The sequence below is a fragment of the Streptomyces sp. NPDC028298 genome (genome assembly GCF_055565895.1).
In genome coordinates this window covers 1-86,619 of sequence record NZ_JBVHTL010000013.1, presented here as the reverse complement: position 1 = coordinate 86,619, position 86,619 = coordinate 1, and the positions used below count along the sequence as shown (strand labels likewise).

Annotated in this window: 71 protein-coding genes and 1 riboswitch; of the genes, 42 read left to right on the top strand and 29 right to left on the bottom strand. The window is 72.3% G+C overall.

Annotation, left to right across the window (positions count from 1 at the left end; all coding sequences use genetic code 11):
* The 3 genes from ACZ4TO_RS38915 to ACZ4TO_RS38905 all read right to left on the bottom strand — a co-directional run.
* Window positions 1-1,002, bottom strand: a 1,002-nt coding sequence (locus ACZ4TO_RS38915; protein WP_468026713.1) for an LLM class F420-dependent oxidoreductase, incomplete at its 3' end; no start/stop codon positions are given.
* 92 nt (window positions 1,003-1,094) lie between these two features.
* Entirely contained in the window at window positions 1,095-1,769 is a 675-nt protein-coding gene (locus tag ACZ4TO_RS38910; RefSeq protein WP_382795610.1) for a DUF5995 family protein, read from the bottom strand.
* 107 nt (window positions 1,770-1,876) lie between these two features.
* Window positions 1,877-3,268, bottom strand: coding sequence for a uracil-xanthine permease family protein (locus ACZ4TO_RS38905; RefSeq protein WP_382795607.1), 1,392 nt, complete (start codon window positions 3,266-3,268; stop codon window positions 1,877-1,879).
* 121 nt (window positions 3,269-3,389) lie between these two features.
* On the opposite strand from ACZ4TO_RS38905, the gene ACZ4TO_RS38900 reads away from it, so the two are divergent.
* Together ACZ4TO_RS38900 and ACZ4TO_RS38895 are read left to right on the top strand one after the other, a co-directional pair.
* Entirely contained in the window at window positions 3,390-4,730 is a 1,341-nt protein-coding gene (locus ACZ4TO_RS38900) for an alginate lyase family protein (protein WP_468026712.1), read from the top strand.
* Between the two features lie 103 nt (window positions 4,731-4,833).
* Complete coding sequence (locus ACZ4TO_RS38895) at window positions 4,834-5,292, top strand: acyl-CoA thioesterase (RefSeq protein WP_382795602.1); 459 nt, start codon at window positions 4,834-4,836, stop codon at window positions 5,290-5,292.
* Here the strand turns inward: ACZ4TO_RS38895 and ACZ4TO_RS38890 are convergent.
* Window positions 5,252-6,463 (bottom strand): MFS transporter, encoded by a 1,212-nt coding sequence (locus tag ACZ4TO_RS38890; protein ID WP_385048147.1) that lies wholly within the window; start codon window positions 6,461-6,463, stop codon window positions 5,252-5,254. The two genes, ACZ4TO_RS38895 and ACZ4TO_RS38890, sit on opposite strands and share 41 nt — an antisense overlap.
* Before the next feature lie 131 nt (window positions 6,464-6,594).
* Here ACZ4TO_RS38890 and ACZ4TO_RS38885 point away from each other — a divergent pair, with 131 nt between their 5' ends.
* From ACZ4TO_RS38885 to ACZ4TO_RS38840, 10 genes are all read left to right on the top strand, one after another.
* A complete protein-coding gene (locus ACZ4TO_RS38885) occupies window positions 6,595-7,827 on the top strand; it encodes an ROK family transcriptional regulator (protein WP_468026711.1) in 1,233 nt (410 codons plus the stop codon).
* A 386-nt stretch (window positions 7,828-8,213) separates the two neighbouring features.
* A riboswitch (FMN riboswitch) is annotated at window positions 8,214-8,344 on the top strand.
* Window positions 8,345-8,498: 154 nt separating this feature from the next.
* Window positions 8,499-9,134, top strand: a complete 636-nt coding sequence (locus tag ACZ4TO_RS38880; RefSeq protein ID WP_382795594.1) for a riboflavin synthase — start codon at window positions 8,499-8,501, stop codon at window positions 9,132-9,134.
* Window positions 9,131-9,766, top strand: coding sequence for a nicotinamide mononucleotide transporter family protein (locus ACZ4TO_RS38875; protein WP_382795592.1), 636 nt, complete (start codon window positions 9,131-9,133; stop codon window positions 9,764-9,766). Before ACZ4TO_RS38880 ends, ACZ4TO_RS38875 begins: the two co-directional genes overlap by 4 nt.
* Window positions 9,763-11,100, top strand: a complete 1,338-nt coding sequence (locus ACZ4TO_RS38870; RefSeq protein WP_382795589.1) for a bifunctional 3,4-dihydroxy-2-butanone-4-phosphate synthase/GTP cyclohydrolase II — start codon at window positions 9,763-9,765, stop codon at window positions 11,098-11,100. The genes ACZ4TO_RS38875 and ACZ4TO_RS38870 overlap by 4 nt, the downstream gene beginning before the upstream one ends.
* Window positions 11,101-11,192: 92 nt before the next feature.
* Window positions 11,193-11,678 (top strand): 6,7-dimethyl-8-ribityllumazine synthase, encoded by a 486-nt coding sequence (gene ribH / locus ACZ4TO_RS38865; protein ID WP_151468514.1) that lies wholly within the window; start codon window positions 11,193-11,195, stop codon window positions 11,676-11,678.
* 34 nt (window positions 11,679-11,712) lie between these two features.
* Window positions 11,713-11,985, top strand: coding sequence for a phosphoribosyl-ATP diphosphatase (locus tag ACZ4TO_RS38860; protein WP_355773816.1), 273 nt, complete (start codon window positions 11,713-11,715; stop codon window positions 11,983-11,985).
* An 83-nt stretch (window positions 11,986-12,068) separates the two neighbouring features.
* Window positions 12,069-12,926: an ATP phosphoribosyltransferase gene (gene hisG / locus ACZ4TO_RS38855; RefSeq protein WP_382795585.1), complete on the top strand. Its 858-nt coding sequence runs from the start codon at window positions 12,069-12,071 to the stop codon at window positions 12,924-12,926.
* A 14-nt stretch (window positions 12,927-12,940) separates the two neighbouring features.
* Window positions 12,941-13,408, top strand: a complete 468-nt coding sequence (locus tag ACZ4TO_RS38850) for a PH domain-containing protein (RefSeq protein ID WP_382795582.1) — start codon at window positions 12,941-12,943, stop codon at window positions 13,406-13,408.
* Between the two features lie 198 nt (window positions 13,409-13,606).
* Window positions 13,607-14,938: a hemolysin family protein gene (locus tag ACZ4TO_RS38845; protein ID WP_385048163.1), complete on the top strand. Its 1,332-nt coding sequence runs from the start codon at window positions 13,607-13,609 to the stop codon at window positions 14,936-14,938.
* Window positions 14,935-16,020, top strand: a complete 1,086-nt coding sequence (locus tag ACZ4TO_RS38840; RefSeq protein ID WP_468026710.1) for a hemolysin family protein — start codon at window positions 14,935-14,937, stop codon at window positions 16,018-16,020. The genes ACZ4TO_RS38845 and ACZ4TO_RS38840 overlap by 4 nt, the downstream gene beginning before the upstream one ends.
* A gap of 76 nt (window positions 16,021-16,096) precedes the next feature.
* On the opposite strand, the gene ACZ4TO_RS38835 is transcribed toward ACZ4TO_RS38840, so the two are convergent.
* Both ACZ4TO_RS38835 and ACZ4TO_RS38830 read right to left on the bottom strand, forming a co-directional pair.
* Window positions 16,097-17,962 (bottom strand): AAA family ATPase, encoded by a 1,866-nt coding sequence (locus tag ACZ4TO_RS38835; RefSeq protein WP_382795573.1) that lies wholly within the window; start codon window positions 17,960-17,962, stop codon window positions 16,097-16,099.
* 467 nt (window positions 17,963-18,429) lie between these two features.
* On the bottom strand, window positions 18,430-19,050 hold the full coding sequence (locus tag ACZ4TO_RS38830; RefSeq protein WP_468026716.1) for a uridine kinase family protein: 621 nt from the start codon (window positions 19,048-19,050) through the stop codon (window positions 18,430-18,432).
* A 276-nt stretch (window positions 19,051-19,326) separates the two neighbouring features.
* On the opposite strand from ACZ4TO_RS38830, the gene ACZ4TO_RS38825 reads away from it, so the two are divergent.
* The 5 genes from ACZ4TO_RS38825 to ACZ4TO_RS38805 all read left to right on the top strand — a co-directional run bounded on the left by ACZ4TO_RS38825 (window position 19,327) and on the right by ACZ4TO_RS38805 (window position 24,742).
* Complete coding sequence (locus ACZ4TO_RS38825) at window positions 19,327-20,283, top strand: hypothetical protein (RefSeq protein ID WP_382795570.1); 957 nt, start codon at window positions 19,327-19,329, stop codon at window positions 20,281-20,283.
* Window positions 20,284-20,335: 52 nt separating this feature from the next.
* The gene (locus tag ACZ4TO_RS38820) at window positions 20,336-21,877 is read left to right on the top strand and encodes an amino acid permease (protein ID WP_468026709.1); all 1,542 of its coding nucleotides are present in this window, start codon (window positions 20,336-20,338) and stop codon (window positions 21,875-21,877) included.
* Between the two features lie 277 nt (window positions 21,878-22,154).
* Window positions 22,155-23,507, top strand: coding sequence for a peptidase C39 family protein (locus ACZ4TO_RS38815; RefSeq protein WP_468026708.1), 1,353 nt, complete (start codon window positions 22,155-22,157; stop codon window positions 23,505-23,507).
* A gap of 268 nt (window positions 23,508-23,775) precedes the next feature.
* Window positions 23,776-23,922: an SCO1431 family membrane protein gene (locus ACZ4TO_RS38810; RefSeq protein ID WP_382795561.1), complete on the top strand. Its 147-nt coding sequence runs from the start codon at window positions 23,776-23,778 to the stop codon at window positions 23,920-23,922.
* A gap of 136 nt (window positions 23,923-24,058) precedes the next feature.
* Complete coding sequence (locus ACZ4TO_RS38805) at window positions 24,059-24,742, top strand: TetR/AcrR family transcriptional regulator (RefSeq protein ID WP_382795559.1); 684 nt, start codon at window positions 24,059-24,061, stop codon at window positions 24,740-24,742.
* A gap of 415 nt (window positions 24,743-25,157) precedes the next feature.
* On the opposite strand, the gene ACZ4TO_RS38800 is transcribed toward ACZ4TO_RS38805, so the two are convergent.
* The gene (locus ACZ4TO_RS38800) at window positions 25,158-25,391 is read right to left on the bottom strand and encodes a hypothetical protein (RefSeq protein ID WP_382795556.1); all 234 of its coding nucleotides are present in this window, start codon (window positions 25,389-25,391) and stop codon (window positions 25,158-25,160) included.
* Window positions 25,392-25,768: 377 nt separating this feature from the next.
* On the opposite strand from ACZ4TO_RS38800, the gene ACZ4TO_RS38795 reads away from it, so the two are divergent.
* Both ACZ4TO_RS38795 and ACZ4TO_RS38790 read left to right on the top strand, forming a co-directional pair.
* The gene (locus ACZ4TO_RS38795) at window positions 25,769-26,881 is read left to right on the top strand and encodes an Rv3169 family protein (RefSeq protein ID WP_468026707.1); all 1,113 of its coding nucleotides are present in this window, start codon (window positions 25,769-25,771) and stop codon (window positions 26,879-26,881) included.
* Window positions 26,882-26,894: 13 nt separating this feature from the next.
* Complete coding sequence (locus ACZ4TO_RS38790) at window positions 26,895-28,007, top strand: phosphotransferase family protein (RefSeq protein WP_468026706.1); 1,113 nt, start codon at window positions 26,895-26,897, stop codon at window positions 28,005-28,007.
* Between the two features lie 13 nt (window positions 28,008-28,020).
* On the opposite strand, the gene ACZ4TO_RS38785 is transcribed toward ACZ4TO_RS38790, so the two are convergent.
* A complete protein-coding gene (locus tag ACZ4TO_RS38785) occupies window positions 28,021-28,455 on the bottom strand; it encodes a hypothetical protein (protein WP_382795551.1) in 435 nt (144 codons plus the stop codon).
* Between the two features lie 268 nt (window positions 28,456-28,723).
* Here ACZ4TO_RS38785 and ACZ4TO_RS38780 point away from each other — a divergent pair, with 268 nt between their 5' ends.
* The 4 genes from ACZ4TO_RS38780 to fxsA all read left to right on the top strand — a co-directional run bounded on the left by ACZ4TO_RS38780 (window position 28,724) and on the right by fxsA (window position 33,177).
* The gene (locus ACZ4TO_RS38780; RefSeq protein WP_037621061.1) at window positions 28,724-29,164 is read left to right on the top strand and encodes an Lrp/AsnC family transcriptional regulator; all 441 of its coding nucleotides are present in this window, start codon (window positions 28,724-28,726) and stop codon (window positions 29,162-29,164) included.
* A gap of 123 nt (window positions 29,165-29,287) precedes the next feature.
* Window positions 29,288-30,904 carry an amidohydrolase gene (locus tag ACZ4TO_RS38775; RefSeq protein WP_385048189.1) on the top strand — a complete coding sequence of 539 codons (1,617 nt, stop codon included), beginning with the start codon at window positions 29,288-29,290 and terminating at the stop codon, window positions 30,902-30,904.
* Between the two features lie 537 nt (window positions 30,905-31,441).
* Complete coding sequence (locus tag ACZ4TO_RS38770; RefSeq protein WP_382795545.1) at window positions 31,442-32,233, top strand: polyprenol monophosphomannose synthase; 792 nt, start codon at window positions 31,442-31,444, stop codon at window positions 32,231-32,233.
* A 377-nt stretch (window positions 32,234-32,610) separates the two neighbouring features.
* Entirely contained in the window at window positions 32,611-33,177 is a 567-nt protein-coding gene (fxsA, locus tag ACZ4TO_RS38765; RefSeq protein ID WP_468026705.1) for an FxsA family membrane protein, read from the top strand.
* A gap of 412 nt (window positions 33,178-33,589) precedes the next feature.
* On the opposite strand, the gene ACZ4TO_RS38760 is transcribed toward fxsA, so the two are convergent.
* The 4 genes from ACZ4TO_RS38760 to yczE all read right to left on the bottom strand — a co-directional run bounded on the left by ACZ4TO_RS38760 (window position 33,590) and on the right by yczE (window position 37,096).
* Window positions 33,590-33,964, bottom strand: coding sequence for an RNA polymerase-binding protein RbpA (locus ACZ4TO_RS38760; protein WP_003977404.1), 375 nt, complete (start codon window positions 33,962-33,964; stop codon window positions 33,590-33,592).
* A gap of 255 nt (window positions 33,965-34,219) precedes the next feature.
* Complete coding sequence (locus ACZ4TO_RS38755) at window positions 34,220-35,569, bottom strand: MFS transporter (RefSeq protein WP_382795541.1); 1,350 nt, start codon at window positions 35,567-35,569, stop codon at window positions 34,220-34,222.
* A gap of 40 nt (window positions 35,570-35,609) precedes the next feature.
* Window positions 35,610-36,377: a glycerophosphodiester phosphodiesterase family protein gene (locus ACZ4TO_RS38750; protein ID WP_382795538.1), complete on the bottom strand. Its 768-nt coding sequence runs from the start codon at window positions 36,375-36,377 to the stop codon at window positions 35,610-35,612.
* Complete coding sequence (gene yczE / locus ACZ4TO_RS38745) at window positions 36,374-37,096, bottom strand: membrane protein YczE (protein ID WP_468026704.1); 723 nt, start codon at window positions 37,094-37,096, stop codon at window positions 36,374-36,376. The genes ACZ4TO_RS38750 and yczE overlap by 4 nt, the downstream gene beginning before the upstream one ends.
* 63 nt (window positions 37,097-37,159) lie before the next feature.
* On the opposite strand from yczE, the gene ACZ4TO_RS38740 reads away from it, so the two are divergent.
* A complete protein-coding gene (locus ACZ4TO_RS38740) occupies window positions 37,160-38,659 on the top strand; it encodes an SCO1417 family PLP biosynthesis transcription factor (protein ID WP_382795533.1) in 1,500 nt (499 codons plus the stop codon).
* Between the two features lie 423 nt (window positions 38,660-39,082).
* On the opposite strand, the gene ACZ4TO_RS38735 is transcribed toward ACZ4TO_RS38740, so the two are convergent.
* Both ACZ4TO_RS38735 and ACZ4TO_RS38730 read right to left on the bottom strand, forming a co-directional pair.
* Entirely contained in the window at window positions 39,083-40,654 is a 1,572-nt protein-coding gene (locus ACZ4TO_RS38735) for a hypothetical protein (protein WP_468026703.1), read from the bottom strand.
* Between the two features lie 40 nt (window positions 40,655-40,694).
* Entirely contained in the window at window positions 40,695-40,889 is a 195-nt protein-coding gene (locus ACZ4TO_RS38730) for a hypothetical protein (RefSeq protein ID WP_037621052.1), read from the bottom strand.
* A gap of 260 nt (window positions 40,890-41,149) precedes the next feature.
* Here ACZ4TO_RS38730 and ACZ4TO_RS38725 point away from each other — a divergent pair, with 260 nt between their 5' ends.
* From ACZ4TO_RS38725 to ACZ4TO_RS38705, 5 genes are all read left to right on the top strand, one after another.
* A complete protein-coding gene (locus ACZ4TO_RS38725; protein ID WP_382795527.1) occupies window positions 41,150-41,542 on the top strand; it encodes an ankyrin repeat domain-containing protein in 393 nt (130 codons plus the stop codon).
* Between the two features lie 300 nt (window positions 41,543-41,842).
* Window positions 41,843-43,261 (top strand): HEAT repeat domain-containing protein, encoded by a 1,419-nt coding sequence (locus ACZ4TO_RS38720; RefSeq protein ID WP_468026702.1) that lies wholly within the window; start codon window positions 41,843-41,845, stop codon window positions 43,259-43,261.
* A gap of 139 nt (window positions 43,262-43,400) precedes the next feature.
* Window positions 43,401-44,564 carry a glycosyltransferase family 4 protein gene (locus tag ACZ4TO_RS38715; protein WP_382795521.1) on the top strand — a complete coding sequence of 388 codons (1,164 nt, stop codon included), beginning with the start codon at window positions 43,401-43,403 and terminating at the stop codon, window positions 44,562-44,564.
* Entirely contained in the window at window positions 44,561-45,715 is a 1,155-nt protein-coding gene (locus tag ACZ4TO_RS38710) for a glycosyltransferase (RefSeq protein WP_468026701.1), read from the top strand. Before ACZ4TO_RS38715 ends, ACZ4TO_RS38710 begins: the two co-directional genes overlap by 4 nt.
* Complete coding sequence (locus ACZ4TO_RS38705) at window positions 45,712-46,566, top strand: SGNH/GDSL hydrolase family protein (RefSeq protein ID WP_382795516.1); 855 nt, start codon at window positions 45,712-45,714, stop codon at window positions 46,564-46,566. Before ACZ4TO_RS38710 ends, ACZ4TO_RS38705 begins: the two co-directional genes overlap by 4 nt.
* Before the next feature lie 48 nt (window positions 46,567-46,614).
* Here ACZ4TO_RS38705 and ACZ4TO_RS38700 read toward each other — a convergent pair whose 3' ends face one another.
* From ACZ4TO_RS38700 to ACZ4TO_RS38680, 5 genes are all read right to left on the bottom strand, one after another.
* Window positions 46,615-47,484 (bottom strand): 5-oxoprolinase subunit C family protein, encoded by an 870-nt coding sequence (locus ACZ4TO_RS38700; protein WP_468026700.1) that lies wholly within the window; start codon window positions 47,482-47,484, stop codon window positions 46,615-46,617.
* A complete protein-coding gene (locus tag ACZ4TO_RS38695; RefSeq protein ID WP_468026715.1) occupies window positions 47,481-48,098 on the bottom strand; it encodes a 5-oxoprolinase subunit B family protein in 618 nt (205 codons plus the stop codon). The genes ACZ4TO_RS38700 and ACZ4TO_RS38695 overlap by 4 nt, the downstream gene beginning before the upstream one ends.
* Window positions 48,099-48,163: 65 nt before the next feature.
* The gene (locus tag ACZ4TO_RS38690; RefSeq protein WP_385048210.1) at window positions 48,164-48,922 is read right to left on the bottom strand and encodes a LamB/YcsF family protein; all 759 of its coding nucleotides are present in this window, start codon (window positions 48,920-48,922) and stop codon (window positions 48,164-48,166) included.
* A 29-nt stretch (window positions 48,923-48,951) separates the two neighbouring features.
* On the bottom strand, window positions 48,952-49,785 hold the full coding sequence (locus tag ACZ4TO_RS38685) for a putative hydro-lyase (protein WP_468026714.1): 834 nt from the start codon (window positions 49,783-49,785) through the stop codon (window positions 48,952-48,954).
* 17 nt (window positions 49,786-49,802) lie between these two features.
* Entirely contained in the window at window positions 49,803-51,122 is a 1,320-nt protein-coding gene (locus tag ACZ4TO_RS38680) for an MFS transporter (protein WP_382795508.1), read from the bottom strand.
* A gap of 181 nt (window positions 51,123-51,303) precedes the next feature.
* On the opposite strand from ACZ4TO_RS38680, the gene ACZ4TO_RS38675 reads away from it, so the two are divergent.
* The 4 genes from ACZ4TO_RS38675 to ACZ4TO_RS38660 all read left to right on the top strand — a co-directional run bounded on the left by ACZ4TO_RS38675 (window position 51,304) and on the right by ACZ4TO_RS38660 (window position 59,507).
* Entirely contained in the window at window positions 51,304-52,008 is a 705-nt protein-coding gene (locus ACZ4TO_RS38675; RefSeq protein WP_382795506.1) for a GntR family transcriptional regulator, read from the top strand.
* 312 nt (window positions 52,009-52,320) lie between these two features.
* Window positions 52,321-53,838, top strand: a complete 1,518-nt coding sequence (locus ACZ4TO_RS38670; RefSeq protein WP_467846089.1) for a hypothetical protein — start codon at window positions 52,321-52,323, stop codon at window positions 53,836-53,838.
* An 88-nt stretch (window positions 53,839-53,926) separates the two neighbouring features.
* Window positions 53,927-54,805, top strand: a complete 879-nt coding sequence (locus tag ACZ4TO_RS38665) for a hypothetical protein (RefSeq protein ID WP_467846091.1) — start codon at window positions 53,927-53,929, stop codon at window positions 54,803-54,805.
* A 67-nt stretch (window positions 54,806-54,872) separates the two neighbouring features.
* The gene (locus tag ACZ4TO_RS38660; RefSeq protein WP_468026699.1) at window positions 54,873-59,507 is read left to right on the top strand and encodes a hypothetical protein; all 4,635 of its coding nucleotides are present in this window, start codon (window positions 54,873-54,875) and stop codon (window positions 59,505-59,507) included.
* 203 nt (window positions 59,508-59,710) lie between these two features.
* Here ACZ4TO_RS38660 and ACZ4TO_RS38655 read toward each other — a convergent pair whose 3' ends face one another.
* Window positions 59,711-60,346 carry a hypothetical protein gene (locus ACZ4TO_RS38655; protein WP_468026698.1) on the bottom strand — a complete coding sequence of 212 codons (636 nt, stop codon included), beginning with the start codon at window positions 60,344-60,346 and terminating at the stop codon, window positions 59,711-59,713.
* Window positions 60,347-60,769: 423 nt separating this feature from the next.
* Here ACZ4TO_RS38655 and ACZ4TO_RS38650 point away from each other — a divergent pair, with 423 nt between their 5' ends.
* The 5 genes from ACZ4TO_RS38650 to ACZ4TO_RS38630 are packed head-to-tail and all read left to right on the top strand — an operon-like array spanning window position 60,770 to window position 68,812.
* Complete coding sequence (locus ACZ4TO_RS38650) at window positions 60,770-63,727, top strand: nitrate- and nitrite sensing domain-containing protein (RefSeq protein ID WP_468026697.1); 2,958 nt, start codon at window positions 60,770-60,772, stop codon at window positions 63,725-63,727.
* Window positions 63,724-64,161: a roadblock/LC7 domain-containing protein gene (locus tag ACZ4TO_RS38645; RefSeq protein ID WP_382795489.1), complete on the top strand. Its 438-nt coding sequence runs from the start codon at window positions 63,724-63,726 to the stop codon at window positions 64,159-64,161. Before ACZ4TO_RS38650 ends, ACZ4TO_RS38645 begins: the two co-directional genes overlap by 4 nt.
* A gap of 9 nt (window positions 64,162-64,170) precedes the next feature.
* Window positions 64,171-64,566, top strand: a complete 396-nt coding sequence (locus tag ACZ4TO_RS38640) for a DUF742 domain-containing protein (RefSeq protein ID WP_468026696.1) — start codon at window positions 64,171-64,173, stop codon at window positions 64,564-64,566.
* A gap of 24 nt (window positions 64,567-64,590) precedes the next feature.
* Entirely contained in the window at window positions 64,591-68,226 is a 3,636-nt protein-coding gene (locus ACZ4TO_RS38635) for a hydantoinase B/oxoprolinase family protein (RefSeq protein WP_468026695.1), read from the top strand.
* A complete protein-coding gene (locus ACZ4TO_RS38630) occupies window positions 68,207-68,812 on the top strand; it encodes a GTP-binding protein (RefSeq protein WP_382795482.1) in 606 nt (201 codons plus the stop codon). The genes ACZ4TO_RS38635 and ACZ4TO_RS38630 overlap by 20 nt, the downstream gene beginning before the upstream one ends.
* A gap of 116 nt (window positions 68,813-68,928) precedes the next feature.
* Here ACZ4TO_RS38630 and glpK read toward each other — a convergent pair whose 3' ends face one another.
* The 5 genes from glpK to ACZ4TO_RS38605 all read right to left on the bottom strand — a co-directional run bounded on the left by glpK (window position 68,929) and on the right by ACZ4TO_RS38605 (window position 75,024).
* On the bottom strand, window positions 68,929-70,449 hold the full coding sequence (gene glpK, locus ACZ4TO_RS38625) for a glycerol kinase GlpK (RefSeq protein WP_468026694.1): 1,521 nt from the start codon (window positions 70,447-70,449) through the stop codon (window positions 68,929-68,931).
* A 76-nt stretch (window positions 70,450-70,525) separates the two neighbouring features.
* Window positions 70,526-71,266, bottom strand: coding sequence for an MIP/aquaporin family protein (locus ACZ4TO_RS38620; RefSeq protein ID WP_468026693.1), 741 nt, complete (start codon window positions 71,264-71,266; stop codon window positions 70,526-70,528).
* A 331-nt stretch (window positions 71,267-71,597) separates the two neighbouring features.
* On the bottom strand, window positions 71,598-73,223 hold the full coding sequence (locus ACZ4TO_RS38615) for an EAL domain-containing protein (RefSeq protein WP_451076200.1): 1,626 nt from the start codon (window positions 73,221-73,223) through the stop codon (window positions 71,598-71,600).
* 135 nt (window positions 73,224-73,358) lie between these two features.
* Complete coding sequence (locus ACZ4TO_RS38610; protein WP_468026692.1) at window positions 73,359-74,549, bottom strand: lipid-transfer protein; 1,191 nt, start codon at window positions 74,547-74,549, stop codon at window positions 73,359-73,361.
* Window positions 74,550-74,577: 28 nt separating this feature from the next.
* Window positions 74,578-75,024: a Zn-ribbon domain-containing OB-fold protein gene (locus ACZ4TO_RS38605; protein WP_468026691.1), complete on the bottom strand. Its 447-nt coding sequence runs from the start codon at window positions 75,022-75,024 to the stop codon at window positions 74,578-74,580.
* 240 nt (window positions 75,025-75,264) lie between these two features.
* Here ACZ4TO_RS38605 and ACZ4TO_RS38600 point away from each other — a divergent pair, with 240 nt between their 5' ends.
* Complete coding sequence (locus ACZ4TO_RS38600) at window positions 75,265-75,801, top strand: NUDIX domain-containing protein (RefSeq protein WP_382795465.1); 537 nt, start codon at window positions 75,265-75,267, stop codon at window positions 75,799-75,801.
* Between the two features lie 3 nt (window positions 75,802-75,804).
* Here the strand turns inward: ACZ4TO_RS38600 and ACZ4TO_RS38595 are convergent, their stop codons facing one another.
* On the bottom strand, window positions 75,805-78,180 hold the full coding sequence (locus ACZ4TO_RS38595) for a glycoside hydrolase family 31 protein (protein ID WP_468026690.1): 2,376 nt from the start codon (window positions 78,178-78,180) through the stop codon (window positions 75,805-75,807).
* Window positions 78,181-78,393: 213 nt separating this feature from the next.
* Here ACZ4TO_RS38595 and ACZ4TO_RS38590 point away from each other — a divergent pair, with 213 nt between their 5' ends.
* The gene (locus ACZ4TO_RS38590) at window positions 78,394-80,361 is read left to right on the top strand and encodes an acetoacetate--CoA ligase (RefSeq protein WP_468026689.1); all 1,968 of its coding nucleotides are present in this window, start codon (window positions 78,394-78,396) and stop codon (window positions 80,359-80,361) included.
* 16 nt (window positions 80,362-80,377) lie between these two features.
* On the opposite strand, the gene ACZ4TO_RS38585 is transcribed toward ACZ4TO_RS38590, so the two are convergent.
* The gene (locus ACZ4TO_RS38585; protein ID WP_468026688.1) at window positions 80,378-81,697 is read right to left on the bottom strand and encodes an aminotransferase class I/II-fold pyridoxal phosphate-dependent enzyme; all 1,320 of its coding nucleotides are present in this window, start codon (window positions 81,695-81,697) and stop codon (window positions 80,378-80,380) included.
* A 111-nt stretch (window positions 81,698-81,808) separates the two neighbouring features.
* On the opposite strand from ACZ4TO_RS38585, the gene ACZ4TO_RS38580 reads away from it, so the two are divergent.
* Both ACZ4TO_RS38580 and ACZ4TO_RS38575 read left to right on the top strand, forming a co-directional pair.
* On the top strand, window positions 81,809-83,017 hold the full coding sequence (locus ACZ4TO_RS38580; RefSeq protein ID WP_468026687.1) for an MFS transporter: 1,209 nt from the start codon (window positions 81,809-81,811) through the stop codon (window positions 83,015-83,017).
* 22 nt (window positions 83,018-83,039) lie between these two features.
* Window positions 83,040-83,933 carry a hypothetical protein gene (locus tag ACZ4TO_RS38575; protein WP_385048260.1) on the top strand — a complete coding sequence of 298 codons (894 nt, stop codon included), beginning with the start codon at window positions 83,040-83,042 and terminating at the stop codon, window positions 83,931-83,933.
* A 78-nt stretch (window positions 83,934-84,011) separates the two neighbouring features.
* On the opposite strand, the gene ptsP is transcribed toward ACZ4TO_RS38575, so the two are convergent.
* Entirely contained in the window at window positions 84,012-85,682 is a 1,671-nt protein-coding gene (gene ptsP / locus ACZ4TO_RS38570) for a phosphoenolpyruvate--protein phosphotransferase (protein WP_468026686.1), read from the bottom strand.
* 77 nt (window positions 85,683-85,759) lie between these two features.
* Window positions 85,760-86,209 carry a PTS sugar transporter subunit IIA gene (locus ACZ4TO_RS38565; RefSeq protein WP_382795445.1) on the bottom strand — a complete coding sequence of 150 codons (450 nt, stop codon included), beginning with the start codon at window positions 86,207-86,209 and terminating at the stop codon, window positions 85,760-85,762.
* Between the last annotated feature and the right edge of the window lie 410 nt (window positions 86,210-86,619).

Sequence of the window (86,619 nt, the reverse complement as noted above, 5' to 3'; positions counted from 1 at the left end):
CCCCCCCCCCCCCCCCCCCCCCCCCCCCCCCCCCCCCCCCCCCCCCCCCCCCCCCCCCCCCCCCCCCCCCCCCCCCCCCCCCCCCCCCCCCCCCGCTTCGTACACCTCGGCCGCCACGTCCTTCAGCTCCTCGGCGTCCCGGACCTCGCTCTGCAGGTCGAGGAAGATCTCGTCCAGGCCGATCTCGGCGTGGGCGACCAGGTCCGCCACGATCTGTCCGACGTCACCCTGGAAGGGCTGCCGGTCCTCGCCCGCGTACGGCTTGGGCGTGTAGCGGGGGTTGGTGCGCAGCACGGTCCGCAGCGGCCGGGTGCGCCCGCGCTCGGCGGCCAGGTCCCGCAACCGGCTCCACTGCGCGGCCAGTTGCTCGACGCCCATGCCGATCGGCATCCACCCGTCCGCGTCGTCGACGAGCCGGCGCCTGGCCTTGCCCGTGTTGGCGGCGAGCAGGATCGGGATCGGCCGGGCCGGCTTGGGGCCGACCACGGCCGAGGCGATCCGGGTGAGGGTGCCGTCGTACACCACGGGGTCGGGGCCCCACACCGCGCGGCACACCTCGATCACCTCGTCCAGGGCGTCGCCGCGCTCCTCGAAGGGACGCGCGGAGGCGGCCGCGTACTCGTCGAGGGACCAGCCCGTGCCGAGACCCGCCACCACCCGGCCGCCGCTGGCCGCGTCGAGGGTGGCGAGGGCCTTGGCGAGCTGGAAGGGGGTGTGCAGCGGCGCGACCAGGACGCTGGTGCCCAGCTCGACGCGCTCGGTGACCGCGGCCGCGAGGGCCAGGGTCACCAGGGGGTCGGCGACACCGCGGTAGGAGTCCGGCCAGGGCAGGCCCTCGACGCCGTACAGCCCCTGGGTCGGGGGGTCCGGGAACAGGGCCCGCTCGAAGACCCACAGGCTGTCGAACCCGATCGCCTCCGCGGCGCGTGCCACGCCGGGCACGTCCCGGCCGAGGTCGAAGTGCTTCATCTGCGGGAGGGTGAGGCCGAGTCGCGTCGTCATACGGGAGTACTCCTTCGCATCCGGGTGTGCCGGCAAGTCAACGTACAGTGAGCGTCCGGTTGTTCCGGCGCGGACCGGGTCGCGTGGCCGGATCAGTCCGGCAGGGGAGTGAGCAGCATCCGGCCGGCCAGGCCCACCGCCGCGTCGAGGCGGTCGCCGAACTCCTCGGCCAGGTCGGGCAGTCCGCGCAGCGCCCACAGGGCCCGCGCCGCGGCCCAGGTGGCCTCGCGGGCCCGCTCCAGACTCCAGGAGCCGAGCAGATGGGTGAGCGGATCGGCGATCTGGAGCACGTCCGGTCCGGGCATCAGCTCCTCGCGGATGCGTTCCTCCAGCGAGACGAGGAGATCGCCCACGCGCTCGAACTCGTCCTCCAGGTCGGCCGGTTCGCAGCCGAGCGCACGGCAGGCGTCGACGACGGCGAGCGCGAGATCGTGGCCGATGTGGGCGTTGATGCCGGCGAGCGCGAACTGGAGGGGCCGAACTCCCGGATGGCGGCGGAAGCGCAGCAGCGGCCGCCAGCAGGCGGGTGCCCGGCCCTCCTCGGCCACCGCCAGATAGCGCTCCGCGAACCGTACGTCCAGCGTCTCCGCGGCCTGCCGGTCGGGGAACACCCCGGCATCCAGCCGACGGTCGAACTCCTCGGTGACCCTGAGGTAGACACGGTTGAAGACCGCGAGACCGTCGCGCCCGGGAAGCGTCGCGTCCAGGACGCGCATACGGGCGACGACCGTGTCGACGGGGGTGGTGAACTGCGCCGGATGGGCCATGGGGGCAGCGTCCCAGTCCTGGGGCGCCCCGGGTGCCGCCGGGCCGACGACTTCCCCAGAACGGGGGAACGGCCGGGCGGCCCGGGGACTTCCGCGGCGGAGTCCGTCTAGGCGCCCGCGCGCTGATCCCCGGGATCGTCGTACGCCGACGTCCCCGCGTCGAGCAGCGGTTCGGACCGCAGGTGGGGCGGGGCCATCGCCCGCAGCGCGTGATAGCCGGTGATCACGACGATGGTGCCCAGCGCGATGCCGTTCAGCGAGAAGTTGTCCGTGAACTTCAGGGTGACGCCGCCGATGCCGATGATGATGCCCGCGGCGGCGGGGACCAGGTTCAGCGGATTGCGCAGGTCCACCCGGGCGTTGAGCCAGATCTGCGCGCCCAGCAGCCCGATCATGCCGTAGAGGATGACGGTGATGCCGCCGAGGACACCGCCCGGGATCGCCGCGACCACCGCGCCGAACTTGGGGCACAGTCCGAAGAGCAGGGCGAAACCGGCGGCGGCCCAGTAGGCGGCCGTGGAGTAGACCCGGGTGGCGGCCATGACGCCGATGTTCTCGGAGTACGTGGTGTTGGGCGGGCCGCCGACCGCGGTGGAGAGCATGGAGGCGGCGCCGTCCGCGGAGATCGCGGTGCCCAGTTCGTCGTCCAGCGGATCGCCGGTCATCTCGCCGACGGCCTTGACGTGCCCGGCGTTCTCCGCGACCAGCGCGATGACCACCGGCAGCGCGACGAGGATCGCGGACCACTGGAACGTCGGTCCGTGGAACGACGGCAGGCCGATCCAGTCGGCCCGCTCGACCCCGGAGAGGTCCAGACGCCAGTGGTCGGTGACCTTGCCGCTCGCGTCCGCCGCGTGGATCCGGCCGAAGATCCGGTCGAAGGTCCAGGAGATCGCGTAGCCGAAGACCAGGCCCAGGAAGATCGCGATGCGGGACCAGAATCCGCGCAGGCACACCACGGCCGCGCCGGTCACCAGCATGGTGAGCAGCGCGGTCCACTGGTCCTGCGGCCAGTACGTGGAGGCGGTCACCGGCGCCAGGTTGAACCCGATCAGCATGACGACCGCGCCGGTCACGATCGGCGGCATCGCCGCGTGGATGACCCTCGCCCCGAACCGCTGGACGGCCAGACCCACCAGGAACAGGGCGACGCCGACCACGAAGCAGGCGCCGGTCACCGTGGCGCTGGTGCCGCCCTGCGCGCGGATCACGGCGGCGACACCGACGAAGGAGAGCGAACAGCCCAGGTAGCTGGGCACCCGGCCGCGGGTGGAGAGCAGGAAGATGACCGTCGCGACGCCGGACATCATGATCGCGAGGTTGGGATCGAGCCCCATCAGGACGGGTGCCACGAAGGACGCCCCGAACATGGCCACCACGTGCTGGGCGCCGAGCCCGAAGGTCCGGGGCCAGGAGAGGCGTTCGTCGGGGCGGACGACCGCTCCCGGGGCGGGGGTCCGCCCGTCGCCGTGCAGTTTCCAGCGGACGCCTAGGTCCATGGTGCGGGTTCGCTTTCTCTGTACGTGAATGTGTCCGGACCATTGTCACGTCCAACCAGGCCCTCTACGCTCAACCGGTCCATCTCATGAACATCGTTCATATGTATGATCGGAGTGTTCTGTGAGCGCACGATCCGGACGGGGCCTGACGATCGCGGCGGCCCTGGTCACCCTCGCCCTCCTGGCCGCCCCCTCGGCGTCCGCCCGTACGACGTCCCCGCCCGCACCCGAGGTGCCGGCCCGCTCCGCGTCCGCGGCCGTCCCCGCGGCATCGGGCCGGGCCGGGTCCGAACCGCCGGAGACCGTGGTCCTCGACGGCGGCCGGCTGCTCCGCACCCGGGCCCGGCTGGCGAAGGGCGACCACCGACTCGCCCGGGCGCTGCGGGAGTTGACGGCCCGCGCCGACAACTGGCTGGACCAGGGCCCCTGGACGGTCGTCGACAAACCGAGACCCGCGCCCGGCGGCGACGTCCACGACTACCTCAGCCAGGCCCCCTACTGGTGGCCCTCGCAGACGCCCACCGCCGACAACCCCTGGGGGTGCCCCTACGTCCAGCGGGACGGGCAGCGCAATCCCGAGGTCGACACCGGCACCGACCGCCAGGACGTGGAGAAGGTGTTCGACTCGACGTACGACCTCGCGCTCGCCTGGTACTACACCGGCGAGAAGCGGTACGCCGTGAAGGCCGGCCAGGTCCTGCGCACCTGGTTCCTGGACCCGGCCACCCGGATGAACCCGAACCTGGACCACGGCCAGTTCATCCCCTGCAAGTACGACGGCCGTGCCATCGGCATCATCGACTTCTCGCAGTCCTACACGAGCGTCCTCGACGCGATCACCCTCCTGGACACCGGCGCCCCCGGCTGGTCCCGGCGCGACCGGGCCGCGATGCTCGCCTGGAACACCGGCTACCGCGACTGGCTGAAGGACGGTGCCTTCGGCAAGGAGGAGGGCGCGGCGCGCAACAACCACGGCACCTTCTACGACATGCAGCTCGCCGCCCTCGCCTGCGCGACCGGCGACAAGGACCTCGCCCGGCGCACCGTGCTCGCCGCGGGCCCCCTGCGCGTCGACCCGCAGATCGCCCCCGACGGCGGCCAGCCCCAGGAGCTCGCCCGGACCCGGAGCTGGCACTACTCGACCTTCGACCTGGTCGCGTACACCCGGCTCGCGGCCATCGGCCGCAAGGTCGGCGTGGACCTGTGGGCATACCGGGGGCAGGACGGGCAGAGCCTGACCAGGGCCGTCGACTACCTGCTGCCCGCCGCGACCGCCGCCGAGCCGTGGAACCATCCCGAGCTGGAGTTCCACCGCTTCGCGGCGAGCGATGTCGTGCACGCCGCGGCCGACGCGGGGGACCGGGCCGCCCGGGCCGCCGTGCCGCGGCTCGAAGCGCCGCCCGGCGGTGATCTGTGGGAGCTGCGGCCGGCCGCCGAGCAGCTCGACTCGATCGCGGGCTGATCCCGCCCGGACGGGGTTCCTGAGCGTTTGCTTAGGATGGGGGAGTCCATTCAGCCAGGCCCGCCCCGTGAGCGCGCCGCAGCACGCTCCAGGAGCCCCGCCCGTGACCGCCGAAGCACCCGTCGCCCCCGCCCTCCCGTACGGACGGCTTCTGCCCGTCACCGTCCACTTCGACGACCTCGACGCGCTCGGGCTGCTGCACAACGCCCGCTACCCGGTCATGGTCGAGCGCGCCTGGGCCGCGCTCTGGAACGAGCGCGGCTTCGGCTTCGACGGCGACTGGGAGGCGGCCGGGGACTCGTGCAACGCGGTCAAGGAACTGCGGATCAGCTACGAGGCCCCGGTCAGCCGGCCCGGCCCGTACGCCGTCCACCTCTGGCTGGACCGGCTCGGGAACACCGGCCTGACCTACGGCTTCCGGTTCTGCTCGCCCGACGGCGCGGTCACCTACGCGCACGGGACCCGGGTGCTCGTCCGGCTCGACGCCGGGACGCTGCGCCCGACGCCGTGGAGCGAGCGGTTCAGGGCCGTGGGCCGGGAACTGCTGCGCTCGGAGGGCTGACCTTCGGGCTGACGCGATCCCCGGCGCGCAGCACACCCGCCAGCGCGACCAGCCCGAGCGCCAGGATCGTCACCAGCACGAACGACACCATCAGGTTCGTCGCCTGCGCCACGGACCCGATCAGACTCGGCGCGATCAGCCCCGAGGTGTACGTGATGGTGGCGACGCCGGCGATGGCCTGGCTGGGGTTGGGGCCGCTGCGTCCGGCCGCCGCGAAGCAGAGCGGCACGACGACCGCGATCCCGAGGCCGAGCATCGCGAAGCCGCTCATCGCCAGCGCCGGATGCTCCGCGACGACGATCAGCGCACCGCCGGCCACGGCCAGCACGCCGCCCGCCCGCACGGTGCGCACGGCGCCGAAGCGGTTCACCACCGTGTCCCCGACCAGCCGTGCCACGGCCATGGTGAGCATGAAGCCGGTCGTGCAGGCCGCGGCGAGAGCGGCCGAGCTGTCCAGCCGGTCGCGCAGATAGACCGCCGACCAGTCCAGGCTCGCGCCCTCCGCGAAGACCGCGCAGAATCCGACCGCGCCGATGAGCAGCGCCGAGCGGGGCGGCAGCGCGAACCGCGGCGGCGGCTCCTCGTCCTCGGCGGGCTGGAGGTCGAGCACCCAGCGGCAGGCGGCCAGACCGAGGAGCGTGAGGGTCGCCGCGGCCAGGGCGTGGTGCAGGCGCGCGTCGGCGCCCAGATGCGCCGCGAGTGTGCCGGCCGCCGCGCCGATCAGCGCGCCGCCGCTCCACATGCCGTGCAGCCCGGACATGATCGACTTGTCGAGACGGTTCTCGACCTCGACCCCCAGCGCGTTCATGGCGACGTCCGCCATCCCCGCCGTGGCGCCGTACACGAACATGGCGAGGCACAGTGTCACCAGGTTCGGCGCCAGGGACGGCAGGACCAGGGCCAGCGTCCACAGGGCGATGAGCCCGCGCAGCGCCGTGCGGCTGCCGAAGTGATGGGTGATGCGGCCGGCCAGCGGCATCGAGCAGGACGCGCCGAGCGCGGTGAAGGCGAGGGCGAATCCGAGCTGGCCCGCGCTGACCGAGGCGTGGTCCTGGATCCACGGCACCCGGGTCGCGAAGGACCCGGTGACGGCTCCGTGCACGGCGAACACGGCCGCCACGGCGTACCGGGCGCGCCTGACCTCGCGTTGGTCGTGGACGACTTCACTCATGCTCGGGCCCCTCCCCAGGTGATGGTTCCACGGTGTGCCGCCGTAAACTATCAGGAACCCTGCCTGATAAATAGATGAGTGCTCGCCGCCCGGTCGTCCGGCGGCCCCGGCGATCTGGGAGGATTCCCGCCATGCCCGCATCCCCGAGCACCGCACGGGCCATCAACGACCGGCTCGCCCTGCGGCTGCTGCAGCAGGAAGGCCCTTTGACGGCCACGCGGTTGAAGCAGCTCACCGGACTGTCCCGGCCGACCGTCGCCGACCTCGTCGAACGCCTCACCGCCTCCGGCCTCGTCACCGTCGTCGGGGAATCGGGGGAGCAGCGGCGCGGCCCGAACGCGCGGGTCTACGGGATCGTCGCGGACCGCGCCCACCTGGCGGCGCTGGACGTCCGTACGGAGGGGGTCTCCGTCGTCGTCTCCGATCTGGTCGGCCGCGTCCTGGCCGAGGCGTCCGCGCCCATCGGGGAGGACACCGGGACCGGACCCGCGGTGGAGCGGGCGGTCGCGCTGGTCGAGCGGGTGGCGAAGGAGGCCGGCACCCCCGGGGCGCCGCGCCCGCGCGAACGCGACCGGGGGTGGGGCAGGCTGCACACCGTCGGCATCGGGGCACCCGGTCTGATCGATCCCGTCAGCGGTGAGCTCCGCAACTCCACCGGCCTGCCCGAGTGGCACCGGCGCCTGGTCGCGGCCCTCCAGGAACGGCTTCCCGAGGCCCGCGTCCTCGTCGAGAACGAGACCAACCTCGCGGCCATCGCCGAACAGCGGGACGGCGTCGCCCGCGACCGCGACACCTTCGTGCTGCTGTGGCTCGGACACGGCACCGGCGCCGCCGTCGTCCTCGACGGCGCCCTGCGCCGCGGCGCCTCCGGGGGGACCGGGGAGATCGGCTTCCTGCCCGTGCCGGGCACCACGAGCCTGCCCTCGGCCACCGACTGCGGGGGCGGCTTCCACTCGCTGGTCGGGTCCGCGGCGATCGCGGAGCTGGCGGCGGAGTACGGCCTGACGGCGCGGCCCGAGGGCCACGAACCGCATGCCGCCGCGCTGGTGCGGGAGGCCCTGGCGGCGCCCGGCTCCGCGGCGGCCGTCGGCTTCCTCGGCGTCCTCGCCGACCGCCTCGCCATCGGGGCGGCCTCCGTCAGCGCCGTACTCGACCCCGGATGTGTCGTCCTGGGCGGCGAGGTGGGCCGGGCGGGCGGCGAAGGGCTCGCGGCGCGGGTCGCGCGGCGGCTCGCCGGTATGTCGCCGCTCCCCACCGAGGTGCGCGCGAGCACGCTGGGCGGCGGCGCGGTGCTGCGCGGCGCCCTGCTGACCGCGCGCGACGGCGCCCAGGACGAACTGTTCGCACCGCCGTCGTCCCGGTAGGCGCGGTCGCTCCGCCGTCGTGGTCCCCGTGGGCAACGGTCCTGCTGCTGCGGTCCCGGCATGCCGGGCATGCCCGGCATGGGTCCGGCTGGAGACCCGGCGGCGGGGCAAGGGCCTTCGTCACCGCCGCCGGGTCGATCGTGGGGGGACCGGCAATGAATGATCACGCAGTCTTGATCGAGGACATTAAGAGGACTAGACCAGAGCGTCAATAGGTATGGACCAGTTGCGCGAACCCGGGTCGTGCCGCAAGGCCGCCCGGGGCCAAGGGGGTTGGCCGCGCGACCGCTCCGCGGAAGTCCATGCCGACCGGCTGTGAGCCACCCCACAGGCATGCGGCCGTATGGCCGACGATCGGGCGTGGCACACTGGCCATGTACCAGAAGCAGCGCACTCCGGGGTCGGTGTAATTCCGAACCGGCGGTTACAGTCCGCGACCCGGTCGCTTCCAGCGGCCGGTTGACCAGGTGAAATTCCTGGACCGACGGTTAAAGTCCGGATGGGAGGCAGTGCGCGGCGGGCGGGCATTTCGTGCGCGCTGCCGTTTGTTGCTGCTCGTCCTGCGGGACGGGTGTCCTTTCGGCGTCGCTCCCGGTGTGCCGCTGTCCGCTCATTCTGTCGTCATCGACAGCCCCGGAGTCCGTGCCCCATGAGGCAGGAGGACCCGGGAAGTGTTCACCGGAATCGTCGAAGAGCTGGGTGAGGTCACCGCCGTCGAGATGCTCGACGACGCCTCGCGTTTCCGGCTGCGTGGCCCCGTCGTCACGCAGGGCGCGCAGCACGGCGACTCCATCGCCGTCAACGGAGTCTGTCTCACCGTGGTCGAGCACGAGGGCGACGAGTTCACCGCCGACGTCATGGCCGAGACCCTGAACCGCTCCAGCCTCGGGGCCCTCACCGTCGGCTCCCGCGTCAACCTGGAACGGCCGATGGCCGTGGGCGACCGCCTCGGCGGCCACATCGTGCAGGGACACGTCGACGGCACCGGCTCGGTCATCGAGCGCAAGCCGTCCGAGAACTGGGAGATCGTCAAGATCTCGCTGCCCGCCGACCTTTCGCGCTATGTCGTCGAGAAGGGCTCCATCACCGTCGACGGCATCAGCCTGACCGTGGTCGACGCGGGCCCCGACTTCTTCACCGTCAGCCTCATCCCCACCACCCTCGACCTGACCACCCTGGGCCACAAGCAGCCCGGCGACCCGGTCAACCTCGAGGTCGACGTCATCGCCAAGTACGTCGAGCGTCTGCTCGGCCCGCGCGGCGCGCAGTCCGGCGGTCTGCCCGGTGGCGAGGGGGCCGGCCGGTGAACTGGCTCAACTCCGAGGCGTTCGTCCTGCTCGACCAGCACATCCTCTGGTCGGACATGATCGGCAACGTGATCGGCCTGATCGCCCTCGCGCTCGGCTGGCGCCGGTCCGTGTGGAGCTGGCCCGTCCAGCTCCTGTCCGGACTGGTCCTCTTCGCCGCCTTCTACGGCCACCTCACCGGCAGCGCCGGCAAGCAGGTCGTGGTCATCGCCGTCGCCCTGTGGGGCTGGTGGCAGTGGAACCGCGGCGAGGGCAAGGACGGCCGCGTCTCCGTGCGGTTCGCCACCTGGCGCGAACGCGCGTACATGGCGGGCGCCGCGGCCGTCGGCACCCTCGCCGTCAGCGGCCTGTTCCACGCGTACCCGACGCTGTCCTGGGACCCCTGGCCCGACGCCTACATCTTCGTCGGCACGATCGTCGCCATGTACGCGCAGGCCCGCGGCATGGTCGAGTTCTGGTTCGCCTGGCTGCTCGTCGACGTGGTGGGCGTCCCGCTCAACTTCGCCAACGGCTACGCCTTCTCCGGTTTCGTCTACGTCCTGTACGGCGCGCTCGTCCTGTGGGGCATGCGCGACTGGTGGCTGCGCTCCCGTGAGGCCGGGCAGCCCGTCATGGAAGGAGCCCCGGCATGACAACGGCGCCGGTTTGGTACAGCACCGGGCACGATCAGGATGCCTCGGACTTCGCGCTCGACCCCGTCGAGCAGGCCATCGCCGACATCGCGGCCGGCCGCCCCATCGTGGTCGTCGACGACGAGGACCGCGAGAACGAGGGCGACCTCGTCGTCGCCGCCGAGATGGCGACCCCCGAGATCGTCGCCTTCATGATGAGCGAGTGCCGCGGACTGATCTGCGCGCCCATGGAGGGCGACGAACTCGACCGGCTGCGGCTGCCGCAGATGGTCGACGACAACACCGAGTCGATGAAGACCGCGTTCACCGTGTCGGTGGACGCCTCCGCCGCCCACGGGGTCACCACCGGCATCTCGGCGGCCGACCGCGCCGCCACCCTGCGGCTCCTCGCGGACGGTGTCTCGGAAGCCGACGACTTCGTACGCCCGGGCCACATCTTCCCGCTGCGCGCCCGGCCCGGAGGCGTGCTGGCCCGCAACGGCCACACCGAGGCCGCCGTCGACCTCGCCCGGCTGGCGGGACTGCGTCCGGCCGGGGCGATCGTCGAGATCGCCGGCGAGGACGGCCGGATGCTCCGGCTGCCCGAGCTCATCCCCTTCGCCCGCAAGCACGGGCTGACGATCATCTCCATCGAGGACCTGATCGCCTACCGTCGCACCGCGGAACGCGCGCTTGCGGCCGAGACGGCCGCGGCCCCCGCCGCGCCCACCGTCCGGCGCGAGGCCGAGGTCCGGCTCCCCACCGCCTTCGGCGAGTTCACCGCGTACGGCTACCGCTCCACCGCCGACGGCGTCGAGCACGTCGCCCTCGTGCACGGTGAGATCGGCGACGGCGAGGACGTCCTGGTCCGCGTCCACTCCGAGTGCCTGACCGGCGACGTCTTCCACTCGCACCGCTGCGACTGCGGACCCCAGCTCCAGACGTCCATGGAGCGTATCCAGGCCGAGGGCCGGGGCATCGTGGTCTACCTCCGCGGCCACGAGGGGCGCGGTATCGGCCTGCTCTCCAAGCTCCGCGCGTACGAGCTCCAGGAGCGCGGCCGGGACACCCTGGACGCCAACCTGGAACTCGGCCTGCCCGCCGACGCCCGGGACTACGGCGCGAGCGCGCGGATCCTGGAGGACCTCGGCGTCCGCAGCCTGCGTCTGATGACCAACAACCCCGACAAGACCGACGCGCTCGTCCGCTACGGACTGCGTGTCACCGGCAGGGAGCCCATGCCCGTCCAGGCGGGCGAGCACAACCTCGGCTATCTGCTGACCAAGCGGGACCGGATGGGGCACGACCTGCCCTGGCTCGACGCGACCACCGTGTCGGCCTGCGGGAGCCAGTGACCCGTACGACCGGCACCACGGCACGACACAGCACCAACCATCGGCAACACGGCACTATCGGCAACACGGCACAGCGGGACTGAAGGAGAGACGTGAGCGGCAAGGGTGCACCTGAACTGTCCGTACGCAACTGCGGCGACCTGCGGGTCGCGGTCATCGCGGCACAGTGGCACGACAAGGTGATGGACGGTCTCGTGGACGGCGCGCTGCGCGCCCTGCGCGAGCTGGGAATCGACGAGCCGACCCTGTTGCGGGTCCCCGGCAGCTTCGAACTGCCGGTCGCCGCCAAGGTCCTGGCGGGCCGCGGCTACGACGCGATCGTCGCGCTCGGCGTCGTCATCCGCGGCGGAACCCCCCACTTCGAGTACGTGTGCCAGGGGGTCACCCAGGGACTCACCCAGGTCTCCATCGACACCGGTGTCCCCATCGGCTTCGGAGTGCTCACCTGTGACACCGAGGAGCAGGCCCTGGACCGCGCGGGCATCGAGGGCTCCAACGAGGACAAGGGCCACGAGGCGGTGACGGCCGCCGTGGCGACCGCGGCCACCCTCCGCTCAGTATCCGAACCCTGGCACTGAGGCGGGGCCCCGAGCGCGTAGGGTGAGGACCACCATGTCCAAGAAGACGTTCGAGGAGCTCTTCACCGAGCTCCAGCACAAGGCCACCACGGGCGATCCCGCCACCTCGCGCACCGCCGAGCTCGTCGGCAAGGGCGTTCATGCCATCGGCAAGAAGGTCGTCGAAGAGGCCGCAGAGGTCTGGATGGCCGCCGAGTACGAGGGCAAGGACGCCGCCGCCGAGGAGATCTCGCAGCTCCTCTACCACGTCCAGGTGATGATGGTCGCGCGCGGGATCTCCCTCGACGACGTGTACGCGCATCTGTAGGGGCTCTCTCCACAGCCCCACGGCACGGCACGTCCGCCCGTCCCACCCACCCCGAACACCATCGAGCAAAGGAAGCCGACCTCATGCTGCGCATCGCCGTCCCCAACAAGGGTTCCCTCTCAGGACCTGCGGCGGACATGCTGCATGAGGCCGGCTACCAGCAGCGCCGGGAGTCCAAGGAACTGCGGATCGTCGACCCGAACAACGAGGTCGAGTTCTTCTACCTCCGCCCCCGGGACATCGCGATCTACGTCTCCTCCGGCCGGCTCGACATCGGCATCACCGGCCGGGACCTGCTGGTCGACTCCGGAGCGAACGCCGAGGAGATCCTCCCGCTCGGCTTCGCCCGCTCCACCTTCCGCTTCGCCGCCAAGCCGGGCACCGCGAACGGCATCGCGGACCTGAAGGGCCGCACGGTCGCCACCTCCTACGAGGGCATCGTCGCCGGACACCTCGCCGACCACGGCATCGACGCCTCCGTCGTGCACCTCGACGGAGCCGTCGAGACCGCCATCGAACTCGGTGTCGCCGAGGTCATCGCGGACGTCGTCGAGACGGGCACCTCGCTGCGCAACGCCGGCCTGGAGATCTTCGGCGAGCCGATCATGAAGTCGGAGGCCGTGGTCATCCGCCGGGTCGGAGCCGGCCCCACCGAGGACGCCGAGCCCAAGGTGCAGCAGTTCCTGCGCCGCCTCCAGGGCGTGCTGGTCGCGCGGACCTACGTGATGATGGACTACGACTGCCGCGCCGAGCACCTGGAGAAGGCCGTCGCGCTCACTCCCGGCCTGGAGTCGCCGACCATCTCGCCGCTGCACAACGAGGGCTGGGTCGCCGTCCGCGCCATGGTCCCCTCCAAGGAGGCCCAGCGGATCATGGACGACCTGTACGAGCTCGGCGCGCGGGCCATCCTGACCACGGCCATCCACGCCTGCCGGCTCTGACAGGATCAACGGACATGTCGGACCTTCCCACCCTTCCCATAACCTTCCGCCCCTCCCGTACCCGGGCGGTGCTGCTCACCGCGGGCGCCTCGATCCTTGTGGTCATCACCACGGTCGCCATGCTTCTGGAGCAACTCGGCCCGGGGGAGCGGCTCAGCTTCATCTTCACCGCGGCACTGCTCTTCGGAGTGCTCCTGCTGCTGTCGCGGCCCAAGGTCGTCGCCGACGAGAACGGCGTCACGGTCGTCAACATCGCGAGCCGCCGGCACCTGGACTGGGCGGAGATCGTGCAGGTCAACCTGCGTACGGGCGACCCCTGGGTGTTCCTCGACCTCACCGACGGCACCAGCCTCCCGGCGCTCGGCATCCAGCCGGGCATCGCCAGGCAGCGCGCCATCGAGGACGCCCGCGCCCTGCGCGCGCTCGTCTCGGCCCGCGGAATCCAGGAGCCCGACGGCCACCGCGGCGAACATCGGGGCTGACTCTCGGCCCTCCACCCTGCCCTGAGAGCCCATGTCTTGATTAATCTGTCGGCGGAGGCGTTTTTCATCGCGCCTCCGCCTCCGATGTGCTCCCGCCCTCAGAGGCCCCCTGCTACCCGAGGAGTGACTCCCTCCAGCGATGGACGGATCGTCCTGTAGTACCTGCGCCGCCCCCTTCCGACATAGCGAGGCGGCGGCATGACCATCCCCCTGTTGCTCCTTGGCGCGGCATTCCTGCTGATTCTCGCCAACGGCTTCTTCGTGGCCGCGGAGTTCGGACTCGTCACCGTCGAGCGCCCCGAGGCCGAGAAGGCCGCTGCCGAAGGCGACGAACGCGCCGGCACGGTCGTCGAGTCGCTCAAGGAGCTGTCCTTCCAGCTCTCCGGCACCCAGCTCGGCATCACCATCACCTCGCTGGTCGTCGGCATGCTCGCCGAACCGGCCCTGGCCCAGCTCCTGGACGGCCCGTTCGAGGCCCTCGGACTGCCCGAGGGCGCGGTGCCCGGCTTCGCCGTGGTGACCGGCATGCTGCTGGCCTCGGCCGTGCAGATGGTCGTCGGTGAACTCGTGCCCAAGAACTGGGCGGTCTCCAAGCCGCTCCAGGTGGCCCGCTTCGTCGCCGGCCCGCAGCACGTCTTCTCCCGCCTCTTCCGGCCGGTCATCGCGGCGCTGAACACGGTCGCCAACCGCCTCGTCCGTGCCCTGGGCGTGGAACCCGCCGAGGAGCTGGCCTCCGCCCGCACCCCCGGCGAACTGATCTCCCTGGCCCGTCACTCGGCCCGCGCCGGCGCCCTGGAGCAGGACACCGCGGACCTCTTCGTCCGCACGATGTCCCTGGCCGACCTCACCGCGCAGCACGTCATGACGCCGCGGGTGAAGGTCAGCGCCCTCCAGTCGTCGGCCACCGCCGAGGACGTGGTCAACCTCACCCGCGCCACCGGTCTGTCCCGCTTCCCCGTCTACCGGGAGCGCATCGACGAGATCGTCGGCATGGTCCATCTCAAGGACGCCCTCGCGATCCCCTCGCACGACCGGCTGCGGACCCCCGTCGGCCGGATCGCCCAGGCCCCGCTGCTCGTCCCGGAGACCCTGCCCGTGCAGCCCCTCCTGGAGCGGCTGCGCAGCGAACAGCCCATCGCCGTCGTCGTCGACGAGTACGGCGGCACGGCCGGCGTGGTGACCCTGGAGGACATCGTCGAGGAACTCGTCGGCGAGGTCCACGACGAGCACGACGACGTGCAGGGCGAACAGCCCGAGCTCGCGGCCGCTCCGCCCGAGGACGGCAGGCCCGCCTGGGACGCCGACGGAAGCTGCCGGGTCGACATCCTGCGGCGCATAGGCCTCGACGTGCCCGAGGGGCCGTACGAGACCGTCGCCGGCCTCGTCGCCGACCTGCTCGGCAGGATCCCGGCCCCCGGTGACAAGGCCGAGCTGCCGGGCTGGCGCCTGGTGGTGCGGCAGGTCGGGCACTACCGTGCCGAACGCGTCCGCCTCGTGCGGACCGCGCTCGCCCCGGAGGCCGTCCGATGAGCATGCTCCAACTGCTGTTCGCGGGCCTTCTGGTACTCGCCAACGGCTTCTTCGTCGGAGCCGAGTTCGCGCTCGTGTCCGTACGGCGCAGCCAGATCGAACCGCTGGGCACCGCCCGCTCCCGACAGGTCCTCTACGGCCTGGAGCGGCTGCCGCAGATGATGGCGGCGGCCCAGTTCGGCATCACCCTGTGCTCGCTGACCCTCGGCGCGGTCGCCGAGCCCACGGTCGCCCATCTGCTGGAGCCGCTGTTCGCGGCGGTCCACCTGCCGGACGGGGTGATCCACCCCCTCGGGTACGTGATCGCGCTGGCCCTGGTCGTCTTCTTCCACCTCGTCATCGGCGAGATGGTGCCGAAGAACCTGGCGATGGCCGCGCCCGAGAAGACGGCCCTGTGGCTCAGCCCCGGACTCGTCGCCTTCGCCCGGGTGTGCCGCCCGGTCACGGTGGGCCTCGGCGCCTGCGCCCAGGTCATCCTCAAGCTGTTCCGGGTCGAGCCCAAGGACGAGGTCGAGGCGGTCTTCACCAGCGAGCAGCTCAACCGGCTGGTCGAGGACTCCGGACAGGCGGGACTGCTCGAACCCGAGGAGCAGGAGCGTCTGGAGGACGCCCTGGAACTCGGCTCCCGCCCCGTCACCGACGTCCTGCTGGACGGCGCCTCGCTGGTCACCGTCGATCCCTCGGTCACCCCGGGCCAGGTCGTCGCGCTCACCGCGCGCACCGGCTACTCCCGCTTCCCGGTGGTCGCGGAGAACGGCGCCTTCATGGGCTGCTACCTCCATGTGAAGGACGTCCTCGACCTGGAGGAGTCCGAGCGCGCGGTCCCGCAGCAGATGTGGCGGCCGATGACGACCCTGCGCTGCGAACTCCCCCTGGACGACGCCCTCACCGTGATGCGCCGTGCCGCGACGCATCTGGCCCAGGTCGCCGACGCCTCGGGGAAGGTCCTCGGCCTCGTGGCCCTGGAGGACGTCCTGGAGCTGCTGGTCGGCGAGGTACGGGACCCGGCGCACCGCGATGTCACGCCGGTCCGGGTCGCCGAGCCGCGCGTCGGCCGGGCCGAGGAGGCGCTGGCGAGCTGACCGTGAGCGTGGGCCCCGGTTCCCGGCGCCGTGCGACCCGTGACGGTCGTACGGCCCCCGCGGGACCGGGGCCCTCTCACATCGCCGAGGGATCCTGGGGGCCCCGGCCCGACAGGACCTCCCCGTAGGCCTGCATGAGGTCGGGCAGCCGCAGGGTCGACAGGTCGTCGCGCGAGGGTGTGCCGGGGTATCCCGACAGCCGCAGATCGCGGTACGCGCAGCTCTTCTCGTACAGGGTGCGCAGGAACCGCCCGTTGCCGAGCTCGTCGATCCAGCCCTGGTCGACGACGTGCCCGGCGATCGATCGCAGTTCGTCCAGCGCCTCCTCGTCCCAGATGTCACCGTTCTCGGCGGCCAGCACCTCGCCGATGGAGGTCAGTTCGAGCGGGCGGTAGGAGGGGAAGTCCACGCGGCTGGTGAAGCGCGAGGACAGGCCGGGGTTGGCGGCGAGCAGCCGGTCCATGCCCTCGGGGTAGCCGGCGAGGATGACGACCAGGTGGTCGCGGTTGTCCTCGGCCCGCTTCAGCAGCACCTGAAGGGCCTCGTCGCCGTACGCGTCGCCCTTGCCGTAGCCGGAGTTGGACAGGGAGTACGCCTCGTCCACGAACAGCACGCCGCCGATCGCCGAGTCGATCAGCTCGTTGGCCTTCACCGCGGTCTGGCCGAGGTACTCGCCGACCAGGTCGGCCCGCTGGGCCTCGACCAGATGGTCCCCGCCGAGCAGCCCGAGCGCGTAGAAGACCCGGCCGAGAATGCGCGCCACCGTGGTCTTGCCGGTGCCCGAGGGGCCGGAGAAGACGAAGTGCCGTTTCGGCGGCTGCACCGGCAGCCCCTGCCCGGTGCGCAGCCTCGCCATGTTCAACTGCGCCGACAACGCCTTGACCTGCCGCTTCACCGGCTCCAGGCCGACCATGCGCTCCAGCTCGGCGAGCGCCTCGTCGAGCAGGGCGGGGTCGGTCGGTCCCGCCGGCATCGGCTGCACCGGGATCACGGCCTTCTCCCGGAAGCCGTCCGGCTGGGGCGGCAGTCCGCCGGGCGGCGAAGGATCGGCGTCCGGGAGCCGCAGGTCGCGCCCCTCGGTGCCGAACAGCGCGTCCATGCCGTCCGGGCCCTCCAGCACGTCCTGCCCGATCCCGGCCAGCGTGATCGCCGCGAGGTCGGCGGCCGCGTCGTCGTACCCGTCCCCCTCGGCGATGGCGGCGAGCCGGGCCGAGGTGTCCATGAACGAGGGGTCGACCCGGTGCACCGCCCGGTACAGGGGCAGGGCCGCGGCGGACCGTCCGGTGCCCTCGTGGGCGCGGGCCAGCCAGTACCGCAGCTCCTTGCGCTGCGGCTGCTCGCTGCGACAGCGCATCAGCGCGGACGACAGCAGCGGCTCGGCCTGTCCGTACATCTCGAGCCGGACCCTCGCCATGCCGCCGAACAGTCCGGCCTCGATGCCCAGCATGGGATCGTTGATCAGCGGATCGGTGTGCCGCACCAACTGCTCCCAGTCCTTGACCAGATAGGCGCGGCACGCGTGCAGGAACCGCACCTGGTGGTCCGCGTCGACCGGCGGCAGTCCGGCCAACGCGCGGTCCAGTTCGGGGACATGGCGTCCGTCGAGCCAGTGCGAGGCGTGCGCGAGCAGCAGGTCGCGCGGGCTCTCCAGCACCGGCTGCACCCACCAGCCCAGCCAGTACCAGGAGTTGAGGGTGCGTCGGTGACGCGAACGCTGTTCGCCGAAGCGGTCGCGGTGCCGGAACATCCGCAGCAGCGCGGTCGTCGTGTCCACCCGTAGCGCGTGCAGTCCGAGCCAGCCGTCCGCCATACCGGGGTCCATCCGGACCGCGGCGCGGAACTCCTCCTCGGCCTGCGGGTAGGCGCCCATCGTGTAGGCGTCCACACCTCGCAGCCAGGCCAGGTCGGCCGGGGCCTCGGGGCCCTGCGTGCCGAAGTCCATCACGTCCCCCACAAACCGTGCCCCCGATGGTCGGGGAGTGCCTCGCGGATCAGGCCATCCCCTCGCCGCCGGGCCGGTGCCCGTCGGCAGCTCTGGTCGAACGACTGTGCCACGGACGGGAGTTGAAGCGGTGCGGCAGAGCAGCCGTCCGAAGGTCGCACCGAAAGGCATGGTACCTGCGGTCGACGGGCCTGCCGAAGGGTGCGGCACAGCCCGTTCCACGAGGTGGGAGCAGATGGGGCGCACTGCGAACGGTGACCCAGGGTGAGCGAATCACGCCGTGGGGCGTCCGGAAAGAGAGGGTGTGGGCAGAACGAAGCCCCCGATCACGGGGGAACAACCGGGGGCTTCGCGACTGCGGGCGGCGCCCGAAGGGCCGCTGCTTCAGAACGTAAGACCTGTACGGCCCCCTGGTCAAGCAGAGTTGGGGTACTCAGGCAACTTCTGCGGAGTGGGTCTTCACAACGTCAGCACGCTGCGGATGGTCCATCACGGTGCGTGATGAACTGGTCCGGTCCAGACGTCCCAGCAGGCCCCGGCAGCACCTCGTATCCCTCCGGACACTGCCGCACCACATGGTCCGCGAAGGGCCGTGTGGGGTCCTCGGCGAAGTGCAGACGCTCGGCGCGGACCCACCCGTCCCAGAAGGCGCTCTGCGCCTGTCCGTCCCGTCGCCGCCCCCGCGCCCAGGCCTCCTCGTGGGGCAACTCCATCCACAGGAGCCGCGCGAGCCACGGCCGCAGCGCCCGGCGCCCCGCGCCGACGCCTTCGAGGAGCACCACGGGCGCGGCCGGCAGTTCGCGCACGGGTCCGAACTCCCGGGCGGTCCAGTCGTAGGCGGCGTAGCGCGCCGTCTCGCCGCGCCCGAACGGCTCGATCACCCCGCTCAGCAGCCGCCCGGTCCAGTCGAACAGTTCCTCGTGGGTGGCGATGTCGTCGAGGTGGAGCACGGGCGCGCCGCCCAAGGCCGTCGCCAGTCCCGCGGTGAACGTGGTCTTGCCGGAGCCGGCGTGACCGTCCACGCCGATCAGGCGGACGGGCCCGCAGGAGGGCGGCAGCCGGCGCAGCCGCGAGGCGAGGTCGTGAATGGGGTTTCCCGGGGGTGAGGTGCGAGGACGGGGCGCGGTGTCGACGCGGCCCTGGGGAACATTCTATCGAGACGGCGTGCACAGCGGATCCACGGGTTCAGGATGGTGTCGCATTGAACTATTGATTGAACATTCCTCAAGAACTTCGGCGGCCGCCTCCGAAAAGTCCCGGCCGCATGGAACCGGCTATTTCGGATGGGGCGTTCCGGTACTCGGAGATGCTGAGTAGGGTTCCTGTTGCGGAACGCGAGCGTCGTACGTGGAAGACAGGGGAAGATGGCCGCGGGCTTATTCGAGGGGCAGTATGTGTGGCATCCGGCGGCCGACGACCGCAGACTCGCGAGTGTCTGCACGGACATCAGAGCCGGCCGCTATCTGAGTGCCCACGAAGCTCTGCGAGAGACCCGCTCCGACTACGGATTACGGGCGCATCGATCCCTGGTCGTCGCCTCCGAGGCCGCCGACTCCGATCTCGCCGAACGCTGGCTGGCGGAGGAGCAGACCCCCGAGGCCGCCCTGATGTGGGCCCGCGTGGCCGTCCTGCGGGCACTGCGCGCGGCCGACGCCAAGGACGACCGGGCCGAGGCCCTGGAACGCATAGCGCTGACGGCCTGCGACCGGGCCGCGCTGATGGACCGGGCGGATCCCACGCCCTGGGTCGCCCGGCTGTCCATGGCCCGGCTGCATGATCTGCGCGACCCCGCCCCGCAGGGGCTGCTGACGCAGCCTCCCGGCCCCTGGCGCCTGTTCTCGCACGTCCTGCGCCTCGACCCCTGGAACCGTGAGGGCCACCACCGGTTCCTGGCCTTCTTCTTCACGCGCTACGGCGGTTCCGTCAACGCCGCCTGGGACGTCGCCGCCTTCCTGAGCCAGCGCGCCCCCGCCTCCTCGCCGCTGCGGCTGCTGCCGCTGGTGGCCCTGGTGGAGAGCTACAACCCCACGCAACTGCTGGTCGACCGCACCTGGGAGCAGCCCCAGTGGCGTTCCACGGCGCTCGCGATCTACCAGAACTGGCTGCCGGAGGTGTCCGGATACCGCTTCACCCCGGTGCTCGACCTGGCGTATCTGGCGCACGCGCTGTTCATGGCGCAGCGCGAGTTCGAGGCGCGCGCCGTGCTCATGGCCATGGGGCCCTACGCCTGCCGTATGCCGTGGAGCGTGTTCGGTGAACCCGAGGAGCAGCTCTCCCGTGCCCGCCGCGCCTGCGGCCTGCCCGTGCCGGGGGCCGGCTGAGCGCCGGCCGCCCTCCCGATGTCCCGCACCACCCCCGAGAGAAAGGTCAGCCGTGTCAGAGCGAATATCGGTCCCGAGCCGGAGAGCGGGAGCGGGAGAGAGTTCCGTCGCCTTCGACGACGACGCGACGCTTCATGCGATGGGATATCCGAGAAAACTCACCCGTCGATTCCAGGCGTTCGACAATTTCGCCATCTCCTTCACCATCATCAACATTATTTCCGGTATTTTCTCGTCCTTCGGGTTCGGAATGAACGCCGGCGGCCCACGCATTCTCGTGTTCGGCTGGATCGGCGTCTCCGTGATGGTGCTCTTCATCGGCGCCGCGATGGCGGAGGTCGCCTCCGCCTATCCGACGAGCGGGGCGCTCTATTTCTCCGCCGGCAAGCTCGCCAAGCGGCACAAGGGCGCCTGGTCCTGGTACACCGGGTGGCTCAATTTCGTGGGTCAGGTCGGAGGCACGGCCGCCACCGGATACGCGGCCGCCACCTTCATCCAGGCCTTCGTCGCCCTGCAGTGGCACTCGTACGAGCCGACCGCCGAGCAGACGGTCCTGATCACGGCGCTGATCATCGTGCTCCAGGGTTTGGCCAATACCTACACCGTGCAGCTCGTCGCCCTGCTCAACCGGATCTCCGTGTGGTGGCTGCTGGTCGGGCTCGTCATGATCGTGAGCACGCTCGTCGTGATGCCCGACGACCACCAGTCGGCCTCGTTCGTCACGCATTTCGCGAACAACACCGGTTTCACGAACGGGATTTACGGGGGGATGCTCGGGCTGCTGGTCACGAGCTGGACCTTCACCGGCTTCGACGGCAGCTTCCACATGTCCGAGGAAACGGTGCGGGCCACGGTCAACGCACCGAAGGGGATCACCCGTTCGATCGGCTATTCGGCGATCACCGGGCTGATCCTGATGCTTGCCCTCGTGTACAGCATTCACGATTATGACCGGGTCGCCTCGTCCTCGGCGCCGCCCGTCCAGATTCTCATCGACGGACTTGGCATGGGCATGGCTAAGTTCATCCTGCTGGTCGTCATCGGGTCCATGCTCTTCTGCGGGCTGGCCAACCTCACGAGCAACACCCGGCAGATCTTCGCCTTCTCCCGGGACGGCGCCATGCCAGGCTCGCGCTGGTGGCACTCTGTCTCGCCGCGCACCCGTACGCCGGTCAAGGCCGTCTGGCTCGCCGTCGCCTGCTCGCTGGCCCTCGTCCTGCCCGGCTGGTGGTCGCACACGGCCTTCACGGCCATCGTCAGCGTCAACGTCGTGGGGCTCTTCCTCGCCTACGCCGTGCCGGTCTTCCTGCGGCTGCGGCTCGGCGACGAGTTCCAGCCCGGCCCCTGGAACCTGGGCCGCTGGAGCAAGCCCGTCGGCTGGGTGGCCGTGACCTGGATCCTCGCCAGCAGCGTGCTCTTCATGCTCCCCCAGGTCTCGCCGATCACCGGGGACAACTTCAACTACGCCTCGATCGCGCTCGCCGTGGTGCTGATCGTCGCGACGGTGTGGTGGTTCGCCACGGCGCGCCGCCGTTTCCAGGGCCCCGTCAGCTACGGCCGCCCCGACGAGGTCGCCGCCATGGACCTCGTCTGACCACCGGCCCCCTCGGCCCCGGCGCCCGCCGGGGCCGAGGGCGTGTCCGAGAACGTCGTGCCCTCCGCCCGCCGTGCAAGGGCGACGTTCACGGAGGTGTCCCCGGGCTTCCCAGGTCATGCCAGTGGTCCCGACCAATATTGGTGGGCGTGGCACGGGCCGAAGTGCTGGCAGAAGTCGCCCTCCGGCGTCCATAGTTGGCGCACAACAGAGCATTCTTTGTCACACGACAGAGCATTGGGCCCGCCCGTTCCGGACACCTGGGGGTTCTCCACCCATGAGCAGAGCCGAACAGCCGTCCCGCAGAATCGTCCTTGCCGCCGCGGTGGCCGCGGCGGCGGTGGGGGCCGCGGGGCCGCCGGCCGCCGCCGCACCGGGCCGCCGGACCAGGGCGCCCGGGGGACTCGTCGACAACCGTGCCTGGACCTCGTACAGCGACTGGCGTTCGGGCAGCGCGCGAGGCGCGCGCGCCGTGCCGGGCGTCCGCCCCGGGCTCGTGATCGGCGCCCCGGCCGGCACGACCGACTACACCGACCCGCACACCGGCAGGACCGCCACCTGGGAGTACGCGACCTGGACCTCCCCGGTCCACCGGCTCGCCGTCCCCGCCACGGAGGTCATCGCCTCCTGGAACGCGCACACCCCGGCCGGCACGTGGATCCAGGTCGAGCTGACCGGCACCTACTCCGACGGCACGGACACGCCCTGGTACGTGATGGGCCGCTGGGCCTCCGGTGACCAGGACATCAGGCGCACCTCCGTGGACGACCAGACCGACGGACGCAGCACGATCTGGACGGACACGTTCTCCATCGACGACGCCGCCTCCGGACTGCGCCTCGCCTCGTACCGGCTGCGCCTGACCCTCTACCGCACCCCGGGCTCCAAGACCACGCCGCTCGTGTGGCGGCTGGGCGCGATGGGCTCCGACGTCCCCGACCGCTTCACCGTCCCCGCCTCGGCCCCGGGCCTCGCCCAGGAGCTGAACGTTCCGCGGTACTCGCAGGAGATCCACGCCGGCCAGTACCCCGAGTACGACAACGGCGGCGAGGCCTGGTGCAGCCCCACCTCCTCGCAGATGATCATCGAGTACTGGGGGCGCAGGCCCACCGCCGAGCAGCTCGCCTGGGTCGACCCGGCCTACGCCGACCCTCAGGTGTGCCTCGCGGCCCGCTCGACGTACGACTACCAGTACGCCGGATGCGGCAACTGGCCCTTCAACGCCGCCTACGCCGCCACGTACAAGGACCTTCAGGGCGTGGTGACCAGGCTCGGCTCGCTCACCGACCTGGAGACGCTGATCGCGGCCGGCATCCCGGCCATAACGTCCCAGTCGTTCCTGAAGACCGAGCTGACGGGTGCGGGCTACGGCACCTCGGGCCACCTCATGACGGTCATAGGGTTCACCGCGGACGGCGACGTGATCGCCAACGACCCGGCCTCGCCCGGCGACGACGCGGTACGGCGGGTCTACAAGCGCTCCGAGTTCGAGACGATCTGGCTGCGGACCAAGCGCTACAACGCCTCCGGGAAGGTCGTCTCCGGCACCGGCGGGGTCTGTTACCTGTACTTCCCGGCGCATCCCTCGGCGCGCCAGCGCAAGGCGCTCGCGGCGGTGGGCATCCGCTGACGCGACCGGCGGCCCCCGCCGGCCGGGGGTCGCCGGGCCGGCCGGAGCGCCGTCCCCGCGGGGGCGGTTCCGGCCCGGCCGGGGCCGTGTGACCAGACGCACAGACGGTGGCATCCGGGCGGAATCCAGCGGGATCCGGTGCCTCCGCACCGCGGACGTGACCTGGGTCTCTACCGGTGACCGCGGCTCCGGTGGCAAGGTGGTCGGGTCGGTGGGGAGCCGACGGCAGGCGGGGGACGTCACCGCACCACTACGTCAGCGAGATGCCATGACCGCGAGTTCCGCCACCGCCCCTCGTCTCGGCACCCGTACCGGAGGCCCGAAGGACGACGGCCCGAAGATCCTCGAACACGTCGTGGGCTGGATCTTCGTCGTGGTCGTGGCGATGCTCGTGACGCAACTCGGCCTGATCTGAGACGGCGCCGCCGCCGGAGGCCCCGAGGCCCGCTCCCGTACCGGGCGGGCGGGACGCCGATCGCCCCCGGATGACGGTCGGCACGGTTCTGCCATACTGCGCATGTTCCGTCGGCAGTTGGAGACCAGGGCCGGAATTGAATAATAGTCAACAACGCGAGGTCGACCGCCCCCGGGCGCGGGGCACCGACCGCTCGCTGGCGCGCCGCGCCGAACTCATCGCCATCGGGCGGAAGTTGTTCGCCGACACGTCGTACGACGCCCTGTCGATGGACGACATCGCACGGCAGGCGCACGTCGCCAAGGGGCTCATCTACTACTACTTCAAGTCCAAGCGCGGCTACTACCTCGCCATCGTCGAGGAGTCGGTCGCGGAACTGGTCTCACGGGCCGCCGACGGTCTGGAACTCCCTCCGGTGGAGCGGGTCCAGCGCACGATCGACGGCTACCTCCGCTATGCCGAGCACAACCAGGCCGCCTATCGCACGATCATCGCGGGCGGCGTGGGCTTCGACACCGAGGTGCAGGCGATACGCGACGGTGTGCGCGAGGCGATCGTCGCGACGATCGCCGAAGGGGCGTACGGCAGGGGGAGGGTCGGACCGCTTCCGCGCATCGCCCTGCTCGGCTGGCTGCACAGCGTGGAGGGGGCCACCCTCGACTGGATCGGCCATCCGGTGCTGCCGCGCGAGACCATGCGCGAACTGCTGGTCAAGATGCTGGGGGGCACCATGCGCGCGGTCGAGGAACTCGATCCCTCGTACGCGGCCCCGCCCGACGCCCGGCGGGACGGGCGACTGACGGAACACTATGAGGACTAGACCACTCTGTCAATGGTCCGGACCAATTCGGCAGCGGTCTCGGTGGCGGTCTTGGCGGCCGCCTCGGCTGCCGTCCGCCGTCGGACGGCCGGGCACCTGACGCGGTGCGCCTGGGGCGGGGGTTGACGGGGTGTTCCCGCGCGGCGTTCCTCCGTTCGGGTGTACTCCCGTGCACTCCCGAAGCCGCGGAAGCGGGAGCCTGGTCCGCCGTCCGCCGTCCGCCGTCCGCCGTCCGCCGTCCGCCGGCTTCCGCGGCCGACCCGGGCCGGGGGCGTCGGGCCGGGTCGGCCGGGTCTTCGCGGCGCGGCCCCGGGCGCACGTCCGGCGGCCGATCGCCGCATTCACCGGGGCCCGGCAAGGGCCGGGCGGTGGCCGTGCGCCGGCTCCGGTCGGAGCCGGTGGCGACGCGCCGAGGTCACCCCCGCGGGTCCGTGCCGCCCATGCCGAACTCGTTCCGCGGATCCCGCGACGCGCCGAAATGGCCGTCGCCGTGCGGGGCCCGGCCCGGGGTGAAGCGCTCCTCCGGCCGCGTTTCGGCGAGCGCGCCGAACTGCCCGTACCCGTACATCACCGACGGCGCCGCCAGGCGTACCCACTCGGGGTCGTGCCGGCCCGGCAGCGTGCGGCCGCGGTCCGCCCAGGTGCGCATCAGGGCGCGGTAGATGGGCGGATCCTGAGGCGGCGGGGGAGGCGGTGGCGGCGGTACCCAGTGAACCGATTCCGTCGGAGCCGGGACGAGGATCCGGCGCCGGTGCCCGGTCGCGGAAGGTGTGGGGCTCATGCCGGGGCAACGTGCGGGCGGGCGGACAGGTCACCCACCCGTGGAATCGGGTGTGTGTTCACCATGGGACCCCCGTGAGGCTCCGTGGACGCCCGCCGTCTGGCCCTCACCGGCCATCTGACGTACCGTCAATTCCGCCGCCGGGGCCATGGGCGTGTCCGCGAGGTCCCGCACGCCCGGCGACGCACGGCACGCCCGCGCCCCTCCGGGCGACGTCGACTGCCACGGTCTCCGGGAGGCTTGACGTGAACGACGACCGCCCCGTCCCCCTCGACGAGTACCCCGTGCACCAGGTCCCGCTGTCGATGAAGCACGTGGCGAGCGGCGACCGCAACGCCTACGACCGCTGCATCTTCCACATCCTCGACCACCGGGGCCGGGCCCTGCTGATCCTCGGCCTCGGCGTCTATCCGAACGTCGGGGTGATCGACGCCTACGCCACGCTGCGCCTCGGCGACGCGCTGCATGCCGTCCGAGCGTCCGACGCGCTCGGCGACGACCGGATGAACCTGGCCGTGGGACCCCTGCGGATCACCGTGGAGGAGCCGCTGCGCCGACTGCGGCTGCGCTCGGACGACAGCTCACTGGCGTACGACATCACCTGGACCGCCGACTTCCCGGCCCTCTGGGAGCCGCACCACGTCCAGCGCCGCGGCGGCCGGCTCACCCTGGAGGGCCGCCGCTTCGTCCAGGCGGGCGGTGCCGAGGGTGTCATCCGCGTCGGGGGCGAGGAGATACCCGTCGGCCCGGGGGAGTGGACCGGCACCCGCGACCGCAGTTGGGGAGTGCGCCCCATCCCGGGCGAGGAGGGCGGCCGGCTCGCCGCGGAGAACCCGACGGAGGGATTCCACTGGATCTGGTGCCCGGTGCGCTTCGAGGACCGCTTCCTCATGGTCGTGGTCCAGGAGGACGCCGACGGCTACCGCACCCTGGGCGACGCGACCCTCGTCCGCGACGGTGAACGCGACCTCCAACTCGGCTGGCCCCAGGCCGACATCACCTACCGCTCCGGTACCCGGCACCCCACGTCCGCCGTCATCCACCTGACCCGCCCCGTGGACCGCAAGCCGCTGGAGCTGGGGGTCCAGGTGCTGGCCTCGTCCCCGCTCGCGGTCGGCGCCGGATATCCGCCCGCCGACGACTGGCAGCACGGCACCTGGCGCGGCCGCGGCTGGACCGACCACCGCGTCCACGACCTCTCGGACCCGGCCGCGTATCCCCTCGCCCGCTTCGGGGTGACCGACCACGCGGCCCGCTTCACCCTCGACGGGCAGGTCGGGTACGGGATCTTCGAGCACGGCTCGTTCGGCCGCCACGATCCGAGCGGCTTCACCGGGTTCGACTCCGTCGCGCCCTGAGAGGAGTGGCGACATGGCCACGGCACCCCGACCGCGGACGACCACCCGTGACCCCGAGGAGCTCGCGCACAGGCTGACCGCATGGCTGGACGCCCGCCTGCCGGGCGCCCGCGCGGTGAACGTGGGCGTCCCCGAGTCCAACGGCCTGTCCAGCGAGACCCTGCTCTTCGACATCGACCATCCCGAACCGCCCTTGCGCGCCTGCGCGTTGAGGCTGGCGGCGGATCCGGGGGCGTACACCGTCTTCCCGGTCTACGACATGGTCCGCCAGTACCGCACGATGCGTCTCGTCCGCGAGCGCAGCGACCTGCCGGTGCCCCGCGTGCGCTGGCTGGAGGAGGACCCCGGGCCGCTCGGGGCGCCGTTCTTCGTGATGGAACGCGTCACCGGACGCGTACCGCCCGACGTCATGCCCTACACGTACGAGGGCAATTGGCTGCACGCCGCGACCGACGCCGAACGCGAGCACCTGGAGGCCGCCTCGATCGCCCTGCTCGCCCGGCTCCACGACCAAGTCCCGCCGAGGGAAGCGGACTTCCTCGCGCTGCCCGGTGACGGCAGCCCGCTGCGCCGCCATGTCGCGGCCCAACACGCCTACTACGCCTGGGTGGTCGAGGGCCTGTCGCGGTCCCCGCTCATCGAGAGCGCCTTCGCCCGGCTGGAGGAGCTGTGGCCGCGCGACGAGGGCGAGGCGGTGCTCAACTGGGGTGACGCGCGCATCGGGAACGTCGTCTACGACGGCTTCGACCCCGTCGCCGTACTCGACTGGGAGATGGCGGCACCGGCCCCGCGCGAGGTCGACCTGGGCTGGACCGTCTACCTGCACCGCTTCTTCCAGGACCTGACCGCCGGGTTCGGGCAGCCCGGACTGCCCGGCTTCCTGCGCCGCGACCGCGTCGAGGCACGCTACGCGCGCCTCACCGGCCACACGCCCCGGGACATGGACTTCTACACGCTGTACGCCGCCCTGCGGCACGCGATCGTGATGCTGCGCATCGCCTACCGCCAGGCGTACTTCGGCGAGGTGAGCGTCCCCCCGGACCCGGACACACTGATCCTGCACCACGACAGCCTGCGGGCCATGGTGCAGGGCAGCTACTGGGACGAAGCGGGTGACACCCGCTGAACGTGCCGAGCGGTCAGGCCGCTCGCCGCATCTCGGAGACCCGCATGGGGACCGAGCCCGGTCCGCCCACGTGGGAGAACGGCTGCGTCCGCCAGTCCAGTCCCTGAGGGAGCGTCAACAGGAGGGCGGTGTCCTGCTCCTGGAGTTCCGCGGAGTCGTCCGCGGAGCGCGCCTCGGCGGCCGCGCGGCCCGTGCCCGAACAGACGGTGAGCCCGAACGGGTTCCACGGGGAGGCGCACAGGGCGTGCTCCGGCAGGACCTCCTCGTCCGCGAGCAGCGCGATGGGCTGCGCGCAGGCCGGGCAGATCACCCGGTACATCTCGAATGTGTCGTACGCGTCGAACTCGTCACCGTCCAGGGCGTCGGATTCGACGCCCTCCGGCTCGGGTTCGAGAACGGCCTGCTGCCGCTTGGGTGCGGTACGACCAGGGCGCTTAAGACTCTGCATGGGATTCTCCCCCTCGGGTGGGCCGACAAGGCACTGCGACCTCGACCACAGCAAGCACTTCCCGTCCGGTCTCCGAGGTAATCACGCGAACATCCCCGACCCGGTCACATTCATGTGGCCTTCGTCACATGCCGTCCGCAGGTGCCGGGCGCTCGGCGGAACGCGTCGGCCCGATGACGCGCGAACGACGCCCGCCACATCACAAAGCGGGTATGACCTGCGCCGCTGAGTATCCCGGGGGATCGGCGGCCCTGTAGGTTCTTGCGCCATGGAGGAGCTGGACCGACAGATCGTGCAGCTGCTCGTCGCAGACGGGCGGATGAGTTACACCGACCTGGGCAAGGCCACGGGCCTGTCCACGTCCGCCGTGCATCAGCGGGTACGCCGTCTCGAACAGCGGGGCGTCATCCGGGGCTATGCCGCGGTCGTGGACCCGGAGGCCGTCGGGCTGCCCCTGACCGCCTTCATCTCGGTGAAGCCGTTCGACCCCAGCGCCCCCGACGACATCGCCGAACGCCTCGCGGGCGTCCCGGAGATCGAGGCCTGCCACAGCGTCGCGGGCGACGAGAACTACATCCTCAAGGTGCGCGTCTCGACCCCGCACGAACTCGAGGAACTCCTCGGGCGGCTGAGGGCGCTGGCGGGCGTGTCGACGCGCACCACGGTCGTCCTGTCGACACCGTACGAATCCCGCCCGCCCCGCATCTGAGGGCCCCGGGGCACGTTCGCGGGACCCCGCGGACCCGCCCGGACCACCGGCCGACCCGGCCGGCCCGCCGTGTCGCCCCCACCCGGGCGACGGCCGGCCGCCCACAGGCGCGAGACTGTTCCCATGAGTGAGAGCACCGCCCCGTCGGACACCGTGCTGCTGCGCGGTGGAGAAGTCCACAGCCCCGCCGACCCCTTCGCGACCGCCATGGTCGTGGAACGGGGCCATGTCGCCTGGGTCGGCTCGGAAGGAGCCGCCGACGCCTTCGCCGAGGGGGTCGACGAGGTCGTCGACCTCGAAGGCGCCCTGGTCACCCCGGCGTTCACCGACGCACACGTGCACACCACCGCCACCGGACTCGCCCTCACCGGCCTCGACCTGTCCGACGCGCCGTCCCTGGACGCGGCGCTCGCCCTCGTCCGCGACTTCGCCGCCGCCCGTCCGGGCGACCGGGTGCTGCTCGGCCACGGCTGGGACGCGGCCCGCTGGCCCGGCGGCCGCCCGCCGGCCCGCACCGAACTCGACGCCGCGACCGGCGGCCGCCCGCTCTACCTCTCCCGGATCGACGTGCACTCCGCGGTGGCCACCACCGCGCTCCTGGACCTGGTCCCGGGCGTCACCGCGCTCGCCGGGTACGCGCCCGACGGCCCCCTGACCCGCGACGCCCACCACGCCGTGCGGGCCGCCGCGCTCGGCGCGATCGGCGACACGCAGCGCACCGGGGCCCAGCGGGCCGCGCTCGCCCACGCCGCCTCGCTCGGCATCGGCTCCGTGCACGAGTGCGGCGGCCCCGAGATCTCCTCCGAGGACGACTTCACCGGACTGCTGCGGCTCGCCGCCGAGGAGCCCGGACCGCGGGTCGTCGGCTACTGGGCCGACCGTGACGTCGAGAAGGCGCGCGCCCTCGGCGCCGTCGGCGCGGCCGGCGACCTGTTCGTCGACGGCTCCCTCGGCTCGCACACCGCCTGCCTGCACGAGCCCTACGCCGACGCGGACCACACGGGCCTCGTCCACCTCGACGCCGACGCCGTCGCGGCGCACGTGGTCGCCTGCACCGAGGCGGGCCTCCAGGCGGGCTTCCACGCCATCGGGGACGCCGCGGTCGCCTCCGTGGTCGACGGCGTCCGCGCCGCCGCGGAGAAGGTCGGCCTGGCCCGTGTGCGCGCCGCCCGGCACCGCGTCGAGCACGCCGAGATGCTCACCCCGGACACCGTCGCGGGCTTCGCCGAACTCGGCCTCACCGCCTCCGTGCAGCCCGCCTTCGACGCGCTGTGGGGCGGCGAGGACGGCATGTACGCCCAGCGGCTCGGCGCCGACCGGGCCAGGTCCCTCAACCCCTTCGCGGCCCTGCTGCGCGCCGGTGTGCCGCTGGCCCTCGGATCCGACAGCCCCGTCACCCCGCTCGACCCCTGGGGCACCGTGCGCGCGGCGGCCTTCCACCGCACGCCCGAGCACCGGGTGTCGGTGCGGGCCGCCTTCACGGCCCACACGCGGGGCGGCTGGCGGGCCGTGGGACGGGACGACGCGGGCGTCCTGGTGCCGGGCGCGCCCGCGGACTACGCCGTGTGGCGCACGGGTCACCTCGTGGTCCAGGCCCCCGACGACCGGGTCGCGCGCTGGTCCACCGACCCCCGCTCCGGCACTCCGGGGCTCCCTGATCTGACCCCCGGCGGCGAGCTGCCCGTCTGCCTGCGCACCGTGGTCGGCGGACGGACGGTATTCGTACGGCCTAACGAGTGATGTCCCGTGGGGCCGGGTGCTCCTCCAGCGCCCGGCACCCCGAGGTTCGACCTGCGCTTCCTCGGCGCTGACCAGGGCTTTGTCGGAAAAGGCGCAGATCAAGCCAGTGTTGACAGCCTGCCGCAGGGGGCGGGTAGGTTCTGCCGGGTCCACCACCGGACGGCCGACGGGGGAACTCCGCACGGCCTCGCAGCGCCGCTGGGTCAGGGGTGGTGCGCCGCACCGGCGTACCGCCACTGGGAGCCAGGCCCAGCACCGGCGCCACGAGGCGAGGGAACGTTCCGACAAGTCGGCAGGTGTGACCCGGGTGGGGCCCGGAGTTCAGTAGACAACGGCTTTCGGTCGACCCGCAGCCAGCGGGTCCCAGGTCGGCCCGAAGGGCGCCGGGCCCCGATCCGAAGGACGCGATGCCGCTTCGGCGCGTCCGCTCTTACCCGCCTCTTGGCGAATCGACACCCCCGTAGGGCCGCCGCGACGCAGCGGCGCAGGCTGGGCGCACTATGGTGGAGCCCTGCGTACGGATACGAAGGGGCAGCAGTGAACGACGGCGACGGGACCCTCGCGGCGGAAGCCCAGGGGAGGCGGTTCGGCCCGCTCGGCACGGCCTTGGTGATCATTCCGACCTATAACGAGGCGGAGAACATCAAGAAGATCGTCGGCCGGGTGCGATCCGCCGTGCCCGAGGCGCACGTCCTGGTGGCGGACGACAACAGCCCCGACGGCACGGGCAAGCTGGCCGACGAGCTGGCGGCCGACGACGAGAACGTCCAGGTCCTCCACCGCAAGGGCAAGGAGGGGCTCGGTGCCGCCTACCTCGCGGGGTTCCGCTGGGGTCTGGAGCACGGCTACGGCGTACTCATCGAGATGGACGCCGACGGCTCGCACCAGCCGGAGGAGCTTCCCCGCCTGCTGACCGCGCTCAAGGGCGCCGACCTCGTCCTCGGCTCGCGCTGGGTGCCGGGCGGCCGCGTGGTGAACTGGCCCAAGTCCCGCGAGTTCATCTCGCGCGGCGGCAGCCTGTACTCCCGCGTCCTGCTCGACGTGCCGATCCGGGACGTGACGGGCGGCTACCGCGCCTTCCGCCGGGAGACCCTCGAAGGTCTCGGCCTCGGCGAGGTCGCCTCGCAGGGCTACTGCTTCCAGGTCGACCTGGCCCGCCGCGCGGTGAAGGCCGGCTACCACGTCGTCGAGGTCCCGATCACCTTCGTCGAGCGCGAGCTCGGCGACTCCAAGATGAGCCGCGACATCCTCGTGGAGGCGCTCTGGCGCGTCACCACCTGGGGTGTGGGCGAGCGGGTCGGCCGGATCACCGGCCGCAAGAAGCCCTGACCCCACCCTGACACCACACGCGACACGGTCACCGACACCAGACCAGACACGGTCACCGGCCCGCCCCGGAACGACGGCGGGCCGGTGATCCATGCCGGGGCCCGTCGTACCGGGTCGGGACATGCTGCCGGGGCGAGGGCTCGGGGCTGGTGCGGACCGTGGTGTCGGCCTGAGGTGCCGGGTCGCGGATTCGGGTCCGGAGGGCCGGGCGAGGCCCGGGAACGCCGGGTTGAGGCGTGGTACCGGGGGCGAGGCTCCGGGGACGCCGGAGGCGGGACGTGGGCCTGGGACAGGGCCGGGAGCCGCCTTCAGGCCGGGAGGGCCGGGTTGAGCGTCCGCTTATCCCGATTTGAGGCGCGCCCAGGCACACTGGGAACATGACGACAGGCGTTTCGAACCCCACCCGCCCGCAGCGCTCGCGGCTGCGCACCTTCCTGCCGCTCGGCGTCGCGGTGTGGCTGGTGCTGGAGATCTGGCTGCTGACGCTCGTCGCCCGCGCCACGAGCGGTTTCGTGGTGTTCCTGCTGCTGGTCGCCGGGTTCGTCCTCGGCTTCGTGGTCATCAAGCGGGCCGGCCGCCGCGCCTTCCGGAATCTCTCCCAGACACTGCAGCAGGCACAGGGCGGCGTGATGCCCACGGGTGGCGACAGCAGCCGGGGGAACGGCCTGACGATGCTCGGCGGCCTGCTCCTGATGATCCCGGGCCTGATCTCCGACGCGATCGGCCTGCTCCTGCTGATTCCGCCGGTCCAGAAGCTCGTCAGCCGCTCGGCACAGGGGGCCTTCGAGCGCAAGGTGCGGCTGGCCACCCCCGGGTCGGTCGGCGACGCCTTCCAGCAGGCCCGTATCCACCGCCCGGACGGCAAGGTCGTCCAGGGCGAGGTCATCAGGGACGACGCCCCGCCGCGCGAGCCCGGCGGCACCTACCCGCCCCTGAACCGCTGAGCCAGGGCGGGCACGCGGGTCCGCCCTGAGTCAGGGCGGGCACGGTGGTCCCCCCTGAATCGCGGGGCCGCACCGAAGCCGTCACCCCTGAACCGCCGGGCCGCTCCGAGGCCCACCATTCCGCCGGGCCCCGGACCGTGTCACGGTCCGGGGCCCGGCGGTTTCGCGTTCACCGCGATCCGGGCCCAGGCGGCTGCGAATCGATCCGAGGAATCGCCCCGAACCGGTCCGGGGGATCGCCCGACAGCACGGGGCTCGGCGGAAGGCGTCACCGGAGCTGACCGGGGTTCGCCGGGGTGTTGATCGGGGTGCCCCGGGGTTCACCGAAACGCACGAGACCGCGGGCCCCGTACCTGACGTACGGTGCCCGCGGTCTCGGCGTGCGGTGTATGCCGCTCGACCCTCGGAGGGGTCAGGCGGACTTTCGGCTGTCCCGCGGATGCACCGCGATGTTCATCGCGCCGGAGCGAAGAACGGCCAGACGCTCCTCGAGGACCTCTTCGAGTTCCTCGCGAGTGCGCCGCTCCATCAGCATGTCCCAGTGCGTGCGCGCGGGCTTCGCCTTCTTTTCCTCAGGGCCGTCGCCGTCGACGAGAAGTGCCTGGGCCCCGCAGACCTTGCACTCCCACTCCGGCGGAATTTCGGCCTCCACCGAGAAGGGCATCTCAAACCGGTGCCCCTTCTCGCATGCGTACTCCACGGCCTGGCGCGGGGCCAGGTCGATGCCGCGGTCCGTCTCATAGCTGGTCACTACGAGGCGTGTGCCGCGAAGAGCTCGCTCACTCATGAATCGTGCCTCCCGGGCTTGTCGCCCACAGGACAGGTGTCGCTGTCGTCGTCATCCGGTCAACGTCCGGTCGGCGGTAAAGATTCCCGTTGTGGGTCATGCGTCGCCGTCGTAGCCGCCCCTTGTTGTACCCACCGTCGCCCGGTTTGTCACATCTGGCATCAGATGTCACCCAACGCTTCAGTATCATTGACGCGCAGTAACGGTACGCCAGGCAGGCCAAACGCGTACACTACCGCTCTTTGGCCCCGGACGCTAAATCATCTCGGGTACGGGATTGCCCGCGTCCCGGATCGCCTGACGCACCGGGACCCGCGCCAGCAGGACGAACCCGAGGGCGAAGAAGGCCACGAGCGAGATGATCGCGTCCCGGTAACTTCCCGTGAGCTGGTAGGTCAGCCCGAAGAGCAGCGGGCCGAGCCAGCTCATCCCGCGGTCGCTCATCTCGTACGCCGAGAAGTACTCGGCCTCCTTCCCGCTCGGCACGAGGTGCGAGAACAGGGAGCGCGACAGCGCCTGGCTGCCGCCCAGGACCAGTCCGATGCCGGACGCGAGGACGAAGAACCACACGGGTGCCCCCGCGGGCAGGAAGTATCCGGCGGCGAGAGTGAGCGTCCAGGCGACGAGTGAGCCGAGGATGGTGCGTTTGGCTCCGTACGTACGGGCCAGCCGGCCCATGCCCAGTGCGCCCCCGACCGCGAGCACCTGGACCAGGAGTACGGCCGTGATCAGGGTCGACTGGCTGAGGCCCAGTTCCTCGGAGCCGTAGACGGAGGCCTGCGAGATGACGGTCTGGATGCCGTCGTTGTAGATGAGGTAGGCGAGAAGGAAGGAGAGCGTCAGGGGCTGGCGGCGCATGTCGCGCACCGTGGCGGCGAGCTGCCGCCATCCGTGCGCCGACGCCCGGCCGGCCGAGGGGGCGTGGCGGTCGCGCAGTCGCTTCAGCGGGATCAGGGTGAAGGCGCCCCACCAGACGCCGGCCGAGGCCAGGCAGATGCGTACGGCCGTCGACTCGGAGACGCCGAAACTGTCGTGGGCCGTGAAGAGGACCAGGTTCGCCACCAGCACGACGGAGCCCGCCGCGTACCCGAAGGCCCAGCCGCGGGAGGAGACGGCGTCGCGCTCCTCGGGCGGGGCGATCTGCGGGAGGTAGGAGTTGTAGAGGACCATCGACACGGCCAGCGAGGCGTTCGCGACGATCAGCAGCAGCCCGCCCAGCAGATAGCGGTCGCCGTCCAGGAAGAACATGCCCGTGGTGGCCGCGGCGCCCAGATAGGCCGCCGCCGCGAGCAGCGGCTTCTTGCGGCCCGTCCGGTCGGCGGCGGCTCCCGCCATCGGCATCACGACGATCGACAGGATGACCGAGGCGGAGACCGCGTACGCGAAGAAGGAACCGGCGCGGACCGGTACCCCGAGCGGGTGGACGAATCCGTCCGCGTCCGCCGCGTGCTTGGCCACCGCCGTCAGATAGGGGCCGAGGAACACGGTGAGCACGCTCGTCGAATAGACGGAGCAGGCCCAGTCGTAGAAGTACCAGCCGCGCTGTTCTCGCCGGCGCTCCGCGGCCTCGTCGGCCGCCCCCGCCCGCACGGTGTCCGTGCTCACCCGTGCCTCGCTTCCCCGTGAACGGACCGCGCGAGGAGGCTCAGAACCAGGTGCCCCGGTCTTCCAGGACCTTGCGCAGCGTGTCGATGTGATCGGTCATGATGCCATCGACTCCCAGGTCCAGGAGCCGGTGCATGCGTTCCGATTCGTTTACGGTCCACACGTGCACCTGGAGCCCGCGCGCGTGGGCGGCCCGGACGAAGCGGCGGTCGACCACCGGCACACCCGACTGTGTCTCGGGGACCTGGGCCGCGACCGCGGAGCGCCGCACCGCCGCGGGCACGCCCCAGGAGCGCAGCCGCAGGTTGAGCACCCCCCGGGTGCCGAACGAGGTGGCCAGGCGCGGCCCGGCGAGATGCTGGGCACGGGTCACCCGGGCCTCGGAGAACGAACCGACGCAGACGCGGTCCCAGGCGTCGGTACGGCCGATCAGGTCGAGCAGCGGGGCGAGCGCCGGTTCGGCCTTGACGTCGACGTTCCAGCGGGTCTCGGGGAACTCCTCGAGCAGCTCCTCGAAGAGGGGGACCGGCTCCTTGCCCGCCACGCGTGCCTGGCTCACGTCCGCCCAGGGCAGGTCGGCGATCCGGCCCGCGCCGTCCGTCACCCGGTCGAGGGTCGTGTCGTGGAAGGCGACCAGCCTGCCGTCCGCCGTGGCGTGCACATCGGTCTCGATGTAGCGGTATCCGGCGCTCACCGCCCGCCGGAACTGCGTCAGCGTGTTCTCCAGGCCGTCCGCGGATCCGCCGCGGTGGGCGAAGGGGATCGGGCCGGGGTGGTCGAGGTAGGGATGAAGAGTGCGCGTGCTCACCCGGGCAGTATGGCGCGCTCTGGTTGACCTGGGGCGACAACGGCACTGCCGAGTGGTGCCGGCCGGGCGGCGAACACCCTCAGGAAGAGCTGGGCCAGGGGTCCGATGGCGACGGCGTACAGCACCGTGCCGGCCCCGACCGTGCCGCCCAGCGCGAAGCCGGTCGCGACGACGGCCACTTCGAGGACCGTGCGCACCAGCCGGACCGAGCGGCCCGTACGCCGGTGCAGTCCCGTCATCAGGCCGTCGCGGGGGCCCGGGCCGAAGCTGGCCGAGATGTACAGGCCCGTGGCCACGCCGTTCAGCGCGACGCCCGCCACCAGCAGCGGAATCCGCAGGGCCAGGGAGTGGGCGTCCGGGATCAGCGCCAGGGTGCCGTCCATGGCCAGGCCGACCACGAAGACGTTGGAGACGGTGCCGAGGCCGGGCCGCTGGCGCAGCGGGATCCACAGGAGCAGCACCGCGGCCCCCACGATGATGGACACGACACCGATCGTCAGACCGGTCAGCTCGGCGAGGCCCTGGTGCAGCACGCCCCACGGCTCCAGGCCGAGACCCGCCTCCACGAGGAGCGCCGAGCTCGCGCCGTACAGGGCGAGCCCGGCGTAGAGCTGGACGAGACGGCGGGGGAGCCGCCCGGACCCGGGAGCCTCGGCGGGTGCGGACTCGGTGCGTGTGGACAAGGGATGCCCCCCGGTGGTGGTAGTGGCCTGGCGCATGACACTCTGTGGCTTGAGAAGTGGCTTCAACCATGGCCAATTCGGGGAAGGTGGACTGGAATCATGGCGCAGTGGACTTCGGCGGTGGGGGCCGCGCAGCTCGCCCGGCTCCTCAACTCCCAGCAGGAGCGGCCCGCCGGCCCCGGGACCCGGCGTCCGCCCGCGTATCGCGCCCTCGCCGACGGTGTACGGCTGCTCGTGCTCGAAGGGCGGGTGCCGGTCGCCGCGCGGCTGCCCGCCGAACGCGAACTGGCGCTCGCCCTGTCCGTCAGCCGTACGACCGTCGCCGCGGCCTACGAGGCGCTGCGCGCCGAGGGCTTCCTGGAGTCGCGCCGCGGAGCCGGGAGCTGGACCGCGGTGCCCGCCGGGAACCCGCTGCCCGCGCGGGGGCTGGAACCGCTGCCTCCCGAGGCCCTCGGCTCGATGATCGACCTCGGCTGCGCGGCCCTGCCCGCCCCGGAGCCGTGGCTGACCCGCGCCGTCCAGGGCGCCCTGGAGGAGCTGCCCCCGTACGCGCACACGCACGGCGACTATCCCGCGGGCCTCCCCGCGCTGCGTGCCATGCTCGCCGAGCGCTACACGGCGCGCGGCATCCCGACCATGCCCGAGCAGATCATGGTGACCACCGGGGCGATGGGCGCGATCGACGCGATCTGTCATCTCTTCGCGGGGCGCGGTGAACGGATCGCCGTCGAGTCCCCCTCCTACGCCAACATCCTCCAGTTGATGCGGGAGGCCGGCGCCCGGCTGGTGCCCGTCGCGATGGCCGAGGGACTGGCCGGCTGGGACATGGACCGCTGGCGCCAGGTCCTGCGGGACGCGGCGCCCCGGCTCGCCTACGTCGTCGCCGACTTCCACAACCCCACCGGCGCGCTCGCCGACGAGGCCCAGCGGCGCGGGCTCGTGGACGCGGCGCGCTCGGCCGGCACCGTCCTCGTCGTCGACGAGACGATGAGCGAGCTGCATCTGGACGAGGGGCTGGAGATGCCGCGTCCCGTGTGCGGCTTCGACCCGGCCGGCTCGACCGTGATCACCGTCGGTTCGGCGAGCAAGGCCTTCTGGGCGGGCATGCGGATCGGCTGGGTGCGGGCCGCGCCCGACGTCATCCGCAGCCTGGTCGCCGCGCGCGCCTACGCCGACCTCGGCACGCCCGTGCTGGAACAGCTCGCCGTCAACTGGCTGCTGAGCACGGGGGGCTGGGAGGAGGCCGTCGGCATCCGGCGCGCGCAGGGCCGCGACAACCGCGACGCCCTCGTGGCGGCCGTCCGCAGGGAACTGCCCGGCTGGGAGTTCTCCGTGCCGCGCGGGGGCCTCACGCTCTGGGTGCGTACGGGCGGGCTGTCCGGCTCGCGGCTCGCCGAGGTCGGCGAGCGCGTGGGCGTGCGGGTGCCCTCGGGGCCCCGGTTCGGTGTCGACGGCGCCTTCGAGGGATACGTACGGCTCCCGTTCACCGTGGGCGGCGCGGTCGCCGACGAGGCGGCGGCGCGACTGGCCGCGGCCGCGCGCCTGGTGGAGACCGGCGCGACCGGGGGAGAGGACGGGCCCCGCACGTTCGTCGCGTGACACCGGCCCGGTCCGGGCTCTTCGGTCGTACGCCGAACAGGTCCGGGCCCCGGGCCGGGACGCGCGGGTCGGCCCCGCACGCGTGACGCGCGCCGGCCCAGCGCGTTCGCTCCGCTGCCCGCTGCCCGCTGCCTGCTGCCTGCTGCCTGCTGCCTGCTGCCTGCTGCCTGCTGCCTGCTGCCTGCTGCCTGCTGCCTGCTGCCCGCTGCCCGCTGCCCGCTGCCCGCTGCCCGCTGCCCGCTGCCCGCTGCCCGCTGCCCGGACGGCCGCCCAGGGTTCGCGGCAGCATGCCGCACGGGCCTGGAGGTCCGGGCGTGTGCGGCGGACGGTCCCGGGCGACGGTCGTTCAACGCCTGACGGGCCGGAGACCCAGCCTGGGTCTCCGGCCCGTCAGGTGACTGCTCGGGCCTCGTGGCGGTGCGGTCAGCCCTCGGCCACCGCGACTCCCGCGACCCCGGAGGGCAGTTGTTCCGCGGCGTCCGCGGGTGTCGTCCGCTCCGGCAGCAGGTCGAGCACCGCCTGCCGCTGCGCCTCGCTCGTGGCGTCGTCGTAGGGGTCCGGTGTGGCCGGGACCTGGAGACGCAGGACGGGGCCGGTGCCCAGGCGCGCGTAGCCGCGGCCGGGCGGGACGTCCCGGGTCGGGGTGGTGTGCGGGGGCGCCCCCAGGACCGCTTCCAGCTCGGCCGCCGAGGCGCTGCCGAGCACCACGCGCGCGCGGGTGTGCTGCCGGACCGCGTCACCGATGAAGTCGAGGTTCTCGAAGTGCTCGGCGATCACGACCGTGACGCCCGCGGCGCGGCCGTGCCGCAGCGGGGTCTGGAGCAGCGACTGGGGATCCTCGCGTCCGTCGGCCGCGGCCAGATGGCCGAGCGCGCTGGGCCGGTCCAGCAGGATCCACAGCGGGTTCCTGATGTCGTCGGGGGCGGGATGCCCCGCCTGGCGGGCGCGGTTCGCGGCGATGAGCCGCCGCTCGGTCTCGTGCGCCGCCCATTCGAGGCTGGCGAGCGCCCCGCCCGTCGAGCACTCGACGGCCAGGACGCCCTCGCGCCCGGTCAGGCACGCGTACTCGCCGGTGCCGCCACCGTCGACGACGACGACATCGCCGTGCTGGAGGGCCTGCAGCGCGATGGAGCGCAGGAGGGTGGTCGTGCCGGCACCCGGTTCGCCCGTGATCAGCAGGTGCGGCTCGGTGGAGCGGGCGCCCGTACGCCAGACGACCGGCGGGACGTCGCGCCGCTCCTCGCCGTGGGTGAGGGGGAGCGTGCGCTGGACGTCGGCCGGATCCGTGAAGCCGAGGACGGTCTCGCCCGGCGCGGTGACGAAGCGCTGGGCGGCGATGTCGGTGGGCAGGGGCGCGAGGACCGTGACGGTGAGTTCGTTGCCCTCCTCGTCCCAGTCGAAGTGGTACTCGCGGCCGCGGCCCGACTTGGCGTGCAGGAGCTGCTCGATGCGGGCGCGGGAGTCGGCCTCGCCGTCCGTGAAGTACGCGGGGTAGTGGACGAGCAGACGGGAGATCCGTCCGTCGTCGTCGAAGTCGTACGAGGCGAAGGCCTTCTCCCAGTCGCCTCCGTGGGCGTACAGGGGAGCGGGGTCGTCTGCGGCGGAGAAGTACGGGACGAGCGCCTCATAGAGGGACTGGAGGCGTCCGAGCTGTGCCTCGTCCGGGCCGGTCGCGGGCGGTGGGGTGCGCTCGCGACCGGTCCAGGCTGCCGCCGCCATCAGGGTGATGACGGCGAGCAGCGGTCCGTACGGCACCAGGGCCACGATCAGGACCACCGAGGCCACCAGGAACAGCAGCGGTCCGCGCCGGTCCTTGGGGGTGGCGGCCCACTTGCGCCGTCCGGCGGCTGCCAGCCGGCGCAGTCCACGGGTGACCGTGATCAGTGGATGGAGGACATCGGTGGCGCTGTCGGCTGCCGTCCGGGCCAGCTCCCGGCTCTTGGCGATCTGTGCGGTGCCGTTGCTGAGGATGCGGGGGAGAGGGCGCCGAGCCACTGCTGTCTCCTGGAGGTGCGTACGAGGTGGGGGGACGTCGTCAGAACTTGATCCCGCCGAGGAGGCCGGCCAGGCTCTCCCCGCCGGCCTTGATGCTCGGCGCGATGGCCGTGCTGGCGAGGTAGAAGCCGAAGAGTGCGGCCACCAGGGCGTGCGACGCCTTCAGCCCGTCCTTCTTGAAGAAGAGGAAGACGATGATGCCGAGAAGGACGACGCCTGACATGGACAGAATCATTTGAGCTCTCCTGGATCGTGGGGACGGTCACCATGAGTTGTCCCAGGATCACAGCATGTATCCATACGATAAAAGGTGCAACAGGGTGAAAACTGGCTGATTTCACCCACGTGACGGAGCCGACTTGCGCCGCCTGAGCTGCCCTGTTGCGCCCGATGCGTACTTTGTGATCTTTGCCGCGGAGGATGCCTCTCATGTGCCCTCGGAGCCAGTACCCTGTCGATTCACCCGAACGGTTGCATGGAGAGGCGGTCCGGCCGATGAGCGAAGCCCCCGACCCCGAGGTCGTGGAGCTCGCGACCAAGATCTTCGATCTTGCGCGACGCGGCGAGACGGAGACGCTCGTGGCGTATGTCGACGCGGGCGTCCCGGCCGACCTCACCAACGACCGCGGCGACTCGCTCGTGATGCTCGCCGCCTACCACGGTCACGCCGACGCGGTCCGCGCCCTCCTGGAGCGGGGCGCCGAGGCCGACCGGGTGAACGACCGGGGCCAGACCCCTCTCGCCGGCGCCGTCTTCAAGGGCGAGGAGGCCGTCATCAGGGTCCTCCTGGCCGCCGGCGCCGATCCGGCCGCGGGTACCCCGTCGGCCGTCGACACGGCGCGCATGTTCGCCAAGACGGACCTGCTCGAATTGTTCGGCACGCCATGAATCGAACGCTCTGACCAGGCGAAACGCAGGAAAAAAGGGAGGCGGAACGGGGCCGCCGGAAATACGGTCGCGGCAGGAAGAACGGCCGGGTCATCATGGCGACGTGATTCACGGACGCGATGGCTGGGCAGGAGTTGCCGCACCGCGCGGGCCGTGACTCGGCCCGCATGGGCCACCGACGAGAGGCAGAGGAAGATGGTCTACAGCAAGCAAGAGACGGCGGGCGCCCCGACGTGTTGTCACGCGGCCAGGTAATGCAGGATCCCGGTTGCGTCGACGCTTGATGTGAGGCTGTTTCCCATGTTCGATCCGGTCATAGCGCCCAGCGGAACCCTGCTCGGCCTGCTTCAGAGGGGCCGCGGCGACGGCACGCTGCACGCGCTCACCGCACCGCGCGCCGAGGCGCTCGCGGCACTGAACCATTGCGTTCTCCGGGACCCCCGCCACGACTGGCAGGTGGAGAACCGCTCCCTGTACTACGCCCGTCTCTACCTCGACCTGAACGGTGAACTCGACGAGATCGAGCGGCACCTGTTCGACGCCGAGGACGTCCTGGACGACTGCGAGTCACGCACGGGGCTCGCCCTCGCGGTCCTCGGCCACCTCGCCTCGTACGGCAGGCGCGACGCGCTCGCCCTGCTGCGCAGGTACGCCGCGGTCGGCTCCAACTGGAACTGGGCCCTGGACGAACTGGCCCTGCGCGACGACGACGCGGGCCTGCGCGCCCTCGCCGCCCCCGTGCTCGCCCGGTTCCCGGCCGATCCGGAGGGCGAGGCCGCCCTCGCCGCCGTCGTCCGCGACTCCTTCGAGCCACGCCCCTGGCGGCTGTGGGCCGAGGACTCCCGTACGTCCATCGCCACGCGGGTGCGCGCCGCCCAGGAGGCCGGGTCCTTCGACCGCTGGCAGCGCCAGATGCGGCCGACCGGACCCCGCCCCGGCTGGAGTGTCGGCGCCGTCTTCGAATGGGCCCAGCAGGGCGTCGAACGCGGAGCCGCGCTGCACGTCCCCGCCGCCCGCTGCCTGACCGCCGTCGCCGGACCCGAGGACCGCCCCGAGATCGTCGCGGCCGCTCGCCACGGGGCCGAGGGAGCGCGCTGCACAGCCCTGCGCTATCTCGCCGACGGCAATGATCCGGACGCCCTCGACCTGATCGAGGCGGCCGTGTCGGACGGTTCCACGGCCGTCGCCGAGGCCGCCGTGGACGCCTTCGAACGCATGCAGAGCGTCGCCGCCGTCGACCGGGCCCGCGGCTGGGCGCACCGGCCCGACGCCCTCGGCGCCGCCGCCGGCCGCGTGCTCGCCTGCCGGGGCGGAGCGCAGGACCGCGATCTCGTCCTGGCCGCCCTGCGCGAGGCGGTACGGGGCGAGGGCCCCGACGCGCCGACCCTGTGGACCCTCGTCGACGGCACCGGACGGCTCGGCATCGCCTGCGCCGCCCCCGTCCTGCGGCACATCTACCGGGAGACCACGTCGTCGCATCTGCGCCAGCGCGCCGCCCGCGCCCTGGCCGTCACCGATCCCTCGTTCCCCGCGGGCTTCGCCGTCGAGTGCCTCTGGGACTGCGAGGAGACCACCCGGGAGACCGCCGCACGGCACGCCGAGACCGGCGACGCGCGCGTGGTCGACCAGCTCCGCCGACTGGCGGCGGATCCGGCCGAGGAGGCCGAAGTCCAGACAGCCGTACGGAGCAGGATCGGGCCCGACATGCCGGCCGTATGAACGTTCGGTGACCCGGGAGTCAGGAGCGTGTGGACGAGGGCTGACCTGCCCGGGTGCGGAGCGCAACGCTCACGGGACGTTCATCGTTCGCATAGATCCACGTTGACGCGGCCACGTCCAGCGGGGCGAGAACACCCGTATGCGTGTCGTCATCGTGACCGAATCCTTTCCCCCCGATGTGAACGGCGTGGCCCACTGCGCGCTCCAGACCGCCCGGCACCTCGTCGATCGCGGTCACGCTCCCCTCGTCGTCGCTCCCGCCACCTCCCCCAAGTTCTCGGCCTCCCCCGACCAGGGAGGCGCCCCCACCGGGAACGGGCCCGACGCCCTCGCGCCGTGCCCGGTCGTCCGCGTCCCCTCCATCCCGCTCCCGGGCTATCCCCAGGTCCGCGTCGCCCTCCCCAGCCGACGCGTCGCCGCGGCCATCACCGAGCACCGCGCCGACATCGTCCACCTGGCCAGCCCCTTCATCCTCGGCGTCCGCGGCATGGCGGCCGCCTCCCGGCTCGGCATCCCCGCCGTGGCCGTCTACCAGACCGACCTCGCCGGATACGCCCGCACGTACATCAGCGCGGGTGAGGCCACCGCGTGGCGGCGCATCCGCTCCGTGCACGCCGCGGCCGACCGCACCCTCGCTCCCTCCAGCGCGGCCCTGCACGACCTGGAGGCGCACGGTGTGCCCCGGGTGCGGCTCTGGGCGCGCGGCGTCGACACGGTCCGCTTCCGCCCCGGTCACCGGGACGAGGCGCTCCGCCGCGAGCTCGCGCCGAACGGCGAGGTGATCGTCGGCTATGTCGGCCGCCTCGCCCCCGAGAAGCAGATCGAACTGCTCTCCGGCGTCTGCGGCCTCGACGGCGTACGCGTCGTCGTGGTGGGCGACGGACCCAGCGAGACCACGCTGCGCGGCGCGCTCCCCGGCGCCGTCTTCCTCGGCCGGCGCACCGGCGACGAACTCGCCCGGATCTTCGCCTCGCTGGACGTCTTCGCGCACACCGGCCCCTTCGAGACCTTCTGCCAGACCGTGCAGGAGGCCATGGCCAGCGGCGTGCCCGTCGTGGCGCCCGCCGCGGGCGGACCGCTCGACCTGGTCGACCACGGACGCACCGGACTGCTGGTGCCGCCCCGCGACGCCGACGCCGTACGGGACGCGGTGCGCACCCTGGCCGCCGACCCCGCGCTGCGGGCGGCCTACGGCGCCGCCGGCCACGCCATGGTCGAGGGCCGCACCTGGGCCGCGGTCGGCGACCAGCTCATCGGCCACTACGAGGACGTGCTCTCCGCGCGGAAGCTGGTGGCGGCATGAGTCTGCGCATCGTACGGCTCGCGAACTTCGTCGCCCCCTCCTCCGGCGGGCTGCGCACCGCCCTGCGGGAGCTGGGCGCCGGCTACCGGGCGGTCGGCCACGAACCGGTCCTCGTCATACCCGGTGAACGCGCGAGCGACCGCGACACCGAGCAGGGACGGGTGATCACCCTGCCCGGCCCGCTGCTGCCCGGCACCGGCGGCTACCGCGTCCTCACCGACAAGCGGCGCCTCGCCCGGCTCCTGGAGACGCTCGCCCCGGACCGCCTGGAGGTCTCGGACCGCACCACCCTGCGCTGGACCGGGGTCTGGGCACGACGGGCCCGGGTGCCCGCCGTGATGGTCTCCCACGAGACCGCCGACGGCGTCCTGCGCACCTGGGGACTGTCCGAGGCGATGGCCCGGCGCACCGCCGACGCCCTCAACGTCCGTACGGCGCACTCCTACGCGCGCGTGGTGTGCACCACCGAGTTCGCCGAGCGCGAGTTCGTGCGGATCGGCGCCCGCAACGTCGTACGAGCCCCCCTGGGCGTCGACCTGGTGGACCGGCATCCCGCCCTGCGCGACCCGGCCCTGCGCGCCCGTCACGCGCGCACCGACCAGGTGCTGCTCGTCATGTGCTCCCGCCTGTCCGTCGAGAAGCGCCCCGGCACGGCGCTCGACGCGCTGGAGGCGCTGCTGCGGCGCGGCGAGCGGGCCGTCCTCGTCGTCGCCGGGGACGGGCCGCTCAGGGCCCGGCTCGAGCAGCGCGCCCGGGAGCGGAGGTTGCCGGTCACCTTCCTCGGGCACGTCGCCGACCGCGCCCTGCTCGGTTCGCTCCAGGCCTCGGCCGACGTGTGCCTGGCGCCGGGGCCGGCGGAGACCTTCGGGCTCGCCGCCCTGGAGGCCATGGCCTGCGGCACCCCCGTCGTCGCCAGCGCGCTCTCCGCGCTGCCGGAGATCGTCGGCTCCGCCGGGGCCACCGCCGCCGACAGCGGGGACTCCTTCGCGGACGCCGTCGGGCTGCTGCTCGGCCGCGCCGAGGACGAGCGCAGGCAGGCGGCACGCGCGCGTGCCGAGTGCTTCGGCTGGGACGCCGCCGTGACGGGATTCCTCGCCGCGCACGACACCGTGGCCGTGAACCGGCCGCGTCTCCAGGAGGGCGTGGCATGAGACCGGTGCGGTTCGTCGCCCTCGGGGACTCCCTCACGGAAGGGGTGGGCGACCCCGTCGGGGACCGCTGGCGCGGATGGGCCGAGCTGCTCGCGCCGGGGCTCGCGCCCGCGGACGCGCCCGTGCGGTTCACCAACCTCGCGGTCAGCGGCGCGCAGACACGCGACGTCCTCGAACGGCAGACCCCGGCGGCGCTCGCCCTGGAGCCCGACATCGTCTCCGTCGTGATCGGCGTCAACGACACCCTGCGGTACACGTTCGACATCCGCTCGGTGGCCGAACGGCTCGACACCGTGTACGCCGCGTTCCGCGCGCGGGACGCCGTCGTGCTGACGGCCTGCCTCCCGGACCCCGGCTCGATGCTGGGGCTGCCGGGAGCGCTGGCCCGCCCGCTGGCCCGGCGTCAGCGCGCGGTCAACGCCGTGGTGCACGCGCTCTCCGAGCGGCACGGGGCGACGCATCTGCACGCGGCCGAGGAGGACTGGCTCGAGGACCGCGCCGTGTGGAGCGCCGACCGGCTGCACCCGGGGGAACTGGGACACCGTCAACTGGCCCTGCGCTTCCACGCGCTGCTCGCCGAGCAAGGCGTCGCCGACGGGACCACCCCGTCGGCCGAGGCCGAGTTCCCCGCGCCGACCCGCACCGCGAGCCTTCTGTGGCTGGCCACGGCCGGCACGGGCTGGGTGGCCAGGCGCTGCACGGACCTGCTGCCCCAGTTGCTCACCCTCGCCGCGTCCGAGGTGCGCCACCGGGCCCGGGGCACCAGCGCGCGGCTCGACCTGAGCGCCGCGCACGCCGTCGCCTCGGCCCTGGCGGCCCTGTCGGTCGCGGAACAGCCGGACGTGGCCTGACGGGCGGGTCCCGCGTCGCCCTCGGCGTCGATCCCTCGTCCGCGGCCCTCATCTGCGGCGTACGGCCAGGAAACGCACCGGGGTTCCCGGTACCGCCTGGGCCGCCGCCGGAAGGTCGGCGGGACGGACGACCGCGATCACCGGGTACCCCCCGGTGGTCGGATGGTCGGCGAGGAAGACGACCGGACGGCCGTCGGGCGGCACCTGCACGGCACCCAGCACCATGCCCTCACTGGGGAGTTCGCCGGGGACGGCCCTCTCCAGTGAGGGCCCTTCCGTGCGCAGACCGATGCGGTTGCTCGCCGAGGAGACCCGGTAGAGGCGCGTCGTGAGCGTCCGCAGGGCCGCCGCGGTGAACCAGTCGTCGCGTGGGCCGAGGGTCACGCCCAGCACCAGCTCGGCGGGCGGGGCGCGGTGCGGGACGACGTCCACCCGCGCGTGGAGAGGGCCCGGACTCCCCAGGGGAAGCACCGTGCCGTCCGTCAGCCGTGGCGGGCCGAGCCCCGAGAGGAGGTCGGTCGAGCGGCTGCCGAGCACCGGATCGACCGCCACTCCGCCGGACACGGCCACATAGCTCCGTAGCCCCGCGCGCGCGGAACCGATGTCCAGGAGAGCCCCCGCGGGCACCCGGACCGGAGCCCCCCAGGCGGCCGGACGGCCGTCCACCCGCACCGCGCAGGGCGCTCCCGTCACGGCCACCGTGACCGTCGAACGGGGGCGCAGGGCACAGCCGTCGACCGTTGTCTCCAGCACGGCCGCCCCTGCGGGGTTGGCGACGAGCCGGTTGGCCAGCGCCGCCGCGGGCGCGTCGAGCGCTCCCGAGCGCGGAACGCCGAGATGGGCGTGCCCGGGCCGCCCCTGGTCCTGGACGGTGGTCAGGGCACCTGCCCGCACCACCGCGAGGGCCCGGTCGCTCATGAACACCTCTCCGGTACGAAGCGCACCCGCGCGCCGGGTGCCAGCAGCGCGGCCGGCACGCGCGCGTGGTCCCACAGCGTCGCGTCCGTCGTGCCGATCAACTGCCAGCCGCCCGGCGAACTGCGCGGGTACACGCCGGTGTACGGGCCCGCCAGCGCCACCGAGCCCGCGGGCACCGCCGTGCGCGGGGTCGCCCGGCGCGGCACGTCGTACCGCCCCGGCAGTCCCGTGAGGTAGCCGAAGCCGGGCGCGAACCCGCAGAAGGCGACCCGGAACTCGGCCGCGGCGTGGATCTGCGGCACCTCGCGGACCCCCACCCCCCAGTGGGCCGCCACGTCCGCCAGGTCGGGACCGTCGTACCGTACGGGGATCTCGACGGTGTCGTCCGCGCGCGTGGTCAGCGGGGGGATCTCCCAGCCGGGCAGCAGGTCCGCGAGCCGGCCGGGGTCGTCCAGGCCGTCCAGGAGCACCGTGCGGGCCGCCGGGACGATCTCCCGCGCGGACAGCGAGCCCTCGGCCCGGCGCCGCACCAGCTCGGCGTGCAGCGCCTGGGCGGCCTCCCCCGAGGAGACCTCCACCAGCAGCGCCCGCTCGCCGACGGACAGGACCTTCACACCGCTCCCTTCCCCGTCGTCGCCGGCCGGCACCGGGGCCGTGCCGCCGCCCGCGGCCGGGCCGCTCACGCGAACGCCTCCACGCGCACGCCGGAGGACTCCAGCCGCGCCCGTACCCGGCGGGCCAGGTCGACCGCCCCCGGCGTGTCCCCGTGCAGGCACAGGGAGCGCGCCCGGACCGGAACGCGCTCCCCGGACCGGGTGGCGACCGTCGCGGAGAGCGCCAGGCCGAGGGAGCGTTCGACCACGGCCTCGGCCTCCGTGATCACCGCGCCCTCCTCGGTACGCGGCACCAGGGTGCCCTCCTCGGTGTACGCGCGGTCCGCGAACGCCTCGGGGACGACGGGCAGTCCGGCCCCCTCGGCGATCTTCAGGAAGCGCGAGGACGGCAGGCCCAGCACCGGCAGACCCGCGCCCGCGAGCAGGACACCGTCGACGACCGCCGCCGCCTGCTCCTCGTCGTGCACGACCCGGTTGTAGAGCGCGCCGTGCGGCTTCACGTACGCCACCCGTGAGCCCGCCGCGCGCGCGAAGACCTCCAGGGCGCCGATCTGATAGGCCACTTCGGCAGCCAGCTCGTCGGGCGGCACGTCCATCGACCGCCGCCCGAACCCCGCCAGGTCGCGGTAGGAGACCTGAGCACCGATCCGTACGCCCCGCTCGGCCGCCAGCTCGCACACCCGCCGCATGGTGACCGCGTCCCCGGCGTGGAAGCCGCAGGCCACGTTGGCGCTGGTCACGACGGACAGCAGCCGTTCGTCGTCGGTCAGCCGCCAGCGGCCGAAGCCCTCGCCGAGATCGGCGTTGAGATCGATCGGGTTCATGGGCTGCCGTTCCTCCTCCTCCGGCCCGTTCAGGCCACTCGGTACTGCTCGTCACGGGTGTCGGTGATGAACATCCGGCCGGGCGCGTGGGTGATCGCGAACGGCGGACGGGACGCCATCACGGCCGCCTGGGGCGTCACTCCGCAGGCCCAGAACACCGGGATGTCGTCCGGGGCCGCGATCACCGGATCGCCGAAGTCCGGACGCGAGAGGTCCTCGATGCCGAGCCCCGACGGATCGCCGCAGTGCACCGGACTGCCGTGCACGGCCGGCAGCAGACTGCTCTCCCGGATCGCCGTGCTCAGGTGCTCGGGAGGCACGGGACGCATCGACACGACCATGGGTCCGCGCAGCCGGCCCGCCGGACGGCACTGACGCGCCGTCACGTACATGGAGACGTTGCGGCCCTGCTCGATGTGGCGCAGCGGGACGCCCGCGGAGCTCAGCGCCCACTCGAAGGTGAAGCTGCAACCGATCAGGAACGACACCAGGTCGGGCCGCCAGTGGTCCACGACGTCGGTGGGTTCGGCCACCAACTCGCCGTGTTCCCACACCCGGTAGCCGGGCAGATCGGTACGCAGGTCCGCGCCCGCGGCCAGCACCGTGGTCCAGGAACCGGCGTCGGTGACGTCGAGGACCGGGCACGGCTTCGGGTTGCGCTGGCAGAACAGCAGCATCTCGTAGGCCCAGTCGGCGGGCACCGACACGAGGTTGGCCTGGGCGTGGCCCGCGGCGATCCCGGCCGTGGGGACCGACAGTCCCGAACGGAACCGCCGACGGGCCCTTTCGGGGGTCCACGCGCGCGTGTGGCCCGAGGTCTTCAGCGGGCTCGGTGAGCCGTCGCCCGGAGGGGCGGCCGGCAGGACCTCGACGGTGTCGTTCACAGGAGCTCCTTGCCGCGCGTCTCGGGGAGTCCGGTCAGGGCGAGGGCGGCGAGGGCGTAGCCGATCGCGCCGAAGACCAGCGCTCCGCCCACGCCCCAACTGTCGGCCAGGAAGCCGACCGTGGTGGGGAAGGCCGCCCCGACGGCACGCCCGGTGTTGTACGCGAAGCCCTGTCCCGTGCCGCGCACCGCCACCGGGTACAGCTCGCTGAGGAACGAGCCGAAGCCGCTGAAGATCGCCGACATGCAGAAGCCGAGCGGGAAACCGAGCACCAGGAGAAGGGTGTTGGCGCCGCTCGGGATGTTCGCGTAGGCGAGGATGCAGGCCGCGGAGAGGACCGCGAAGAGCAGGATGTTGCGCTTGCGGCCCAGTCTGTCGGTGAGGAGACCGCCGGTGAGGTAGCCGAGGAAGGCCCCGGTGATCAGGAGCGTCAGATACCCGCCGGTGCCGACGACGGACAGCCCGCGCTCCGTCTTGAGATACGTGGGCACCCAGGTGGCCAGCGTGTAGTAGCCGCCCTGGACACCGGTGGAGAGCAGGACCGCGAAGAAGGTGGTGCGCAGCAGCCCCGGGGTCTCGGCCGTGCCCGGCCGGAAGATCGCCGTGAACGATCCCCTGTCCGTGCTCTTCTCGCGGGCCGCGGCGGCCTCGGGGGCGTCCCGTACCTGGCGCCTGACCCAGACCACGAGCAGCGCGGGCAGTGCGCCGGTCCAGAACATCACGCGCCAGGCGAGGTCGTCGTCGAGGTACTGGAAGACCAGCGTGTAGACGAGCACCGCCAGGCCCCAGCCGACGGCCCAGGCGCTCTGGACCGCGCCGAGCGTGCGCCCCCGGTGCCGGGGGCTCGCGTACTCGGCGACCAGGACGGCGCCGACCGCCCACTCGCCGCCGAAACCGAGGCCCTGGAGGGCGCGGAACACCAGCAGCGTCTCGTAGTTGGGCGCGAAACCGCAGGCCACGGTGAACACCGCATAGGTGATCACCGTGATCATCAGCGCCTTGACGCGTCCGATCCGGTCGGCGACGACGCCCGCGACCGCGCCGCCGACCGCGGACACGACCAGCGTGACCGTGGTGAACAGCCCGGTCTGGCCGCTGTCGAGACCGAAGTAGGCCGCCAGCGCGACCATGCTCAGCGGCAGGGTGAAGTAGTCGTACGAGTCGAGGCCGTAGCCGCCGAACGCGCCGCCGAACGCGCGCCGGCCCCGCGGGCCGAGGGCGCGCAGCCAGCCGAACGCGCCTTCCTCGGAGCCGGGTTCACCCGTGACGGATGACGCTTCGGGGTTCAGGGCCTGGGGTGGAGGGGTCGTGCTCATGGGCACCTCGCAATGAGGGACGGAGAGTGCATGAGGACTGAGCCGGGCCGTGCGGAAGCCTTCGGGCGCTGGGCAGTTCGCGGTGACGCGGAGAGCGCCTGCCCGACAAGGTAGAGGATCGTTGAACGATCCCTCAATACCCGTGTTGTCTCGTTCTTCGGTCTGCGGTTGAATTCCGGGCATGGCAGAGCTGACGGAACTGGCCGACGATCGCGCCCTCTTGGGCCGCACCAGCACCGCCGAGCGAGTCTCGGACATCCTCAGGAGCCGGATCGCCGAGGGCTTCTTCCCGCCCGGGACGCGACTGTCGGAGGACAGCATCGGCGGCGCCCTCGGGGTCTCCCGCAACACGCTGCGCGAGGCGTTCCGGCTGCTCACGCACGAGCGGCTGCTGGTGCACGAACTCAACCGGGGGGTCTTCGTCCGGGTGCTCACCGTCGACGACGTCGAGGACATCTACCGCACCCGGTCCCTCGTCGAGTGCGCCGTGGTCCGCGGGCTCGGCAGTCCGCCCTACGCCGTGGAGGGGATCGCCAGGGCCGTCTCCGACGGGCAGCGGGCGGCGCGCGAAGGTGACTGGAAAGGAGTGTCGACCGCCAACATCCACTTCCACCGCGAACTGGTCGCGCTCGCCGGCAGCGCCCGTACGGACGAGGTGATGCGCAGCGTCTTCGCGGAGCTGCGTCTGGCGTTCCACGTCGTGGACGACCCCCAGCGGCTCCACGAGCCCTACCTCGCGCGCAACCACGAGATCCTGCGCACCCTGCGGGCGGGCGACCGGGACGCCGCGGAGCGGCTCCTCGCGGTCTACCTCGACGACTCGCTCAGCGGCCTCGTCGAGGTGTACGCGCGCCGGGTGGCCGACGGGGGAGAGGGCACGGGCTGACGCCCTCGCGCGGCGCGTGTGCCGGGCGGGCCGGCGTGTGGCGTCGGCCACGTGGGGCCGGGCCGGTGCCAGGGGCTCGGACATGGACGGCGGCGTCCCCGCGCGGGGCTGTGTCCGGTCGTGGCGTCGGCGGGCCGGCGGGATGAGCCTCCGGTCGTGCCCCTGGCGGGTTGGAGGTGAGGCGCGTTGTGACTGTCCGCGTGTCCGGCCGTGCCCACCGCGACCGGGGCGGCCGTTCGTGGTCCGGCGGGGGTCGCGGTCGCTTCTGCGCCGTTTCGACCGTTGTCGGACCGAGGACCTAGTCTGTGCACCGTGACTTCGCCTGCATCGACGGACAGCGTTCCGCCCCAGTTCAGCGCGGGGCCGCGCCCGGCGCCGGGCCCGGCCGCCGACGAGGGCCTGGCGCGGCGGCTGCGCGCGCTCGCGTGCACGGCACCGCTGCACGACCTGGACGTGCGCAAGGCGAACCTCGCGGGTGAGTACACGGTGTACGGCATGGCCGAGGTCGCCCTCGCGGCCATCGATCTCGTCACACTGAACATGGACTTCGACACGGGCGCCGACCACGACCAGATAGTGGCCCGGCTCATCCCGCGCATCGCCGCCCAGGCCCCCGGCCGGCCGGTCGCCGAGCACGAGCGCGTGGCCCGCTGGGTCCTGGAGAACCTGATCAACGTCGGCAGCGTCGACCGGGGCTTCCGGGCCGTGTACGGCACCTTCGCACCCGACGGCAGCTATGTCCGCCGCGACTACGACTTCAAGCTGATCGAGGAAGTGCCTGGCTACGGGGGAGGCGTCTACCTCCGTACGACCGACGAAGCGGTCAACGTCCTCGTCGGCGCCCTCGACACGGATGTCACCAGCGCGCAGATCGCCGCCGAGGTCAAGCTGGAGGTGCTGATCAGCCGCGGCCGGCTGGCCGACGCGCAGCTCGCCGCCGAGCAGGCCCGCTACCGCACCGTGCAGTACGCGGAAACGCTGCGCAAGGCACTCGACGCCACCCGGCGCAACGTCCGGGCCGTCGACTGGCTCCAGGCCGTGCCCGACATGATCGCCGAGGCCCTGGACCACGTGGCCGACCGGTACCGCCACGAGAACGCGATCCTCACCAACATCCGCAAGGCCCGCGACGAGTCCGAGGACCCCGAGCAGAAGCGGCGCGCGGCCGAGCTGGTCGACATAGTCAAGGACTGCATCCGCCGGCACACCCAGCTCCAGTCCCGCCTCCTCGAAGCCGGCCCGCTGTTCCGCGCCGAGCAGGACCGGCAGGCCTTCGGCACCCCCATGACGACCTCGGGGATCGACCTGTACGGCCACCTCGTCGCGCCGGTGCTGCCGCTGCCCGTGGAGCGGGCGCTGCGCGTCACCGACGCCTTCTTCAAGCGCGGGACGGGCCTGCGGACCCCCGTCGCCGTCCGGGTCGCGGACCTCGTCGACATCCTGTTGACGCCGCCGCTGGAGCGCGAGCACCTCGGCGCGGAGATGCCCGAGCCGGACCTGATCGCCACACCGGACGACAGCCGTTTCAGCGAGGAGCAGCTCGCCTCCGCCAAGGAACTGCTGAACCTGCCGCCGGACGCGCCGCGCAGACTGTCCGGGCTGCTCGCGGAGGCCCGCCGCAGCGATCCCGAGCTGCCTTACCTGGTTGCCCTCCTGGCCGTGCACGCCGCGAGTCCGCCGGTCGGCACCGCCTACCGCCAGGGCGAGGAGCGCCTCCTGTTCGCCGTGGACGACGGGACCGAGCTGGACGACCCGGAATTCGGCGGTGCCGATCTGATCGTCGGCATGGCCCTGCTCGACGCGGCCGGGATGAAGGCGGACCGGGCATGAACCGTCCGCCGCGAGAGCGTCCGCACCGCGGGACGCCCGTCCGCCTCCCCGCACGTACCCTCGTCTTTTCGAACAAGGAGTCCCAGCCGTGACCGAGCACGTCGAGTGGAGTGAACCGGAGGCCACCGCCGCACCGGCGAACGCCCCCGTCACCCCTGCCGACGCCGCCGACGCGGCGCGGCTCGTCGCCTTCGGACTGCAGCCCAAACTGCAGCCCGCGCGTGACCAGGAGTACACCGAGCTGCTGCGCCGCTACCGCGAGGACCCGCCCTTCGCGCGGCTCGCCGACGCGGTGGCCGCCGGCCTCGGCCTCATCGTCCTCGAGGTGTCCCCGCGCGCGGGGATGGCGGTGACCGCCGCCGAGGACTCGGTCTTCGCCGTCCGCATGGGCGACTACGCCCGCCGCGCCTCGACCGACTCCGGGGACCGGTTCCTGCACGGACTCGCCCACCTCGCCGTGGCCGCGCTGGCCTTCCCGCGCCCCGAGGACCTCGCCGACGACGGCTACATCGGGCGGGTCTCGGTCAACGGCGTCGACGCGTTCGTACGACAGGCCTGCCGCCGCCTGGAGGAGCGGGCCGAGGAGACCGGCGAGAACACCGACCCGGCGACCGACGCCCCCGGGCTGGAGGCGGCCTGGCGGATCTGGGCACGGCGCAGCTCCACCGGGGCCACCAAGGACGCGCGAAGACTGGCCGGCTCGACGACGGGCATCATCGCCAAGGCCGTCGCCTTCCTCACCGACTCCGGGTTCCTCCAGCGCACGGGGGACGACGCCGGCGGGACGTACCGGACGACGGCCCGCTATCAGCTCCAGGTCCGCGACATGGCGGGCAGCGCCGCCATGGCCGAACTGCTGGAGCTGGGCATCGTCCCGGTGACGGACGGCACCGCGAGCCTGCTGCCCGCCGAGGACACCGACGACCTGGAGCTCGTGGCCGGAGCCGGACTTCCGTTCCACTCCTGACGTCCGCCCGCCCTCCCCGGCTCCCCCTCACGACCTCACCCCCTTTCGACTACGAGAGTCCGCCGCCATGTACGAGCTGTCCCGGGTCCGCCTCTACTCCATCGGGCCCGCTGGTGCGCGCTACGCCGACACCGTGCTGGACCTGCGCGGGGTCGGCGAGCCCGTGCCCGACCCGGCGCCCACCCAGGCGGAGTTCTTCGAGGAGGAGCCGGTCGGCCCGCCGCGCCGGCCCGCGCCCGCCGGAGTGCTCTTCCTGGAGAACGGCGGCGGCAAGTCGGTACTGCTCAAGCTGATCTTCTCGGTCATGCTGCCCGGACACCGCAACACCCTGGGCGGCGCCAGCTCCGGCGTGCTGCGCAAGTTCCTGCTCGCCGACGACTGCGGACACGTCGCGCTGGAGTGGCAGCACACGCTGACCGGCGAGTGCGTGGTGGTCGGCAAGGCGAGCGAGTGGCGCGGGCGGCAGGTCTCCAACGACCCCCGCAAGTTCGCCGAGGCCTGGTACTCGTTCCGGCCGGGACCCGGGCTCAGCCTGGACAACCTGCCCGTCGCCGAGGCCACTTCGGTACGGCCGCCCGTCGAGGGCGTCTCCGGGGCGCAGGGGCGGCGGCGCACCATGAAGGGCTTCCGCGACGCGATCACCGAGGCCGGCAAGGCCTACCCGCACCTGGAGGTGCACTGGGAGGAGATCCACGACCGCTGGAACGAACACCTCGGCGACCTGGGCCTCGACCCCGAACTCTTCCGCTACCAGCGGGAGATGAACGCCGACGAGGGTGAGGCCGCCGGCCTCTTCGCGGTCAAGAAGGACTCCGACTTCACCGATCTGCTGCTGCGCGCGGTCACCGACACCCGCGACACCGACGGGCTCGCGGACCTCGTCGGGGGCTTCGGCAACAAGCTGGGACGACGCGCCGAACTCATCGCCGAACGCGACTTCACCGCCGGTTCCGTGGACCTGCTCGGCCGGATCGTCGAGGCCGCCGGGGCACGGGCCCGCGCGCGCGACATCCACACGGGCGCCGAGCGGCGGACGCGGACCCTGGCCCGCCGGCTGTCCGCCCGGGCCGTACGGGAACGGGTGCGCGCCGGTGAGCTCGCCCAGCGCGTGACCGCCGCCGCCTACGCCGTCACGCACGCCGAGGGCGCCCGCGAGCGCAGCGCCCTGATCGCCGCCGAACTCGCCTACCGCCACGCCTCACTGGCCCTCGCCGGGGCCGAGAAGTCGGCCGCCGCGCAGAAGCGCGAGCTCGCCGAGGCCCGCACCCTGCACGCCGCCTGGCAGGTCGCCGAGGCCGTACTGCGCCACCGCGCCGCGGCCGACCGCTCCACCCGCGTCGCCGACGCCATCCGCGAGGCCGAACGGGACGCCGCGCCCGCGCTCGCGGCCCGCGCCACCGCCGCCGTCGACCTCGTCCGCGCACTGCACCGGGCCGCCGAGCGCGCCGAGTCGCTGGCCAACGAGGAGGAGGAGCGGTCCGCGGGTCTCCAGGAGGCCGGGGAGACCGCGCACGCCGACTCGACGGCCGCCGCCACCGCCGCGCAGCGCGCCCGCAGCGAGATCGGACATCTGCGTCAGCGGCTGGCCGAGGTCGAACAGGAGACCGCCGAGGCGGTCCGGGCCGGCTGGCTCGACGACAGCGCCCCCGACGCCGACCCGGCCCGCGCCGCCCTCGCCGCCAGCGACGCGGAGAAGACGGCCGTCGCCGCCTGGGACACCGCGCGCGAGGCCTCACGGCGCGCCGCCGACCAGGCGCGGGAAGCCGCTTCCGCCGAGTCCAGGGCCGAGCTGACGGCCGCCCGCGCGGCGGACGCGGCCACGGCCGCCGAGCGGTCGTACGAAGGCGAGCGGCGCACGGCCGATGCCCTCGCGCGGGAGGAACGGCTCGCGGAGCTGCTCAGCCTGCCGGGCTCCGACACCCGCCGAGGCGTTCCCCAGCCGCGCCGCGACGAGGACGCCGACGTCCCGGCCGACGCGCCGTCCGGCGCACCGCTCGCCCCGGAAGAGCTCGACCGGTACGCGGACGACCTCCGCGGACTTCTCGACGACACCGTCGCCTCCGCCGAGCGACAGCTCTTCGACCTGCGTACCGCGGCCGCCGACGACGCCCGCATCCTCGGGGCGCTCGGCGACGGCGGCCTCCTGCCGCCCGGACCGGACGTGCTGGCCGCTGTCGAATACCTCGGTGAGCACGGCATCCCCGCGCTCCCCGGATGGCGCTACCTCGCCCAGGCCGTCGACCCCGTCGACCACGCCCGCGTCCTGGCCGCCCGGCCCGAACTCGTCGACGGTGTGATCATCACCGACCCGGACACCCACGCACGGGCCCGTGAGGTCCTCGGCGAGGCGGCTCTGCTGCCCCGCTCCACGGTGGCCGTCGGCACCGCCGCCGCCCTGCTCGCCCCCACCCCGGCCGCCGGCACGGACGACGGCGGGGTCTTCCTCGTCCCCCCGAACCCGGCCATGCACGACGAGCACGCCGCCGACGAGGAGCGCCAGGCACTGCGCGCCCGGACCGGTCAGCGGGACGAGGAGATCCGCGCCCTCGCCGCCCGTCTCGGCAAGGACCGGGAGCTGGCCGCGCGCCTCGCCTCCTGGCGCACCGGCTGCCCGGCCGGACGGCTCACCGAGCTGGCCACGGCCGCCCACGAGGCGCGCGCGTTCGCCGAGGAGGCAGAGGCCGAGCTCGCCGAGACCCGCGCCGTCCGCGCGGAGGCCGACGAGACGGCGGCCGAGGCGGCGCACGTCCGCGACGAGCGGCAGGAGGCCGCCCAGAAGGCCCGGCGTGCCGCCGACGCGCTCGCCGGACTCGCCTTCCGGCTGCGCGAACGCGCCGGATGGCAGGTCAACCTCCGCGAACTCGCCGACGAGGCGGCCGAGTCGGAAGCCCGCGCCCAGGTGTGCCTGGAGCGCGCCCGCGCCGCCGACGAGGACCGCCGCGCCGCCCAGCGTGCCGCCGACGACGCCCGCCGCACGGCCCGCGCGCTGCGCGCCGAACGCGCGGAGATCGCCGGCGCCCCCGACGACGTGACCCACGACGGGTCGGCGGCCGCCAAGGACTCGCTGCCCGCGCTGCGCGAGGCCTACCGGGCCGCGTCGCAGCTCTACGAGAAGGTCGGCGTCGGCGCCGACCTGCGCGCCGAGCAGGCACGGGCCGAGAGCGACGAGAGCGCGGCCCTCGCCGAGCTGGACCGGCTCAGCAACAAGGTCCGCACGCGCGCCGCCCAGCTCCTGGAGTCGCCGGACGGCTCGGACGGCCCCTCCCGGCAGGCCGCCGCGGCACGGGCCGAGGAACTGGTGCAGCTCCTGGAGACCCGGATGTCGACCGCGAGCGAACAGCTCGGGCGGCTGCGCGGCGAGGCGGAGCGGCACGCGCCCGAGGAGGGCGAGACGCACACCGAGCTGGCGGAGGAGCTGGTTCCGGTCGACGCCGAGCAGGCCCAGGCCCTGCTCCGCACCGCCACGACCGAACTCGCCTCCCGCACCGAGGCGTTGAACCGCGCCCGCGAGGCACACGCGGAGTTCCTCGACGCCCACCGGTCCGCCGAGGACGCGGCAGGCGGCTTCGACGAGACCGCCGCGCTCCTCCGCGACCTCCTGCGCGAGCACGTCGACGAGGACCAGGACGAGCCCGAGCCCTACCCGGGCACCCTCGAAGAGGCGCGGAACTCCGCCGCCGAGAGCCGCCGTTCACTGCGCGGCTGCGCCGCCGACCTGACCACGGCCGAGGCCACCGTCCGCGAGGCGAGCGACATCCTCGTGCGCCACGCGAACTCCACGCGCTACGAGCAGGTGCGCACCCCCGCCCGGCAGCAGATCCGTGAGCTGCCCGCCTCCTCCCTGCCCGAGCACGCGCAGAAGTGGGCGGACGCGTTCGCGCCCCGGCTGCGTGTGCTGACCGACGAACTGGCGCAGTTGGAGCGCAACCGGGACTCGATCGTGGACCGGCTGCGCGGACTCGTCGAGTCCTCCCTCGCCACACTGCGTTCCGCCCAGCGGCTGTCCAGGCTGCCGGAGGGACTGGGGGAGTGGTCCGGACAGGAATTCCTCCGCATCCGCTTCGAGGAACCCGACCAGGCCACCCTCACCGAGCGGCTCGGCGAGGTGGTGGACGAAGCCACCCGCGCGGCGGTCAAGAAGAACTCCGACATGCGGCGCGACGGCATGTCGCTGCTCTTGCGCGGCGTCAGCGCCGCGCTCCAGCCCAAGGGCGTCGCCGTCGAGATCCTCAAGCCGGACGCCGTCCTGCGAGCCGAACGCGTGCCCGTCGGACAGATGGGCGACGTGTTCTCCGGCGGTCAGCTCCTCACCGCCGCCATCGCCCTGTACTGCACGATGGCAGCGCTGCGCAGCAACGACCGTGGCCGTGACAAGCACCGTCATGCCGGCACCCTGTTCCTCGACAACCCCATCGGGCGCGCCAACGCGACGTATCTGCTGGAGCTCCAGCGGGCCGTCTCCGACGCGCTCGGCGTCCAACTCCTCTACACCACGGGCCTGTTCGACACGACCGCGCTCGCCGAGTTCCCGCTCGTCATCCGGCTGCGCAATGACGCCGACCTTCGCGCCGGGCTGAAGTACATCAGCGTCGAGGAGCACCTGCGGCCGGGTCTGCCGCGCGAGGCCGCCGCAGGGGAGGCCGTGCACACCGAGATCACGGCGACACGGATGTTCAAGCGCCCGGCGCCGGCGACCCCGTAGCGACAGGGCCGCGAAGGCCCGTAGTCCGGTCCCGACCTCGTAGTGCCAGAGCCGAAGGCCGGCAGCCCACCCCGGCCCGGCAGCTCACCCCGGTCCGTCGGCCGACCGGCCGGGGTGAGCAGGCTGTCGGCTCGTCCGCCGGCCGAGGCCGGAGGGGCAGCCGCTCCGCGGTCGGACCGAGGCCCGGAGCGGCTGCCGCTTCCCTACGAGTGCGACAACTGCCCGGCCCCGCCCCGCCTGCGTATCCGCTCCTGGGCCCGCGCCGCGATCCGTGCCTGGCGCCGGGCCTTGCGGCGCTCGCGCCGGAGCGCCCGCGCCGTGCTGCTCGGCACCGACACCACGCCGTTCCGCTGGTTCCACACCTGCCGTGTCACCCACACGTCCAGGGCGGCCCACGTGGCGAGGACCGTACTGGCCACACTGCTGATGACCATCGGGAAGGCCAGCCAGGACGCCGTCACCGTGCACAGGAACGCCACCACGGCCTGGATCAGCGTGACCGAGATGACGAGCACCGCGCGCACCGCGGACGTGCGCACCGGATCGGGCAGCCGGCGCCTGCGCGCGGGTTCCTCGATCCACAAAGGCCGGTAGTACGCCCGCTCTTCGGGCTCCTCGTATCCGTACGTGCCGGCGCGCTTCTCCTCGGCTCGGCCGCCCCCGCGAGCGCCGGTCTCCCGGAGGTCCGCCGCACCGGCCGGGTCCTTCGCCGATCGGGCGCCCGGACGGCCGTGTCCCGTTGCCGGAACCCCGTCGTCCGTTACCCGGGTGGCCAGTTGTGCCGCCTTTCCTGTCGCAACCTCAGCAGCGGGTGCCCCGCTCCGTTCCGCCGTGCCCATCAACTTGTCACTCCCCACCGCCCAGCAGTCCTCTCGCACGGGTGTCTCGCGACCCCCGCCCCCCAGTGGCTGCCCGGCTTGCGTTCTTTTACGCCGACTGAACGCGGCATGCGGCACCTGTGGCCGATTCCGCCCTCAATTCCCGTACTGACAGACGAACGACCTGCCCCGAAGATTCCCGCCGAGCGAAGAATTTCGGCCAAGTGACGAAGTTCCCCGCTTCGACGAGATCAGGCCCCAACTGCCGGATCAGGGGGCGCAATCTCCCCCAATGAACGGACAACTCCCCATGTCTCGTTCCCTGTCGGGCCGGATCCACCCTCCGGACGGTCTTCGAGTTGTCTCTGTGTCAGTAGTAGGCTCACGCCGTTTGTTGACGCACATGTGTGCCCCCGGACCGAGGGGGTCGAGCTGGGGGAGGCCATGCGCTTTCGCGGGAAGTCCATCCGCCGGAAGATTGTGGCGCTGCTCCTCGTGCCCCTGGTGTCGCTGACCGCCATCTGGGCTTTCGCCACCGTGCTGACGGGCCGTGAGGCGAGCCGGCTCTTCAGCGTCTCCGAGGTCGTGCAGAAGATCGGCTACCCGACCGAGGACACCGTCAGGGTTCTCCAAAGGGAACGCCGGCAGACACTCGTCTACCTGGCCGATCCTCGCGCCTCCGACGGACTCGCCGCGCTCAGGCGCAGCCGCGCCGCCACGGACCGCGTCCTGGCCAAGGTCCGCAGGAACGCCGCCGACAAGGGTGTGCGCAAGGAACTCGGCGCGGGCACCGCGGAGCGCCTCACCTCGCTCCTCGACGCCGTCGACGGGATCTCCTCGCTGCGCAGCGGCGTCGAGGACGGCACCTTCGACCGCGTCCAGGCCCTCGGCCTCTACGACCGGCTCGTCGACCCCTGCTACGTCCTGCTGGCCAACCTGCACGTGGTCGACGACGTGGAACTGGACAAGGAGAGCCGCGCCCTCGTCAACGTGTCCCGCGCCCGCGAGCTGCTCTCCCGTGAGGACGCCCTTCTGGGCTCGGCGCTGGTCGCCGGACACCTCACCCGCGACGAACTCCGCCAGATCTCCGACCTCGTCGCCCAGCGCACGCTGCTGTACGACGTCAGTCTTCCGCTCCTTCCCTCCTCGGACCGCGCCCGTTTCGAGCGCTACTGGGGCAACGCCGGCACCGGGCCGCTGCGCGCGGCCGAACGGGCGGTCGCCGCCTCTACGGACGGCTCGCCCAGCGGCGTCACCGCGAGGAGCTGGGACGGCGCGGCCGGGCATGTGCTCACCGAACTCGGCGAACTCGAGGACCTGGCGGGCGACCACTACCGGGACCGCGTCAGGCCCGTGGCCATGAGCGTCATCCTCCAGGCGGTCGCCGCGGGCGTGGTCGGCCTCATCGCCCTGCTGACCTCGCTCTTCATGTCCGTACGCATCGGCCGGAGCCTCATCCGCGACCTGCGGCGCCTGCGCATGGAGGCCCACGAGGCGTCCGGCGTACGGCTGCCCAGCGTCATGCGGCGGCTCTCCGCGGGTGAACAGGTCGACGTCGAGACCGAGGTCCCGCGCCTCGAATACGACAGGAACGAGATAGGCGAGGTCGGCCAGGCCCTCAACACCCTTCAGCGCGCCGCCGTCGAGGCGGCCGTCAAGCAGTCCGAACTGCGCGAGGGCGTCTCCGAGGTCTTCGTCAACCTCGCCCGCCGCAGTCAGGTCCTGCTCCACAAGCAGCTCACCCTCCTCGACACCATGGAACGCAGGACCGAGGACACGGACGAACTGGCCGACCTGTTCCGCCTGGACCACCTGACCACCCGCATGCGCCGCCACGCCGAGGGCCTCGTCATCCTGTCCGGCGCGGCGCCGTCCCGGCAGTGGCGCAAGCCGGTGCAGCTCATGGACATCGTCCGCGCCGCCGTCGCCGAGGTCGAGGACTACGAACGCGTCGAGGTGCGCCGGCTGCCGCGCGTCGCCGTCACGGGCCCCGCCGTCGCCGACGTCACCCATCTCGTGGCCGAGCTCCTGGAGAACGCGACGGTGTTCTCGCCGCCGCACACGGCCGTCCACGTCGTCGGTGAACGCGTCGCCAACGGTTTCACCCTGGAGATCCACGACCGCGGCCTCGGGATGACCGCCGAGGCACTGCTCGACGCCAACCTTCGGCTCGCCGAGACCCCCGAGTTCGAACTCTCCGACACCGACCGGCTCGGCCTCTTCGTCGTCAGCCGGCTCGCCCAGCGGCAGAACGTCAGGGTCTCGCTCCAGCCCTCCCCGTACGGCGGCACCACCGCGGTCGTCTTCATGCCGGACGCGCTGCTCACCGACGACGTCCCGGACACCAACGGCATCGGGTTCCGCCTCGACCGCGCCCTGCCCGCCAAGGGGCGCAAGACCGAGGAACGCCCCGGAGCCACCCTCACCGAGTCGTCGGCGCGGCTGCCCGGTCTGCCCGCCTCGGTCCTCGACGGCCCCGTCGAGCTGGACGCGCCCGTCGATCTGGACACGCTCACCGGATTCCCCGGCGCGCTCGGCGACGACGACAGCGAACGCGGGGGACTGTTCCGTCCGCGGCGCTCCATCGCCGGGGTGCCCGCAGGGCTCCACGAGCAGGCCGGAGACGGCGACGAGGCCGCCCGGCCCGAGGACGAGGACCGCCCGGACGCGACTCCGGGCTCGCTGCCACGCCACCGGACACCCAAGCTCGTCAGCTCCCACGGCCGTCCCGTCACGGGGACCAGGTCGTGGCGGGGCCGGACGGACGAGGCGACGGCCCAGGACCTCGAGTCGGTGCGAGATGCCGGGCCGGGGGAGAACGAGGACCGCCGCGACCGCCGCGTGCCCGAACTCGAAGGCGCGAAGCCACTGCCCAGGCGGCACGGCGAGCGGCCCGCCGTCCCGGCCCGGCGCGCCGGTGATCGCTCCGGCGTCCCCGGTGCGAGGGGAGCCTTCGGCACACCGGGCAGACCCGCCCTCCACGGGGCACCCGGTCCCCGTGAGGACAGCGGCCGCCCGGACGCGTCGGGCCACCACGACGCCCCCGCTCTGCCCCGGCGCACCCGCACCACGGCGTCCCCGGCGAGCCCCGGCGACGAAGCGACTCCTCGCCGCGACACCGCGACCGGGCAGGCGGAAGCCGGTGGTACGGCCCCGCTGCCGCGGCGTGTCCGGCAGGCGAATCTGGCCCCCCAGCTGAAGGACGGACCGGCGCGGCTCGCCGAGCGCGGCCAGGGCCGCGACGGCACGGGGCCGGACCCCGTCGAACGGGACGCCGACGAAGTACGCAGTCGTATGGCCTCGCTCCAGCGTGGCTGGCAGCGCGGCCGCGAAGAGAACGCCGAGGGCGACCAGGCCCAGAACGGCTCAGTACGAGGAACGACAGAGGGGGACGGTCGATGACCGCACCGAAGGCCGCAGGGCCCGCCGCGACGAGTGTGTCCGGCGAACTGAACTGGCTTCTCGACGAACTGGTGGACCGCGTCGCCAGTATCAACAAGGCGATCGTGCTCTCCGGCGACGGCCTTCCGACGGGGGCCTCGAAGGACCTCACCCGGGAGGACAGCGAACACCTGGCCGCCGTCGCCTCCGGCTTCCACAGCCTCGCCAAGGGCGTCGGCCGGCACTTCGAGGCGGGCAGCGTCCGCCAGACCGTCGTCGAACTCGACGAAGCCTTCCTGTTCGTCACGGCCGCCGGTGACGGAAGCTGCCTCGCCGTCCTCTCGGACGCCGACTCCGACGTCGGCCAGGTCGCCTACGAGATGACGCTCCTCGTCAAGCGGGTCGGTGTGCATCTGGCCTCCAGCCCGCGCACCGATCTGCCCGCGGGCGGGTAGTGGGATGACATGAGCGGAGACGGTCAGGGAAGACGCCACTGGTTCGACGACGAGGCGGGCCCGGTGGTCCGCCCGTACGCGATGACCCGCGGACGCACCACCAGCGCGGGCCAGCACCGCCTCGATCTGATCGCGCTCGTGTTCACGGAACAGCACGCCGAGGACCCCGAGGCGGACCATTCGCTGTCCCCGGAACACGTGGACATCGTCGAACTCTGCCGTGACGTCCCCCAGTCCGTCGCCGAACTCGCGGCGGAGCTCGATCTGCCCATCGGAGTGGTGCGGGTCCTGATCGGGGATCTGGTGGATGACGAAATGGTCCATGTGACACGTCCCGTTCCCCCTGCCGAACTGCCGGACGAGAGTATTCTGCGCGACGTGATCAGCGGCCTCCGGGCGCTCTGAGCTGGGCGGAAACGGGGAACAGACGTGACAGGCTGGCAGTTCTGGGTCGACCGGGGCGGGACCTTCACGGACATCGTCGCGCGGCGCCCCGACGGGGGGCTGCTCACGCACAAACTGCTGTCCGACAATCCGGCCCGCTACGCCGACGCGGCCGTCGCCGGCGTCCGTGAACTCCTCGGCCACGAAGGAGACACGGACGCCCCGGTCGACGCCGTGCGCATGGGCACGACCGTCGCGACCAACGCCCTCCTGGAACGCAAGGGCGAGCGCACCCTCCTCGTCACCACCCGGGGCTTCCGTGACGCCCTGCGCATCGCCTACCAGAACCGCCCGGCCATCTTCGCCCGCGCGATCGAACTCCCCGAACTCCTCTACGAGCGCGTGGTCGAGGTCGACGAACGGATCGCCGCGGACGGCACCGTCCTGCGCGCCCCCGACCTGGACGCTCTCGCCGCGTCCCTCCAGGAGGCCTACGACGAAGGGATCCGTGCCGTCGCCGTCGTCTGCATGCACAGCCATCTCCACCCCGCCCACGAACAGGCCGTGGGCGCGCTGGCGACACGTGTCGGCTTCCCGCAGGTCTCGCTCTCCAGCGAGGTCAGCCCGCTGATGAAGCTGGTGCCACGCGGGGACACGGCCGTCGTCGACGCCTACCTGTCGCCCGTGCTGCGCCGCTACGTCCAGCAGGTCGCCGCCGAACTCCAGGGCGTGCGGCTGATGTTCATGCAGTCCAACGGAGGCCTCGCCGAGGCCGGGCAGTTCCGCGGCAAGGACGCCATCCTCTCGGGCCCCGCCGGCGGCATCGTCGGCATGGCCCGGATGTCGCAACTCGCCGGCTACGACCGTGTCATCGGATTCGACATGGGCGGAACGTCCACGGACGTCTCCCACTTCGCCGGAGAATACGAACGGACCTTCACCACACAGATCGCCGGAGTCCGCCTGCGTGCCCCCATGCTGGACATCCACACCGTCGCCGCGGGCGGTGGATCGGTGCTCCACTTCGACGGTTCCCGCTACCGCGTGGGCCCCGACTCGGCCGGAGCCTCCCCCGGACCCGCCTGCTACCGCAACGGCGGTCCCCTGACGGTCACCGACGCCAACGTCGCGCTCGGGCGCGTCCAGCCCGCGCACTTCCCCGAGGTGTTCGGCCCCGGAGGCGACCAGCCCCTCGACGCCGCTCTCGTCCGGGACCGCTTCACCGCCCTCGCGCAGGAGATCCACGAGCGGACCGGCGACGCCCGCACCCCCGAGCAGGTGGCCGAGGGCTACCTGCAGATCGCCGTGGCCAACATCGCCAACGCCGTCAAACGGATCTCCGTACAGAAGGGCCACGACGTCACGCGCTACGCGCTCACCACGTTCGGTGGCGCCGGAGGCCAGCACGCGTGCATGGTCGCCGACTCGCTCGGCATCCGCACCGTCCTGGTCCCGCCCATGGCAGGCGTCCTGTCCGCCCTCGGCATCGGACTCGCCGACACGACGGCCATGCGCGAACAGTCCGTCGAGACACGCCTCGAACCGGCCTCCATGCCCGGCATCCTCAAGACCGCCGACGACCTGGAGAGCGCCACCCGCGCCGAACTCCTCGCCGAGGACGTCCCCGAGCACCGCATCCGGATCACCCGCCGGGCCCAGCTCCGCTATGACGGCACGGACACGGCACTGACCGTCGAGCTCACCGAGCCCGACACCATGACCCACGCCTTCGAAGAACGTCATCGCGCCACCTACTCCTTCACCCTCGACCGTCCGGTCGTCGTCGAAGCCCTCTCCGTGGAAGCCACCGGTCTCACCGAACCCCCCGATCTCTCCGCCCTCGCCCCCGACGAGGCCGCACCCGTCTCCCGCCCCACCGCCACGACCGTCCGACTGCACACGGACGGCGCCTGGCGCGACGTGCCCCTGCACCAACGCCGGCAACTCCCGCCCGGCCGGACCGTCGACGGACCCGCGATCATCGCCGAGGCAGGCGCGACAACCGTCGTCGACGACGGCTGGCGGGCCGCGACGACGGACGACGGGCATCTGGTCATGGAACGCGCGGCGGTCACGGAGAGTTCCGATCTCGGCACTCAGGCGGACCCCGTTCTGCTCGAGGTCTTCAACAACCTCTTCATGTCCATCGCCGAACAGATGGGCGCCCGACTGGAATCGACCGCCCAGTCCGTCAACATCAAGGAGCGCCTCGACTTCTCCTGCGCCCTGTTCGACCCCGACGGAAACCTGGTGGCCAACGCCCCTCACATCCCGGTCCACCTGGGCTCGATGGGCACGAGCGTGCAGGAGGTCGTCCGGCGGCGCGGCGACCGTATGCGGCCCGGTGACACCTACGCGGTCAACGACCCGTACCACGGCGGCACCCACCTCCCCGACGTCACCGTGATCACCCCTGTCTTCGACACGGAGAGTGAGCGGATCCTGTTCTACGTCGCCTCGCGCGGCCACCACGCGGAGATCGGCGGCATCGCCCCGGGCTCCATGCCCGCGAACAGCCGCACCATCGACGAGGAGGGCGTCCTCTTCGACAACTGGCTGCTCGCCGAGAACGGACGGTTCAGGGAGGCGGAGACACAGGCCCTGCTCACGGCGCCCCCGTACCCGTCGCGCAACCCGGGGACGAACCTCGCCGACCTGCGCGCCCAGATCGCCGCCAACCGCAAAGGCGTCGACGAAGTGGGCCGGATGATCGAGGACTTCGGGCTCGACGTCGTCCAGGCGTACATGAGGCACGTCCAGGACAACGCGGAGGAGGCCGTGCGCCGCGTCATCGACACGCTCGAAGACGGCGAGTGCGCCTACGAGACGGACTCGGGGGCGGTCATCCGGGTCCGCGTCTTCGTCGACCGCGAAGCACGCTCGGCCACCGTCGACTTCACGGGCACGTCAGCGCAGCTCGGCACCAACTTCAACGCCCCCTTCGCCGTCGTCAACGCCGCTGTCCTGTATGTCTTCCGCACCCTGGTGGACGACGACATCCCACTCAACGACGGCTGCCTGCGCCCTCTGCGCATCGTGGTGCCGCCGGGGTCGATGCTCGCCCCGGAGCCCCCGGCCGCCGTCGTCGCGGGCAACGTGGAGACCTCCCAGGCGATCACCGGCGCCCTGTACGCGGCCCTGGGCGTCCAGGCGGAAGGCTCCGGCACCATGAACAACGTGACGTTCGGCAACGAGCGCCACCAGTACTACGAAACCGTGGGCTCCGGTTCGGGCGCCGGCGACGGCTTCCCGGGCGCCCCCGTAGTACAGACCCATATGACCAACTCGCGGCTCACCGACCCCGAGGTCCTGGAGTGGCGACTGCCCGTCAGGCTGGAGGAGTTCGCGATTCGACACGGCAGCGGCGGCCCCGGACACTGGCCGGGCGGCGACGGAGCCGTACGGCGCATTCGATTCCTGGAGACGATGACCGTCTCGACACTGTCGCAGCACCGCAAGGTGCCGCCGTACGGCATGGCGGGCGGCGAGCCCGGTGCTCTCGGCGTCAACCGGGTCGAGCGCGCCGACGGCACGGTCACGGAACTCGGCGGAAGCGACGCGGCGGACGTCGGACCCGGCGACGTACTCGTCATCGAAACCCCCGGCGGCGGAGGCTACGGCCCACCGCCGCACGACCCCCATCAAGCAGGAGAAGAGATCGATGATCTTCGGGCGTTCTGAGCGCGGGAAGCCTCCGGTCGAGCCCGTCACGCTCAAGATCCTGGTAGCGGGCGGCTTCGGCGTGGGCAAGACGACCCTCGTCGGCGCGGTCAGCGAGATCAGGCCGCTGCGCACCGAGGAAGTCCTCACCGAGGCGGGCCGGCCCATCGACGACATCAGTGGTGTGGAGGGCAAGCACACCACGACCGTCGCCATGGACTTCGGCAGGATCACGCTGCGCGAGGACCTGGTGCTCTATCTGTTCGGGACCCCCGGGCAGGATCGTTTCTGGTTCCTCTGGGACGAGCTCGCCACAGGTGCCCTGGGTGCCGTCGTGCTGGCCGACACCCGCCGTCTGGAGGACTGCTTCGCCGCAGTCGACTACTTCGAACGGCGCTCCATACCCTTCGTGGTGGGAGTCAACTGCTTCGAGGAGGCCGCCCGTTACCCCGCGGAGGCCGTCCGCCAGGCCCTCGACCTCGATCCGGACGTGCCCGTCGTCCTCTGCGACGCGCGCGACCGCGAATCGGTCAAGGAAGTTCTCATCCGCGTCGTCCAGCACGCGATGGCACAAGCGGCGGCCGCTCGTGAGGCCGTCTCGACCTGACGCCGGCCCGGCGCCGTCACGACGCGCGGGTGCGGCCCGTACCCCCGCCGACCGGGGTACGGGCCGCGGTCACGCCCACGCGCGCGTGGTTCACCCGCCTCCCACGCGCGCGGGAGTCACTCGACGGTGTCGTCGTGCCAGCCGAAGCTCTTCTCCACCGCCCTGCGCCAGTTGTCGTACTCGCTGTCGCGCACCGACGCCTCCATGGACGGCGTCCATTCGACGTCCTTCTGCCAGTGCCCCTTCAGCTCGTCGAGGCCGTTCCACACCCCGGTCGCCAGCCCCGCCGCGTACGCGGCGCCCAGACAGGTCGTCTCGGAGACCTTCGGACGGATCACCGGCACGCCGAGGACGTCCGCCTGGTGCTGCATCAGCAGGTTGTTCTTGGTCATGCCGCCGTCCACCTTCAAGGTGGTGATCTGCACCCCGGAGTCCTGGTACATCGCGTCCACGACCTCACGGGTCTGCCAGCTCGTGGCCTCCAGGACCGCGCGCGCGAGGTGCGCCTTCGTGACGTACCGCGTGAGACCGGTGATGACACCGCGCGCGTCCGAGCGCCAGTAGGGGGCGAACAGGCCCGAGAAGGCGGGCACGATGTACGCGCCGCCGTTGTCGTCGACGCTCGCCGCCAGCGTCTCGATCTCGTCGGCGGAACGGATGATGCCCAGTTGGTCCCGGAACCACTGGACCAGGGCGCCCGTGATCGCGATGGACCCTTCCAGGCAGTAGACCGGAGCCTCGTCGCCGATCTTGTATCCCATGGTGGTCAGCAGCCCGTTCTTCGACGGAACGGGCCTGTTGCCGGTGTTCAGCAGCAGGAAGCTGCCGGTGCCGTAGGTGTTCTTGGCCGTGCCGACGTCGTAGCAGGCCTGGCCGAACACCGCCGCCTGCTGGTCGCCGAGCGCCGACGCGACCGGCACACCGGCGAGCTGGCCCACGGCGGTGCCGTACACCTCGGCGGAGGACCTGATCTCGGGCAGCACCGCCTCGGGGATGTCCATCGCGGAGAGGATGGAAGGGTCCCACTGGAGGGTGTCCAGGTTCATCAGCATGGTGCGCCCGGCGTTGGTCACGTCGGTGACGTGCCGTCCGCCGTCGGTGCCGCCGGTCAGGTTCCAGATGAGCCAGGAGTCGATGGTGCCGAAGGCGATCTCACCGCGTTCGGCGCGAGCGCGCAGGCCCGGGACGTTGTCGAGCAGCCAGGCGGCCTTCGGCCCGGAGAAGTAGCTGGCCAGGGGCAGTCCGGTCTGCTCGCGGAAGCGGTCCTGGCCGTCCGGGCCGCCCAGTTCGTTGCAGAGCGCCGACGTGCGGGTGTCCTGCCACACGATCGCGTTGTGGACGGGCTTGCCGGTGGCGCGGTCCCACAGAACGGTCGTCTCGCGCTGATTGGTGATGCCGAGCGCGCTGAGCTGGTCGGCGCGCAGTCCGGCCTTGGCGAGCGCTCCCGCGACCACGGCCTGCACCTTGGACCAGATCTCGGTGGCGTCGTGCTCCACCCAGCCCGGTTTGGGGAAGATCTGCCGGTGTTCGCGCTGGTCGACGGCGACGATCGCGCCGCCCTGGTCGAAGATGATGCAGCGGCTTGAGGTGGTGCCCTGGTCGATTGCGGCGACGTACTTCTCGGCGTTGTCCGTCATGTCGTCCCCTTACGTGTTCTTCGTCAGGAGGCTGATGTCTCGTCAGGAGTCCGCACTTCGAGGCGGCGGCAATGCGTCAGAAGGCCACGTTGTAGATCCCGGCACCGATCGCGGCGCCGGCGATGGGGCCGACCACCGGGATCCAGGAGTATCTCCACTCCGACGTGCCCTTGTTGGGGATCGGCAGCAGCGCGTGCGCGAGGCGCGGCCCCAGGTCGCGGGCCGGGTTGATGGCGTACCCCGTGGGGCCGCCCAGGGAGAGACCGATGCCGACGACGAGGAAGGAGATGAGCAGGACCGGCAGCCCCGCGTCGCCGATGCCGGCGACATGCTTGTCGCCGCCGACCATCGCGAGGATGGGAAGCATCAGAGCGGCGGTGGCGATGGTCTCTGTGATCAGGTTCTGTACCGGGTTGTCGATCTCGGGACGCGTGGAGAAGATCCCCAGGGTCTCGATGGCCTTGTCCTCCTCGGCGTTGAGGTTGAACTGCCCGAGGTAGAGCAGCCAGCACAGGACCGCGCCGAGGACGGCGCCGGCGAACTGGCCGGCGAGGTAGAAGGGCACGTCCGACCACTTGGTGGAACCCTCGATCGCGAACCCGATGGTCACCGCCGGGTTGATCTGCCCTCCCGACAGCGGCGCCGAGGTGTAGGCACCGGCCAGGACACCGAAGCCCCAGCCGAAGGTGATGACGATCCAGCCCGCTCCCTGGGCCTTCGATCTGTTCAGGGTGACAGCGGCGCACACACCCGCGCCGAAGAGAATGAGAATCGCTGTGCCGATCAACTCGCCTACGAAGATGTCTCCGTTGCTCATGGCGGCTCCTGGGCTCTCGCCCGGAACGATCAGCTCCGGGCCGACGTGCGAGGGCGTTCCCATGGCTGTTTCCGCCGGAGGCGGGGAGGTCCCGCACCCCGCCCGGCGTCCCGGAAGTGTTCACCGGTGCCCAGGGGGCGTCAAGGTCGTGGACCGCACCGGTTGCGGGGCGCCACGTGGACGCGTCACGAAGGTCCGCCGGCACCGTACGGACGGAACCGGCCAGTCGGTCGAGTGGTCGTGCGATCGGGTGGTCAGATGATCGGGGTCAAGGCGATCGAGGTGCAGGCGATGGGGGTGCGTGCGATCGAGGTGCGGGCGGTCGACCGGATCAACCGGTGAGCGTCTGCCCGTACGGCTCCATCGGACCGGTCCCCACACCGCGCCGGACCTCATGACCGGGCAGTCCCGCGCGCCCCAGCACCCAACTCGCCCCGTCCAGGGCCTTGGCGGCCTGCTTGAGCGGTGCCAGCGAGGTGGCCGCCTGCCGGTGGTCGAGCACGCTGCCGGGCGCGCACAGCACCGTGGCCAGCGACAGGGTGACGGCGCGCCCGCCCGCGGCCCAGGGCGTGTCCAGCACCGACGCGGCCAGCGGGTCGAGCGTGTCGGGGTCGGCGAGGACCAGGAAGTCGTCGCCGCCGATGTGCCCGACCATCGTGGCCTCGGACGCCGCGTGCTGCAGCATCCGCCCCACCGCCTTGATCAGCTCGTCGCCGGCCGCGAAGCCCGCTCCGTCGTTGACCTGCTTGAAGTGGTCGATGTCCAGCCAGCTCAGCGCGAACATCCGGCCGTCCGCGATCCGTCGGTCCACCTCGCCGGTGATCGTGTCCGAACCGGGCAGCCGGGTCAGCGGGTTGAGCCCCGCCGCCTCCTCGACCCGGCTCTCCGACAGCGCCCGAACGAGATCCGCGAGGCGTACGACGCCCACGCACCGTCCGTACCGGTCGACGACCGCGACATCGTCGGACGTACGGTCCCGGTCCCCGTCCGCGACCACGTCGAGCACTTCCCAGGCGGTCGCGTCGAGGCCGACCGTACGCGGCGCGTCACCCAGCTTGGCGGCCGGCCGGTCGGCGTACAGGGCGTGCCCGTAGCGGCCGGACATCGACAGCAGGAACCGTGACCGGTGCACCGAGCGGACCGGTATCCCGAACGGGTCCACGAGGAGCACGCCGGACACCTCGGGCGACCCGGTGAGCAGGGACCTGACCTCTCCGGCCGACGCTGAAGCCGGCAGCAGCGCGGCCGGGCGGACGAACTGGCCCACGGACGGCCCCGACCGGGGCGCGCTGCGGGCACCCGGTGACAGCGCCGGAACGTATACATCCGCCGAGGGCCGCCGGGCCGGCGGGGCGAACAGATCGCCCTGCGCGAGCTGCGCACCCGCCGACACCGCGGCGGCGCACTGCAGTTCCGTCTCGACGCCCTCGATGGACAGCAGCGCGCCGAGCTGTTCGCACAGCGTCCGCATCGCGCGTACCGCGGCGGGCCGCGACAGCAGGGACACGTCGAGCTTCATCAGCTCCGGGGCGAGGTCCGTGAGCAGCCGCAGCGGTACGTCGCCGTCGCCGATGCCGTCCGCGCAGATCCGGAAGCCCTCGCCGCGCACCGTGGCCACCGCCTCCAGCAGGGCGTGCTGCGGCACGTGCGTGTACGGCGGGACGACGTCGACGGTGACCTCCCAGGGAAGCCGTCCGGCTTGCCGCACCTCGTTGCGCAGCGCGGAGAGCCGGCCGAGGTCGGCCAGCGTTCCGGCGAACACGTTGACGTGCAGGGGGAGCAGCGTCTCCCTGCGTGCGGCGGCCCGGATGGCCAGCGCGGCGAGCCGGCCGTCCAGTTCGGGATCACGGCGGGCTCGCGCCAGGATGTCGCCGGACTCCGGGCGGGCGAGCGTCTCCAGCGCCGCGACCCCTCCGGTCGTCAGGTTGACGACCGGCTGGAAGGCGAAACGGACCATATCCGTCCAGGAGGGCACAACAGCATGGTCCCGCTGTCGGCGTACGCCGGTGTGCGATTCACGAGCTGTTCACGCAGGATTCCGGGGTCGTCACAGCCGGTGCGGAAGGAGGGGCCGACGCAGCCCACCACGCGCCTAGCGAACCGCCACGACCGAGGAGCCGTGCCCGAACAGCCCCTGGTTCGCGGTGATCCCCACCCGTGCCCCGGTGACCTGCCGGTCACCGGCGTCCTCGCGCAACTGCCAGGTCAGTTCGCACACCTGGGCGATGGCCTGCGCCGGAACTGCCTCTCCGAAGGAGGCGAGCCCGCCGCTGACGTTCACCGGTATGCGTCCGCCGAGCGCTGTGGCGCCTTCCCGCAGGAGCTTGGCGCCCTCGCCCTCGCCGCAGAGCCCGAGATCCTCGTACCACTGCAGTTCCAGCGCGGTCGACAGGTCGTAGACCTCCGCGAACGAGAGATCCTCCGGGCCGACACCCGCCTCCTCGTAGGCCGTTCGGGCGATGGACGCCCGGAAGGTCTCGGACGCGGGTTCCACGGCGGCCGCCGAGTCGGTGGCGATGTCCGGCAGATCCAGCACGGTGTTCGGATAGCGCGGCGACACCGTCGACACCGCGCGGATCCGTACCGGCTCCGCGATCCCGTGCCGGCGCGCGAAGTCCACGCCCGTCAGCACCACGGCCGCGCCGCCGTCCGAGGTCGCGCAGATGTCGAGCAGCCGCAGGGGGTCGGCGACCACGGCCGACGCGGCGACCTCCTCGGCCGTGACCCGCTTGCGGTAGCGGGCGTTGGGATTGAGCGCCCCCAGGGCCGCGTTCTTCACCTTCACCTGGGCGAAGTCCTCCGGAGTGTCGCCGTACAGGGCCATCCGGCGGCGCGCGTACAGCCCGAAGTACGTCGGGTTCGTCGCCCCGAGGACGCGGAAGCGCAGCCAGTCCGGATCGTCCGGCCGGTCCCCGCCGGCAGGGCGGAAGAACCCCTTGGGTGCCGCGTCCGCGCCCACCACGAGGACCACCTCGGCGAGGCCGGAGAGGATCTGAGCCCGTGCTGTGCCGAGCGCCTGTGCCCCGGAGGCGCAGGCCGCGTACACACTCGTCACGCGTGCTCCCTGCCACCCCAGCGCCTTCGCGAACGTCGCCCCCGCCACATGTCCCGGGTAGCCGCCGCGGACGGTGGACGCGCCCACGACCGAGTCGACGTCCCCCCAGCCGATCCCCGCGTCGGCCAGCGCGGCACGCGCCGCGGCGACCCCGTACTCGACGAAGCGGTGTCCCCACTTGCCCCACGGGTGCATCCCCACGCCCAGCACCGCCACGTCACCGGTCACGCCCTCACCTCCGTCAGCCCCGCGCCTCTCATGCCGTCACCCCTGTCGGCCGCCAGTGCCATGTCGTCCAGGTGGTCTCCTCGTCCTCGTGCAGCACACCGGGGACGACCTCCACCTCCATGCCCACCGCCAGGTCGGAGACGGTGATTCCGGGAACCGCCTGGCCGAGCACCACGAGGCATTCTGATTCCAGTTCCACAGCGATCAACGCGTAGGGCTCCCAGGAGAGTTCCGGATCGGTCACATAGGGTGACGGTGGCCGGTAGCGGCTGTCCGTGTACGACCACACGCGGCCCCGGGGAGACAGCGGCGCCTCCGTCAGTTCGCCGCCCGCGCATCCCGGATTGCGGCAGAAGGCGTCCTCCCGGGGGAAGAACACCGAGGCGCACGCCGAGCAGCGCGTGCCGAGCAGACGGAAGTCCTCCCCTTCCCCGGTGAACCACCCGGCGACGACAGGTGTGCGTGTACGCGACACGGTCCCTCCACGGCGCTCGATCTGACGGAACGTCAGAAGTGTGCCACGGGCGGGGAAAATTGGGCAGGGCGTCCGCGCGGACCGACGGGCGCCACCGGCGGCCGGAGTCCCGGCCGCCGGTGAGGGTATGCAGGGAGCGCCCCGACCGCCCCATCCGTCCCGACCGGGAACTTCCGCCCCGGCCGTGTCATCCCGTCCAACCCGAAGACGCCCGTTCGGTGATGGACTACAGTCCGCGGCGTGCCCGAAAACCCGCACCCGCCCGCCGACTTCGCACCCGACTCGCACTGTTCGAGCTGCGGCGCCCCCTACGGAGAGGGCATCTCCGGCTGGCCCCGCACCTGCGCCGCCTGCGGCACGGTCGCCTACCGCAATCCGCTTCCGGTCGCGGTGGCCCTGCAGCCCGTCTACGACGACCGGGGCGCTGCCCTCGTGGTCATCACCCGGACCATCGCTCCCGCGCGCGGGGGAGTCGCCCTGCCCGGGGGATTCATCGACCACCGGGAGGACTGGCGGCAGGCCGTCGTGCGCGAGCTCAAGGAGGAGACGGGCATCGACGCCGCGAGCAGGGAAGTGCGGCTCGCCGACGCGATGAGCTCCCCGGCGGGCCATCTGCTGCTCTTCGGGCTCCTTCCGGAACGCCCGGCCGCCGAACTGCCGAAGTCCGCCGCCACCGACGAGACCGAAGGCTGGCACCTGCTGCGCCGGCCGGCCGAACTCGCCTTCCCACTGCACACCCTGGCCGCGCGCGCATGGTTCGAGGGGCGGTACATCTGAGGGTCAGCGACGGGGTCTGCCCAGTCCCCGCACCCGTACGGGATACGACGGCTCGCTCAGGCCCCCCGTGCCGCTCGCCCTTCGCACCACCACCTCGTCCTCCTCCCAGCGGGACACATGGCGCTCGGCCTCCGGTTCCTCCCAACCGTCGCCCGTGTCCGCCACGACGAGCCCGACACCGCCGCTTCCCCGCGCGGGCGCCCACGCCTCCAGCTCCAACCCGCCGTCGGCACCGCGCACGGGCACGACGGCACCGGCCCGCGCGAGCACCGGAATCCGCGACAAGGGCGCGTCGACCACCACCTGCGCCGGCCCCTCGTACGCCTCCTCGGTGACCGTGTCGTACCAACGCCCCCGCGGCAGGTGCACCGTCCGCCGGAGCGCACCAGGGTCGAGCACGGGAGCCACCAGGAGGCTGTCGCCGAGCAGGAACGCGTCCTCGCAGTCGCGCAGCGCCCGGTCCTCGGGACTGCCCCACCACACGGGCCGGACGTAGGGAGCGCCCGTGCGGCGCGCCAGATGCGCCAGCGTCATGAAGTACGGAAGCAGCCGCCGCCGTTCGAGGAGAGCCACGCGCGCGTGCTCCAGGACCTCGTCACCGAACTCCCAGGGCTCCCTGCGCCCGGCCCGCAGACTGGCGTGCGTGCGGAACAGCGGGAGGTACGCGCCGAGCTGGAACCACCGCAGATACAGCTCGGGCGACGGGCTGCCGTCGAAGCCGCCCACATCGGGTCCCGAGTAGGGCACCCCGCACAGCCCGAGCCCCAGCACCAGGGACAACGACGCCCGCAGCCCCGGCCAGCCCGTGGCCACGTCCCCGGACCACGTCCCCGCGTAGCGCTGCAGACCCGCCCACCCGGAACGCGAGAACAGGAACGGCCGCTCCCGCGGCGCCAGTTCACGCAGCCCCTCGTAGGCGGCCCGGGCCATGCCCAGCGCGTACACGTTGTGCGCCTCGCGGTGGTCACCGCCGCGGCCCTCCAGGGAGTGCCTGGCCGAACGCGGCAGCGTCGGCTCCCCGAAGGCCGTGAACGACGTCGGTTCGTTCATGTCGTGCCAGAACCCGGCGAACCCCTGCGCGAGCCGCTCCTCGTACAGCCCGCCCCACCACGCGCGCGCCCGCGCGTCCGTGAAGTCCGGGAACACGGCCTCCCCGGGCCACACGACACCTCGTACGAGCCGTCCCGAGGCGTCCCGCACGAAGGCATCCTCGGCCAGACCGCCGTCGTACACCTCGTTGCCCGGCTCCGCCTTGACCGCCGGGTCGACGATCGACACCAGCCGGATCCCGTCGCGCCGCAACTCCTCGGCGAGCTGAGGCAGCTTCGGGAACCTGTCGCGATCGACGGTGAACACCTGGTGGTCGTCGTAGTGGTCGATGTCCAGATGGACGGCGTCCAGCGGCAGGCCACGCTCCTGGTAGCCCGCGACGATCCTGCGCACCTCCTGCTCGCTGCCGAAGCCCCACCGCGCGTGCTGGTGCCCCAGCGCCCACGCGGGCGGAAGCGCCGCGGCACCGGTCAGGGACGCCCAGGAGTGCAGCACGCGCGCGGGGGTGCCCACCATCACCCAGCAGCGCAGCGGCCCGCCGTCCATGCGCAGTTCGCTCGACCCGGCCCGGTCGTGCCCGGAGCCGGCGCCCTCCTCGCCCTCCCGCAGGACCACGGTGCCGTCCCACGTCGTGTCGTGGAACACGAGATGCGTACCCGCGTCGGCGACGACCATCTGCACCGGCATCGTGAGGTACAGCGGATCGTCGCCCGGCCCGAAGGCCTGTCCTTGGTCCGTGTTCCACAGCCGGTACGTCCCCTCGCGCAGCCGCAGCCCGGCCGCCCGGCCACCCAGACCGAAGAACCGGGCGTCGGCCGCCACTTCGGAACGCTGCATCCAGCGGGCGGTGCCGCCGTCGACGGGTTCCCACCACCGGGGCGGCAGATCCCGGCGCAGGACCACCCCGCCGGGCGTCAGGACCTTGACCGCGCCGTGCCGTGACACCGTGACCGTGACCCGCTCGGCCACGACCCGCCAGCCGCCGTCCTTGTCCGGCTCCAGGACGGCCCGTGGATCGGGTTCGGGGGACCGGCCCGCCAAGGCGTACGACGGCTCCGGCGCGACCGCGTCCCAGCCCCAGAAGACCGCCCCGCCCACCGTGACCGTGATCCGCAGCTCCGAGCGGGTGAAGCGGACGACTCCGCCGCCGGGGCCCGGCTCCACACCGAGCACCGGCCCCGGTACCCGCGCCCGCTCGGCGCCCCGCCGGGGCAGCCCGGAGGCGTCGGCACGCCTCCTGCGCCACGCGGCTCGTACGGTGAGCAACCCCTGAGTGGTACCCCCCGAGCCGACCGCTTTCACCGAACGCACCAGGTCACGACCGTCCATGCTGCTCACCCTGCCACTACCGGCGCCCGTTGAGTGAGCCGTTCAACTGCCGTTCACCTGGTGCGCGGCCACATCTTCATGTAGCCGACTATGTGGGGCGTGCCCTGGTAAAGAAGTCGATCACATGGCATCGTCCGTGTCAGCCGCGTGACGCGCACACCCCCGCTCGTGCGCGACCGACGCCCACGACGCGCACAGCCCGGGAGCCGCCCCATGTCCACCACGAACCCCTCACCGCTCTGGCAGCCCACCGCCGAGGGCATCGCCCAGGCGCGGGTCACGAAGTTCCAGGCCTGGGCGGCCGAACGGCACGGAGCGCCGGCCGAGGGAGGCTACGCGGCCCTGCACCGTTGGTCGGTCGACGAGCTGGAGACGTTCTGGAAGGCCGTCACCGAGTTCTTCGACGTACGGTTTTCCGCCCCGTACGCGCGCGTGCTCGGCGACCGTGCCATGCCCGGAGCCGACTGGTTCCCCGGAGGGACCCTCAACTACGCGGAGCACGCCCTGCGCGCCGCGGAGACCCGCGCGGACGAACCGGCCCTCCTGTATGTCGACGAGAGCCACGAGTCCGTCCCCGTGACGTGGTCCGAGCTGCGCCGTCAGGTCGGCTCCCTCGCCGCGGAGCTGCGGGCCCTCGGTGTACGGCCCGGAGACCGGGTCAGCGGCTATCTCCCGAACATCCCCCAGGCCGTGGTCGCCCTGCTCGCCACGGCCGCCGTGGGCGGGGTCTGGACTTCTTGCGCCCCCGATTTCGGCGCGCGCAGCGTCCTCGACCGCTTCCAGCAGGTCGAACCCGTGGTCCTGTTCGCCGTCGACGGCTACCGCTACGGAGGCAAGGAGCACGACCGCCGCGACACGGTCGCGGAACTGCGCCGCGAGCTGCCCACCCTGCGCGCCGTCGTGCACATCCCGCTGCTGGGGACCGAGGCACCCGAGGGCGCGCTGGAGTGGTCGGCGCTGACCTCCGCCGACGTGGAGCCCGTCTTCGAGCAGGTTCCCTTCGGCCATCCCCTGTGGGTGCTCTACTCCTCAGGTACGACCGGCCTTCCCAAGGCCATCGTCCAGTCCCAGGGCGGCATCCTCGTCGAGCACCTCAAGCAGCTCGGTCTGCACTGCGACCTGGGCCCCGAGGACCGCTTCTTCTGGTACACCTCCACCGGCTGGATGATGTGGAACTTCCTCGTCTCCGGCCTGCTCACGGGCACCACGATCGTGCTGTACGACGGCAGCCCCGGGTATCCGGACACGGGCGCCCAGTGGGGTGTCGCGGAGCGCACGGGAGCCACCCTCTTCGGTACGTCCGCCGCCTACGTCATGGCCTGCCGCAAGGCGGGGGTCCACCCCTCGCGCGACTTCGACCTCAGCCGGGTGCGGTGTGTCGCGACGACCGGCTCGCCGCTGCCCCCCGACGGATTCCGCTGGCTGCACGACGAGGTCCGCGAGGACCTGTGGATCGCCTCCGTCAGCGGCGGCACCGACGTGTGCTCCTGCTTCGCCGGAGCGGTACCGACGCTCCCCGTGTACATCGGCGAGCTCCAGGCGGCCGGTCTCGGCACCGACCTCCAGTCCTGGGACGCCGGCGGCAAGCCCCTCGTCGACGAGGTCGGCGAACTGGTCGTCACCAACCCGATGCCGTCGATGCCCATCCGCTTCTGGAACGACCCCGACGGCAGCCGCTACCACGACAGCTACTTCGACACCTATCCCGGAGTGTGGCGGCACGGCGACTGGATCACCGTCACCTCCAGGGGCTCGGTCGTCATCCACGGCCGCTCCGACTCCACGCTCAACCGGCAGGGCGTGCGCATGGGCTCGGCCGACATCTACGAGGCCGTCGAGCGCCTTCCCGAGATCAGGGAATCGCTCGTCATCGGCGTCGAACAGCCCGATGGCGGCTACTGGATGCCGCTGTTCGTCCACCTCGCGCCCGGAGCCGTCCTGGACGAGGACCTCCTGAACCGCATCAAGGGGACCATCCGCGAACAGCTCTCCCCGCGCCACGTTCCCGACGAGGTCATCGAAGTACCCGGAGTGCCCCACACCCTGACCGGCAAGCGCATCGAGGTACCCGTGAAGCGCCTGCTCCAGGGTGCGTCGATGGAGAAGGCGGTCAACGTCGGATCCGTGGACGACGTCGAGCTCCTGCGCTTCTACGAGAAGCTGGCCCGCGAGCGCGGCTGACCGGCCTCCCCGGGCGTCAGCCCCCGTAGGTGGCCTCCGACTCGCCGAGCACCGCGGTGAAGTCGGAGGCCAGGCGCACGGCGTCGGCGGGCACGAGCTCCGCGACCGAGATGCGCACACCGGGTGCGGCCGAGGTCCGGAAACGCGCGCCCGCCGCGACCCACCATCCGTACGAACGAAGACCGTTCACCACGGCCGACTCGTCCCGAACGGGCACCCAGACGTTCAGCCCGCTCACGCCGTGAGCCCGGACGCCCCGGTCCGCCAGTTCACGCAGCAGCGCGTTCCGGCGCAGCGTGTACGTCTCCTGGGCACGCGCCGTCAACGCGCGCGTGGCGTCGTCCGTCATCAGCCGGAGCACCGTCTCCTGGAGCAGATGACTGACCCAGCCTGAGGTCAGCAGCAGGCGTCCGTCGTGCCGGGCCAGTGTCGTCGGATCGCACGCGGCGGCCGCCCACCTCAGGTCGGTTCCCAGGAACTTGCTGACCGTGCGCACATGGACCCAGCGGTTCAGGCCGCCCGCCGTCACGGTGCGCAGCGGAGCGCCGGCGACGGACGACGCGTGGTCGTTCTCCACGACCAGCACGTCGGGCGCCTCCTGGAGCACCGCGAGGAGAGCGTCCCGCCGTTCCGCGGAGAGGCTGCCGCCCCAGGGATTCTGCGCCCGTGGACTGAACACGACCGCGCGCACCCCCGCTCGCAGAGCCGTCCGCAGGGCGTCAGGGCGGATGCCCTGGTCGTCGACCGCGACCGGAACCGTGCGCAGTCCCAGCGCCGTGACCAGGTCCAGCAGATGGTGGTAGCCGGGGTCCTCCATCGCGACCGCGTCCCCCGGACGGAGTTCCACGGAGAGCAGCCGCCCGATCAGGTCGAGCGCGCCGTGGGCGAACGTCACATGCTCCGCCGGCACTCCGTCGGGATCCAGCCAGTCGCGTACGGCCTCCTCCAGTCGTGCCAGACGCGGTGAACCGCGATGGGAGCGCGCGCCGATGGAGAGCTGCGAGGGCGGCACCAGCAGGGGCAGCAGCGCGGGGTCGGGATGCCCGCCCGCCAGGTCGCGCAGTCCCTCGGGCACGCGGGGCGGGCGCCGTGACGCCACCGAGGGCGCGGCGGCGACGACGGTCCCGCCGCGTCCGCGGGTCACCACGATCGCGCGTCGCCGCAGTTCCTTGTACGCCGTCGCGACCGTCCCCGGACTGACGCCGAGCCGCTCCGCCAGAGCGCGCACGGGAGGCAGCGCCGTGCCCGGCTCCAGGGCGCCCTCGGCCACGCCCCGTTCCACGGACGCGGCAATTCCCTTGGCTGTCGTACCACTGATCGAATATTGTGTTGCCACGTTGCTGAGTATGTATCAATACATAATGTGAGGCAAGGGGGAACCGTGAGCCCGACGCGCCGCGCAGCCGCATGGCCGCCACGCATTCCGGGAGGGCCCGACGGCCGGAGAATGCTCTGGATCGCCCTGGTCGACCGCACCGGCAGCGGCCTGTGGGCAGCCGTCTCCGTCCTGTACTTCACCTACGTCGCCGGCCTCTCGGTCGCGCAGATCGGCACCCTCGTCGCCGTGGCCGGAGCGGTCGGCATCGCCGGCGCGCCCCTGGGCGGACGCATGGCCGACCGACTGCCCCTGACCCGCGTACTGATCGGGCTCCAACTCCTGCGCGCCCTCGCCGCCTTCGCCCTGCTGACCACGGACAACTACGCCCTCCTCGTGGCCTTCTCCGCGGCCGGCAGCTTCGGCGACCGGGCCGCGAACGTCCTCACCAAGCTGTACGCCACCCGTGTATCGGGACCCGACCGCGTCCGCTACCAAGCCCTCAACCGCACCGTCGCCAACGCCGGTTGGGCTCTCGGAGGTCTCGCCGCGGCGGGCGCCCTGACCATCGGCACCACCGCCGCCTACCAGTGGCTGCTCACGGGCGACGCCCTCTCCTTCGTGGCCGTCGCCCTCGCGACCGCCCGCTGCGGCGAACCGCCCTCGGCCGCCCGCACGATCGCCACGTCGACGGACCCGGCCCCCGCGACACGCCCCGCCGGCCCCTGGCGCGACCGCACCTACCTCGCCTACGTCGCCACCGAGACCGTCCTCTTCCTCGACGATGCGGTGTTCAAGGTCGGACTGCCCCTGTGCGTCGTGCACTCCGAGCAGGCTCCCCACGGCCTCGCGCCTCTGCTGATGGTCCTGAACAACGTGATGGTCGTGACCCTCCAAGTCCCGCTGGCCCGCCTCGGCGCCACGACCGCCGCGGCCCGCGCCCTCCTCGTCCCGCTCTCCGTGTTCTCCGCGCTCGGAGGAGTCCTCCTGGCGCTCTCGGCGACAGGCGGAGCCACGGCCGTGACCCTGTTCCTGACCGCCGCGGCCGTCGCCTTCACGGTGACGGAGATGGTCCACGCCACCGTCTCGTGGGAACTCTCCGTGGCCCTCGCCCCGGACACCGCCCAGGGCGGATACCTCGGCGTCCACGGCCTTGCTCAGGCGGTCCAGCGCAGCGTCGGACCACTCGCTGTCACGGCGGCCATCGCGGCCGGCCCCCTCGGGTGGACTCTCTTCGGCGCGACCATGGCCACGACCTGCATGTTCCAGCACCGCCTCGTGCGCGAACGACTCACCCACCACGCGTTGTCAGTGCCGCCGGTTACTGTGAGTGAGCATTGATCGACTGCGCACAGGGGGAAACATGGCGCACACCCAGCACCACACCATGCGACGCGTCCTGCGCCGCGAAATCGCCGGCACCATCGGCCTGCTGACCGACGAACAGGACTTCCGGGCGATGCTGCGCTACCGCACTTTCGCCTTCGACGACCATAGGACCTATCTCCAGCAGGTCGAGGGCCTGCTCAAGACCCTCGCCGCCCAGGGCAGCCACACGACAGTGGCACTCTTCGACCCCGAGGAATACGCCGAGTTCTGCGCCGAAAGCGGCCTGGAACCCGACACCCCGGTCAGCCGTACCCGCTTCACCGCCCAACTGGCGGCGACCGGCCCCACCATCCCCTACGACGGACAACCCCTGGACGAACTGGTCCCGGACCTCGTCGACGAAGCCGTCCGCCGCGCCACCTGGGAGTACGCCACCACGCTCCTGGCCCGCACCGGCACCTGCGCGACCTGCGGCGAGGACATCGGCCGCGCCGCCTTCATCCGCGCCGCCCACCTCCTCGCCCGCATCGTCGACACCGCGAGCACCGGAGACCTCCACCTCGTGTGCAGCGTCTCCTCGGCTCCCGACACACTCGTCGCCGTACTCCGGACAGAGGGACGCACCGAGCTCACCGCAGGCCTCGACGAGTCCGAAGCCCTCGAATTCACCACCGTCCTGGCCCTCGGCATCGCCACCCGGAGCGCCTGCGGACTCGTCATGCGCACCACCGCACCCGACTCCACCGACCGTGTCTACGGATGGCGCCTGCGCGGCGAACACCTGGAACCCCTCACCGCGGGCGAGGTGTTCGACGCCTACTGCACCGACCTCGATTCCGGCGATCTGGTCTCCCCGGAATCCGGCGTCGACTATTGCGTACCGCCCGATCTCGGAGACGAGGGAACGGGGACCGGCCACACGCACTGAACGCGAAAGGGGCGCCCCATCCGAAGATGGAGCGCCCCTCCGAACCGAGAACCGCCGCCTGCTGACGGCGCCGTCCGGCTACTCGCCCGACAGCACCGCCTGCGCCGCGGTGCGCGCCTCTTCCGCCGTGTCCGCGGCACGCGCGGCCGAGGCCGCCCGCTCGCACTGGGCCAGCGTGTACTTCGCCAGCGTCGCCCGGACGTAGGGAATCGACGCGGCACCCATCGACAGGGAGGTGACACCCAGACCGGTCAGCACACAGGCCAGCAGCGGGTCCGACGCCGCCTCGCCGCAGACACCGCAGCTCTTGCCCTCGGCCTTCGCCGCCTCGGCGGACAGCGCGACCAGGTCGAGCAGCGCCGGCTGCCACGGGTCCTGCAGCCGGGACACCGCGCCCACCTGCCGGTCCGCGGCGAACGTGTACTGCGCGAGGTCGTTGGTCCCCAGGGAGAGGAACTCGACCTCCTGCAGAATCGACCGCGCCCGCAGCGCGGCCGACGGGATCTCCACCATCGCGCCGAACTTGGCCCGCAGCCCGGCCTCACGGCACGCGTCCGCGAACGCCTTGGCGTCCGTGCGGTCGGCGACCATCGGAGCCATCACCTCGAGGTAGACCGGCAGCCCCTCGGCGGCCTTCGCGAGCGCGGTGAGCTGCGTCCGCAGGACATCGGGGTGGTCCAGCAGCGAACGCAGACCCCGGACACCGAGCGCCGGGTTGGGCTCGTCGGCCGGCGTCAGGAAGTCCAGGGGCTTGTCCGCACCCGCGTCCAGCACCCGCACCACGACACGGCCCTCGGGGAAGGCCTCGAGCACCTGACGGTAGGCCTCGACCTGCTTCTCCTCGGACGGCGCCTGCTTGCTGTCGTCGAGGAACAGGAACTCGGTACGGAACAGACCGACACCCTCGGCACCGGCCTCCACGGCCGCCGGCACGTCCGCCGGACCGCCGACGTTGGCCAGCAGCGGCACCTTGTGCCCGTCGGAGGTGGCACCCGGACCCGTCGAGGCGGAGAGCGCCGCCCTGCGCGCGGCAGCCGCCGCCTCGAGCTGCGCCTTCTTCTCCGCGCTCGGCTCCACGAAGATCTCGCCCGTGCTGCCGTCGACCGCGATCACGGTGCCCTCGGCGAGCTCACCGGCGCCGGGGAGCGCCACGACGGCCGGTACGCCCAGCGCACGGGCCAGGATCGCGCTGTGGCTCGTCGGCCCGCCCTCCTCCGTCACGAAACCGAGGACCAGGGTCGGGTCCAGCAGCGCCGTGTCGGCGGGCGCGAGGTCACGCGCGATGAGGACGTACGGCTCGTCGCTGTCCGGGACACCCGGCATGGGCACACCGAGCAGCCGGGCGACGATACGGTTCCGCACGTCGTCCAGGTCGGCCACACGTCCGGCGAGGTACTCACCGGCGCCGGCGAGCAGCGCCCGGTAGGCGGCGAGCGCGTCGTAGACCGCACGCTCGGCTGTGCTGCCCACGGCGATCCGCCGGTTGACGTCAGCCGTGAGCTCGGGGTCCTGGGCCATCATGGCCTGGGCCTCGAGCACCGCCTGGGCCTCGCCACCCGCCAGATTGCCGCGCGCGATGAGGTCGGCCGCCACGTCCACCACGGCCTTGCGCGCGCGTGCCTGCTCGCGTGCCGCGTCCTCCGGGGGAATCTGCTTGGCAGGCGGTTCGAGGACCGCCGTTCCCATGTGCCGAACTTCGCCGATGGCCACACCGTGGCTCACGCCGACGCCTCGCAGCGTTGTCTCCATCTCACCCGTCTCCGCATAGTGCGGCGTCACCGCCGCCGTGATGTTTGTCGAACGCGCCGTCCAGGACAGCGTCGAAGTCACTGCCAGCCGAACAGCGCGTCGCCGGCCTTCACGTCGCCGTCCTCACGGACGTCCGAGAGGGAGTCCGCGGTGGCTTCGAGGGCCACGACCGGGCACACCGGGGACTTTCCGGCCTCCTCGACGGCCGCGGGGTTCCAGCGCACGACACTCTGGCCGCGCGTCACGGTGTCCCCCTTGTTGACGAGCAGCTCGAAGCCTTCGCCGTTGAGCTGCACGGTGTCGATGCCCAGGTGCGTCAGCACGCCGTGGCCCTCACCGTCGACGACGACGAACGCGTGCGGGTGAAGGGAGACGATCACGCCATCCACGGGAGAGACAGCCTCCGAGGGTTCGCGCACGGGATCGATCGCCGTACCGGGGCCGACCATCGCTCCGGAGAAGACGGGGTCCGGTACCGCGGCGAGTCCGATGGCGCGTCCTGCAAGAGGGGACGTCACGGTGGTCATGGAAAGCCTCCGAGGGGGGTGGAGATCTATACGGGCCGTCACTGCCTGTCCCGGACAGCGCACTGTTGAGCAGGGTATGTCATATGAAGTGCCGGTTCCGCGCGAGAGATCCCGGTTGGCGCCGTAGAGGACAGGGCAAACGATTTGCGCCCGCTCCCGCACCCCATGTAGAGTCGTACTCCTGCCTGAGGCTGAGCGGCGTGACCAAGGCGTCGTTGCCCGGCAGCACCCAACTTGTCAGATCCTATCTCGGGGTCCTGTTCCGCATGTCTGCGGGATGGTGGTCAGTGAGACGGAAAAGGACTGATAGAGTTTGGACTCGCCGGAAAGGGAAACGCGAAAGCGAGAACCTGGAAAGCACCGAGGAAATCGGATACGGAAACGGTCTGATAGAGTCGGAAACGCAAGAC

Coding starts and splice junctions, on each gene's coding strand:
- ACZ4TO_RS38910 (WP_382795610.1), bottom strand. CDS start 1,769: ATGGCCCATCCGGCGCAGTTCACCACCCCCGTCGACACGGTCGTCGCC.
- ACZ4TO_RS38690 (WP_385048210.1), bottom strand. CDS start 48,922: ATGAACCCGATCGATCTCAACGCCGATCTCGGCGAGGGCTTCGGCCGC.
- ACZ4TO_RS38780 (WP_037621061.1), top strand. CDS start 28,724: ATGGAGGAGCTGGACCGACAGATCGTGCAGCTGCTCGTCGCAGACGGG.
- ACZ4TO_RS38905 (WP_382795607.1), bottom strand. CDS start 3,268: ATGGACCTAGGCGTCCGCTGGAAACTGCACGGCGACGGGCGGACCCCC.
- ACZ4TO_RS38715 (WP_382795521.1), top strand. CDS start 43,401: ATGCGTGTCGTCATCGTGACCGAATCCTTTCCCCCCGATGTGAACGGC.
- ptsP (WP_468026686.1), bottom strand. CDS start 85,682: ATGGAGACAACGCTGCGAGGCGTCGGCGTGAGCCACGGTGTGGCCATC.
- ACZ4TO_RS38850 (WP_382795582.1), top strand. CDS start 12,941: ATGTCGGACCTTCCCACCCTTCCCATAACCTTCCGCCCCTCCCGTACC.
- ACZ4TO_RS38730 (WP_037621052.1), bottom strand. CDS start 40,889: ATGATTCTGTCCATGTCAGGCGTCGTCCTTCTCGGCATCATCGTCTTC.
- ACZ4TO_RS38700 (WP_468026700.1), bottom strand. CDS start 47,484: ATGAGCGACCGGGCCCTCGCGGTGGTGCGGGCAGGTGCCCTGACCACC.
- ACZ4TO_RS38860 (WP_355773816.1), top strand. CDS start 11,713: ATGTCCAAGAAGACGTTCGAGGAGCTCTTCACCGAGCTCCAGCACAAG.
- ACZ4TO_RS38655 (WP_468026698.1), bottom strand. CDS start 60,346: ATGGGCACGGCGGAACGGAGCGGGGCACCCGCTGCTGAGGTTGCGACA.
- glpK (WP_468026694.1), bottom strand. CDS start 70,449: ATGACGGACAACGCCGAGAAGTACGTCGCCGCAATCGACCAGGGCACC.
- ACZ4TO_RS38575 (WP_385048260.1), top strand. CDS start 83,040: ATGGCGCACACCCAGCACCACACCATGCGACGCGTCCTGCGCCGCGAA.
- ACZ4TO_RS38595 (WP_468026690.1), bottom strand. CDS start 78,180: ATGGACGGTCGTGACCTGGTGCGTTCGGTGAAAGCGGTCGGCTCGGGG.
- ACZ4TO_RS38845 (WP_385048163.1), top strand. CDS start 13,607: ATGACCATCCCCCTGTTGCTCCTTGGCGCGGCATTCCTGCTGATTCTC.
- ACZ4TO_RS38680 (WP_382795508.1), bottom strand. CDS start 51,122: ATGAGCACGACCCCTCCACCCCAGGCCCTGAACCCCGAAGCGTCATCC.
- ACZ4TO_RS38890 (WP_385048147.1), bottom strand. CDS start 6,463: ATGAGTGAAGTCGTCCACGACCAACGCGAGGTCAGGCGCGCCCGGTAC.
- ACZ4TO_RS38760 (WP_003977404.1), bottom strand. CDS start 33,964: ATGAGTGAGCGAGCTCTTCGCGGCACACGCCTCGTAGTGACCAGCTAT.
- ACZ4TO_RS38705 (WP_382795516.1), top strand. CDS start 45,712: ATGAGACCGGTGCGGTTCGTCGCCCTCGGGGACTCCCTCACGGAAGGG.
- ACZ4TO_RS38870 (WP_382795589.1), top strand. CDS start 9,763: ATGACAACGGCGCCGGTTTGGTACAGCACCGGGCACGATCAGGATGCC.
- ACZ4TO_RS38720 (WP_468026702.1), top strand. CDS start 41,843: ATGTTCGATCCGGTCATAGCGCCCAGCGGAACCCTGCTCGGCCTGCTT.
- ACZ4TO_RS38645 (WP_382795489.1), top strand. CDS start 63,724: ATGACCGCACCGAAGGCCGCAGGGCCCGCCGCGACGAGTGTGTCCGGC.
- ACZ4TO_RS38725 (WP_382795527.1), top strand. CDS start 41,150: ATGAGCGAAGCCCCCGACCCCGAGGTCGTGGAGCTCGCGACCAAGATC.
- ACZ4TO_RS38710 (WP_468026701.1), top strand. CDS start 44,561: ATGAGTCTGCGCATCGTACGGCTCGCGAACTTCGTCGCCCCCTCCTCC.
- ACZ4TO_RS38580 (WP_468026687.1), top strand. CDS start 81,809: ATGCTCTGGATCGCCCTGGTCGACCGCACCGGCAGCGGCCTGTGGGCA.
- ACZ4TO_RS38775 (WP_385048189.1), top strand. CDS start 29,288: ATGAGTGAGAGCACCGCCCCGTCGGACACCGTGCTGCTGCGCGGTGGA.
- ACZ4TO_RS38825 (WP_382795570.1), top strand. CDS start 19,327: ATGGCCGCGGGCTTATTCGAGGGGCAGTATGTGTGGCATCCGGCGGCC.
- ACZ4TO_RS38650 (WP_468026697.1), top strand. CDS start 60,770: ATGCGCTTTCGCGGGAAGTCCATCCGCCGGAAGATTGTGGCGCTGCTC.
- fxsA (WP_468026705.1), top strand. CDS start 32,611: ATGACGACAGGCGTTTCGAACCCCACCCGCCCGCAGCGCTCGCGGCTG.
- ACZ4TO_RS38565 (WP_382795445.1), bottom strand. CDS start 86,209: ATGACCACCGTGACGTCCCCTCTTGCAGGACGCGCCATCGGACTCGCC.
- ACZ4TO_RS38810 (WP_382795561.1), top strand. CDS start 23,776: ATGACCGCGAGTTCCGCCACCGCCCCTCGTCTCGGCACCCGTACCGGA.
- ACZ4TO_RS38620 (WP_468026693.1), bottom strand. CDS start 71,266: ATGAGCAACGGAGACATCTTCGTAGGCGAGTTGATCGGCACAGCGATT.
- ACZ4TO_RS38660 (WP_468026699.1), top strand. CDS start 54,873: ATGTACGAGCTGTCCCGGGTCCGCCTCTACTCCATCGGGCCCGCTGGT.
- ACZ4TO_RS38640 (WP_468026696.1), top strand. CDS start 64,171: ATGAGCGGAGACGGTCAGGGAAGACGCCACTGGTTCGACGACGAGGCG.
- ACZ4TO_RS38815 (WP_468026708.1), top strand. CDS start 22,155: ATGAGCAGAGCCGAACAGCCGTCCCGCAGAATCGTCCTTGCCGCCGCG.
- ACZ4TO_RS38800 (WP_382795556.1), bottom strand. CDS start 25,391: ATGCGCACCTGGGCGGACCGCGGCCGCACGCTGCCGGGCCGGCACGAC.
- ACZ4TO_RS38885 (WP_468026711.1), top strand. CDS start 6,595: ATGCCCGCATCCCCGAGCACCGCACGGGCCATCAACGACCGGCTCGCC.
- ACZ4TO_RS38590 (WP_468026689.1), top strand. CDS start 78,394: ATGTCCACCACGAACCCCTCACCGCTCTGGCAGCCCACCGCCGAGGGC.
- ACZ4TO_RS38615 (WP_451076200.1), bottom strand. CDS start 73,223: ATGGTCCGTTTCGCCTTCCAGCCGGTCGTCAACCTGACGACCGGAGGG.
- ACZ4TO_RS38790 (WP_468026706.1), top strand. CDS start 26,895: ATGGCCACGGCACCCCGACCGCGGACGACCACCCGTGACCCCGAGGAG.
- ACZ4TO_RS38630 (WP_382795482.1), top strand. CDS start 68,207: ATGATCTTCGGGCGTTCTGAGCGCGGGAAGCCTCCGGTCGAGCCCGTC.
- ACZ4TO_RS38840 (WP_468026710.1), top strand. CDS start 14,935: ATGAGCATGCTCCAACTGCTGTTCGCGGGCCTTCTGGTACTCGCCAAC.
- ACZ4TO_RS38785 (WP_382795551.1), bottom strand. CDS start 28,455: ATGCAGAGTCTTAAGCGCCCTGGTCGTACCGCACCCAAGCGGCAGCAG.
- ACZ4TO_RS38740 (WP_382795533.1), top strand. CDS start 37,160: ATGGCGCAGTGGACTTCGGCGGTGGGGGCCGCGCAGCTCGCCCGGCTC.
- yczE (WP_468026704.1), bottom strand. CDS start 37,096: ATGCGCCAGGCCACTACCACCACCGGGGGGCATCCCTTGTCCACACGC.
- ACZ4TO_RS38835 (WP_382795573.1), bottom strand. CDS start 17,962: ATGGACTTCGGCACGCAGGGCCCCGAGGCCCCGGCCGACCTGGCCTGG.
- ACZ4TO_RS38675 (WP_382795506.1), top strand. CDS start 51,304: ATGGCAGAGCTGACGGAACTGGCCGACGATCGCGCCCTCTTGGGCCGC.
- hisG (WP_382795585.1), top strand. CDS start 12,069: ATGCTGCGCATCGCCGTCCCCAACAAGGGTTCCCTCTCAGGACCTGCG.